At 47.6% G+C, this 115,343-nt stretch carries 65 protein-coding genes and 1 tRNA gene (1 of these 66 running past the window's edge); 16 read left to right on the top strand and 50 right to left on the bottom strand.

Annotated features, from left to right (window positions below):
- Together ileS and IKG78_RS06540 are read right to left on the bottom strand one after the other, a co-directional pair.
- Window positions 1–1,779, bottom strand: the 5' portion of a protein-coding gene (gene ileS / locus IKG78_RS06545; RefSeq protein WP_290941232.1) for an isoleucine--tRNA ligase. The gene continues 1,404 nt to the left of window position 1, outside the view; 1,779 of the gene's 3,183 nt are visible here — the first part of the coding sequence; its start codon is at window positions 1,777–1,779; its stop codon lies beyond the left edge, outside the window.
- A gap of 126 nt (window positions 1,780–1,905) precedes the next feature.
- Entirely contained in the window at window positions 1,906–2,706 is an 801-nt protein-coding gene (locus tag IKG78_RS06540; RefSeq protein WP_290941228.1) for a hypothetical protein, read from the bottom strand.
- Window positions 2,707–2,980: 274 nt separating this feature from the next.
- On the opposite strand from IKG78_RS06540, the gene IKG78_RS06535 reads away from it, so the two are divergent.
- From IKG78_RS06535 to IKG78_RS06525, 3 genes are all read left to right on the top strand, one after another.
- Window positions 2,981–4,375, top strand: coding sequence for a sugar porter family MFS transporter (locus IKG78_RS06535; protein WP_290941225.1), 1,395 nt, complete (start codon window positions 2,981–2,983; stop codon window positions 4,373–4,375).
- 89 nt (window positions 4,376–4,464) lie between these two features.
- Window positions 4,465–4,914 carry a hypothetical protein gene (locus IKG78_RS06530; RefSeq protein WP_290941223.1) on the top strand — a complete coding sequence of 150 codons (450 nt, stop codon included), beginning with the start codon at window positions 4,465–4,467 and terminating at the stop codon, window positions 4,912–4,914.
- 135 nt (window positions 4,915–5,049) lie between these two features.
- Window positions 5,050–6,396: a polysaccharide deacetylase family protein gene (locus IKG78_RS06525; protein ID WP_290941220.1), complete on the top strand. Its 1,347-nt coding sequence runs from the start codon at window positions 5,050–5,052 to the stop codon at window positions 6,394–6,396.
- 43 nt (window positions 6,397–6,439) lie between these two features.
- Here IKG78_RS06525 and IKG78_RS06520 read toward each other — a convergent pair whose 3' ends face one another.
- From IKG78_RS06520 to IKG78_RS06500, 5 genes are all read right to left on the bottom strand, one after another.
- Entirely contained in the window at window positions 6,440–7,132 is a 693-nt protein-coding gene (locus tag IKG78_RS06520) for a hypothetical protein (protein ID WP_290941217.1), read from the bottom strand.
- Between the two features lie 90 nt (window positions 7,133–7,222).
- Complete coding sequence (locus IKG78_RS06515; protein WP_290941214.1) at window positions 7,223–9,142, bottom strand: hypothetical protein; 1,920 nt, start codon at window positions 9,140–9,142, stop codon at window positions 7,223–7,225.
- Between the two features lie 20 nt (window positions 9,143–9,162).
- Complete coding sequence (locus IKG78_RS06510; protein WP_290941210.1) at window positions 9,163–9,924, bottom strand: PASTA domain-containing protein; 762 nt, start codon at window positions 9,922–9,924, stop codon at window positions 9,163–9,165.
- A 17-nt stretch (window positions 9,925–9,941) separates the two neighbouring features.
- Entirely contained in the window at window positions 9,942–10,652 is a 711-nt protein-coding gene (locus tag IKG78_RS06505) for a Crp/Fnr family transcriptional regulator (protein WP_290941207.1), read from the bottom strand.
- 21 nt (window positions 10,653–10,673) lie between these two features.
- The gene (locus IKG78_RS06500) at window positions 10,674–11,957 is read right to left on the bottom strand and encodes an adenylosuccinate synthase (protein WP_290941204.1); all 1,284 of its coding nucleotides are present in this window, start codon (window positions 11,955–11,957) and stop codon (window positions 10,674–10,676) included.
- Window positions 11,958–12,185: 228 nt separating this feature from the next.
- Here IKG78_RS06500 and IKG78_RS06495 point away from each other — a divergent pair, with 228 nt between their 5' ends.
- On the top strand, window positions 12,186–12,653 hold the full coding sequence (locus IKG78_RS06495; RefSeq protein WP_290941200.1) for a hypothetical protein: 468 nt from the start codon (window positions 12,186–12,188) through the stop codon (window positions 12,651–12,653).
- A gap of 164 nt (window positions 12,654–12,817) precedes the next feature.
- Here the strand turns inward: IKG78_RS06495 and IKG78_RS06490 are convergent, their stop codons facing one another.
- From IKG78_RS06490 to aroA, 4 genes are all read right to left on the bottom strand, one after another.
- Window positions 12,818–13,567 (bottom strand): hypothetical protein, encoded by a 750-nt coding sequence (locus IKG78_RS06490; protein ID WP_290941196.1) that lies wholly within the window; start codon window positions 13,565–13,567, stop codon window positions 12,818–12,820.
- A 99-nt stretch (window positions 13,568–13,666) separates the two neighbouring features.
- A complete protein-coding gene (gene dacB / locus IKG78_RS06485) occupies window positions 13,667–15,811 on the bottom strand; it encodes a D-alanyl-D-alanine carboxypeptidase/D-alanyl-D-alanine-endopeptidase (RefSeq protein ID WP_290941192.1) in 2,145 nt (714 codons plus the stop codon).
- 9 nt (window positions 15,812–15,820) lie between these two features.
- Window positions 15,821–17,407, bottom strand: a complete 1,587-nt coding sequence (locus IKG78_RS06480; RefSeq protein WP_290941187.1) for an extracellular solute-binding protein — start codon at window positions 17,405–17,407, stop codon at window positions 15,821–15,823.
- Window positions 17,404–18,711, bottom strand: coding sequence for a 3-phosphoshikimate 1-carboxyvinyltransferase (gene aroA / locus IKG78_RS06475; RefSeq protein WP_290941184.1), 1,308 nt, complete (start codon window positions 18,709–18,711; stop codon window positions 17,404–17,406). The genes IKG78_RS06480 and aroA overlap by 4 nt, the downstream gene beginning before the upstream one ends.
- A gap of 89 nt (window positions 18,712–18,800) precedes the next feature.
- Between aroA and IKG78_RS06470 the strand changes: the two genes are divergently transcribed.
- Window positions 18,801–19,547, top strand: a complete 747-nt coding sequence (locus IKG78_RS06470; RefSeq protein ID WP_290941179.1) for an acyl-ACP thioesterase domain-containing protein — start codon at window positions 18,801–18,803, stop codon at window positions 19,545–19,547.
- Window positions 19,548–19,664: 117 nt separating this feature from the next.
- Here IKG78_RS06470 and IKG78_RS06465 read toward each other — a convergent pair whose 3' ends face one another.
- From IKG78_RS06465 to IKG78_RS06455, 3 genes are all read right to left on the bottom strand, one after another.
- Window positions 19,665–20,474: a hypothetical protein gene (locus IKG78_RS06465; protein WP_290941177.1), complete on the bottom strand. Its 810-nt coding sequence runs from the start codon at window positions 20,472–20,474 to the stop codon at window positions 19,665–19,667.
- Between the two features lie 61 nt (window positions 20,475–20,535).
- A complete protein-coding gene (locus IKG78_RS06460; RefSeq protein ID WP_290941174.1) occupies window positions 20,536–22,359 on the bottom strand; it encodes a hypothetical protein in 1,824 nt (607 codons plus the stop codon).
- Between the two features lie 478 nt (window positions 22,360–22,837).
- Window positions 22,838–23,731: an MBL fold metallo-hydrolase gene (locus IKG78_RS06455; RefSeq protein WP_290941169.1), complete on the bottom strand. Its 894-nt coding sequence runs from the start codon at window positions 23,729–23,731 to the stop codon at window positions 22,838–22,840.
- Between the two features lie 132 nt (window positions 23,732–23,863).
- Between IKG78_RS06455 and IKG78_RS06450 the strand changes: the two genes are divergently transcribed.
- Together IKG78_RS06450 and IKG78_RS06445 are read left to right on the top strand one after the other, a co-directional pair.
- Window positions 23,864–24,220, top strand: a complete 357-nt coding sequence (locus IKG78_RS06450; RefSeq protein WP_290941165.1) for a hypothetical protein — start codon at window positions 23,864–23,866, stop codon at window positions 24,218–24,220.
- Window positions 24,221–24,312: 92 nt separating this feature from the next.
- Window positions 24,313–24,386 (top strand) — tRNA-His (locus IKG78_RS06445).
- 103 nt (window positions 24,387–24,489) lie between these two features.
- On the opposite strand, the gene IKG78_RS06440 is transcribed toward IKG78_RS06445, so the two are convergent.
- The 9 genes from IKG78_RS06440 to IKG78_RS06400 all read right to left on the bottom strand — a co-directional run bounded on the left by IKG78_RS06440 (window position 24,490) and on the right by IKG78_RS06400 (window position 51,827).
- Window positions 24,490–26,394, bottom strand: a complete 1,905-nt coding sequence (locus tag IKG78_RS06440; RefSeq protein WP_290941161.1) for a SpoIIE family protein phosphatase — start codon at window positions 26,392–26,394, stop codon at window positions 24,490–24,492.
- A 209-nt stretch (window positions 26,395–26,603) separates the two neighbouring features.
- Window positions 26,604–32,189 carry a hypothetical protein gene (locus IKG78_RS06435; protein WP_290941156.1) on the bottom strand — a complete coding sequence of 1,862 codons (5,586 nt, stop codon included), beginning with the start codon at window positions 32,187–32,189 and terminating at the stop codon, window positions 26,604–26,606.
- 18 nt (window positions 32,190–32,207) lie between these two features.
- Window positions 32,208–33,638 carry a fibrobacter succinogenes major paralogous domain-containing protein gene (locus tag IKG78_RS06430; RefSeq protein ID WP_290941154.1) on the bottom strand — a complete coding sequence of 477 codons (1,431 nt, stop codon included), beginning with the start codon at window positions 33,636–33,638 and terminating at the stop codon, window positions 32,208–32,210.
- Window positions 33,639–33,672: 34 nt separating this feature from the next.
- Window positions 33,673–34,572, bottom strand: coding sequence for a TIGR02147 family protein (locus tag IKG78_RS06425; RefSeq protein WP_290941150.1), 900 nt, complete (start codon window positions 34,570–34,572; stop codon window positions 33,673–33,675).
- Between the two features lie 275 nt (window positions 34,573–34,847).
- The gene (locus IKG78_RS06420) at window positions 34,848–42,560 is read right to left on the bottom strand and encodes an InlB B-repeat-containing protein (RefSeq protein ID WP_290941147.1); all 7,713 of its coding nucleotides are present in this window, start codon (window positions 42,558–42,560) and stop codon (window positions 34,848–34,850) included.
- Window positions 42,561–42,650: 90 nt separating this feature from the next.
- The gene (locus IKG78_RS06415; RefSeq protein ID WP_290941145.1) at window positions 42,651–44,939 is read right to left on the bottom strand and encodes a fibrobacter succinogenes major paralogous domain-containing protein; all 2,289 of its coding nucleotides are present in this window, start codon (window positions 44,937–44,939) and stop codon (window positions 42,651–42,653) included.
- A 164-nt stretch (window positions 44,940–45,103) separates the two neighbouring features.
- Window positions 45,104–48,253: a fibrobacter succinogenes major paralogous domain-containing protein gene (locus tag IKG78_RS06410; RefSeq protein WP_290941142.1), complete on the bottom strand. Its 3,150-nt coding sequence runs from the start codon at window positions 48,251–48,253 to the stop codon at window positions 45,104–45,106.
- Window positions 48,254–48,418: 165 nt separating this feature from the next.
- The gene (locus tag IKG78_RS06405) at window positions 48,419–50,881 is read right to left on the bottom strand and encodes a fibrobacter succinogenes major paralogous domain-containing protein (protein ID WP_290941138.1); all 2,463 of its coding nucleotides are present in this window, start codon (window positions 50,879–50,881) and stop codon (window positions 48,419–48,421) included.
- Window positions 50,874–51,827, bottom strand: a complete 954-nt coding sequence (locus IKG78_RS06400) for a TIGR02147 family protein (RefSeq protein ID WP_290941135.1) — start codon at window positions 51,825–51,827, stop codon at window positions 50,874–50,876. The genes IKG78_RS06405 and IKG78_RS06400 overlap by 8 nt, the downstream gene beginning before the upstream one ends.
- Window positions 51,828–52,057: 230 nt before the next feature.
- Here IKG78_RS06400 and IKG78_RS06395 point away from each other — a divergent pair, with 230 nt between their 5' ends.
- The gene (locus IKG78_RS06395) at window positions 52,058–53,176 is read left to right on the top strand and encodes an ATP-binding protein (protein WP_290941133.1); all 1,119 of its coding nucleotides are present in this window, start codon (window positions 52,058–52,060) and stop codon (window positions 53,174–53,176) included.
- A gap of 63 nt (window positions 53,177–53,239) precedes the next feature.
- Here the strand turns inward: IKG78_RS06395 and IKG78_RS06390 are convergent, their stop codons facing one another.
- The 5 genes from IKG78_RS06390 to IKG78_RS06370 all read right to left on the bottom strand — a co-directional run bounded on the left by IKG78_RS06390 (window position 53,240) and on the right by IKG78_RS06370 (window position 60,826).
- Window positions 53,240–55,231, bottom strand: coding sequence for a hypothetical protein (locus tag IKG78_RS06390; protein WP_290941129.1), 1,992 nt, complete (start codon window positions 55,229–55,231; stop codon window positions 53,240–53,242).
- The gene (locus IKG78_RS06385; protein WP_290941126.1) at window positions 55,228–56,082 is read right to left on the bottom strand and encodes a TIGR02147 family protein; all 855 of its coding nucleotides are present in this window, start codon (window positions 56,080–56,082) and stop codon (window positions 55,228–55,230) included. The genes IKG78_RS06390 and IKG78_RS06385 overlap by 4 nt, the downstream gene beginning before the upstream one ends.
- A 203-nt stretch (window positions 56,083–56,285) precedes the next feature.
- Entirely contained in the window at window positions 56,286–58,424 is a 2,139-nt protein-coding gene (locus tag IKG78_RS06380; RefSeq protein ID WP_290941123.1) for an FISUMP domain-containing protein, read from the bottom strand.
- Window positions 58,425–58,433: 9 nt separating this feature from the next.
- Entirely contained in the window at window positions 58,434–59,960 is a 1,527-nt protein-coding gene (locus IKG78_RS06375) for an FISUMP domain-containing protein (protein WP_290941120.1), read from the bottom strand.
- A gap of 26 nt (window positions 59,961–59,986) precedes the next feature.
- Window positions 59,987–60,826, bottom strand: a complete 840-nt coding sequence (locus IKG78_RS06370) for a TIGR02147 family protein (RefSeq protein ID WP_290941117.1) — start codon at window positions 60,824–60,826, stop codon at window positions 59,987–59,989.
- A gap of 524 nt (window positions 60,827–61,350) precedes the next feature.
- On the opposite strand from IKG78_RS06370, the gene IKG78_RS06365 reads away from it, so the two are divergent.
- The 3 genes from IKG78_RS06365 to mnmA (IKG78_RS06355) all read left to right on the top strand — a co-directional run bounded on the left by IKG78_RS06365 (window position 61,351) and on the right by mnmA (IKG78_RS06355) (window position 65,127).
- Window positions 61,351–62,637 carry an O-acetylhomoserine aminocarboxypropyltransferase/cysteine synthase family protein gene (locus IKG78_RS06365; protein ID WP_290941114.1) on the top strand — a complete coding sequence of 429 codons (1,287 nt, stop codon included), beginning with the start codon at window positions 61,351–61,353 and terminating at the stop codon, window positions 62,635–62,637.
- 119 nt (window positions 62,638–62,756) lie between these two features.
- Window positions 62,757–63,689, top strand: a complete 933-nt coding sequence (cysK, locus tag IKG78_RS06360; protein WP_290941112.1) for a cysteine synthase A — start codon at window positions 62,757–62,759, stop codon at window positions 63,687–63,689.
- A gap of 337 nt (window positions 63,690–64,026) precedes the next feature.
- Window positions 64,027–65,127, top strand: a complete 1,101-nt coding sequence (gene mnmA, locus IKG78_RS06355; protein ID WP_290941109.1) for a tRNA 2-thiouridine(34) synthase MnmA — start codon at window positions 64,027–64,029, stop codon at window positions 65,125–65,127.
- Between the two features lie 77 nt (window positions 65,128–65,204).
- Here mnmA (IKG78_RS06355) and IKG78_RS06350 read toward each other — a convergent pair whose 3' ends face one another.
- The 12 genes from IKG78_RS06350 to IKG78_RS06295 form a co-directional block, all read right to left on the bottom strand.
- Window positions 65,205–65,960 (bottom strand): geranylgeranylglyceryl/heptaprenylglyceryl phosphate synthase, encoded by a 756-nt coding sequence (locus IKG78_RS06350; protein WP_173475746.1) that lies wholly within the window; start codon window positions 65,958–65,960, stop codon window positions 65,205–65,207.
- A gap of 247 nt (window positions 65,961–66,207) precedes the next feature.
- Window positions 66,208–68,217, bottom strand: coding sequence for an FISUMP domain-containing protein (locus IKG78_RS06345; RefSeq protein WP_290941104.1), 2,010 nt, complete (start codon window positions 68,215–68,217; stop codon window positions 66,208–66,210).
- An 18-nt stretch (window positions 68,218–68,235) separates the two neighbouring features.
- Complete coding sequence (locus IKG78_RS06340) at window positions 68,236–70,026, bottom strand: FISUMP domain-containing protein (protein ID WP_290941101.1); 1,791 nt, start codon at window positions 70,024–70,026, stop codon at window positions 68,236–68,238.
- A gap of 12 nt (window positions 70,027–70,038) precedes the next feature.
- On the bottom strand, window positions 70,039–70,872 hold the full coding sequence (locus IKG78_RS06335) for a TIGR02147 family protein (RefSeq protein WP_290941099.1): 834 nt from the start codon (window positions 70,870–70,872) through the stop codon (window positions 70,039–70,041).
- Window positions 70,873–71,289: 417 nt separating this feature from the next.
- Entirely contained in the window at window positions 71,290–74,292 is a 3,003-nt protein-coding gene (locus IKG78_RS06330) for a glycoside hydrolase N-terminal domain-containing protein (protein WP_290941096.1), read from the bottom strand.
- A 334-nt stretch (window positions 74,293–74,626) separates the two neighbouring features.
- Window positions 74,627–78,118 (bottom strand): glycoside hydrolase family 2 TIM barrel-domain containing protein, encoded by a 3,492-nt coding sequence (locus IKG78_RS06325; RefSeq protein WP_290941093.1) that lies wholly within the window; start codon window positions 78,116–78,118, stop codon window positions 74,627–74,629.
- Window positions 78,119–78,232: 114 nt separating this feature from the next.
- Window positions 78,233–78,730 carry a hypothetical protein gene (locus IKG78_RS06320; RefSeq protein WP_290941089.1) on the bottom strand — a complete coding sequence of 166 codons (498 nt, stop codon included), beginning with the start codon at window positions 78,728–78,730 and terminating at the stop codon, window positions 78,233–78,235.
- Window positions 78,730–79,563, bottom strand: a complete 834-nt coding sequence (locus tag IKG78_RS06315; RefSeq protein ID WP_290941086.1) for a hypothetical protein — start codon at window positions 79,561–79,563, stop codon at window positions 78,730–78,732. The genes IKG78_RS06320 and IKG78_RS06315 overlap by 1 nt, the downstream gene beginning before the upstream one ends.
- 97 nt (window positions 79,564–79,660) lie before the next feature.
- The gene (locus IKG78_RS06310; RefSeq protein ID WP_290941083.1) at window positions 79,661–81,256 is read right to left on the bottom strand and encodes a leucine-rich repeat protein; all 1,596 of its coding nucleotides are present in this window, start codon (window positions 81,254–81,256) and stop codon (window positions 79,661–79,663) included.
- 11 nt (window positions 81,257–81,267) lie between these two features.
- Window positions 81,268–81,714 carry a hypothetical protein gene (locus IKG78_RS06305; protein ID WP_290941080.1) on the bottom strand — a complete coding sequence of 149 codons (447 nt, stop codon included), beginning with the start codon at window positions 81,712–81,714 and terminating at the stop codon, window positions 81,268–81,270.
- 61 nt (window positions 81,715–81,775) lie between these two features.
- Complete coding sequence (locus IKG78_RS06300) at window positions 81,776–82,003, bottom strand: hypothetical protein (RefSeq protein ID WP_290941076.1); 228 nt, start codon at window positions 82,001–82,003, stop codon at window positions 81,776–81,778.
- Between the two features lie 23 nt (window positions 82,004–82,026).
- The gene (locus IKG78_RS06295; RefSeq protein ID WP_290941073.1) at window positions 82,027–82,572 is read right to left on the bottom strand and encodes a hypothetical protein; all 546 of its coding nucleotides are present in this window, start codon (window positions 82,570–82,572) and stop codon (window positions 82,027–82,029) included.
- Between the two features lie 535 nt (window positions 82,573–83,107).
- Here IKG78_RS06295 and IKG78_RS06290 point away from each other — a divergent pair.
- Both IKG78_RS06290 and IKG78_RS06285 read left to right on the top strand, forming a co-directional pair.
- A complete protein-coding gene (locus IKG78_RS06290) occupies window positions 83,108–83,524 on the top strand; it encodes a helix-turn-helix transcriptional regulator (protein WP_290941070.1) in 417 nt (138 codons plus the stop codon).
- Between the two features lie 9 nt (window positions 83,525–83,533).
- Entirely contained in the window at window positions 83,534–84,829 is a 1,296-nt protein-coding gene (locus tag IKG78_RS06285; protein ID WP_290941067.1) for a type II toxin-antitoxin system HipA family toxin, read from the top strand.
- Between the two features lie 115 nt (window positions 84,830–84,944).
- On the opposite strand, the gene IKG78_RS06280 is transcribed toward IKG78_RS06285, so the two are convergent.
- The 4 genes from IKG78_RS06280 to IKG78_RS06265 form a co-directional block, all read right to left on the bottom strand.
- Window positions 84,945–86,945, bottom strand: a complete 2,001-nt coding sequence (locus IKG78_RS06280; RefSeq protein ID WP_290941064.1) for a CotH kinase family protein — start codon at window positions 86,943–86,945, stop codon at window positions 84,945–84,947.
- 129 nt (window positions 86,946–87,074) lie between these two features.
- Window positions 87,075–89,150: a family 43 glycosylhydrolase gene (locus tag IKG78_RS06275; RefSeq protein ID WP_290941062.1), complete on the bottom strand. Its 2,076-nt coding sequence runs from the start codon at window positions 89,148–89,150 to the stop codon at window positions 87,075–87,077.
- Window positions 89,151–89,172: 22 nt separating this feature from the next.
- Window positions 89,173–91,818 (bottom strand): carbohydrate-binding protein, encoded by a 2,646-nt coding sequence (locus IKG78_RS06270; RefSeq protein ID WP_290941059.1) that lies wholly within the window; start codon window positions 91,816–91,818, stop codon window positions 89,173–89,175.
- Window positions 91,819–92,276: 458 nt separating this feature from the next.
- Window positions 92,277–94,169 (bottom strand): carbohydrate-binding protein, encoded by a 1,893-nt coding sequence (locus IKG78_RS06265; RefSeq protein WP_290941056.1) that lies wholly within the window; start codon window positions 94,167–94,169, stop codon window positions 92,277–92,279.
- A gap of 259 nt (window positions 94,170–94,428) precedes the next feature.
- Here IKG78_RS06265 and IKG78_RS06260 point away from each other — a divergent pair, with 259 nt between their 5' ends.
- Entirely contained in the window at window positions 94,429–94,692 is a 264-nt protein-coding gene (locus tag IKG78_RS06260) for a hypothetical protein (protein ID WP_290941052.1), read from the top strand.
- Between the two features lie 52 nt (window positions 94,693–94,744).
- Here IKG78_RS06260 and IKG78_RS06255 read toward each other — a convergent pair whose 3' ends face one another.
- Together IKG78_RS06255 and IKG78_RS06250 are read right to left on the bottom strand one after the other, a co-directional pair.
- On the bottom strand, window positions 94,745–96,244 hold the full coding sequence (locus IKG78_RS06255) for a carbohydrate binding domain-containing protein (protein ID WP_290941049.1): 1,500 nt from the start codon (window positions 96,242–96,244) through the stop codon (window positions 94,745–94,747).
- Between the two features lie 181 nt (window positions 96,245–96,425).
- Complete coding sequence (locus IKG78_RS06250) at window positions 96,426–98,723, bottom strand: family 43 glycosylhydrolase (protein ID WP_290941047.1); 2,298 nt, start codon at window positions 98,721–98,723, stop codon at window positions 96,426–96,428.
- Window positions 98,724–99,025: 302 nt separating this feature from the next.
- Here IKG78_RS06250 and IKG78_RS06245 point away from each other — a divergent pair, with 302 nt between their 5' ends.
- Window positions 99,026–100,540, top strand: coding sequence for a PHB depolymerase family esterase (locus IKG78_RS06245; protein ID WP_290941044.1), 1,515 nt, complete (start codon window positions 99,026–99,028; stop codon window positions 100,538–100,540).
- 416 nt (window positions 100,541–100,956) lie between these two features.
- The gene (locus IKG78_RS06240) at window positions 100,957–102,435 is read left to right on the top strand and encodes a PHB depolymerase family esterase (RefSeq protein ID WP_290941042.1); all 1,479 of its coding nucleotides are present in this window, start codon (window positions 100,957–100,959) and stop codon (window positions 102,433–102,435) included.
- A gap of 370 nt (window positions 102,436–102,805) precedes the next feature.
- Here IKG78_RS06240 and IKG78_RS06235 read toward each other — a convergent pair whose 3' ends face one another.
- The 4 genes from IKG78_RS06235 to IKG78_RS06220 form a co-directional block, all read right to left on the bottom strand.
- Entirely contained in the window at window positions 102,806–104,458 is a 1,653-nt protein-coding gene (locus tag IKG78_RS06235) for a sialate O-acetylesterase (protein ID WP_290941039.1), read from the bottom strand.
- Window positions 104,459–104,649: 191 nt separating this feature from the next.
- On the bottom strand, window positions 104,650–105,717 hold the full coding sequence (gene mnmA / locus IKG78_RS06230; protein ID WP_290941036.1) for a tRNA 2-thiouridine(34) synthase MnmA: 1,068 nt from the start codon (window positions 105,715–105,717) through the stop codon (window positions 104,650–104,652).
- Between the two features lie 242 nt (window positions 105,718–105,959).
- Window positions 105,960–113,309 (bottom strand): cell surface protein SprA, encoded by a 7,350-nt coding sequence (gene sprA, locus IKG78_RS06225; protein ID WP_290941033.1) that lies wholly within the window; start codon window positions 113,307–113,309, stop codon window positions 105,960–105,962.
- A gap of 119 nt (window positions 113,310–113,428) precedes the next feature.
- The coding region (locus tag IKG78_RS06220; RefSeq protein WP_290941029.1) for an AIPR family protein at window positions 113,429–115,343 on the bottom strand (1,915 nt) is incomplete at its 5' end.

Below are 115,343 nucleotides of genomic sequence, written 5' to 3'. Positions count from 1 at the left end.
AACGTTCTTGAAAGCCGGCTTCTGGAACAAAGCGTTCGAAAGCACGGTCAAGGTGTAGAACCAACCACGAGTCTGGTCAAGGCCTTCAGCGATAAAGTCCGCCGGGAAGCTGCGTTCCACCAGTTCCTTGTTTTCGAACGGGTAATGGCGGCTGGCATACGGCATGGAACCGGATTCAAACCAGCAGTCGAACACTTCCGGCGTGCGGCGGTAAACCTTGCCGTTCTTTTCGATGGTAAGCTTGTCCACAAAGTGCTTGTGCAAGTCATCGAGCTTCACGCCGGTGAGCTGCTGGAGTTCTTCGATGGAGCCCACAGCAATCATGTCGCCATCGTCAGAGAGCCACACCGGAATCGGCGTACCCCAGAAACGGTTACGGGAAAGGTTCCAGTCGCGAGCGCCTTCGAGCCACTTGCCGAAACGACCGTTCTTGATGTGGTCCGGAACCCAGTTCACAGTCTGGTTGTTCTCGACCATCCATTCCTTCAGGGTCTTGGTCACGCCGTCCTTGCTGGTGACAGGCGCATCGATCTTCAAGAACCAAGTCTTGAGGGCGCGGTAAATCAGAGGAACGCCGGTACGCCAGCAGTGCGGGTAGCTATGCACGATCGTGTCCTGCTTGAACACGCGGCCCTGTTCCTTGAAGAAGCGGATAATTTCCTTGTCGGCTTCCTTGGCGCCCATGCCCTTCCACATCGGGACCTTGTCCGTGAACTTGCCTTCGGTATCGAGCGGGTCGAAAAGGCCGAGGTCGAGTTCTGCACCCTTCTGGAAGTCTTCTTCACCGAAGGAGGGAGCGGTATGCACGGCACCGGTACCGTCTTCGGTACTCACGTAGTCGGCGGGGTAAATCTTGTAGTGGCGTGACAGCTGGTCCGGCGTCACGTATTCGTCAGAGATACGGGAAAGCGGTTCGTAGTCCTTGCCCACGAGTTCAGAGCCCTTGCAGGTATCGACGATGTTCGGGTTCTTGAAGTAAGCGGCGGTACGGCTTGCGGCAATCCAGTACTTCTTGCCATCCTGTTCCACAAGGTTGTAGTCCATGTCCGGGCCCACAACAATGCAGAAGTTGGAATAAAGTGTCCACGGGGTCGTCGTCCACACGAGGATGCTCGTGTCCTTGAACTTGGCCTCGTCCGTGTTAAGCGGGAAGATGAGGGTCAGAGACGGGTCCTGACGGTCCTTATAACCCTGGTTCGTTTCGAAGTTCGAAAGCGGAGTAGCGAGAGCCGGGCTGTACGGCTGGATGCGGTAGCCCTGGTAGATAAGGCCCTTGTCAAAGCACTGCTTGAACACCCACCACACAGATTCCATGAAGTTCTTGTCCATGGTCTTGTAGCCCTTGTCGAAGTCGACCCAGCGGCCCATGCGGCGAACGGTCTTCTTCCATTCGCTGGTGTACTTGAGCACCTTGCCGCGGCAAGTTTCGTTGAACTTGTCGACGCCGAGCTTCTGGATTTCGGCAACGCCAGCGAGACCGAGTTCATTCTGCACGAGGGATTCAATGGGGAGGCCATGGCAGTCCCAACCGAAACCGCGCGGAACCTTCTTGCCCTTCATGGTCCAGTAACGCGGGACGATGTCCTTGATGGTACCGGCGAGCAAGTGACCGTAGTGCGGGAGGCCCGTTGCAAACGGAGGGCCATCGTAGAAAGTGTACGGTTCGGTTTCCGGACGGCTGTCAAGCGACTTCTTGAAGCTTTCGTCCTTGTCCCACAGGCCGAGCACGCGCTCTTCTATTTGTGGAAAGGTTTCATCTTTTTTGACTTCACGAAACATGGGTTACCTCGATATAGTAGACAGTAGGAAGTAGGAAGTAGACAGGGAGTCCGCTTGAACCTCTACCGACCACAAGGCGTTAAATTTTCGGGTGCAAAGATAGAAAAATCCACTCCCAATATCAAATCAATACAAGAAAACCCAACCTATCTGGAACTTTCCGCATTCATCATTTAAAGGGAGTACTTCAGGGCTGTATTCAAAATACAATCCCCAAGGATGTTTCTTTTTCCAAAAAGTGCTGATACCAAAAGTCAACACATTCGTGCGATGTGCATACCCTGGGTAATTTTCCCGGCCCTTATCACTCGTCCAATCAGAAAACATATCATTTTTAGCAGTTGAGCCGCCACTATTAAACGCCATCCTTTCGTAATTGACATACGCCCCCAAAGAAAACACTTCGCCAAGATCAAACATCGCGCCGCCACCAACATTGTACAAAATAAAACCGTCAAAACGGCCCTTCGGGTTGTCCTCTTTAGGTTCATAATTTTCTTTTTGATCATTGGAATAATAGCCCCCCACAAAAGAGACCCCGGCCCCTAAATATGCAGGCCCAAACCATTGCACCAAACTCGGACGCAACCCAATATCCATCGGTATGGAAATCGGAACAGACAAGAATAAGCCGCCCTTTTGCCCAGCAAGCGAGTAATCCAACGACAACAGCTCAATTTTTGTATTGACGGCAAGCCCCATGATAGACTTTGAATGATGCGGCGACGAAACTTCCCTTTTTTCATCGCCCGCAAAAACGCCCCCAACATCCACATAACGGAATTTTTTCTGATCCGACGAATACTTGAGAACCGCCGCCTCGCCCAACGTGTTCCCCGACGAAGTCACTGCACAACCAGAAAAACACAAGGCAAACAAGCCGAGAAGAACAAATCCGGTACACAATCTTTTAGCAAAAGAAAACATGACACGCTCTAAAAAAGTATTACAACTTGGCCCAATATACCAAAATAAAATTCCAAACTACACAAAATACATAAAAAAATTACCTATTCTAATAAAATTATATATATCTAATTACATACGGGATGGGAACAGAGGGAGCAATCTTTCGGCTTGCCGTAACAAAAGCGTTAGTCCATTTTAGACTATTGAGTTTATTTGTAATCCTTGAAATTACAAAAGGCAGATAGCTAAATTAACGCACGAAATTTATTTATCAAACAACAGAGGTACAATCATGGCAGTAGAAGACAATTACAACGTTGGACACGTCATCATGATAACCCTTTCCGCTGCCATCGGAGGGTTTCTATTCGGTTTTGACTCGTCCGTGATTAACGGTGCCAACGTGGCACTCAAGGGTTATTTCAACTGCAACGACATGCAGCTCGGTCTTGCCGTTTCGCTTGCGCTGATTGGCGCTGCCGTCGGGGCATACTTTGCCGGTCGCCTAGCAGATAAATTTGGACGAGTGCGATGCATGATTGCGGCCTCCATTCTCTTTTTCGTAAGCGCTATCGGGTCTGGCCTCCCCTTCACCATCTATGACTTTATCGCATGGCGTGTCATTGGCGGTGTGGGTATCGGTGTGGCATCCATCATCGCCCCGATTTACATTGCCGAAACATCCCCGGCACATTTGCGCGGGCGACTCGGTTCCATGCAGCAGTTCGCCATCGTTATCGGCATTTTCGTGGCTTTACTTTCGAACTACATCATCGTTCGCATCTCAGGTTCCGCAAGCAATATGATTATGGGCATCCATTCATGGAAAGTGATGTTCTGGGTCGAAGCCATCCCGGCACTCATTTACGGTATCGCCGCTTGGCAGCTCCCAGAATCTCCGCGTTACCTCGTCAGCAAAGGCCGCATGGAAGAAGCCGAGAAGGTTCTCTCGTTGATTGCAAGTGTCGGCATCAAAGAAAAAGCGATTGAAATCCAGGAATCCTTCAAGAGCAACAAGCCGACGAAGCTTTCCGACCTTCTCGAAACAATTGCAGGCAAGAAACGCATCGCTCCAATCGTGTGGGCGGGTCTCGGCCTTGCCATTCTCCAGCAGCTCGTGGGCATCAACGTCATCTTCTATTACGGTTCCATGCTTTGGCAGAGTGTGGGCTTTGGCGAAAGCGACGCCTTCCTCACTAGCGTGATTTCCAGTGCCATCAATTTGACCATGACCATCGCCGCGATTCTCCTGATTGACAAGATTGGGCGCAAGCCGCTTTTGCTCATCGGTTCTGCGGGTATGGCCGTTACGCTAGGAATTCTCGCCTGTTGTTTCCTCTTCGGCTCCGACGCAAGCGGCAACCTTGGGCATTCTAGTGGCATTTTCGCCCTCCTCGCTGCAAACTTCTACGTGGCCTTCTTCGCTGCAACTTGGGGCCCGGTCATGTGGGTGATGCTCGGCGAAATGTTCAACAACCGCATCCGTGCCGTGGCCATCTCCGTTTGCGGACTTGCCCAGTGGGGAGCAAACTTCTTAGTCAGCTGGTCGTTCCCCGTTCTCGTCGGCGAACACGGCATCGGCATCGGCCCGACGTACTTGATTTACACGGCATTCGCCGCGATAAGCTTTGTGTTCGTTGCCAAGCTGATAAAAGAAACCAAGGGCATCAAACTCGAAGCCATGTAATTTCAAGCTCGCTGAGCTCGTTTACAGAATTCCCGAAGGCGAATGCCTCCGGGAATTTTTTCGCTTGTTTAAAATTGTATATTTCTAACATGCGTATCATTTGGCTTTCTCTATTACTGCTTGTCGGAATGACTTTTGCCGAAGATAAAAAGAATATTTCGCTAGCCTCAGGCTTTGGCGGATACCTCTTTGGCGACAAAATGGTAAACGCAGGCTTCGATATTGGCGGATGGCTTTATGATTCCTATATCAAGACTGATACTTATTTGTTCTTTTTACGAGCAAAAACGCATTTCAAAAAAGATTATTTCTCTATTTATGCAAACCCCAGCTTTGTTTATGCATTCGATACAGTGATGTTATTAGCGACCGGGCCTGAAATCGGAATGACAGATTCCAAATTCGATTTTGGATGGTCCGCAAGATTTGATTTTTCAATAATAGAATTCGATGTCGCAAAATACTACAAAGCCGATTGGAAAATCAGCCTTTCCATTTTTATCACTAAATCATGGCTGTACTTTACCGCCAAAGAATAATCTCAATGCACCAAGCTCACTTCGCTCTGAGGCAAATGAAGGATGAAAAATGAAGAATGAATTTACCATTTTTCATTTTTAACTTTTAATTTTTAACTTTTAATTTTTAATTTTTAAGTTGTTTGGACGTGGATTATGAACAGCAAATTATTTTCAAATATAAAAGCCGTAACGGCGTGCACTTTCGCCTTCGGGCTTGCAGGATTCAGCATGGCAGCACCTATCAAAACGATTCCGTGGAACGGCCATGTCGGTGCCGTAAGTTTCACCTTTGACGATGCACTTGAAAACCAGGTGCAAAACTTAAAACCAATCCTCGACGAGATGAAGGATATCCATGTCACGTTCTTCTTGACGAACATGGGGAACGGACTCAAGCAGAACGCCGCCGGATTCGCAGCGCTTGCAAGTGCCGGCAACGAAATCGGCAACCACACGGACACGCATGCACATTTGACCGGAGTCGGCAGCAACGAAGAACTGAAAAAAGAAATCGTCACATTCGCGGACAACATCGAAAAATTGCTTGCAGACAACGGCGCCACAATCAACGTGACATCATTGGCAACTCCGTTCTGCGAAAACAACGATCAAGTCAAAAGCGTTATCGACACGCGGCACTTCATCAACCGCGACTGCGGATGGCATGGCCGTAACGAATGGGACACCGAGCCCGACTGGCTGAGTATCAAGGCTAAAATCTGGACCCGCTCCGGCGCAAGCGTCAACGAGCTACTTTCGTCGCTAGACACTGCGGCATTCATCGGAAATTTCGAAGGCGCGAATCCGTGGGACGTTCAAATCAAAGGCGGCACATGGCTTGTCGTCTTGAATCACGGAGTCACCGACGATCAGGGCGATGACTACGCCATCAATCCCGCAGACATCAAAAAGCTGTTCCAGCACGCTATCGAAAACAAGCTCTGGATTGCCCCCTTCGGCACCATCGGCGCCTACTACCGCGCCCACTTCATCGTAGATAAAGCCGAAGCCACCGATACTGACAACGGCTACACCGTCAGCTGGAAAATCCCGAACGAGCACATGCCCAAAAGCATTCCGCTCCGCGTGAACATCGACACGAAAAAAGTCAGCGACAACGCGGTCGTCGAACAAGACGGTCAAAAGCTCACCCCCGAAAGCGACGGCTCCTACATCATCGAGTTCACGTCAAAAAGTCTCACAGTGCGCAAGCCAAACGCAAACGATACGCCAAGCGATACAACGATGCATCCCAAAGACACAACAGTAACACCCCCAACAGATTCAACAGCGGACACCACAACGGTTCTCCCGAAAATTCAGTGGGGCAACATACAAAACAGCTCCGCCTACACAAAGTTCACGCTATTTGACTTGAACGGCAACCGCCTCGGCTCAGTCCGCGATTTCATCGTGCCAGAAAGCTACCCCAAGGGCACATATGTCATCCGCGCCGAAGCCAAAGGCCTGCCCGCCATCACAAAGAAAGTCACAAGATAAATTTTATACTTGAGCCAATACTCAAGTTCAGAGAATGATGAATTTATCCCTTGATGAGCTGATAGCTCCTCGGGATATTCAGACGCCAAGTTCCCATACCGAAAGGCTTGCCGCGCTGGACCTTTTTCAAACGAATTTTAAGAGAAACCGTTTCGTCACGGATAAATGAAATTTTTGACGGAGTCTTGACGCCGTTAAATTCCTTATATTCCTCAATGACCAGTTTTTCATCCTTGCCATCGCGGCCAAGAGTGGCAATCCAAAGAACTTCTCCGTTTCTTTCGGCATAAGTATAATGGCGGGTCAGAGGGTCGCAAGCCTCATGAATTTTTATAACGGAAGAATCTACCCCAAGTGAATCACGTTGAGAGAGTTCTTCCAAATTTTCAGGCAATACCTTCCCATCAAAGAATCCCGCCACCTGATGGATGTGCACCAGCGGAAGCGAAGGATCGTTTAGCAAGCCGACCATGTAGCCCGCCCCCTTCATGTACATTTTTTCAGTCGGGAAAACCATCTGCCAGCCATCTTCAAGCCACAAGAGCGATGCAACACCGATGCCGAGCGAGCCCGTCAATTCCATGCGGTAGCGTTTGTTCGGAACAGAAAACAGCACGGCATCGAGTTCCTGCGACTTTCCATCTTGTCCGTAAATGGTAAGCGTAAATTTTGCCTTCAGGCTATCAGAAGCAGCCCCGACATTCACGTCAACCGCAGTCGATTGTTTTCCCCCCACGCATCCCGTCAAAAAAAGCGACAGCAGAAGGAGTAAAAAAATTCCACGCAAAAAATTGCCGTATTTTAAAACAGCCGCGGCCATAAAAACCTATTTCTTTTTGCCTAAAAATTCCAATGCCGCCGGATGCTTCGGGTTGAGTTTCAACAAAGCCTTATAAGACTTTCTAGCTTCCTTTTTCATTCCAAGAGCAGCCTGAATAGCGCCCATGTGTTCCCAAAACACATCGTCACGGCTCATTTTTTTGTTATCAATCAAAAGCATCGTCTGGTACGCTTCATCGTAGCGACCCATGCGGTACAAGCCCCACGCCTTGGAATCCAGATAGGCGTCTTTCGAGTCACCGTTATTTTCTAAGACAAGGGCATCGAGCACGAACTTGTAACCCTTTTCGACTTCTTCAGGAGAGCGGTTCAAATCGATCAGCGAGTAGCCGTAATAATTCAACGTCGAGGCCATCTCACGCGGAGAAAACCCGGATTGCTTTATCAGATATTCAAAATGGTTAAACGATTCTTCATAATGTTTAAGACGTTCCAAGTTCATCGCCATCGATAGACGCACGCGGTTGTACGTAGAATCCTTGGCAAAAAACTTTTCGAGCATGGCCTCGGCCCTATTACGATTATCAAGAGCGCGGGCCTTCTTTACGGTATCGGCACGCATATCCTTTTCGATATCCAGAGCTTCACCGATAAGCGCTCTCGAATAAATGTCCAAAACTTGCAGATACTTGATTTGCGCTTCGTTTTTCATCTGCACGAGCTTTGCTGAATCCAAAACGCCAGGAAGTGGCTGCCACGTTTCCCAAAACTTCGAGAGCGAATCCAGCAAGGGGTACGCCTTTTCGTACTTATCCGCAAGCGCATACACAGAAGCCAGCAGCATTCGAGTGTCCCCGTTACTCACTGAATCAGATTTCTCAGCGTACTTGATGGCTTCGGTATAATTTTGTTCCGAGAGAAAGATATTCACAAGCCCAAGATATCCGCGATTTGCATACTTCGGCTGGCCTTGCAATTTGCCAACAGACTCCAGCAAATGAACTTTTGCACTGTCACGCATATCCATGTCATATTCATACTGACCGATAAAGCAAAGCACTGCGGGGGTCCGTACGCCATCTTCATAATACTTTTTACGGGCAAAAGCATAAGCGCTATCCCCCGGTATAGACGGGAGCACCATCATCGTCATTTCTTCGTCTTCGGGTTTTGCGCTCGTGAGCGTATCGACGATGGCAATCGCCTCCTTGGAACGTTTCATCGCCATGAGGCCACGCACCTGCTGCAAGAGCATTTGCTTGTCGCCTGTGGCTTCATGCACTTTCCCAAAAAGATCGACAACAGCGGAATCGCGGCCCAAGTTCAACAGCAGCGAAAGCTGGCGTTGGAACAATGTCGATATGTAATTGACCTTCGGTAAAAGCATGTCGTAGATGCGAACAAGTTCTTTTTCGTCACGAACAGCTTCCAGGAACAAGCTGTAATCGTAAAGCAGGCCCATGTCCTGATAACGCGAAGAATCAAGCGCCAAAACAAAATACTTGCGGCAAGAATCCTGCTCTCCCGTCTTTACATATAAACGTGCAAGCAAAGCGAATTGCGCAGCAGTGCGACGCCCCTTTAGAGCAGAAGCTTTTCGAGCCTCAACTAACGCCAAGGAATCTTCGCCCGCGGCAGCTAAACGTTCGGCAACACCGAAGCCCAAATAACGACTCGTCGGGTCGGCCTTGTAAGCCTGTTTCCAGAAGAAATCCGCTTGACGATGGTCACCATGCAATTCCATGTTCTTCGCAAGGAAAAAGAATTCATGAGCGGCTTCCAAATCGACTTCGACCTTGGGCGGTTTTTCTGCGATTTTCTCAATAACCTTATTTATCGCAACAGTGTCAGGAGGCGTCAAAGCGGGAGGTTCGACATCAGGTATATTTTTCGCAGATGTAGAGCTACAGGCGCACAACGCAGCCATACCCAAAGACAGCACCCACGAAAAAAAGACATGACGCATCAAAATCTCCCTAACAAATTTTAGTCAGCAATAATAAAATCTACACGGGCACCCGGCTTCAAATAGTCGCCGTATTTCGGGAACGTTTCGATAACAGAGCCGGGACGAGCACCGTCTTCACTTTTCCTGCGCTTGATGGAACCGACCTTGAACCCTAACTTATCCATTTCCGGATAAATTTCATCCATAAGGATTCCTTCGAAATTGGGGAGCAAAACTCGACCCGTCGTAACGCCAGCCGAAATGACGACCTTCACCGTATCACCCACGCGGACCGTATCGCCCGCCATCGGAATCGTACGAATCACGACACCGCGAGGAATGCTCTGGTGAGCGCCCTTGATGACTTCGCCCTGGACAAGCCCTGCACGGCTAAGCGAAATGTCCGCCTGCTTCTGGCTCTTGCCGCGCAAATCCGGAATGATGACCTTGCGGAGTCCAAGGCTCTTCGTGAGCTTTACCGTACGCCCAATTTTTGCGGTGCGGCCCGCTTTAGGCATCTGCACGAGCACCATGCCAGCCGGCACTTGGGAGCTGTAGCGGCCTTCTTCAACCCATTCGAACTTGAAGCCAGCTTTTGTCAAAGTCGATTCGGCAACCTGTTGCGAAAGTCCTTCGAGGTTCGGCACTTCGCCCGTCTTAGCGAAAGCCCCTGCAAACGCAGGCATCAAAAGCTTATCGACCATAAAGACAAGCACTATTACTACAACAATCCAAATGACGAAAGCCTTGAAAATGGCGGTATTTCTAAGCTTATTCCAAAGCGATTTTATTTTATTCATAACTTTTCTATTGGGGTTTAACCCTTAGTTGCCTTTTCCTGCAGCACATCTTCATCAAAGATGACGATATCCTTGCCGGTCATAGCAATTGCGTTTGTACGCACCAACAGGGAACAAATACGGCTCACCGTTTCACGCGTCGTACCCGACATGTCGGCAAGCTGCTGCTGTGTCGGACGGTTGTGGATAACAGTTACCATATTTCCGTTGTCCGTATGGATGCGAACGCCGCGTTCCTGCATGAGGTTGAGGAGCGTCCCTGCCACGCGGCCAGAAACAGACATCGTCGAAAGCGAGCCAATCTGGCGGTTCGCCTTGCGGAGTCGCTTGCAAAGTTCGCCCATGAGCGCCATTGCAATTTCTGGAGTCTTGCGAAGCAAGCTGAGGAAAGATTCGCGATGAATGACAAGCAGTTTCGCGTCAGTCACCGTACGGACGGAGGCAGACCGGGGTTCGCCGTCAATGAGCGACATCTCCCCGAAAAAGTCTCCGCGTTCAAGGAAAGACAAAATGGTTTCGCGACCGTCGATGCCCGTCATATAGACTTGCACGGAACCCATGGCGATCAAGTACAGAGCCTGCACAGAATCGTCACCTTCCAAAACGACGGTCTCGTCACGATTGAAGTTTTTAACAATTACCAAATTGGCAATCATCCCTAACTGTTCTTCATTGAGCTCCGAGAAGAGCTCAACCCCCTTCAACAAATCGACGGTAGATGCGTCCATTTTATACTCCCCTTTATAGTTTTAGTCCAGATCCACGACGATACTCTGATCGCGCTTGGCACCGATAGAAACCATGCCAATCTTCACGCCGACGAGTTCTGCCATGCGATACAAATACTTCTTTGCGTTTTCCGGAAGTTCATCGAACTTGCGGCACTTGCTCGTGTCGCACTTCCAGCCCGGCATTTCTTCATAGACCGGCGTGCAACGACCGACCTTGGACAGCTGGTTCGGAATGAGATCGAGCTTTTCGCCATCGCACATGTAGTGCGTGCAAATCTTGATGGAGTCGAACGTGTCGAGCACGTCGAGCTTGGTGATGGCGAGGTGAGTGAGGCCGTTTACGACAGTCGCCTTACGGACCACCGGAGCGTCGAACCAGCCACAGCGGCGGTTGCGGCCCGTCGTAGCGCCGAATTCGTTACCGATGTTGCGGAGCTTGTCGCCCGTTTCGTCCAAAAGTTCCGTCGGGAACGGACCGTTACCCACGCGAGTGGTGTAAGCCTTCACGACACCGACAACCTGGTCGAGAACCGTCGGACCAATGCCAGCGCCGCAGCTTGCGTAACCGGCAACCGTGTTGCTCGAAGTCACGAACGGGTACGTGCCCTGGTCAACGTCGAGAATAGTGCCCTGAGCGCCTTCGAACACGAGGCGCTTGCCTTCCTTCACGGCCTTGTAAAGCATTTCGCTCACGTCGGCGACGAACGGCTTGATTTTCTGGCCGAGTTCGAGATAGTCCTTGATGACCACTTCGGGGTCGATTTCAGGAACATCGTACATCACCTTAAATTCTTCGTTGTGGACCTTAGCCATGGCTTCGACACGCGGACGGAGTTCACGTTCGTCCATGAGGTCGCCCACGCGAACGCCAATGCGGTTCACCTTGTCACTGTAGCACGGACCGATACCGCGGCCCGTAGTGCCGATAGCAGCCTTGCCTGCCTTCTTTTCCTTGGCCTTGTCCAAGGTAGAGTGGTACGGGAGCACAACATGCGCATTGTTTGCGATGAACAGACGGCCTTCCGGGTTGATGCCCTTCGTGTGGAGGTCTGCAATTTCGTTCAATGTCTGGATCGGGTCGAGCACGACGCCGTTACCGATGACGCAAATCTTGTCCGGGTGCATAATACCCGAGGGAATCAAGTGGAAGACGAACTTTTTGTCGCCTACTTCCACGGTATGGCCGGCATTAGCGCCGCCCTGAAAACGCACGATATAGTCTGCATCGAGCGTTAAGAAATCTACAACCTTGGCTTTTCCTTCGTCGCCCCACTGGGAGCCGATTACAACACGATTTGCCATAATTCCTTCGTTTTAATTCTTTGACAACCGAAACGGTTTCCCCGAGGTATTTCCTTGAGGTCCTTTTTCGCCTTAAAGATATAAAAAAAGTGGTTAGTGGTTAGTGGTTAGTGGTTAGGATATAAGCCTTAAAAAAGGTTTTTTTTCACTTTCGACCTGCATGACGTACTTTCCAAGATTCAAAAACGAGCCTCTAGCGATGAGCCGCAAATTTTTTATTTTTGAAGCATGGCTGTGGATATTAAATCGCTCATCAAGAAACTTTCTCCGCTCATTGAAGAAGACTCGGACGTTTTTCGTGAACTCGAAACATTTTTCAGCGGCAATGCCAAAATCAGCATGCACCGCGACGACTTATCGACGTTTCTTCAGGACAACAGAACGTTCCAAGTTGTACGCGTGAGCGGCAAGAGCTACAAGGATTGCGTCTATGAGTTCGTCGATAACTATCCTGAAATGATGGACGCTATCGGCATGTTGCGTTACTACAAGGCACCAACAAGCAATATCAAATGGGAAGAAGTCGAAGCGGCTGAAATCGCCATGGGAGACGAGCTCACCATGAACGCCTACGGCTGGGCTCCAGACGCATGGACCGTCATAGAATCCACCGCCTTGGACGAAGCCACCGCTCCCGAAGACAAAAAAGGCGACTACAGCTTAGTAGCGATTGTCGCTTTGGATTCGTTACTGTAAGAAGTGGTTAGTAAACAGTGGTTAGGAAGAAGCTTGCGGTAAAAAGGAAGCAAAGCGTCATGCTGAATGGCGAACTGCCGCGAAGCATCCAGTAAAGTCTTGTATCGCAAACGCCGCACCGACTTTCAACGATTGGCCAAAAACTATTGACCAATGACTATTGACTAATGACCAAGCAATTTTGTTCCGAAGCCTTGGATTTTGATGACGGTGGGGTACGCGGGGAGTTGCATGTTGTTTTGCAGCGTTCCGCGACGGAGTTCGTGACCGTTGACATCAAACAGCATAAACTCGCGGCCAAGCAATTTTGGGGAAACTGAGAGCTGTTGATTTTGCACGCAGATTGATTCCAGCTTGTATTTGGCCGGAGCGATGCTTGAAACGGCGGCATTGCGAGCGTTGACGATTTTCATTGCGTAATCATAAAACTCAAAGACAGGGCCGCCTCCATCCACAGGACCCAATATAGTCCTAAGGGAATAATCATAAATAATATGTTTAGAGTATTTTCTATCACTTTGTAAATATTCTTCAATTTCAGGAATCAGCACAGACTCGATTTCAGCAATTACAGCATTATATGTAGAATCATCGTCTATTCCCTTAGCACATTTTCTATAACGATTTAACTGATTTTCAAAAACTTCTCTCCATGAATGCGTTGCTCCCGTAAGAACATAAAATTCAACAGTAACTCCTTCGTATGGCCAGCCGTACAAAATATTAGAATCAAGTTCTGTCGGACATACAATTCCATTCTCCCCCCAACAACCAAAGCCACCACATTTTTCATCCCAATTATAAAAATCAAATAATGTTTCTGGCATTTCTTCTACACGAACAGCCATTTCCATTTTAATTTCCGCCCATACAAACGAGGCCAACGCAAGCAATAGAATAAACAACTTTTTCATTTTTGACCTCCTATCCAAGCTAAGCGTTTGACGAATTTCCACATACAACAATTTACTTAAAACAGATTCCGGCACGGAGGCCGGAATGACAATCAGAGCTCAATGCTGTATAAATCTGAACAGCGTGATTCCGGGGATTTTGCGGGTTTCGAGGTATTCGGCAAGGGGGACTTCTACGACTTGTTTCTTTTGCGAAGAAGCGTGACGCAGCAACGGCTTTTTGCCCGGATAAAACACAACAAAACCCGTATGCGTCGCATCAATGCGGTCGGATGTTCCGAGGAATGCCACACCGAGAACTTTCATCGTTCCTTTGTACGTTTTTTTGGCCATGTCGATAGCTTTATCCAAAGGCATGTAGCGAATTTTGAGAGGCTTTTCCTTGCCCGTATATACCAGGTTGTGATCCTTGAAGAAATCCTTCTTGGGCATCGTGCGCATCATCGAAGCTTCGCCCTTCATCGGAACAATCTTGGCGTATTTCCCTTCACCAACCCAATCATCTAACAGATAATGCTTACGCGTCAAGAAACTCACCTTGCCGCCCTTGTAACGGAGGCGCTGGAGCTGTTTAAACAAAGACTTTTCGCTTTTTGCCATCGCAAGAGCCACGACATGTTCCAAATACGTCACGCAATCGACGGAGTCCAGATAAACTAGCGGTTTATCGTCAACAGGATCCATATGGCCTTCGCCCATGGGGCCAAGCTTGTACGGGCGACCTAAAAGCAACTTCGAGAAATAATCCAAGCGTTTGTTCAGCCCGTTCACGCCTTGGGCTTCAAGCCACATCGTTTTCATTTCCATCAGCGATTGGTAACTGTTGTTCGAATAGCTGATAATTCTCATCCAAAGCGTATCGAGAATATCCTTGTTCTTGATGTCAGGGCTCTCGTTTGTTCCGTTCAAGTACATGGAAACGGCGAGCGTATCGTTGTCAATCGTATAGATGTAACCCACCAAGCCATAGACTTCGGCTATGTAGCCGGTCTTGAATTTCGTGAGCCAAGGCGTTTCCAAGGCCTGCATGCGCTTGGCGCCAGACCCGACTCCCGGACTTGCAAAGCTGTTGATGTAATATTCGCTGTTCGGGTGGCGAGCCATTTTCGAAAGTAATTTCGCCACCGTAGAGGGTTTCACTCTGTTATCAGGAGAAAGTCCGCTTCCGTCATACACTTCATAATCTGCTGGATCAAGCCCCATTTCTTTAAGGAACTTGCGTTCTGCCTTGCGGCCCCCTTCGACACTGCCCGAACCGCTCACTTGCGCCCCGAGATTCCTGAGCAACGTTTCGGCATGAAAATTCTGGCTCCGCTGATTGATTTCGTCAAGCATGCTCAAAAGCGGCGCCGACGAAAACGAGAACTTTTTCAATTCCGCATTCGAGCCTTTAGACAAATTTTCCTTGAAAACAACACCGCGATTCTGGAGAGCATGCATGAAAGCCGCCCTGAAATACCCCACCGGGTTGCGAATCGGGAGCACCAAACTTGCAGAATCAATGCCCACGCCTATCGTTCCGCCAAGCGTTATCACTGACTTATCAGGGTCAATACCATAGACCCAATTTTTTCTTTTACCTTTGGTTGTTTTTAAGTTGTTTATAACCTTGACATAGCCAACATCTGGGTAAAGTGCGACATCAGCATCATCGCCAATTTCAATTCCTGGCCAAAAGCGAACCGTCACGCAGTTGTCGTTAAAACCTAACGGAGCAATTTCAGCACCATACCAGGAATCGTAAAAATTACGGCGCCAGTTTTCGGCCTTCCACGGTCCCGTATAATAGCTCGTATCCAAATCTATACGCCCGACAATCGTGTCGATGCCCATCGCACGGATGGAATCCACCATGACGTTCAGCATGTAGAACGGGTCGTCGTAATACCTCGCCGAAATATTCGGGTCGCCTTCGCCGCGGATTTTCACAGTTCCCGTGAGCGTGTTGTAATCGATATCGCCAAGCACCGTGATTTCTGTTTTCGGTTCGTAATTGAGCGGCAAATAATGGATTGCGGCAGCCGTCGTGAGCGTCTTGAGCGTACTTGCCGGCGTGAACATTTCATCACCGCGTACGTTCCCGATTTCCTTGCCTTGCTTTACAGAACGGAGGGCCATACCAAAACGAACCCCCGGAATGAGCGAATCTGCATAATTCTTGAACGAAGCTACATCCACATGCGCAAACAAAGGAACCACAAGAAACGGCAGCAGCCGAGACGTAATTTTAAACAACTTATTCATTGGCGAGATTTACTTTTTCCTTTTTCTTGCAAAGCCGAAAATGACGAAGATACAGATAACCAAAAATCCCGCACCAGCAACAATCAAAAGCTTCGAAGAAAAACCAAATTCATCGACTGAGGCAAGTTCATCACGGCTAACGAATTCTGTAGAATTTCTAGGATAAATTACTTTATACTTATTCATGAAAAATTGTTGAATCCAAGGTAGCAGTTCCGCTTCTTCTAAATTTTCTGAATGGTTCAAGACACCGTTAATTTTTTCATTGGCGTTATAGACTAATTCTGCAAGATACTCACTACGTTGTTTCAAATCTCCCGTCTTCGCAAGCGAAGTCCCTATGCCATTGGACAATTCAATGAGGATATTTTCCACCTCGCCCCACTTGGGAATGTTCGGGAAACTGCGGCAATATTCCAACCCCGCCACAAGCTTGGAATAACGCGAATCGCGGTTCCAGATATGCAGAATGCTCCTATCCGCAGGCAAAAAACCAACTTGACGCGAATAGGCGTCAATGTTATCGGCACGGAGCATATAAACTAGCAATTGTTCCGCCAGTGCATTCTTTGAGCGGTCTTTCTTTTGGCCTAAAGCCAAATGGCTCCCGCCCATAAACGAGAACTTGCCCGACGGTCCAGAAACCATGTTCATCACCTTGATGCCGTCTTTTGCAATAGAGAAATCGGCAAGGCCGCCAGCGCTTTCCGGGTAATCGAGTTGCTTGATCAGTTCCGAAGTACCGTAAAGCAGCACGCGTTCCGAACGGACGAACCCCTTAGCATTTTCAGCGGAGTTTTCAGACAAGCTATAAGGCGCCATTTGCGAATCACCCATGATTTCGGCATAAAGCGCAAGGCCCACAAGCGTATTCGAATCCAAAAGTGCACTGCGGTAGCCCTTGCCCGACGGAACAACGAAATCGCCGCCATGACTCCAGACTAGAGGCGCCATGCACTGCTGGCCAGCCCAGTCGTCTTTTCCGGGGAAGGCAAAAGGAGTAATCTTGGTATCGCCATCATTTTTCAAATCCGCTTTTGCAATCGTCTTCAAGACACCGATAAATTGCGGATAAGTTTCAATGTCCGCTTCATCGAACCCGAGTTCATGCCATAGCCGCTCGTTCACAAAAAATCCGCGAACGTCGATAAACCACGGAACTGAATACGTCTCTGGCCGCCCAGCGATATGCGAACTGCGAAATCCCTCGCCCAAAAAACGGGCCGAATCAATCTTGGTCATCAAAAAATCAATCGGACGGATAACGCCTTCCGCCGCGAAATGCGGAACCCACGTCGATCCGAGCTGAATCACGTCGGGAGCAAGTTCGTTCGAATCCGCAAACGTCCTCGTAATCCTGTTGAACGCCTCGCCCCAGCTAAGAGCTGTCACCTTTACCGGAATTCGCGTTTCGCGATAAAACTTCTTCACGAGGCGGTTCATCGCAATTTTCGAGCCCAACCCATTATCCATCACCCAAATCGAAAGCGTATCGGACGCCACTCCAGAATTAGCTTTTTCCGCCGCAACAGACGTGACAGAAAAGCCTAGAACAAGGCTCATAAGAAATGCGATGTTCTTCAAGGCTTTAATCATTGGGCAAGTCTTCCGAAGTCTTCAAAGAAATGAGGATAAGTCTTATTCACGCACGCAGGGTCGAGAATCTTCATGGGCACGCCGCCGAGCGACACAAGGCTAAAGCACATCGCCATGCGGTGGTCGTTGTACGTCTCGATCGTCGCCGGTTGCAGTTGCTCCGGCGGTTCAATCGTGATTTGATCCATATCGGCCACCACGCGGGCGCCCACCTTTTGCAGTTCCGCAGAAATCGCGGCAATGCGATCAGTTTCCTTCACTCGCCAGCTGCCAATGCCTCGAATCGTGGTCGTTCCTTTCGCAAAGAGAGCAAGCACAGAAACGGTCATCGCCGCATCCGGGATGTCGTTCAAGTTCATGTCAAGCCCGGTGAGTTCGCAATCGCGACCGTCGCATTCAATCCAGTCCGGCCCTATCGTCACCTTCGCACCCATTTTTTCGAGGACCTTTGCAAAGCCGACATCGCCCTGACGGCTGTTGCTGCCGACACCGAGCACGCGCACCTTGCCCTTTGCAATCGCAGCCGCCGCCAGCGGATAGCTCGCGGAACTTGCGTCGCCTTCGACAAAGAACTTTCCGGGAGACTTGTAGCGGTCATGCGGCACGTAAAAATCGACGAGATCGTCATGACGCACATCCACACCAAAACGTTTCATAACGTCGAGCGTAAGCTCGATATACGGAGCCGAAATGAGTTCGCCATCCACATGAATATGTAGCGGAGTCTTGCAATACGGGGCACAAATCAAAAGCGCCGTCAAATACTGGCTCGAAATGTTCCCGCGAACACTCACATAGCCGCCGTTAAGCCCGTCGGCCTTGATGCGGACAGGAGGATAGCCTTCGGATTCTAGATACTTGATGTCCGCACCAAGCGTACGGAGAGCATCGACAAGATCTTGAATCGGACGTTCGCTCATGCGCTCTTCGCCACGCAAAATGAACTTGCCCCAACCAAGCGTCAGAGCCGCCGTCAAGGAACGCATCGCCGTGCCCGCATTGCCCAAGAACAGCTCGATAGACGGACTCGGGCCGTCAAACACGCCCGCATGCCCTTCGACAACGGCATTGGTATAATCGTCCGTAAATTCAATTTTCGACCCCAGGCGCTGCAAAGCCTCACCCATATAGCGAGTGTCATCGCTCTTGAGCAAATTGTTGAGTGTGGTCGTCCCTTCGGCAAGCGCAGAGATCAAGAGCACGCGATTCGTGATGCTCTTGGACCCCGGAAGACAAAGAGAACCTTCAAAAGAATGATAGGCAGGGAGCTGGATAAAACTAGGGCGAAATTGAAACTCGTTCATACAAGAAAATTTATACATTTTTGTTAAAGCAGTTTTATTTAAATGTGACTAAAGCCACTGAAAAACGCAATAAACCACGTGAGGACAACATGGAACCGGAAGTAACCACAAAAAATTTTGAAGTACGTTTCTCGGACTGCGACCACCACAGCCGACTCAAACTTTCAAATCTCTTCCTGTTCATGGAAGAAACCGCCATTGCCGATGCCGAACAAAACGGATTCGGTCTCTGGAAAATGATGAAGGCGGGCTACACCACGGTCATCACACGCTTGAAGATTCGCCTGTTGCACCACCCGGTCTGGGGCGAGAAACTTTCTATCTCGACGTGGGCGAAGGACATCTTTATGGACAAAGTTTGTTTTAAAGACTACTCCATCCTCGATGCCCAGGGGCACTCCATCGCGCAAGCGACGTCTTCGTGGCTTTTAGTAAACTTGAAAACCGGCAAGGCCGAAAATTTGGAAAACTCGCCGTACCCGATTCCCTTGATTCCAGGCAAAAACGCGCTCCCCGAGATGATGGACATTTTGGACCCGCAAATCGAGCCAAGGGTCGTAAGCACGGAAATCGCCAAGTACAGTGACCTCGACATGAACAACCACGTGAACCATTGCCGCTACGTCGATTGGGTGATGGACTCGCTGGACGCAGTCGAGCTCAAGACGAGGCGCATCCGTTCGATACAGATAAACTACATTTCTCAAATTCCGCTGGGCGGCAAGGTGAACATCGTGCGTTTCAAGAACACGAACCACCACGCCTATTTCTTCGGGATGAACGCCGACGACATGACGCAATGCCATTTCCAGGCGAGAATCGGATTCGCGGATTAGGAGTTAGTCGGAAGTAGGCGGTAGGAAGTTGGAAGAAAACGCAATACAAAAGTCATTCTCGACCCTGGAGAGCTTTGCTCGAAAGGGGAGGGAATCTAGGGCATATTTTTTACGGCGTCAATTTCCTTTGAGCCGGAGCTTTGGTTGTTTATTTTGAATGACAATGTTTGAAGATTTGTTTACAGTAGCAGTACCATTTATTCTGAACAAAGTTTCATTCAAAGCATTTTTTTCATTTAGCCCTCGATTTATCGGCAACATAGAAGATCCACCTCCTTGAGGACACCCACTAGAACCCGCCAAACCGGGATTAGGTAGTGAATCAAAAAGAAAAGAGCCATCATTTCGATAAAAACAGGCCGTTTCAAAGTAACAAATGGCATTGCTTAATCCACAGAGAACTACTAACGAATCTTCTTTTTGATACAAAATGTAATCATTTCCAATAAAATACTTTTCTGGAGACCATACAAGTGAATCTTTCTTTACTACTATATCCTTACGATGATCCGGAGTAGAACGCAAAAAGTATTGTTCATAAGTCGAATCAAATTCCAATTTTGTAAACTTTTCTAACGTAAGTGAATTTCCCTTTTTAAGTTCTAATTGCAACGAATCCATATTGGTTTGGTCTGTAAGAACCCATATATTTTCTTTTTTGCCGCTATCCAATTTTTTTCCAATAGCAAGACCCAGATAATCTCTAGAAATACAACAAGGACCATCCCAACCATGCTCCACATGCAAGTACATTCCACCTGTGGTATCCCGCCATCCAATTGCATACCTTCCTTCGCCATCCACTGTTGCTACATCATAAGTTCCTTCCCGCAGCAAAGCGACAGCAAACGATTTATTATCGTCAGCCAATGCTGAACTTACAAAAGCTAAAAACACCATAAACAGAATACCATGGAAACGATTCATCTTTACACTCCCTTCTTGTATGGTGAAAAATATCTTTTTTACAAAATAATAAAAATTTCCGTTATTCGGTCATATTTCGCAAAATTTTTTCTTCAACTTCAAATGCGCTTGGCTTGTCTTCGGGAGTCAATCGCGGGCCGGTACCGTAAAGGTGGCGCATCATTTCGAACAGCGTATATTCGCGGTCAAAATAGCCGATGTCGGGATTCGGGCAAATCGTGACCGGTTCACGGATCCGTGCTGGTTGCGAACCGCGTGCGACGGCAACGCATTCCGGCTGGTAATGGAGCGAGGGATTTTTTTCGCGGATTTCTTCGCGGCCCGCGTTCCCGAGGAAACGGCAGATGCACTCACGAGAAAGAGTTTCACAACGAAGCACATTGTACTTTTCGCGAATCGCAGTAACCGCCTCTTGGATTCTATCGGTCGCTACGCTCCCTCCAGAATGACAGGTTGTTTGTGTCATCCTGGAGCCGAAGGCGATTGGATCCAATGCTGAATGACAAACAGCGCGAAGTTCTTCTTTTTCCAATGCTTCGATTTCGGCCAGGCGGTGCATCACGTATTCGCGGGAAGCCATACACACGGGATGGTCAAATCCGAATATTTGCCTACAAAGGTAATGTTGACGGCACGGAAATCCCGGCTTCAATTCAGGATCATTTGACTTTTCGCTTTGCGGTTTAAAATACTCTTGAACTTTTTTGCGACAAAGTTCTGCCGCGGTGGATGTTCGCAAGTTCACGAACGGGAATCCAAGCGGGGACGCATGGCTTATATAAACGTCATTCGGAGTCGCAGAGGCTAGCAAATGCCGAGTTTCTTTATCGACGCTTGTCGCCTGCGGAACAAGCAAGAAAGGCGTTCCGACGCCGACGCCATCAATCCCAAGCGACATGATTTTTTCGATGTCTTCGGGCGAGCAAAGTCCGCCTTGAGCAGTAATCCGCGCAGGAGACGAGGGTGGAACAATTTCACGAACGCAAACATTCGCCGAAATCGGCGCGCTTGTCATTTTTGACGCACTTGTCGCCATTCCTCGTGCATTAACATCCGCCACAGACTGTGCGAACTTCGCAATCATTCCGCGAGTCGTTTCAAAAAGTTCATTCTTTTTTTCGACAAATTCACGCACGACATCCAGCAGCAACTTTTTCGATTCAAAGAACGCATGACCGCCGCAGTTCACGCCGGATTCAATGCGGTATTCATAGACTTCTAAGCCTTTTTTCGCCAAGTAACGCCCTTGAATGAGCGCCGAACGATAATCCGAAACTTTCAGAATAATCTTCTTTGACGGAGCCTTATCGCGAGTTCTATAAAAATCCTTGCACTTCGCAATTTCTTCAAATACAGCCAAATTTACGCCCGCGCTCAGTACAAGCGAGCCCTTCACTTTTGAAGCCGCAAATCCGCGAACCGCATCAAAAGCGGCTTCTTCATGATTCAAGCCGACCATGATGTTCGCCTGGATTTCGCCCGGTTCCATTTTTTCGGTGAGAGCCGCTTCGGCAGCAATACGCGCAAGTCCCGTCTTTGCAAAAATGCCATCGTATTCCACGCGGAGCCGCGAATCCAACGGCAACATCAAAAAATAGCGGTCCTTGTCGCTCCCACCATCAAAGCGTTCCGCACAAAGTCTCTCGAATTTACGTTCCACCTCGTCTGCGACAAAATCCAAATACGAGCGTATGCGGCCAATCCGGGTCGTCTGCGGAGAACCAAAATCAAGCCCCAAGCGTTCTGCATAAGCCATGCGGTATTCTTCGAGGAGCCCGTCATCGACAAGCGAAATCACGGACGTGATGCCAAAATGAGCCACGCGAATCGGCGTGTCAGCCGTGTAGCAAATTCCCATGACAGGGATGTGAATTTTGTGCACCATGATTCTTGAAGCTCTTCGAACGAATAAAACGATTTTGCGGACAATATATAAAAAAGTGATTAGTGGTTAGTGATTAGTGGTTAGTAAATAGTAAGAAGAACGTTTAGCTATGCAATGGGAATCGTATCTGCGATTAGTTCCGTGTAAGCCGGCCCCGGAATGGTTCGACAGGCTCACCAACCTTAATCCGGGGTGACAGTGTTATGGGAATCGTATCTGTGATTAGTTCCGTGTAAGGGGATCCCCGATCAAGTCGGGGATGACAATACGAAAGTGCTGGGGACGGCAACGCGAAGGCGTCGCAAATGACAATTGCATGGACCCTATCGCGTTGCTCTAGTATGACAGCGTTTGTCAAAATGGCGGATCAGGTCCCCGCCATGACGAGGCATCCCTTCGGCATCATCGGCAGCAAGCCCATACCTCATAACCCCATAGCCCAAAGCGACCGAAGGGAGCGCGCCCATACCTCACAACCTCATTCCCCGACTACGCCCATGCTGGGGTAAAGTTCAAAGCGGATGGAGCCCTGCAAATCCGTGCGGTACAATTTCGTCGAATCGCCAAGTACAAGATTCAGCTTGCGGACAACAGATTTCACCGGATGCCCATAATCATTCCCGACACCGACGCTCACAAACGCATACTTCGGCGACACTTGCGACAAGAACTTGAGCGTACTGCTCCCCGCCGATCCGTGATGGCCCACTTGCAAGAGCTCCGCCGAAAGCGTCGGGTTCATCTCTAGCAACCGTTTTTCACCTAGAGAATCTAAATCCCCTGTCAACATCGCCCTTGCGGCTCCGTAGCGAACGAGCAGCACAACGCTAGCTCCATTCCCCTCGGCATGCACATACTTCGTCGGCCACAGCACGTCAAAGCGTGGGCTGTCCTCGCCTGCAATAACACTCCCCGTGCCCGCAGAAGACATATTAACCCCTACCCCAAACCTTACAGTCTCGCCTCGCAAAAGCGTATCCACCGGAATTTTAAGCCGACGTGCCACCCGAAAAACGCTATCGCAAAAGAAATTGCACGATTCATCCGGCCCCACATACAGCTGCCGCACGAAAACGCCCCGCCCCACAAGCTCCATGAACCCGCCGATATGGTCCCGATGGAAATGGCTCAGCACCACCCAATCGAGCGTATCCACCCCACGCCGCACAAGCGAATCCACCACGCCCACCGAATCCGGCCCGAAATCGTACATGGCATAGCGTCCGTTCCATTCCAAGAGCACCGCAAGCCCCTGCCCCACGTCAATCGCCGAAAGACGCATAGGAGACTCGCCCTCCAACGACGAATTCACGTACATGCAGCCGCCGAGAATCGCCGATACAGCCACAACTAAAGCCCAAAAAAGTTTCATAACAGCTCCTTTTTACCGTTCTTACTTATATAACACGCTTTTTTTGCCCATTTGGACCAAAATCGCCCTCGCAAAAACGGACTCGCCGCCCAAAACCGCTATTTTTTATTATCTTTACATGCCGAGGTCACTATGCAATTACCTAAGTACAAAAAGAAGAAACGCATCAAGCTCAAAGTCTGCCAGGAACCCGGCTGCGGCCGTGAATTCTGGGGTCACCCGATCGCGAAGTACTGCGAACTGCACCGCGACATCAAGCAGCGCCAAAAGCAAAAGAAGGACATCGAGAACATCGAATCCAAGAACATCATCTTCCGCCACAACTACTCGGAAGCCATGGACCTCGAATTCAAGTGCTGCCTCGACGGTTGCGACAAGACCTTCACCATCCGCATTTTCCCGAAGCAGTACGTCTATCCGCGTTTCTGCATGGAACACAGGAACGACTTCAAGCGTGCGAATTTCCTTAGAATTATGCAGAAAAAGTAAGCGGCAGCCCTTAAAAGCAAATTTTTTTGAAAAAATTTATTGCCATCCCTTGAAATTTGGGATGGCTTTTTTATATTTGGTCTCGCTACATGGTGGATGTAGCTCAATTGGTTAGAGTCCCAGATTGTGATTCTGGATGTTGCCGGTTCGAGTCCGGTCATCCACCCGAAAAAGACCTTGCGAAAGCAAGGTCTTTTTTTACATGTCATCCCGGATTAAGGTTGGTGAGCCTGCCGAACCATTCCGGGATCAACATACACATTCTCGAATTAAGTCTTGCCCACAAACTTGAGGGCAAGCATCGTGATGTCGTCGAACTGCGGGGCATCGCCCACGAACTCGTCTATTTTCGATTTCACGAACGGGCAAATTTCGGCAGGTTCCTTACCGTGAGCTTCGCGGAGCGTCTGCAAAAGGCGGTCGTCGCCAAAAAGTTCCTCGTTCGCATTGGTCGCTTCGGTCACGCCGTCCGTATAAAGGAATATCGTGTCGCCAGGTTCAAGCTTGAGCGTCTGACGTTTGTACCGGGTTCCTTCCATGGCGGCCAACACAAGGCCGGGTCTGCTCTTCGCAAATTCTACGGTTCCATCATCATGGCAAATCACTGGCGGATTATGCCCTGCACAAGCGAATTCCACTTCACCCGTCCGCAAGTCGAGAATGCCCATCCAGACGGTGACAAACATGTTCAAGTAGTTGCGGAACGCGAGGCGGTCGTTCACCACGTTGAACGTATCTTCCACGGAACTCCCCGCGAGCACCACGCTCTTGAGCATCGAGCGCGAAGACATCATCAAAAGAGCCGCCGGAATCCCCTTGCCCGAGACATCGGCAATCAGGAACGCGAGACGGTTTTCATCCACCTTCGCAAAGTCGTAAAAGTCACCACCCACTTCTTTCGCAGGCAAGATGAACGGATAAAGTTTATGACGAACATCTTTCACGCCGTCGTCATCATCGTTTTTCGCCAGCAAGCCGAGCTGGATTTTACGCGCCATTTCCAGTTCGTTCTGTACACGCTCCACACCCTTCTGCTTTTCGATATTCTCTTTGAGCGAATCGCGCATGTGCCCAAACGCTTCGGCGAACTCCGCAATTTCGTCCTTGCCCTTGACTTGCGGAATTTCGACTTCAAAATCGCCTTGGCCCAAACGTTTCGCCACGTCCGCCAGTTCCTTGAGCGGACGGGATACGCGGCTCGAAATCACGAGCACAAGCCCGAACATCAAAGCGTACCCCACCAAGCTGAGCATGCCCAAAATCGAAGTCATCTTGCGGCGTTTTTCAAAAAATTCATCAGCGGGCCACACGATGCCGAACACCCAGCCATCCACCTTCATGTGCGAAAAGTAAATGCAAGCGCTCTCGCCTTTAAACGTTTTTCCAAGCAAAATACCGCTATGGAGTTCACGGACCGCCTTTTCGAAATCAGACAAATTCGCATCACGGCCTTTCGCGAGCGAATAGAGAGTTTCCTTGAAAATCCAGTCGTCACGCGGATGCGCCACAATTTTGTTTTCAGCAGACAAAATAAACGCATAACCAGAATTTTCAATCTGGATCAATGCCACCGCCTCTCGCAAAAAAGAAAGCAAAATGTCAAGGCAGACAACGCCCTTGAATTTTTTACTGCCATCGGGGAGAGTTTCGTAGAAAGGCATGGCATAAACCGCAACAGGCTTATCGACGTAATTGCTGATAAACGGTTCGCACCAAATTCCTTTGCCTTTCGTCTTGGCTTCGACATACCAAGACATTGACTGGTACCCCGACCCGTCGAGAACTTTTCCATTCAGCCCGTCGCCTGTAATCCGTATAAACTCCTTTCCATTTTCGGGTTCGTAAGCCACGACCAACGCAGATGTTATCGCCACTTTGTCATGAGCGTTCCGGTACGCGGCAGGCAAGAAATCGCCCATGTCCGCTTGAGAAATTTCGCCCTGTTCAATTTTATCCACGATGCCCTTTACAATGGAGGCACTACCGTCAAAAATATTGTCAATAAGGGAAACATGCTTTTCGCTGATTTCCTGACCGCGGGCCATAATCAGTTCGGACATGCGGGTATTGACGAGCCGCTGGAGCGTAAACAGCAGTGTGCCAAAGACAACAGTGATACCGAGCAATATCAAAAGAGTCTGCTTAAACGCAAGACTGTGAACATTGAACTTCATTTGGAACCCCTCAATTTACACCACCGAAAACCTTTTCGTAAACATATATTATTTTGAGAAAAAGTCAACCGGAAGAGAGGGGTTCGTAGGCGAAAGGAACTGAGCCGAACCATTACCTACTTTTCATTGAGCATTAGAAAACACCTCTATAATCCGCTACGAAACGACTTTTTTCCGTTCGTAGCGGATTATCTCAACATTTTGGAGTTCTACCGTTTCAGCAACATCACTTTTTCGGTTGCCTTGCCACCCACTTGCAGCACGCCAACATAGCGGCCCCGGGCAATTTCTCCAGTAGCAAGCGTTTCGAAGTGCACCCCCGTTGTACGACGGCCCAAATCAAACGTCCGCACCACACGGCCTTGCATGTCGATGAGCGAGAGCTTTACCGCAGCCGCTGCAGGGATTTCAAAACGCACGGCGATGTCACCGCCTTGGAACACAGCACCGAAGGATGTGTTACGAACAACCGCTATTTCACTAGAGCGAACTTCCGTCGGAGATTCAACGCGAAGTTCCATCGTAGAAGCCTTGCCCCAAAGCGTATCGTTCCCGACAAGCACGCCTACACGGTAAAGCACGTTGAACGTTCCAGAAGGTGCATTTGCATTTTCCAAAGAATCCAGCAAAGCCTCGCTTGCAGAATCCAGCTTGAGCACCTTTTCCGCAGACGCATCCATCACGAAAGCATTGTCCAGCAGTTTGCCGCGAACGTTTTTCGCAAGTGACTTATTGTCTTTGTACGAAACATTTTCACTTGCGGCAACAGGCGGATTCGGCAAACCGCGAAGCAGCGGATAGCTCACGCCTTCTTGCATGTTCCACACAGAATCGAAATCGAAACCCTTGAAAGATTTTTTCAACGTCATTTGTACGTTAGTCAAGCCCTTGCCCGACATCGCGGAATCGCTACAAGCATCGGCAAGGTAATAGAATTCATCAAAGTTTCCGTCCGGAAATTCGTTTGACCTCGCCAACGCTGCACAAACAGACTTTTCACCTTCACGAATAATCTTGCCGAACGCATAGCCGCGAACTTGAGCGGAATCCGAAGTAATAAACGCAAAGCCCAACTTGACAAATTCCTTTTGCGGCATTTGTGAATCAAAGTGCACATTGCCAAGGGAGTAGCCGTCTTCCACAATCCAGTAATTGCGGCCAACAAAACTAGATCCGTTATAGACATCGCCTGTAGAATAGGAACGTCGAATAGTTCCGCTATTGCTACCGGCAAAGCCTCCTACGGACCCCACAATCGGTCCATAGAATCCACCTGAATAGCCCTCGGACATTTTCGGCACACTCACATTCCCTGTTGCAACGGAATTAGAGATGACCGACAAGTTAGAATTGATACCGATAAACCCGCCAACAATGCTACTGCCCGTTACATCGACCGAAGAATAGACATGGTCTATGCGCCCTTTGTACGCCTCGCCGACAGCACCACCAATATTATAATTTTGATCAGGGACACCCACAATCTTCCCCGACACAGTCGAGTTTTCAATGATACCCCCACTACTATAGGCGATTCCGCCAGCCTGATAGTTATCCACTATATCCACCTTAGCAGAACACTCAGAGATAACGCCAGCGCTATCATTGCTCAGCACAATTCCGCCCGCACCACTTGACGAATTAATAGACACATTGACACTGGACTTAGAAACAGTTCCTTCGTTATACACAACCATGCCACCAACGCGATTGCCGCTAATAGAAGCCTTCACGCTTGAATTCGTGATGGAGCCGCGATTCGTCACCACCATTCCAGAAGGCGTGTTTTCGAGTTTTCCCTCTATAGAAACATGGTCAATGGTTCCCCAGTTATCCACAGCAAAAGCAGCCGCCATATATTCAGAGTACAAATTCACCAAGGACAAACTATCTACATAACCTTTTTCGGCGATTTTGGCAAAGAATGCACGGTCTTCTATGGTTGCACCACCATTATCCGATTTCATATAAAGGTTTTTAATTGCATGTCCGCCACCGTAAAACTTTCCAGTAAAATCCCTAGACATATCCCTATCGCCAAAAGGCCCGAACAGCTTAGACTTTTTATCGAGATAATCATTTCCGATAGGTTCAAAGCCCTCCACAAAGTAGTGACCTACATTTTCGTTCTTGGAAGCAGAGGCGTCAATGTCATTCACCAAGCGATAAACAGCGGAGAGTTTGTACCGTCCCTTGCCAATGGATTTCAAATCGCCGTAAGTCTTGATAAGGAACGGATCCGCTTCGGTTCCAGAACCAGCCATGTGGAGCATTGACGTATCGCTTTCAGAAGCCGGCTGAACCACATCCTTATGCCAATTCAAGCAAGGGTAAGTGGAATCCGTAGCAGGTTTCCAAGTTTCCGCGAAATCCCAGTTTTTATAAGTCTCTTGCTGGAACATCTGCTGCGTAGAACGGATTTCGCCTGCAGCCGTAGTCTTGACACCCCAAAGAGACCCGTCGTAATAAGAAGAAGTGACCGTAGAGTTATTAACATAACCTACAAGGCCACCCCACTTGGACGTACCATAAACATAGCCCGCCGCAAAGGAGTTTTTCACTTTCGATACGTTCAAGTAACCCACCAGGCCACCGACATAATCGGTTCCCGTTGTTGCAGAAACAGAATAGCAATCCACAATACCGTTTGCATCACCAGCCTTGTTCAAGCTTCCAACAAGCCCACCGACAGCATTTTCCCCGGCAACAGAACCCTTCGAGGCACTACGAGTAATCGAGCCACCGCTCTTTTCGCCGACAAGGCCGCCCACATAAGTTACACCAGAAACATCCGCCCTCACAAAAACACTATCTAGCAAAGCTCCGTTATCGACACCGGCGAGGCCGCCTACGTATTTTTTCCCGCGAACCGTCGGCTTGAACGTTTTTCTCTGGTAATCCCAGTTATCGTTTCCAGTAAAGTTGGAGGAAGTATCGATGACAAGCCCCGTTATTCTAGCCGAGAACTCAAGCGACCGGAAAAGGCCCACGGAATCTTCATCGGGGCGGTTGATATTCAAATTCCCGATAATTTTATTGTTGCCGATAAACGTACCGTCGAAAGCAGGAATCGGTTCAAAGCCCTTACAAACGCTGCGGTCGTCATTGCAGTTGTCATAAATCGAAGCGTACGCATTGATATTTTGAGTCAACATAAAGTAAAGCCCCGATGCAGCATATTCATACCTGCCGACATACTTAAGTTCACTATACTTCGATATTTTATACGGACTATCGGCAGTCCCGCGACCAGCGAGCATATTTACTGTTCCGTCATCCTCAAGCGTACCCGGCAATATTGGGGCCATGCCCTTGAAGTACGGATAAGATTTGCCTTCCTGAATAGACCAAACAGAATCGAAACTGAATCCAGCGTATGTCGATTGTTTTAGCATTTCTTCGGTCGTATTTCCGCCAAGCACGTTTCCTGTAACCGTACTGTCGAAGTAACATGATTCCATGTCTTCGCCCGCGCCGAAGAAATTTCCTCCGATAATTCCTTGCGGCTTGGGAGACTTAAGAAGGCTTGCAGAATAGATGTTCTTTTGTCTGCTCGGTGCCGAGAATTCATTCGTAGCCCCCATGACTCCGCCCACACTTTCATAACCCTTGACGACATTCACCGAGAACGCATTTTCGACTATTGATGCAGACCCTCCGATTAAGCCGCCAACATAATCGTTCCCCTTTACAGAACCCGTAGTGCCCACAACATTTAATTTACTTGAACGAGTAATACCGATCAGTCCACCGATAAACGACGTTCCCGACACATTTCCATTCAAGGAAACCACATTGCTTACAACGGAATTGTCTATTCCACCCGCCAAGACTCCTGCATACCATGAAGCGCTCACCTTTGCGTTTTTGAATGTCAAATTTTGAATAACCGCCCAGTCTGTATATCCGAACATACCCACAAAATCGGAGTTCGAATTTTCGATTGTGAGATTCGAAATCGTGTGATTTTTACCATCAAACACTCCACTAAAGACATGGACGCTATCGCCGATAGGCTTAAAGGCAAATCCCGAGGCATCAATATCCTTTGTCAATTCGTAATTAGCCTTTAGCGGATACGCAATATCGTTTCCGATTTTCTGAAGTTCCGCGATGCTCGAAATTTCAATCTTGTTGGGAACAGCCATATAGCTAGACGTTCCCCAAACCGTATCCTTACCATCAACAATACCAATTCTATAGCCGTAATAAAGCGAATCCCTAAAATTGGCATTTCCATCCACTTTGAATTTTGTCCAGCCAAGCCATTTACCAACAAGTTCACCATCTACTTTAAAAAGCGTTGCAACTTTCGGAGTTTCTTGCCATTTCGGGGCCGATGTCGGAACAGCAATCGGGATAACCGTTTTTTTCACGAACGGATTATCGTTCAAGTAGGGGAACGATTTACCTTCGTCAATGTTCCAATAGCGTATAAACTTACCCGTAAGACTATAACAAACACCAATATCTTGATAATAAGAACATGTATCCGTACCGTCAATGACATACTCATCATAGCCCAAAGTATCCCAGCCCGCAAACGACGCAAACTTCATCATTTTTGCAGTCGAGAGTCCCGTGCCTCCCGCACTTGTATCTAAGCCAGAGATTTCAGTATTCCAATAAGAACCCACGACATCACCACTTGCTTTAGCAACAAGTCCGCCAACAAGGCTATCACCACGGACTATGTTCGCCGCATAGGAATTTGCAACCGATCCGTAACCCACAAGGCCACCCACATACTCTTCACCACGTACCGTACCCATAGCAAAAGAATTTGTCACCCCGCCGCTTCCAGCAATGCCACCCACATACCGTTTGCCTTCGATTGTTCCAAATGCATAAGACATACTTACTGAGCCTCCGTCACCGACAATACCACCTATATCCTCATCAAAATAATAGGGTGCGGAATGCAGCAAATCCATTGTCGAAGCACACATGCTAATCGTATTTTCAGAACTTCCTGCAATACCGCCCACTTCATCCACTTCTTCGGAAGCCGGCGTAATCGTACCGCTGGAACGGCTATTGATAATAATCCCGTCACTTAATCCGACAATACCACCAGCACGTTCATCCAATACAACAATGTTCACGTCAGCAGAAGCGTTATCGACCGTAGCGCCATCCGTTTCACCTACGATTCCACCTATGCGTGCTGTTCCTTTAATATTGCCCTGGAACGAAACATTCTTCATGACCAATTTTTCGTTAGAATACCCAATGGTTCTCAATGCACAGCCAGCAATTCCACCGACACGCTTATTGCCTTGAACAAAACCGTTCGTCACATGAACATTTTCGATAGCCCCCACAAGCCTTGCGACAACACCTCCAACGTGATTCGATTCAGTCACTCTGCCTATTACGTTCAAGTTGTCGAAATTCAAATTCTTGATAGAACCAATAAGAGCATAGACAAATCCTACGCCATCTTCACACGGAAGCCAAATATTCAAATTGCGAATCGTGTGATTCTGGCCGTCAATATTACCCCAGAAGACCGTACTATCGGCGGCATCCTTGTTTTTTCCGATGGGAATGAATCCATTGCAGCCGTCTTCGTTGCACATCTCGTTTTTCGAAGCCGAAGCATCGATATCCTTCGTCAAGACGTAATCCAAAGAATAGAGATAAGCGCCCTTGCCAATTGCCTTGAGGTCTTCGTAATCCTCAATCTGGAACGGTCTGGCTGTAGAGCCATCGCCTTTCATGGTACCGTTCGCTGCAAATGACGGAATCGCCAACAGCGATAACACGATAGTGAATATGTATTGGAATTTCATATGAATCCTCACTCGTCTTTAAAATGTATCCTTGAGGCAACGCACCGAAGCCCCATTGTCTTTAAAATTCTTCTTGAAAGAAACTGTAGCGTTTTCAACAAAATAAGCTGCATAGGCGGAATTTTCAGATTCTTCAGGCAGAGCTGTCGCCGTCCAAATGAATGCTTTCGTTCCTTCGGAATCAAACGAACCGCTGTGATATCTTTCGCCGACGGCAACCGCCGAGAATCCGTAATCATTCGTACCATCCACACTATCCCAGCCTAATATAGAACGGAGAACAGTCCCCGCATTGGCCGTACCGCCCACGGATGCAAACAACGTATTCCATTCCGTCGTATCGGGCAAATGATAGCCTTCGGGGCACAACGAATCTTTCGCCACAGTCCATGTGTAAAGGCGGCCAGCAAGCGCGCAGTTTCGAGGATTGTTGTCATAGCACCAACTACTGTCTTTGAAAATCGCCTTTGCCGTGTCGATATAATTCAAGTTCTGCGCCATCCAAACCTGCTCACCGATTTTTACAGTCTTGTAAACTTGTCCATCGCGGTTATCGACAATGGAATCGTACTGCACTTGCGGATTTAAAAATGATTCCCGTGTCAAGCTTTCGCCAAAGCTTTCCACATACGTTTCGAACGCAGGAATCTCGCTTGCATAATTCAAGCTTTCGAGATTTTGGCGGATTTTTTCAATTTGACCGTTTTCTTTTGCGGCGGCGACCCATTCCGCGACTTCCGACTTCGTTTCGTCATCGTCCCACAAACCGTTTTTCGCAATGGCAGAGCTGACTTCGTTTGTACGTTCTTCAAGCTTTGCGACATCCGCATCGGCTTGCATCAGCACGCTCACCGCAAGGAGTGCCGCGTTTCCGTCGCCTTTTTCGAAAATGTTCAAGTTTTCAAATTCATCAACGTTATTCGCAATATCAAACGATGTGAGCACTTCGCGTTCCGCTTGGGCTTTCGCCGCCGCAAAGTCCATTTTCTCAACCGTCACAAGGTGCTTTAGGCGCTCGTATTCCAAGTGCGTGAGCAAGTTGACGTTCACAGTTTTTCTAACGCTAAGGTCGGTCAGAGCCTTGAGCGAGAGCTTATCCGAAGACTCTTTTCCGGTCACTTCGTTGAGGTAATAACCTGTCACTTCGAACAACGCACACGAAGATTTGAGATTGACGCCATCTATAGCAAAGTCGCCCTTGTCGCTTTTAACGTTGCCTGTAAATTTTTCGCCGGTCAGTTCAAGCGTCTTGCAATCCACACCCTGCACGCTCACAACAGAACCCGTCACAAACGGTCCCTTCTGCGAAACGCCCGCCACATCCAAACCCTTGACGGCGTAAATGCCGGCATCGTCCGAAGAACCGCCAGCAACTTCGGAATCCGCGCACCCCACAAAGACGCACGAAATCAACGCAAGCATAAAAGCAAACAATTTATTCAAATTCATAAAAATTCCTTTAGTCTTTGTCACCCAGACTTTTCTACTCAATTCTTGAGCCCACTGATCCCGGAACAAGTCCGGGATGACATCCAGACTCATCGACTTTCTCGTTTTCTTCACATTTGTCAAGCCGTTCACTTATCGGGAACAGTTGCAAGTTCAATCGGTAAACTCTCTGCGTTTTGTCACTTTCCGTAGCAATCGCGATAATGCGGCGACGGAATTCCAGAAGCTCTTTCTTAATCTGTTCATAGGATTCCTCCGTAAGCCCAAGCACAACTCCCGACATCGCGCGTTCCGCAAGCGGCAAGTCCAAAGCCTTCACGGCAAGCTCGCCCATCTGGCGCTGCAAATCCTTCGCGGCAAGCGGCACTGCATCCACGGAACCCATAGAAATAGACTTGTCCGTCTGCACGTAATTCCCTTCTCTGTCTTTTTTCAAGAGATTCGCATCTTCCAAAAAGTCGAGCGTTTCGGAGACTTCCGCTGCAGAAATTTTCGGCTTGCACGCACGGGCCATTTCGGCAGGCCTTGCTCCCGGCATGTGTGGAGCGAGTTCACGGAGCAACGGATTTTTCCAGGACTTGTAATAATCGAATTCTTCACCCCCAAGCACACGAACCTTATGCGACCTTGCCAATGCACAGCGTTTTTCGAAAGCCTCCATTTTCGCCTCGTCCCCTTTTGCATGAGCATACGTAACCATCAGAACAAAATACGTCTTCTCGAAACCGGCAAGCCCCATGGCATTTGCGACCGATCCTGCGGCACTGATGCTCAGATTCTTTTTCCCCTCACAAACGTACTTCAAAAAAACTGCCGACGAAAACCCGGCATTCCGAGCAAACTCACGCCAAGTAAAAGCGGAGCTGCGTTTACGTTCATCATAGTAATCCTGAATGAACTTGCGATAATCTGTATATTCAATAATCGCCTTCATGAATACAAATATAACTTTTCAACAACACTGGAATACAAAAATTGTCGTTTTTCGCTCATTTTTTACGTTTTCAGCCATTTTAGACGAAATACGCCATTTTTTAGAACACAAGATGTGTCCTAAGAACACAAAAAAGCCCCGCAGAAATGCGAGGTTTTTGCGATTAGCACCACACAAATTCAAAAGAACTTCATTTAGAGGTGAAAGTATTCAAAATTTAAATTGTTTTTAAAGACTTTCACCCTTATACCATCAACCAACCCAAAATTTAGGGTTTATTTCACAGTCACCCTTTGCATTTGCATGCCGACGCGAAGCAAATAGGTACCCGCCCTCGGCACAGTAATTTGCCAAGAACCATTTTCAACAGAACCTGATAAAAGAATCTTCCCTTGCAAATCGAACAACGTATAATTTGCATCAGACTGTACTCCGTCAATCTGGATGTAGCGGCCAATAACATCTATTTTCACGTTAGAGCTAACGATATAATCAATGGCATCTGTTTTGCTAGACGAAGACGATTTCTTGACGCTGCTAGAGCTGGATTTTGCTTTCGACGAGCTAGACTTTGCGACGTTGGATGACGAAGATGCTTTAGTCGAGGACGACGATTTTACAACACTGCTACTGGACAGATTTTCGATCAGTGTCGAGGATGACGACGATGTTTGAATCGAGGACGACGACGATTTTGCAACACTGCTACTGGACAGATTTTCGATCAGTGTCGAGGATGACGACGATGTTTGAATCGAAGACGACGATGATTCCAAGCATTCCGAAGCATTCTCTTTCCACTTGGGCCAGAATTTTCTGTCGCCATAAGCGCCTTTGCTTATGTTTTTAACGGGGGAGCCTTCCAGGTTTTCATTGTCGTACCATCCCTCAAATTCATAGCATTGCTTTGATGGAATCGGCAATGTAACAGCATCTTCCAAGGTGCGTGTATTGGTGGCGTCTGGCAACGATACATCTTCATCTACGTAATACCAGATTTTATAAACGCCCTTGCCAATGTGAACATTGTAGGATTCATTCTTTGTGACTTTGTCTATAGCATATACCCCAAATTCATCGAATGGAGTATAAATGTAACTAGACGAAAGTCCGCATCCTGAATCGGGAACCACTCTCAACGAGGTCTTTGTTCCGTAGTCGTAATAACCGGTTCCTTCTACATATCCACTACATCCTTCCTCTGTATAAATATTTACGGATATAACGAATTTCTTAATTTGGAGCTTTGCATAAAGTTCCAAATCTCCAGTAGTTTTGGAATCAATGAACAGGAGGGAATCTTCTAAGAATTGGGGTTCTGTAAACCAACCATGGAAAATGTGTCCTTCTCGTGCAACAGTGGGCAACGAAGTGACTTGACCTTCTGTGTAATGGTTGATGTAGTTGTTGGAATCGCCTTCAAATGTATGCAAAACCAAGTTTGAAACTTTCTTGTCTGTTTGGTAGCCATCTACTTTGGAGGTGAACACGGGGTAGGGATCTACTCCAACCTTTTGTCCCCAAATAGCGCCTGTCATGCTTCCGTTATCGTAATTGTGCAAGTTATGTGCAACAGAGCCATTCGCAAACATCGCAGAATCTGCTGCGTTTGCAGGGAATTCCGAATATAACGACGACGGGTAGAATACGTTATCAATATGCACTTCGTCGGAATGATTGACGCCAATGACGCCATCTATACTACGGTAGTCGTTTACTGCAGTAACATCGCCCATGTGGTACGAATTTACAAGGTGAATATTTGCATACGATTCGTTGACGCCGACAATACCACCTACGACAACGCCACGAACATTTCCTGCGCCATCAAAGTTAGAAATATTGCTAGAGACTTTACCGATATGGTAGGAATTTTCTATGCGAACATCACCACCGGCACTACCGAGAATGCCTCCCGCATAGCTCTCCGCTTCAATGTCACTTTCCGCATAGAACTGGCTAATGTAAGTATCTGCATCATCGATGCCAACAGCGGCACCGATCCCGCAATTCCAAGCTAACAGTTTACCCTTGACATAGTTATTGACAATGCGCACATGCGAATGGTTCGTGATGGTGCTGATAAGGCCACCGATATTGTATGTACCATACAAACTTTTTTCGATGCTTGGCTCATCGCCAGGATAATATGCCGGTATCATTTTTGCATTGCTAAAAATCTTGCGGGAATTGGTCAAAGAGACCGTCGATGATGAGATAACACCTACGATTCCGCCGACTTTAATGTAGCCAGAAACATAAAGGTCTGCGGTAATGCTATCCAAGATAACATTGGATTCGTTAATGAGACCGGCGATGGATCCTGTGTTCCATCCACCATCGATGTAGCCTTCGTAGAGTGTCAGATTCTTGATGACAACCGGTTTTTCAGCCGTACCGCCAGAAATTGTTCCGAACAGGCCTGCTCCTTCAGTATCTTCCGGATAATAGTTGCTGGGATTATTGATGAAAATGTTCTTGATGGAAAATCCGTTTCCGTCAAAGGATCCCGCAAAATTCCACATCGGAACCCAAACCAAGAGGCTGTCCGTCCAGAGTTCTCCGATCTCTTTAAATTCGATATCCGCAACAAGTTTTCCGCAAGCCGTGGAATCTTTTTTCGCACCGATATTGCCGTTCACAATTGCCGCAAAGCCGAACAAATCATCAACAGAACCGATTTCGTAACACCCTGCTTTCTGTTTCGGGAGCGGCCACCATTTACCGTAGAACTTTACGTCACCGGAATCTATCGTGCTGATTTTCTTGATGGCATGGCCCAAATAGTTGGGGTTATTGAACCAACCGCCAAAAGCGTATCCCTTCTTTGGAGACGGATTCTGTAGCGTCAGGCCAATTCCCTTGGCGTAGATTTTTTTGTACTGAGTCGTGTCTTCGCTATGAGTGACCATTTCTATAGAATAAAGTCCCGTCGTAGAATCGTTTGCTCCGATAATTTCCTTGCTAAAATTCGGGCTTAAATCGACACCAACATTTTGCCCCCAAATGGATCCATCATAGTCATAATCATAACGCAATTTTACAGCGATTGTTCCATTCGCGAATTCTTCTGCAGTGGCCTTGAAACCGCCAAAATCGGATCTAAGGGTATCAAGGTAGTACGAATTGTTAATCGAAATTCTTCTCGTGTATTTTGCAGACTTGACAAATCCGACTTTTTGATTTTGTGCGAGACTATAGGAATTCTCGATTATTACGCTATCGTTTGCTGTCCCTACAAAACCGTTTGAAGTTCCGACATCATAGAAATTCAAGAAAGAAATATTTCCCAAGACATAATCGATGAAATAACCATCGTCTCCCGAAAAACTTCCGGTGTTATAGGAATTGGAAATGGTTAAATGTGCTTTTTCGCCAACAGTTCCTATGAAACTTGCATTTTTAACAAAATTAATGTCGTTATGGTTGGCGCTTATTAAAACATAAGAACTATCCCAGATGTAATGTATCAAGCTTGTTCCAAATGTTCCCTCGACAGATACATTCTTCCATTCCACATTTTTTATGGTTACAGGACTATCTTTTGTGCCGCCAGAAATAGACTTGATAAACGGCTTCTTTTCGTCGTAGTAGTACTTTGTCCACCCAAATGAAATGGAATGGCCCTGGCCGTCGAGCGAACCTGCGAAATTTTCAGGAGCAGTCCACTGCAAGAACTTGCTCGAATCAAGAACGATGTCTGCGGTTAATATTGCGCATGCCGTAGAATCTTTCTTTATGCCGAGGCCTCCGTTCACAATGGCGCTAAATCCAAGCATTTCTTCTGCAGAGCCTATTTTATAGCACTTCCCGTCACGTTTGGGTAAGGGCCACCATTTTGCATAGTAAGTCAGGTCTTCTTCAGCAAAAGAGATGTCTATACGATTGTCGATAGGCACAGAACTCGTAGTATCATCGAACCAACCGGCAAAAGCGTAGCCCGTTCGAGGTGTTGGATCTGGCAATGTTATTCTGGTTTGGGATAAATAGTATCGCGGATAAATCGTTTTATCGCCACTATAAGAAACAACGTCTAACGAAACCACCTTTGAATTTGCGGGTACTTCTCCCGTGACAGTTCCGCTAAAGATCGGGCTTGCATCTACGCCGATGTCTTGCCCCCATTCCATGCCGTCATAATCAAGGCCATTGTAATGGTAATGCAATCTCATGGCTACATAACCGTTAGCAAAATATTCTTTATCCAAGTTTGAGGAACGACGGTCGCAGAAATCTCTTGACGACCTTATGTTAAATGAATTTTCTATGATAATGTTGTTCTTGTTTTCTTCGCAAAAGTCAAGCAGTGTGGAATAGCTGGAATTTTTCGGGTAGTTATAAGTATTGAGGATTATAATGCTATCACGCGCGCTTCCGATGAGGCTTGCTCCGACACCTGTATTGTACACATTCTTCAATGTTACTTTGCCATTTGCAACGTTAACAATGCAACCAAAATAAGAAGATGTGGATGTGTTATTTTTGATATCACCGGTATTGTAAGAATACGAAACATTCAAGTTGGCATTTTCTTCTACAGTGGCGACAAACGCTGCAACACGGCCGCTATCTACTGTAAAGTTCATTCCGTTATGGGCATGGTCTATTTCAACATAGGAGCCGCTTTTCACGGTGTTGATTATCGCAGCTCTGGTCTTGGCCGAAATCGTTGCGTTTTCCCACGTAATGTTCTTGAGGGCCACAGGATTTTTCTTTGTTCCGCCGTTAATGGAACCGATAAACGAAGCATTGTCTCCGTATCGATTGACATCTATCGCCATGTTAGAAATCGTATGGCCCTGACCGTCTAGGGAACCTGCAAAATTTTCGATCGGTTCCCAAGCGCCGTATTTGTCCACGTCAAGAGCGATGTCTGCCGTTAAAATACCGCATGCTGCGGAATACTTTGTTGAACCGTGCGACCCGTTTACAATCGTCGCAAAGCCTTGCAGTTCCTGTGCTGTAGAAATGCGGTAGCATCCGTCAACCATCTTGGGCAATACAAAAGAAAATTCAGCACCAAAGCGACTGCTACGGCTGCTGCTAGATTCTACGCTCGACGAAGAACTTGAAATGGCCATTGACGAACTAGAAGGCATAATGATATCACCTTCGTTTGCCTTTTCTGCAACGCCAACCAATTTTCCTTTGAATACCGGCAAAGAATCTTTGCCGACTTCTTGACCCCAAATTTCACCATTAATGCCACCTTTGACAACATTGCCGTAAACGTCTTTTTGCACGTAATCGTGAAGAAGTTTTGCAACATAGCCGTTCTTGAACACGGCAGGCGATGCCTGTATGCTCAGCTGCGTATGATCCTCAAGTCCCATGAGCGAAAATACATTGTACATATAAACGGCGTATTTGTCATCGTGAACAAGTTTGTCGTATTCGTGGGTCTTGCTGTTCCAGCTATTATAAACTTCTGCCATTCCGACAATACCATAGTTGTGTTCGGAATATGCATCCTTTACCGGGCCTGCATTGTAAGAGTTTATGATAGTCAATGTGTCTGTCCAATGAGCCCCGACAAGGCCGCCGACAACGGCATATCCATAAACCGGTGCTGCATTAAAGCAGTTGATAATAGTCGTTTTGCCTTTGCTGTATCCCACTAAACCGGCTGTAGATTTCTCTTGCAACGATTCTTCGCTGATTGTGCCAACGTTGTAGGAATTGCTAATGGTTGCCGTTCCCAAATTGGTGCCAATGATACCTGCACCACGTTGTACCGCGCCGGAATTATAGACATTGTCAAGGACGGCTTTTTTGTTGTTGGTTCCAATCATGCTGGCACCAACACGAATTAACCCAGTATTGTAGGAGTCCGATATATAAACTTCGCCACTATTTGTTCCGACAAAGCCATTGCTGATTGCTGTACTATAGCTATGGGTTATATTAAGAACACCGTTGTTTTGCTCAACAAAAACAGGTGCATTCTTAAAGGCTGAATTTACGATACCTAAATTCTTGATAGTGAGCGTATCGCCTTTATTGACTTCCGAGAAAAAGACTTTATTGTACAACCCGGATATCTTATGCCCTTGTCCATCAAAGACTCCATTAAAGCCTTTGATTCCATCCCACGATCTTTGGGGATTAGGATCGCCTGTATACAAACCATCAAGAATCATGTTTTCCATATTCTGATTGACAACTATGTCATTCACGAGCTTTACGCATTTTTTATCTGGTGCAATTCCAATCCCGTAAAGATCACTGATGGTTGAAATCAGATAGCAACCATCTTTATCTTTTGGCGGCACCTTTGCATCACCATCCCACCTGTTAAAAAGTTCAATATCGCCATAAGAATCTTTGCTAATCGACGTGATAACGGAATCAGGCTTGTCCGCAAAAGCCCAGCCCAAAAAGACATAGCCATACCTTGTATAAACCGGCAATTGAGCGATACCATTCTTATAAGTGTAAGATTTCATTGTAGAATCTGGGTGGCAACTATCCCCGTTTATATTAAAATCGAAATAATAATCCGTGGTACAAAGATTTAACTTAAACGAAAAAGGTCCAAAAGCCACATTTTGCTTGGGCCAGTAGTTTCTATTGGCTATGTCTTGCCCCCAAACTTCGCCACCCTTGTAATTGTGCAACATAATCGTCAACACGCCATTGGAAACTTCTTGAGAGGATATGGGTTTTGCTCCGTATTTCTTGGCGCAAGAATACGTATTGGAATTATCTTTATAGAATGTGTTCTTGAGCGAAACATGGCCAACGCGGCATTCGCCAACAACCGGGTCCTTTGTTTTAAGATCACTAAGGCAATCGCTGTAGGAGTTGGTTACAGAAAGCGAATCCTGGTTAAGTCCGACAAAGCAACCTGAAGAAATTCCAGCTACGGGCCCCTTGGCGTAGGAGTTCGTTATATCCACCGTTCCTCGATTTATACCCACAAAACCGCCAATATAAGGCCGATTCTCTCCGCCAAGAGTAGAAATTTTCAGCATAGATGACGCTGAAATGGTAATTGTAGCGTTTTTATCGTTTAAACCAACAAAACCTCCCAATACAGAATCGGCATCTACGAAAGCGTCCTCTACAATGTAGGAGTCGTCAATACCTGTTGTGACATTCTTTATGTTTACTTTTGCTGATTTTTCATTGACGCCGAGAATCAGGCCTACGTGACTGACTCCTATTAAATCGGTTCTATAAACTATTGGATAGGCACTTCCTTCAACATTAAACTTATGAATGAAAGATAAACTGTCGATGTCGATTGTCCCGGAATTGGAACCGACCGCGCTACCAATAAACTTTTGACCAGTGACGTTTGTGGCAACCCCTTTTTTGATGGTAAGTTGATTTTCGTTTCGGCCAACAAGGGATGCAACTTGTCTACGACCCTTTACCTGAGACAGATACATCACGTTATCTAACAGGAGGTTGCCGCTATTCTTGGCGACAATACCACCAACGGTATCGTGTCCATAGAACTTGGTATGCCTGATGGTTAAATCCTTGATGACAACAGGGCTAGCTTCTGTCCCGCCAGAGACCAAGGCGATAAAGCCCAGGTTGTTTTGGGTGGAATCTTTAATATTTTCAAGTTTCCAAATCGTATGGCCCTGGCCGTCAAATCGTCCGGAGAAATTCTTGAGCGGAGTCCACTGGGTGTGGGGTACGATTGTCGCGGGGTCGATATCAATTCTTTTGGAATCGTTCTCGTAATCAATCTTATAGCAAGTGTAAACGGAATCTTTGCTATTGGTTTCTTTTTTATAATAGCATCCGATTGTCGTTGTATCGTTTGCCAAAATGTCTTGGGTAAGCATACCGCAGGCAGAACTTTCTGCAGCGCGTCCTGCTTCGAGTGTTCCGTTAACAATGGCGGCGAAACCATACAGTTCATCCGCAGTCGAAATGGAATAGCAACCATCCTTTACGGTGGGCGCAGTCGGGGTCACTTTCGCACCGACAATTGCACAAGCCATAGAAATAAGCAAAACTATTCTTTTCATTTACAAGCTCCTTTTTGCGTAAGACACAATCTTTTAGTTCTTTACGCAACGAATAAAATATTTGACTTTCATATCATACCTCATCCATCTTTAATCCTTGATACAACGAATGGAGTATCCGTTATCCTTATAGCCATCGACAAATGAATTTATCCTATTATTTCCTATGTGAATGCTATAAACTTGAGTCGTATTTTCCGATGTTTTTTCAGTAGCAGCCCAAAAATAAGTGCTACCATCAATCGATTCAAAATCCTTATTATGATGTCTTATACCTCCAGCAAGCGCCGAGAAACCGTAATCATCAGAACCTTTAAAATAAGGCCAGCCTACTTGCGACTTTAGAACCTTACCCGCATTATTCCAGCCTCCAACAGTCGTCACCAAAGTACTCCACTCGGTCGTATCAGGCAAATGGTAACCTTCAGGACAAATTCCCTGTACACGCCCCCAAAGGAAGCATCGTTTCGCATATCCACAATCAAGCGGATCATCTGGATCTTGTGAAAGTTTCACAGAATCTATTGCTGCAGTCCATGAGTAAAGTCGTCCATAAGTCTTGCAATTTTCCGGATTATCGCCATAGCACCAGTTTCGATTTAAAAGGCTCGGCGTTTGAGCACTATCCGCATAATTCAAATTTTCCGCCATCCAAGTTTGGTCTCCAATTTTCACAGTCCTGTAAGTTTTTCCGTCACGAGCATCCGTCAATGAACCGTATTCACAACTATCTTCTGTTGCAGTCTTGCAAGCGGGCAAAGACGATTGAGTTTGAGGAACAATTTCATTCTTGACGCAACGAATATACTTACCGCAATCCTTGAACGAACTTGTAATATCCACCATGTTATACGTATGGGCCAGGGCACCATCATTCCCTTGATATTGTTCAGCAGTCCAAAAATCAGACGTCATTCCGCTATAAGAATAAGTTCCATCTCTGTATCTATCACCAGCATAAATCACAGAAAAGCCATATTCATCAGCATACTCTCCATAATCCCACCCAATCTGCGATCTAAGCAAATCACCATAATGATTTTTCGCACCAATCGAAGTAAGCAAAATACTCCACTCCGTTGTATCCGGCAAATGGAACCCATCAGGACAAATCCCCTGCAATTGATATGGAAGCGTACACTGTTTAAATATGCCACATTCTTGCGGTGCGTCAGCATCAGTATCGTTCGATGCAAGTTTTACAGAATCAATCGCGGCAGTCCACGAATACAAACGCCCCACAACTTTGCACTTTTGGGGATCATCTTCATAGCACCAATTGTTATTCAAAAGACTCGGCGTTTGTGTACTATCCGCATAGTTCAAATTCTCAGCCATCCATGTCTGGTTTCCAATTTTCACAGTTTTGTAAACATTTCCATCGCGAGCATCAACAATAGAATCATACTCTACACTTTGATTCAAATAAGTTTCTTTGGGAATACTCCAGTTAAAGCCGCTGCTACTACTGGATTTAGAATCACTGGACGCATTCGCTTTCACGGAGCTGCTGCTAGACCCTTCGACACCGCCGCTCTCCGTAAATTCTTTCATGAATGTTTCGAATTCGGCAACTTTTTCGCCGTCGTTCATACTTTCGATGTTCTTGCGGATAGCATCGAGTTTGCCATTGGCCTTAGCGGTTGCAGCCCACTCGGCAATTTCATTTTTCATTTTTTCATCGTCCCATTTGCCGTCTTCTGCAAAATCTTCAGCAAAGTTTTCCAAACGTTTTGCAAGCGTATCTACATTTTCATCGCCTTGCATCATTACGCTCACAGCCAAGAGCGCCGCATTGCCATCGCCTTTTTCAAAAATGTTCAAGTTTTCGAATTCCGAGACACCACTTGCAACATCATCAACATTAAATGCCGAAAGGATTTCTTTCTCTGCCTGATTTTTTGCATCATCAAAATCAACCACCTTATTATCCACCAGTTTCTTCACACGTTCGTATTCCAAGTTCGTAAGAATGTTGACGTTCACTTTTTTTCGATTCTTGAGATTGGTTGCCACACGAAGTATCAATTCGCCTTTAGTCTTTTCGCCTGTAACTTCGTTGAAGTAATAGCCCGAAACTTCAAACACGGCACACGTCGAGGACAAATTAACATCCTTGACTTCAAAGTCTCCCTTGTCGCTCTTGACAACGCCTTCAAAGCTTTCGCCGGTCGATTCCATTGTTTTGCAATTCACGCCTTGCACCGTCACGGCAGAACCTTTTGCAAACGGGCCTTTCTGCGCGAGTCCTGCCACATTCAAATTCGCGATAATCCCCGCGTCTTCCGTAGTGCCGCCAGCAACTTCGGAATCCGAACATGCCGCAAAAATGCACAAAAAAAACGCAAACAAAAAAGCAAAAAACTTATTCAAATTCATATTTTTCCTTTCAACAATCTATCGCCTACTAATAACTTCACTGGATCCTTCGTTCCTCAGGATGACAAAACATCTTTCGTCTATCGTCCAGGTTGGTGAGCCTGCCGAACCACGTCTCTCGTCTCATTCCACTGCCAACTAACCACTGTTTACTAACCACTAATTCAATCCTTGAGGCAACGAACAGAAAAACCGTAGTACTTATAGTCGGCAGTCAGGTTCGCATACTCGCTGCCATAACGAATGTACATGCTGTAGGCACGGGTGCTAACGTCCTCAGTGATACTCCAGATAAAAGCGTTTTCGCCATCATAGGAGCAATAGCCATTTTCGTATGCTTGCCCAACAGGCAACACAGAAAAGCCGAAAGTATTCGGACCGTTGCGGTTGTTATTCCAACCACTCTGAGACCTGAGAAACATGCCGGCAGTCGATTGCCCTCCCACTGCCGTGAACAAGGCTTTCCATTCTTCATTACTGGGCAGATGCCAGCCCGACGGGCAAATGCCCTGAACTTTTGCGGGCAGGGAGCAAGTCTTGCCGTGGCCGCAGTCCTGCGGGTTATCCGCATCGTTCGCCAATTTCACCGAGTCAATTGCTGCGGCCCAGGTGTACAGGCGACCGGCTACATCGCATTTTTTCGCATCACCGTTGTAACACCAGCTTTTGCCCCTGAGACTCAGGGTCTTTACGCTGTCGGCATAGTTCAAGTTTTCAGCCATCCAGGTCTGCTCACCAATCTTAACCGTCTTATAAACTTTACCATCACGAGAGTCCGTAATAGAATCATATTCTATTTTTGGATTCAGGCGCAATTCTTTCGGGACATTCCAACTCCAGCCTTCTAAATCCACCGAACTGCTGGAACCAGGCTCAACAGATGTTTCCGCCTTAACGCAACGGACCGAAAATGCATGTATTTTGAGATTAAAATCTATTTCCGCTTTGTCACTAGTATAGCCCAAAACATAGTTTTCATAGCCCAAATACATATAGTATGCACTAGATTCACTGTACGCCGTAAGACTCCAAAAATACGCTGAGATTCCCACACCAGAATACGGCCCACCATCCTCCCAGCGACCTCCCGGAAGCGCCGAGAAGGAATAATCATCTGTGCCATTTCCGTCAAAACCATCATCGTCTTTAGGCCATCCCGTTTTTGATTTGAGGACCTTTCCCGCTGTAGATCCCCCACCCGCCGCAGCAAGCAAAGTTTCTATTTCTTTTTTTGTCGGCAACCGCCAATCCGTCGGGCAGACATTCTTTGCGGTCGCCCAATCGTAAAGCGAGCCATACTTGTCACAATTCGAATCGACATCATCATAACAATGGGAACCTTCAGCTTTGTATTTCAGATTTTCCGCCATCCAAACCTGATTTCCGATTTTCACCGTTTTGTACGTATTGTTGTCACGAAGATCCTTAAGCGTGTTCTTTTCCGCATCGTAAATACTGTTAGAAGAACTAGACGATAAGGAAACCGAGCTAGAAGATGATCCAACAATCTCATCGGCCTCTCCCTTGATGCAACGGATGCCATTACCATCTCCTTTATGAGCCACACTCTCTTTATATGCAAAATCGCTTGAATATTCGAAAGGTGTATAAAACACAGTATATTTGCCATATTCAACAGTGCTCCAAAATCCCGCGCTAAGACCTCCTCTTTTAGAAAGTCCCTCATTCTTTTCGTAGTATCCGGCCGGAATCACCGAGAAACCAACGTTATCCGAGCCATTGCCATTATCATACCAACCTTTGCGCGACTTAAGAACATTCCCTGCATTTTCACCAACCGCATCCATTAAAGCATTCCATTCCGTCGTATCGGGCAAATGCCATCCATCCGGACAAATTCCCTGCACTTTTTTAAGGAAAGGACAAGTCGTGTAATCTCCACATTTCATTCCAGCATTGAGAAATTTCACGGAATCAATCGCAGCGGCCCAAGAGTACAACCGACCCGTAACATTGCACTTCTTGGGGTCTTTATCATAGCACCAGCTATTCCCTTTAAGACTTGGCGTTTTTACGCTATCCGCATAAATCAAGTTTTCAGCCATCCAAACTTGATTGCCTATCTTCACAGTCTTGTAAACATGTCCATCACGACTGTCTATAATAGAATCGTATTTAATATTCGGGTTCAGATAAGATTCTTTCGGGAGACTCCAATCAAAATACTCAGAACTGTCACTGGATCCCGTCGCTTCGCTCCAAGATGACGAAGACGATGCTCCCTTCTTACTGTCACTGGATCCTTCGCGGCTACCGCTGCTCAGAACGTTTTTGGAGGAGGACGACCCTTCGACAGGCTCAGGGACCTTACTGCTACTGGATCCTTCGCGGCTACCGCTGCTCAGGATGACACCAGAAGAACTCGAAGCGGAGTCCGTGATGACGGCCTCAGCAAACTTTTCGACAACCGTTTCGAAGGACGAGACTTCGCCTGAACCGCCCCACTTTTCGATGTTCTTGCCAACATTTGCAAATTCTCCATTCTTGTCGGCTGTAGCGGCCCATTCCGCAATTTCCGTTTTCGTTTTATCGTCATCCCACGAACCGTCTTTCGCAATGTCCGCGGCAACATCATTCACGCGCTCTACGAGTTTTGCAACTTTCAAATCCGATTGCATGAGCACACTTACGGCAAGCAGTGCCGCGTTGTCGTTACCCGACTCAAGAATGTTCAAGTCTTCGGACAACGCAAATTCACCATCTTTCGCTTTCACGCTAAATGCAGCGAGCACTTCTTTTTCGGCTTGTTTCTTGGCATCTGCAAAAGACATTTTCTCTTCGGTCACAAGATTCATGACACGCTTATATTCCAGTTCCGTAAGCATATTGATGTTCACGTTCTTGCGATCCTTGAGGTCGGTCAACGCATGGAGCGTCACTTCGCTAGCCGACTTTTTCCCAGTCAATTCATCGAGGTATTTTCCCGTCACTTCAAACAAAGCGCACGTCGCCGAGAGGTTCACATCTTCAATGCCAAAATTGCCCTTGTCGCTCTTGACGCTACCCGTAAATTTTTCGTCTGTGAACTCCATCGTTTGGCAATCGATGCCCTGCACACTCACAGCGGAACCCTTGACAAACGGGCCTTTCTGCGTAAGTCCAGCCACGTTCAAATCCGCGACGACTCCAGCGTCTTCTGTGGTGCCGCCAGCAGTCTTATCGCTGTCGGAGCAGGCCATAAAAGCCATCGGTACTATGGCAAACGCAATAAAAGCTTTCAGATGGCGGATCGTCCCCGTCAAGCGAGGACAGGCGTCCACCATAACGTTTTTAAATAACTTATTCAAATTCATATATTTCGTTCCTTTCAACAATCAACTTCCTACTAACCACTAATCTCCAATCTAAACGTCACTGGATCCTATCACTCCACTACGTTTCGCTCCAGGATGACTCATCGCGGCATTCTATTCACCTACTTCCTACTGTCTACTTCCTACTATCCACTAACCACTACTCTAATCCTTGAGACAGCGAACGGAGTTACCTTCAATCTTACGCGCGTTAACTATAAACGCTTCGCCACCCGTACTCGAATGCATGTTGTAGGCGTATCGTCCATCGATATCACTAGATGTCCAGAAATAGGTTATATGGCCCTCATCAGAATACATACCAAGTTGATCCTTATAGCCAACAGGCAGCGCATTAAAGCCATAACTATCCTTACCATTAAGCCCGTCGTCCCAACCAGTCGTTGATTTAAGCTCATCTCCCGCATCCCACGATCCCCCAATAGAATCTGTCAACGTTTGAAAGTCATCTACACTCGGCAAACGCCAATCAGACGGACAAGCGCTCATCGCAGCAGACCACGAGTAAAGGCGACCATATTTATTACAATAAATTGCGCTATCTTTATAGCAGAAGCTGCTATCCATTTCATAATTCAAATTTTCTGCCATCCACCACTGCTCGCCAATTTTCACCGTCTTGTAGGTTTGACCATCACGTTCATCCACAATTTTTCCGTACTCGCAAGTGTCCATAGTATCAGTCTTGCAAACAGTCGGTGTGGTTTCCGCAGAACTCGACGACACCGCTGAACTGCTAGAAACAGGCATAAAAAAGCTGCCATCCTTCACGCAACGGACAGAGTAAGCATTATCTTTATTTTGAATATCTATTTCCACATCGTAGTCTTCCGCATTGAAACTGATATAAGCGATAATCGAAGCGTAATTATAAGTCCAACCATAAAAAGTTGAATCACCAGATCGCTCATATACATACAAAAAACCAGCCGTATTCCCTAGCTCCCCGTAGTAGGGAGTACCTCCGTCAAGACCCATTGCATGAGCAAGAGCAGTTGCACGAGCACCAATTCTACAACCGGCGGGCAATACCGAGAATCCAAAATCATCCGTGCCAATATTCTTTCGATCACCCATAACGTTACTAACATGCCCCCAGCCACTTTTTGACATAAGCTTATCGGCAACTTTAAATGTTCGGTGTGCATTCATATCTGGGCGGAGCGGATTCTCATCCTTGACATCCGCCCCCGCCGTAATGAACAACGCCTTCCATTCATCGGCATCAGGCAAATGCCAACCGCTCGGACAAGCGCCTCGCACAGTCCCCTCAAGTGAACACTTTACATCAAGGCCACAGCCCACGCCCGTTGAACTAAAAGTCCCAATACTATCTACTGCAGCGGCTATGGTGTAAAGACGACCATACTTTTCGCAATATTCCGCACTATCGTTATAACAGTAACTATTTGGCGTTTCATAATTCAGATTCTCCGCCATCCACACTTGGCCACCGATTTTAGTCGTTCTGTAGGTCTTGCCGTCGCGCAGGTCCTTGAGCGTATTTGCGGTTGCATCGTATTCACTGCCGTCACCTTCCTTTGCAGCACTGCTACTAGACACTTCGACGTTGCTCAGGGTGACACTGCTAGACGATACGTTTTTCGTCGAGGAGGAGCTCGTCATGGCGGCCTCCGAGCCAAAACCAGTTTTACTGCTACTGGATCCTTCGACTCCGCTCAGGATGACACTACCACCGTCCGGGATGACAGCCGTAATGAACGTTTCAAAGGTGGGCACGGTGTCCCCAACATTCCAGCTTTCGATGTTCTTGCGGATGGTGTCGAGTTTGCCGTTTTCCGTTGCAGCAGCGGCCCAGTTCGCGATTTCCGTTTTTGCACCATCTTCCAACGAACCGTTTTTCGCGATTGCGGCGGAGAAATCGTCCAGACGTTCCGCAAGTTTCGATTCGCTTGCATTCGCCTGCACCATCACGCTCACCGCCAAGAGAGCCGCATTACCTTCGCCCTTTTCAAAGATGTTCAAGTCTTCGGCTTCTGCAAAGTTACCCGCGACATCGCCCTTGATGTTAAACGACGCAAGCACTTCCTTTTCGGCCTGTTCTTTCGCTTCAGCAAAAGGCATTTTCTTCTGAGCGACCAAATTCATCACGCGCTCGTATTCCAATTCCGTAAGCACGTTGATGTTCACATTCTTGCGGTCCTTGAGGTCCGTCAACGCATGAAGCGTGAGCTTCTCGGAAGACTTCTTGCCAGTCAGTTCGTTCAAGTAATTACCCGAAACCTCGAACACGGCACACGTCGAGGACAAGTTAACGTCCTTGACTTCAAAGTCGCCCTTGTCGCTCTTGACTTCGCCTTCAAACTTCTCGTCCGTGAACTCCATCGTCTTGCAGTCGATTCCCTGCACCGTCACAGCGGAACCCTTGACAAACGGGCCTTTCTGCGTGAGTCCAGCCACGTTCAAGTCCGCAATGATTCCCGCGTCTTCTGTGGTGCCGCCCGCCATCTTGTCATCGGAACATGCCATAAAAAGGCTCGAAATCAACGCAAACAAAAGAGCAAAGCCCATCCGGCCCTTGCCCTGAACCGTCTTTTTCGATTTCTTTCCAACACAACTATTTGGAATTTTTACCAAACTATTCATTTTTACCCTCTCCACTCATTTTAATTTCTTTTGCATCTACAACTTTTTCATCTCGATTACCAAGAGCTGATCCCGGAATAAATCCGGGATGACATCTAGACACTTCTGCATTTTCCTCTCCATCACGTTTGTCGAGCCGTTCGCTCAGCGGAAAGAACTGCAAGTTCAAGCGATAGACTTGTTCCGTCTCGTCGTCTTCGCTCGCAATCGCCACAACGCGGCGGCGAAAATCCGCAATCTCCTTGCGAATCCGTTCGTAAGCCTGGCGCGTAATTCCCATGGTCACGCCCGACATGTCACGTTCCGAAAGCGGCAAGTCAAGAGCCTGCACCGCAAACTCCCCCATCTGCCGTTGCATATCGCGAGCCGCCACCGGCACCGCATCCACCGGCCCCATCGAAAGCGACTTGTCCGTCTGGCTGTAGTTTCCGCTCTTGTCCTTCTTCAAGAGGCCTGACTTCACCAAAAAATCAAGCGTCTCGGAAACTTCCGCTGCCGAAATCTTTTGCTTGCAAACATGCGCAATTTCGAGCGGTTTCGCCCCCGGCATGTGCGGAGCAAGTTCACGCAGCACAGGATTTTTCCACGATTTGAAATAATCAAATTCTTCGTTCCCGAGCACACGCACCTTGTGTGCCCTCGCCAAAGCACAGCGATCTTCGAACGCGGCACGCTTCGCCTCGTCCCCCTTCGCATGGGCATACGAAACCATCAACACAAAGTACGTCTGTTCGAATCCGACAAGACCCATCGCCGCGGCGACCGAGCCAGCGGCATTAACGCTCAGATTTTTCTTCCCCTCGCAAACATACTTCAAGTAAACCGCCGACGAAAAACCGGCATCGCGAGCAAAATCGCGCCACGTAAACGCAGAGCTGCGCTTGCGTTCATCGTAGTAATCCTGGATGAACTTGCGATAATCCGTGTATTCGACGATTTCCTTCATGTACTCAAATATAGGTATTTTCGAATTATTTGGAATACAAAAATAGCGTTTTTAGCCAAATTTTACCATTTTTAGCTATTTTTGCAAATTTTAGAAATTCAGAACACAAAACAAGTATTCCAGGAATACAAAACCTAGAACGCGGCAACAGAAAACGGCCTCTATTGACATTTCACTTTACTTTTGGTATATTACTAAAAGTAAAATACCAAAGGTATAGTGAGGCTATAATGATAAACCCGTTTTTGTTGGAACCATACACATCAAAGGAACTGTTCTGCGACCGCGAACAGGAACTGAAAGATATAACATCGTTCCTAAAAAACGGCTCCAACGTGACGCTTATTTCACCAAGGCGTTACGGAAAAACGGGCCTCATTTTCAGGACTTTCGACGACCTTCGCGAGAAAAATTTCATCTGCATATATGCCGATATTTTCTCGGCACAAAATTTGGATGACTTTATCAAAATTTTATCCGAAGCCGTTGTAAGCAACCTCGCAAGTGATTCTTTGATAAAAAAATTCTTCAACGCCCTCAAGAACGCAAGACCCCTGCTCAGCTATGACCCCATTTCCGGGAGTCCGCAGGTCACGCTATCATTCCTGACAGATTCGCAAAAACAGCCGACGTTAAAATCCATTTTCGATTTCCTCGAAAAGCAAGGAAAGCAAATCGTTTTCGCCATTGACGAATTCCAGCAAATTAGAGAATTTAAAGAATCAAATGTCGAGGCTTTACTGCGAACCTACATCCAACAGTTACACCACGTGAAGTTTATTTTCAGCGGAAGCAAAAAGCATTTGATGGCAGACATGTTCACAAACGCGAAACACCCTTTCTACGAAAGTTCCAGAACCGTCTATATCGACCGAATCGATTTAGAAAAATACAAGGAGTTCATTACGGGACTTTTCAAAAAAGCCGGAAAAACCATTGACGAGGACGCCGTTGATTTTATCTTGGACTGGACAAAACGGCACACCTATTACACGCAGTTCGTGTGCAATCAGGTATTTGCAGATTCCGCAGCTAAAGTTTCATTGGAAGACGTAAAAGTCACGGTTTCGAGAATCATGCGATTTGAGATTCCAAACTTCATCGAACGTCGCAATCTGATTACAGAAAAGCAGTGGAAATACCTTGTCGCCGTCGCAAAAGAAGGCGAAGTCAAAAAGCCGACCGCCGCCGATTTTTTGATAAAGTATAAAATCGGAAACGCGGCAACAGCAAAAAAAATCCTGACCGCCCTTGTCGAAAAGGAATTGCTATTAGAACAAAGCGATTTAAGCGGAAAATCCTACAGCGTCTATAACGTGTTCATGTCCCGCTGGATGGAAACGCTTTAAAAGCAAAAAGCCCCGCCGGACCCAGCGAGACTTCTTTTCTCTTCAACATACACTTTAACGCAATTATTTCTTTTTATACTGCGTGTGAATTATTATAGAATAGCCGTATACAAATATGTTCAAAGTATTACCCGCCATCGCCGAAGCGGCACGCATTCCTGCACCCACATGGACATCAACTTCATACTTTGCCATTTCGGTTTCTTTTTCGTACAAATGGCGTAAAATAATTCCGTTTTTCGTCACGATATGATCGGAATATTCCTCAGTATCATACGCATTTTTGGCAACCGTATCCGATTTCACATACGTAAAGCCATTTTCAAGCAGCACTTTTCTAAAAACTTCTAGGCTATCCCCAGCAGCATCCTCTTTTGACTGGTCCATGAGAATCGTGCTAAAGGTTTGCATCTGAACCCATGCCGTATCCGTCTTATGATGAGCCGTCCAAACTGTTGTAAGAGAGTCATCATCCCAAGCCTCTAGACTTTTCGATGATAGATATTCTGCTGCAAAGTCAAATTCTTCTGACAATTTATCGAAACGAAGCGAGCTATAATCAGTCGTCGGCATTTCCTCGAAGCCGTCTTTTAGCACCACGGCCTTCACCTTGAAGAAATAACTGGAGCCAAACATAATGCCCATGCCCAATTCCTTCGTAATGGAAATCTTGTAGACAACGTTTTCTTTTTCCAGCGAATAAACATACGACAGCGTATCGCACCTCACTTTATCCAAGGAATCATTATTTATGGCGCCTTCAAAAGCGAACCCACGCTTCCCCATCAGTTTCACCAACGCACTCGCAACGGAATCCCGTCTTTCACGGTTGCCATCCAGCTGTATCGGGGAGGTGAGGAACCACACTTCCTGCTTACCCTCGCCAAAAGTTCTGTAGCCAGTGAACGAATATGTCGAATCGAAGAAATCGAGATCCGCAGGAAGAGGCGGAATCGTATCTTCGGGTTCACTCGAAGACGAGCGGACAAACGGATCGTAGAGAGAACTCGATGACTCTCCGCCAGAGCTACTGGATCCGACCGTTCCGTTCCAAGACGACGAGCTGGCAGGAGGTTCATCGCCCGGAATATGCCAGCGTCCCTTTTCGCACACAAAGTATTCGTTATATAGTTTGCTCAATTTGTTCACATTACGCTTGGTTTCATTTTTACGCTTATCGTTGCAAACACCGAGACCGTAATTATCCCACCAGAAGTTCGTCACGTACTTTTCGAACGCAGGCACGGAATCCGCGTACTTCCAGTTTTCGATATTCTTGCGCACGTTCGCAAGCGTTCCCTTGAGATCCGTGTCGCATGCCCAGTCCGCGATTGCCGTCTTCGTATCGGCATCATCCCAGCTGCCGCCTTCCGCAAGCGCAATGCTGAACTTGCCCATGCGTTCGGTAAGGCCGGCCACATCGACATCGCTCTGCATCAAAACGCTCACCGCCAAAAGTGCCGCATTGCCATCGCCCGACTCGAAAATGTTCAAGTCTTCGGATTCCGCGAAATCGCCATCAATGCCAAACGACGAAAGGATTTCCTTTTCGGCCTGTTCTTTCGCTTCCGCAATCGATTTTTTCTTTTCGGTCACCAAGTACATCACGCGCTCGTATTCCAGGTGCGTGAGCAAGTTGATATTCACCGTTTTGCGGTTGCTCAAATCCGTCAACGCCCGAAGCGTGACCGTTCCCGAAGACTTCTTGCCCGAAATCTCGTCGCGGTAATAGCCCGAAGCCTCAAGGATGGCGTACTGCGATTGCAGATTGATATCCTTGATGGCGAAGTCGCCCTTGTCGCTCTTGATGGAACCCTTGAAGCTCTTGCCCGTCTGCTTGAGCGTAATGCCGTCCAGTTCCTGCACAGTCACCGCAGAACCCGTGACAAACGGGCCCTTCTGCGAAACGCCTGCAACTTCCCAGTCCTTGACCGCAGTAATCCCGGCATCACCCGAAGAACCTCCAGCAACGTTATCGGAAGTACAAGCCGCCAAAAGCACAGATGCAACGGCAATGAAAGCAAATCTTCTTAATTTATACAAGTTATTTTTCATTTTCTCTCTTCCTTTTTCAAAACTGTCCCACTCTTGTTCAACCATTCACTCATCGGGAACAGTTGTACGTTCAAACGGTAAACACGCTCCGTTTCGTCTTCTTCTGTCGCAATCGCCACGACGCGCCTGCAACAATCCTCCAGTTCCTTTTTAATCCGCTCGTACGCACGGTGCGTAAGCCCGAGCGTAAGCCCCGACATCACGCGTTCCGAAAGGGGCAAGTCCAACGACTGGATCGCGAACTCGCCCATCTGGCGCTGCAAATCGCGAGCCGCTACAGGCACGGCATCCACAGTCCCCATTGTTATGGCCCTATCCGTCTGCAAGAAGTTCCCGTTCCGGTCCTTTTTCAGGAGCTTCGCCTTCACCAGAAAGTCTAGCGTATCCGAGACTTCCGCAGCCGAAATTTTTTGCTTGCAGGCACGAGCCATTTCGAGAGGCTTCGCTCCGGGCATGTGCGGGGCAAGCTCGCGAATCACTGAATTTTTCCACGACTTGTAGTAATCGAATTCTTCTCTCCCGAGCACACGCACTTTATGCGCCTGCGCTAATGCACAGCGTTCTTCGAATGCAGCTCGTTTCGCAGCGTCCCCCTTGGCATGGGCGTACGAGACCATCAGAACAAAATAAGTCTGCTCGAAACCGGCAAGCCCCATGGCGTTCGCTACAGACCCCGCAGAACCAAGGCTCAGGTTCTTTTTGCCCTCGCAAACGTACTTCAGAAACACTGCCGACGAGAAGCCCGCCTTCTGGGCGAATTCCTGCCACGAGAATACGGAACTACGCTTGCGTTCGTCGTAGTAATCCTGAATGTACTTGCGGTAATCCGTATATTCAACGATATCCTTCATAGATACAAATATACCCCATTATCAAACATTTAGAATATAAAAATGCCGTTTTTCTTCAAATTTTACCATTTTCGTAGAATTTTCAAAATTTTAAAGATTTTAGAACATAGCAACATGTTCTGAGAACATAAAAAGAATCATACCAAAACCAACAAAGTCCTTGAGCTTGACAAAGAGCCTTCAACAACGTCAAAACAAGAACCTTAAATATCTTTCATACAACGTACAGGCAAATATTCCGATGGATCAGTCGATTTAAACGTTATGTCATATTGGCCTAAATGCCAATGATAAACCGTGCCGTCCGCTGAATCTGCCGTCCAGAATCGAGTAGCAACATTTTTATAGCCACACCCTAAAACTGCGTGCGTACAAACGCCTTCTACAAATTCTGTCGAGAACGCCGAAAAGCCATAAATATCTTGAGCATCTATTCCATCTTTCGATAGTAGCGGAGCCGCACCAGAGCCTCCACCAATTGCATTAAGCAATTTCTTTACATCGTTCCTGCTAGGAACTCTCCAACCATCAGGACACGCTTTTTGAAGTTCGTCCCAATTATAACGCCAACCAATATCATAACGGCGAGTACCCATTGCAGGCGTCAATCCCAAAAACGTTGCACTACGTTCTTCACCATCTATCAAGGAATCCCCGACCGCATACTCCATATTTTTCGCCATCCAAAGCTGGTTTCCAAATCGCAAAGTCTTATACACTTTTCCATCGCGTTCATCTACAACGGAATCTACAGCGACTTCGCTCGGCGAGAGCATTTTTCTTTCATAAGCCCCGCCCTCCACACAACGTATAAAGCCGCGCGGCGCAGCAATAGTGCCCATAGAAACATATAAAGAATTTTTATCCCACCAAGCATGCATTATGTAATACGAATACCAGGGCGTAGAAAAATCAATTCTATCACTTTCAACTTTTGTTGATGTCAAATAGGCGATTGATTCATCCAAACTAGATTCATCCAAACTATAGAGACGCAAATTCCATTCATTTTCAGACAAAAGTTGCTCATAATCATTCTCAGACGTTATTTCAATCAAACGTGCAAAATCTTCACGCGTCGGAAGCCGCCACCCATCTGGGCAACCCGTACGTAAGGCATACACATACATGCCATTTCCGCTCCTCGTATAAACCGTCCATTCTCCATCATTAGAATCAGGAGCTCCTTTAATGGTAGGATATAATTCACTCGCGTAATAAAGCCCATAAGATTCATCATCATGAAAAATCGTTCCTTCACCATCACCACTGTAAGCCAAATTTTCTGCCATCCAATTCAAGCCAGCAATTTTAATTGTGCGGTACTTATGTCCATCTCTCGGATCTACCATGAATCCGCAAGAATCGCAACCAGCACGGACTACATTTAAATTAGCAGTCCATTGACCAGATTCACTACAAGTAAATTCCATACCATAATAAGCACTTGACGTTGCGGAATTTTTCTTGACCGCACCCAAATTAGACGCATTGCATTTTCCGAGTCCATAAACACGTTCCCAAAAAGATTTCACATAAGGTTCAAATGAAACTATTTTATTTGCGATCTTCCAATTTTCAATATTTTTACGAATTCTAGGGAGTGCGTTATCAAAGTCCATTCCACAGGCTACATCTGCAATTCGTGCCATTAGCAGCGAATCATTCCACACGCCATCTTCAGCAAGGTCTTCACCTAACTTGGCTAAATTTTCCATAAATTCCGCTTCGTTCCCTTCGCCAAGCAGTAAAACATTAATTGCCAAAAGCGCGGCATCACCTTCACTATCGCCAAAAATGTCTAGAACTTCCGTTTTTCCATAGGTTTCTTCGTTCAAGGATTCTCCATAGAACGCCGATAAAATTTCACGGTCAGCCACACGTTTCGCTTCTGCAATAGACATACCTTCCCGTTCCAACAACGTTTGGACTCTTTGATATTCCAAATGCGTCAGCAAATTGACATTCACCTGCTTTTGCTCACCAACATCAGCAATCGCCTTCATGAAAACAGGCCCTTGCGAATTTTTTCCCGTAACTTCATTACGGAAATAACCGTTGACTTCGAGCAACACATACGGCGATTTCAAATTCACATTTTCAACCACAAACTCGCCATTATCGTTCACCACCTTGCCCTTGAAACTTTTCCCCGTCTGCAATAGTGTCACGCTATCCAGCTCCTGAATAACAACCGAAGCACCCGCCAAGACAGGTCCCTTCTGCGACAGGCCGCTAATGTTACCGCTACTTTCTCCGAGAGCTTGATTCTCCACAGATGATACATCCGAAGAGCAGCTAGCCAACAACATCATAAACGTCAATAAAATTAGACACTTCATATCATCCTCCTATTTTTTTACGCAACGAACAGATGCCTTTATCGGATAAATGTCAGCATATTCTGCAGACTCCACCCGGACTCCAGTAGAATCTATTTTCAGCAAAGTTCTATCGGAAATCCAAAACCAAGCTTTTTCATTAATACCATCCACACGATGCGTTGAGGTTATCCATTGTGAAGAACCCGCATACAAAGCTCCAAAGCCGTCCATTGCACGAAGCCCCTGTATGGCTTCCACACCAGAACTTCTATAGGATTGCAACAAATCCTCCACATCTGCGGGGTCCGGCAAACCATACCCTATTGGACAAACATCGGAAGCCTTTTCAAATGGGCACAACACACCATAGACATCGCAATTTAATTTTTTACCATCATAACACTCGCAGCCAAAATAATCACCAACTACCGATGTCTGCCTTGCATTTTCAGCCATCCAGAACTGATTTCCTATTTTGATAACTTTATACATGTCATCTTTAGTTTGCGGCAACGGAATTTCTTCATAGACATTGTTCCGAAGTTCCCTCTTACGGGCCCAGCTCCAATGACCATCGGGATTACATGTAAATTCAATGCCATAATATTTGCTCAAAGCATCTTCATTTCGTTTAACTTCATAAACATTATTATCGCTACACGCACCAAGGCCATATTTATGAAGCCAAAATCTATTTATAAATATTTCAAAATTCGGAACAGAATCCACGACATTCCACGATTCTACATTTTTACGAATACGTTCTAGCAAATTGATTCCCACACCAATTTTTTCAAATTCGTTTTCAACTTGGTACGCCCAATCTGCAATTTCCGTTTTTTCAGGACTTTCCCAAGCACCGCTATCCGCAAACGCGGCCGCAACATGGGAAATCCTTTCCGAAAGATCCGCTTCCGAGCCATTACCTTGCATCAGCACGCTTACAGCAAGTAAAAACGCGCCGCCGTCACCCGTAAACAAATCCAGGTCTTCACTATTTCCCATATCATTCAAAACGCCAAAAGAGTTCAGCACTTCTCTTTCCGCCTGTTTTTTGGCATCAGCGAAAGTTTTCCCTTCATTTTGAACCAATTTCAAAATACGGTACGCCGTCAAATGAGTCATCAAGTTTACGTTCACATGGTTACGGTCCGACAAGTCCGTCAACGCATTCAACGCAATTACGCCTTTTGAGCGCTCTCCAGAAATTTCATTGCGGTAATAGCCATTAACCTCAAGCAATGCATACTGCGAAGCAAGACTTACTCCTTTGACAACAAAGTCACCCTGATTATTCTTGACGCCCGCCCTGAAACTTTTTCCAGTCTGCACCAATGTTTGGCCATCAAGTTCTTGAATGGCAACGGATGAACCGGCCAAGAACGGCCCCTTCTGCGTCACGCCAGCCACATCTAAATCCTTCACGGCAACAACGCCTGCATCGCCCGAAGCACCGCCCGCAACATCATTGCTATCGGAACACGCAGCCGCAAAAAAAGACATAGACACAAATGCACAAGCAGAAACAAGTTCTGCCCAAAAATTCTTATGCATAGATTTACTCATCTCATTCCTCTCCTTTAAATTTTCACTTCTTTTTTAGTCTCAAGCCGCTTGCTCATCGGGAACAGCTGCATGTTCAAACGATACACGCGCTCCGTTTCATCCTCTTCCGTTGCAATCGCCACGACGCGACGGTAAAAATCTGCGATTTCCTTCTGGATGCGTCCGTACGAACGTTCCGTAAGTCCCAAAACAAACCCGGACATGCTACGTTCGGAAAGCGGCAAGTCGATAGCCTTGATTGCAAATTCGCCCATCTGGCGTTGCAAATCACGCGCCGCCACAGGCACAGCATCTACAGGCCCCATCGTAATCGCCTTGTCCGTTTGGCTGTAGTTTCCATTCTTGTCCTTCTTCAAGAGTTGCAGCTTTGTCAATAAATTCAAAGTCTCGGTCACTTCCGCTGCAGATATTGTCGGTTCGCAGGCACGAGCCATTTCAAGCGGCTTCGCCCCCGGCATGTGCGGAGCAAGTTCACGCAGCACCGGATTTTTCCACGACTTGAAATAATCAAATTCGTCGTTTCCAAGCACGCGTATCTTGTGCGCATTCGCAAGTGCACAACGTTCTTCGAACGCAGCCCGTTTTGCCTTGTCATCTTTCGCATGGGCATACGAGACCATCAGAACAAAATAAGTCTGTTCAAAACCGACAAGCCCCATGGCACTTGCGACCGAACCCGCAGAACCAACACTTAGGTTTTTCTTCCCCTCGCAGACGTACTTCAAGTAAACATCCGACGAAAAGCCAGCCTTCTGAGCAAACATATGCCAAGAAAACGCCGAAGTGCGTTTGCGTTCGTCGTAGTAATCCTGAATGTACTTGCGGTAATCCGTATATTCAACGATTTCCTTCATGAGTACAAATATAGTCTCTTTAAATACAATTAGAACATGAAATTTGCGTTTTTAATCAAATTTTACCATTTTTAGTAATTTTAATAAAAAATATCAAAATCAGAACATGATAGATATATTCCTAGAACATGAATATATAGGGAAAGAAGATATTCAATTTTTTTCAACAATCTCCGTTATTACTAAAATCATCGTCTTATTATAACCAAAAACTATAAGAACTGCAATTTTCTAAAAAATTTTTATAATTCACCCTACTTTCCTATTGGACTAGTAGGATTTAGTTTTTAAATTATACCCGTCAAACGAACGAGGCACCTCGAAAAAAGGAAAGCCTGGAGGATTTCGCTATGCGATGTCGAATGTGTAACCAAAGCAAAGGTGGGCGGGCCTAATACCGCCAAAATTTAACGCTCAGAATTGAGCAAACCTATTAACAATCGCGTCGCCCGACGCCAACAGTAACAAAACGATCGGGCGACTGCGATATTTCTTGCCAAGTGCAAAAAAAGGATTTAAATAATATGACAACACAGAACAAACTCCATTTCGAAACTCTTCAGCTCCACGTTGGTCAGGAACAGGCAGACCCGGCAACCGATTCTCGCGCAGTTCCTATATACCAGACCACTTCTTATGTGTTCCACAACGCTCAGCATGCTTCTGACCGTTTCCACTTGAAGGATGCGGGCAACATTTACGGCCGCCTCACCAACACCACGCAGGATGTTTTCGAAAAGCGCATCGCTGCTCTCGAAGGCGGTATCGCAGGTCTCGCAGTCGCTTCTGGTGCAGCAGCTCTTACTTATGCCATCACGGCTCTCGCCCGCAAAGGTGACCACGTGGTTGCTCAGCGCTCCATCTACGGCGGCACTTACAACCTTCTGGAACATACGCTCAGCAAGTTCGGCATTGAAACGACTTTCGTCGACATCCACAACCTCAAGGAAGTCGAAAGCTCTATCAAGTCTAACACCAAGCTCGTTTTCATTGAAACGCTCGGCAACCCGAATTCCGACATCCCGGATATCGAAGCCATCTCTGAACTCGCTCACAAGAACAAGATTCCGGTCGTAATCGACAATACTTTCGGTACGCCGTATCTGATTCGCCCGATTGAACACGGTGCTGACATCGTCGTTCACTCCGCAACGAAGTTCATCGGTGGTCATGGTACGACTCTCGGTGGCGTGATTGTTGACGGCGGCAAGTTCGACTGGGCTGCATCTGGCAAGTTCCCGCAGTTCACCGAAGTGAACCCGAGCTACGGCGTGCCTTTCACGGCAGCAGCTGGCGCAGCGGCTTACATTGTCTATATCCGCGCTATTCTTCTTCGCGACGAAGGTGCAGCAATTTCTCCGTTCAATGCATTCCTCCTCTTGCAGGGCACTGAAACGCTTTCGCTCCGCCTTGATCGTCACGTGGAAAACACCAAGAAGGTTCTCGAATTCCTCTCGAAGCACCCGAAGGTTGCAAAGGTCAATCACCCGAGCTTCAAGGATCATCCGCAGCATGAACTTTACACCAAGTACTTCCCGAACGGTGGCGGTTCCATCTTCACGTTCGATGTGAAGGGTGGCCAGGCAGAAGCCTTCAAGTTCATCGACAGCCTCAAGATTTTCAGCCTGCTCGCAAACGTCGCCGACGTGAAGAGCCTCGTTGTTCATCCTTATACGACGACTCACTCGGAACTCACTCCGGAAGAACTCGCCGCAGCCGGCATCTCTCCGGCAACAATCCGTCTCTCTATCGGTACGGAACATTACGAAGATATCATCAACGACCTCGCACAGGCACTGGATCAGATTTAACAATAACAGTAGACAGTAGGAAGTAGACGGTAGGAAGTTATAGCAAGATAAACTTCACCGCAAGCAAAAATCTTCCTACTTCCTACTTCTAACTTTTAACTAAATAAAAGGATTCTACCATGTCAAAAATTTATGCATCTGCTGACCAGCTTATCGGTCATACCCCGCTCCTCGAACTTTCCCACATCGAAAAGGAAAACAATCTCCAGGCTAAGATTGTGGCAAAGCTCGAATACTTCAACCCTGCCGGTTCTGTGAAGGATCGTATCGCCAAGGCTATGATTGACGAAGCCGAAGCTGCTGGCAAACTCAAACCGGGTTCCGTGATTATCGAACCGACTTCTGGTAACACGGGTATCGGTCTTGCTTCTGTCGCTGCCGCTCGCGGCTACCGCATCATCATCGTGATGCCGGAAACCATGAGTGTCGAACGTCGCCAGCTCATCAAGGCCTACGGTGCAGAAATCGTTCTCACCGAAGGCGCCAAGGGCATGAAGGGCGCTATCGCCCGCGCTAACGAACTCGCTGCTGAAATCAAGGACAGCTTTATTCCGGGACAGTTCGTGAACCCGGCAAACCCGGCTGCTCACAAGGCTACGACGGGTCCGGAAATCTGGGAAGATACGGACGGTAAGGTTGATATTTTCGTCGCAGGTGTTGGCACTGGTGGAACGGTCACGGGTGTTGGTGAATACCTCAAGTCTAAGAATCCTAACGTGAAAGTTGTCGCAGTCGAACCGGAATCTTCTCCGGTGCTCTCCAAGGGCACGGCTGGTCCGCACAAGATCCAGGGCATTGGAGCAGGCTTTGTTCCGGATACTTTGAACACTTCCGTCTATGACGAAGTGCTCCCGGTCAAGAACGAAGACGCGTTTGCCGCAGGGAAGGCAATCGCCAAGGCTGAAGGCGTGCTCGTGGGTATCTCTTCTGGTGCAGCCCTCCACGCCGCAGTCGAACTTGCAAAGCGTCCGGAAAACAAGGGCAAGACGATTGTCGCACTCCTCCCGGATAGCGGCGACCGCTACCTCTCCACTCCGCTTTTCGCTGATTAATAATAAGTAGGCAGTAGGAAGTAGACGGTAGGAAGTGATTAGAGATTGGATAAATTATAGGACAACGCCATCTCTTGCGGTCAAGAATCTCTCGTCTCTAGTCTTTCGTCTCTCGTCTAAAAAATCGGTAAGTGCTTCGCGGTTCCATTCGCCTCGCAGTAGAAACCGAAAAACATTGAGATGACATATCATTGAGTGAAAAACGCTAGAAGGTTCCATTCGCCTCTCTAGCGTTTGCTTGTGTTTTATACGACGCATTGTCATCTGGAGCCATCATTTCGGCATGTCATCCCGGCCCTGTGCCGGGATCGCCAATTATCAAAAGAACGGTTAAAAAATGTGTAAAAAGAAGCGTGTCGCTGTTGGATTGTCGGGCGGTGTGGATTCCGCCCTTTCGGCGTATTTACTGAAGAAGCAAGGTTACGAAGTTGTTGGCATGACGATGGCGACGTGGGACGGCTCCGTGAAAATGCCTGCGGTCGAAGGCCGTGAAGGCTGCTATGGCCCAAGCGAAGACAAGAATATCGAAGAAGCGAAACTCGTTGCCGAGCGTCTCGGGATTCCGCATTATGTTGTTCCGGTCGCAGACGATTACAAGCGAGAAGTTCTCGATTATTTCCGTGCAGAATATCGCGCGGGGCGAACGCCGAACCCGTGTGTCCGTTGCAATCAGAGCATCAAGTTCGGAGCGCTACAGCATGCTGCACGCAAACTTGGAATTGACTTCGATTACTTTGCGACGGGGCATTATGCACGGCTCGATTTCAAGAATCCCGATGTTCCGTTCTTGTACGAAGCGCTGGACGAGCATAAAGACCAAACGTACTTTTTGTCAAGACTCTCGGCAGAGCAACTTTCCACGGTGATTTTCCCGCTTGGCGGAATGCAGAAAGCTGATGTGAAAGCGCTCGCCAAGGAAATCGGCTGGGATGATTTTGCAACAAAGCGCGAAAGTCAGGATTTTATCGAGTGCGGCGATTACTCGGTGCTGTTTGACGAGAGCGATAACGTTCCCGGAGATTTTATCGATGTGAACGGCAAAGTTCTCGGGAAGCACAAGGGAATTGTGCATTACACCATTGGGCAGCGCAAGGGGCTCAACATCGGCGGGCAAGCGGAACCGCTTTACGTTGTCGCCATTGACGCTCATCATAACCAAGTCATTCTCGGACCGCGAAGTGCACTGAGCTGTACCGAAGTTTCTGCCGTTGACTTAAACTTGATGGTTTCGGAAACATCGCCGTTACTAAAAGAACCGCTCACGGCTCACATTCGCCTCGGGCACAAAGGCGCAACAGCAAAAATTACGGAACTCGATGCCTCCGCCGGTACAATCAGCGTGCAATTTGACGAACCACAATTTGCATCGGCACCAGGTCAAGTGCTCGTGCTCTACGCGGACAAGGGCGTCGTCGCCAGCGGGATAATCGGGAAGTAAAAATTCAATTTTTTGCGGATATAAAGAAATAGTTTCAAGGCGCAATGCACGCGTCACCGCTTACAGTTCACAGATTTTTACCCTTTCACGTGAATTGCAGCAGCGAATTCCTTAAGCAAAGCGGGGTCGTTAACCTTTTCCCAAAGCGTCCCGGTCACGATAATTTGCGCACCGGCAGCCACGCGAACCGCTGCAGTCTGCGGATCCTTGATGCCCCCACCAGTGATGATGGTCATTTCAGTCGCCTTGCGGGTGTAAGCGACATGCTCTACCGGCACAGGTTCTTCAGCACCGCTGCCCGCTTCGAGATAAACATAGCGCATGCCCATGAGTTCAGCCGCAATGGAGTTCACCATGCTGAGTTTGGGCTTGTTGGCAGGCACAGGCATCGTACCGCTGATGTATTCGACTGTTGTACGCTTGCCGCTGTTGATGAGCTGGTATGCCGTCGGAATCGCTTCCATGTTGAGGGCGCGCACCAAGGCTCCGCCGCGAACCTGCTCGTCGATGAGGTAGTTCGGGTTGCGACCGCTCACAAGCGTCATGAAAAGCATGGCGTCAAAACCGGGAACAACTTGCGATGCGCCGCCTGGGAAAAGCACCACCGGCAAATCCACAGCAGCTTTGAGTGCCGCCACCTGCTTAGGCAGTGTGAAATTTCCAAGATAAGAGCCGCCCACCAAGAGCAGATCCGCACCGTTTTCCGCAGCCAAAGAACCAGCCTTCACAAACGCCGCTTCGTCCGATGTATCCGGATCCAACAGCACTGCAAACAAAGCCCCACGCTTCTCGATTTCAGCATTCAAACGGAGTTCGGTCTTACCAGGTTTCATAACAAATCCTTCATTACGCACGTAAAGTGCAACATAGTGTAAAGATACAATATTTCTGCAAAGAGATTCCCGACCAAGCCGCGAATGACAATGCAAACGGCGGGATGACAACGTAAAAGCGGGATTGACATGCATACAAGCGGGAACAACGCTAAAGCCTCGGATATGCAAAAAAAGAGAAGGCGGGCCGCAGCCCGTCTCCTATCCCTCTTTCCTCCTTACACTACTCCAAGCGCTATAAGAGGGATTAATTCTTGATGCAGCGGACAAATAGATTCCTAAAATCAGGCTCAGGCATAACATCTTCATTGTTAAATGAATAAGATGCATTCATCGCTTCGTTCAATTTGAAAAAACCCGTACGAGCTCTATCCCGATCGTCACTTTTAGAAATCATGATATAATCGCTCCAAACTTTTTCAACTTTTAGCGACCGATTTCCATCCCATTCCATGTCAACCATATTGTACAAGTTAAATCCAAACGGGTCTCCTATCGAAGGGGCCGCAAGCAGGGATGAAGCTTTGCATGAGTGTAGTTCACGTTGAATAAAATCGAAGAGCAATTTCCAATCGTCAAAATTAGGAATCCTCCAACCCTCCGGGCATACACCCTGAGTTATCGCAAGGCTATCCAAATTTACCTTGTTTAAATCAACATACATCGCCCGACCGTTCAAAGCTTTTTCACAACGTTCTTGAATTTCTAGATTATACGCAATTTGCAAAGAATCATAATCGATAGAAGGAGTGGCACCACCATAATACTTACACTTTTCAATATCCTTTGGATTCGGATTTTCAAGTTTTGCAATGCACTTTGCGACAAACACAGAATCATACGATCTTGGAGCCGTAAAATATTGATGCGACAAGGAATCAACACATTCTTGCATGGACTCGAATTCACAACTCAGAATGGAATCACCCAATCCCATCGCAATCTGCCAGTCATATTGGCGTCCGTAAATATCGCAATTTTGTTCGTCATCGTTGTAACAACTTGTTCTTACGCCATTGTATTTTAAATTTTCCGCCATCCATGTCTGCGTCTGGCCGCCTAAATCAAAAGTCACCGTCTTGTAAACTTTTCCATCACGAGCATCAATCAACGTATCAAATGTATGGGGAATCTGGTCATAGGCCAAATGCCAACGTTCTGAACGACAGACAATATTGAACTTCACGTCTAAAATTCGGCCATATCCATCAGAAACAATCACGGTCGTGCCCTCCAATTCGGGAGTACACCGTCCAGCATCATGAACTACAGACAACATTCCCGCAAGATATTTTTCATAAAGTAGCATTGCCTGATACTCTCTTGCAACACCGGCACCCATTCGGTCGTAAACTTTCTGCGGGATAGCTAGTCTAAAAATCAAATTATCAATCAATCTATCCACTCCATAGAGGATTACTTCTGAATCACTTGAAAACGAACCTGTCCGCCCAAAGGATTTTACAAGGCTATCACTTATCACAACATCGTCAACACTGTTTTCTGAACCTAAAACAGCCACAAGAACCGATTGGATTGCATAATATTCGACACCGCTCTCGTCCAAATTTTCAGCGGAGTCATAGATGCCAAAAGCTTCAAGAATTTCCCGTTTAGCCTGAGCCCTAGCAGCATCATAGTCATTCCCAGCCAACATTAGCACCCTTGCACGGGACGCTATTAAACTAGAGAACACATCAACAGTAACAGGAGTCGTATCCCGGACATTCACAAAAGCATTGACACGGAACAAGCCATCAAAAGAATCGTCCATATACTCCACTTTCATGGACAAGCCTTTTTTTTCAATAGCAGTAATCCACACATACGGAGACTTTAGATTCATATGCTGAATATTGAACAACCCATCGTCATTATCAATCGTATCGGTATAGGACACTCCCGTTCTTTCGAGCGAAACCGAATCCAATTCATAAAGAATCACTATGGAACCTTTCTGCATTCCATTCAAAGACAAATCGATTTCAGGTTTCGAAGTATCCAAAGGCTCAAGCCGCGCACTCACCATGGCGAGTCCTTTTACGGAGACATTCTCAAGCGAGGCGATACTCGGTTCTTCAGAAGAGCCTCCCATGCTAGTTTCTTCAGTGGAACCACCCAACGAGCACGCTACAAACAACACAGCAAAAAGTGTCGCAATAGCAAAATTCAAGACTATCGCCAAGCACGCCGTTACAAGCAACCGTAATGAAGCCAATTTACAGACAAGTTGTCCGCTATGCTTTAAATTAAACATGGTTTTCCCCCAAACATTTTAATTTTTGACGCAACGGACACGAACGACACTTCCAAGATCACAAGTCGCTGTACGGGGCAAAACATCCCAGTAATCATAAACAAATCTCACAAAGGTCATCATAGGGTAAAATTCTTCAAAACCCGTCGCTTTATACGATGAATCAGGTTTCATCGCATAATAAGTCTCTTTTGTTTGTCCAGGGTAAACATCATCAGGAAGAAGAAACGTACCAAATCCTGCCGTTTCCAAATACATCGGTGCAGAATAAAAACTTCCAGAGTTATCATAAGTATCGGTAATATAGCGCATCAGCCTCTCCCACTCATAACCCGAAGGAAGATGCCAGCCATCAGGACACACCCCTTGAAAATACCCTTTTTCTGCAATGACAGAATCAATAGCTGGCCAAAAACGCTCATAGTCTATGCTGCCCTTATTATTTTTATACTCTTCGCAGATTGATTGCACAAGCGAAGAATCTCTTGCGGTCAGTTCTTTCGGACCATCAGCCCCCATAGCAACATAGGCAAGCTCGTATTCAAAGCATTCTTCAAGAGACTGTAACGCAATGGAAGTATCTAAAGCAATCGCATCGATGAACATGTAATTTCCGTCCGAAGAGTCGAACATCAAATCTTCCGCCAACCACGTTTCCGTAATTCCCATTATATCATAAGAAACCGTTTTATATTTTTTCCCGTCGCGCAAGTCCGTCATCATTCCCGCAGAATCAATAGAACCCACATTGTTTTCTACGCCCCAATCACCAGATTTACAGACTAAATCGAACCATTTATGCGTTGTTTCAACCACTGTTCCTTCTTTCGCCGGAGTACATTCACCCAAGCCTTGAAGCACCGCAACAAAGTTACTACTGACAGTCATCATCAAAGAATTTTCAGACGAATTCAGCAAGTCATATTCCAGAGACCGCAATTCCGACCAAAGCCACGCTTGTCGAACAGAATCAGACAAACTATCAAGCGAGCCATACATGCCAATCGAAGGCATCATTAATCTGAGTTTGCCTGAGATGTACATATTTAAAAAAGATAAAGCAACAGAATCGTCAGGGTTTAAGTTTTCATTCTGATCCAAATCAAACGAATTTTTGAAAAAGCCAAATGCATCAAGGATATTGCGATTTGCTTGTCGCTCCGCAACTTCATACAACATTCCCGACTGGACCAAACGTACTATACGGTAGCTTTTCAGGTGTCCTATATCATCGACAACGACGTTCTGTGTTTTTCGTAAATCCACAATCTTACGAAGTGACAAATTCTTTCTATAAGAATATTCCCAGCCATTCGTTGGCCAGCATTCGCTATCATTACTCAAACAAATTTCCACCATCACATACGGGCTATTGAAAGAAACACTGTCGAAACGGATCATTCCTGTCGATTTATCAAAAGAACCATTAAAGATTCTATCGGTCGTATCCAAAGTAATGGAATCCAATTCATATAATTTCGTAAAAGAATTTATGTTATTCCAACCCAAAGACGATAAAATTCGTTTTAAACCAGTAGCATTCCCCGATATCGAGATATTCTCGAACAAAGCGTGAACGCCAGAATTTCGGGTACTAGAATCTTCCGTAATTACACTATCCCCCGCAACAGGATTCCGAGCATCAGATAACGAATCCTGAGTTTGCGTAGCCAGAGGTTGTTCCACAAGGGTCCCGACAACCGGAGAATCATCAAGATTTTCAGAACAAGCCGTAAACATCAAAGCAAGCAGCGTAGCAACAAACAAAGCTGCATACCACAAAATCGCATTTTTATTTGAGCTAGACATCTTCATATCCTCCTAATCTTTTTTTTCCACACTCTTTTGGGTCATCGGGAAGAACTGCATGTTCAGACGATAAACTTCATCCGTTTCGTCATCCCTTGTTGCAATCGCGATAACGCGTTTACGGAATTCGGCAATTTCTTGAACAATTACATCGTAAGCATTCTGCGTAATTCCAAGCGTAAGGCCCGAAAAATGGCGTTTGTTCTGCGGCACGCCTTCAATCGCCTCTAGCGCAAATTCGCCCATCTGGCGATGCATCCCGCGGACAGCAACTGGCGTCACCGCCATGGGGCCCGTCGTCACGGATTTTTCCGTCTGCACATAATTCCCATCTTTGTCCTTTTGGAGCAAATTTGCCTTGAGCAAAAAACTCAGCGATTCGCTGACTTCGGCAGCGGTAATTTCCGGGCGGCATGCACGAGCCATCGCAAGCGGTTTCGCCCCCGGCATCGCAGGCGCGAGTTCACGGAGCACAGGATTTTTCCAGCTATCGAAATAACGGAAAGAATCCCCCTCGAGGATTCTCACTTTATGCACATCGGCAATGGCGAGCATTCTATTGAAAGTGGATTTTTTTTCTTCGTCCGTTTTGGCGTGGTCGAATTTGACCATTTCGCAGAAATATTCCTGCTCGTAGCCCATAAGAGACATCGCAGAAGCAACACGAACCGCCGCATCCTCGCTCAAGTTGGAGCGGCCCTCACTCACATATTTCAGGAACACCGGCGAAGAAAATCCCGCCGCACGTGTAAAAGTCTGCCAAGTAAACACGGATTTCGCCTTTCGTTCAGCGTAATAATCCGCAATATACTGATGATAGTCCGTGTACTTTAGTACATCTTTCATTCATTCCTCCAAACACAAACAGCATCTCGACTGAAAAGTCCGTGCTGCTTTCTTTTCTAAATATAAATACAAAAAATCAAAAAGTCAATAGTTTTTATGATAAAAATTAAGCTTTTTCGTTCAATTTTTAGCTTTTTTATTATTTTCTTAAATTTTTTAGAATATTTCATGATACACATAAAGTAATCAGCAGTCATTAATCAGTAGTCAATGGACTATAGTTATACAGATGGCGGATGGTTCGGCTGGCTCACCAACCTTAGTCCACCATGACGATTTTCCGCAATTTATTCAATCGACGAAGTTATAATGATTAGCAACTATCAACCAATAACCAATGAACATCGACCAAAACAAAAAAAGCCCCGAATCACGAGGATTCAGGGCATTGGTGTGTGAGGAGGATTTTTTATGAATCTAATGAACAGTGAGTTTCATTGTCTTTTGCATAGAGCCGCTCTTGACGATGGCAAAGTACATGCCCGGTGCAAGAGGTGCATTCTTGCCGAACTCGGCGAGACCTTCGCCATGGCCGCGTTGCGAACCAATGAACTTGCCATTCACGCCGACGAGATGTACAACATAATCGCTGGAAACCGGAGCAGTCACCATCAAAGCAATTGATGCTTGAGAGTAAGGGACGCGGCTTACAGAGAGCGAACCTTTGCGAATTTCAGGTATTGCTATCGACGTTTTATCAGATGCGAAATTATACCAATCTACATTGGCAAGGTACGTGTCTTCGCCGGTGTAGGTGAACGTGAGCTTTTGCTTGCCCGCCGGGAGCGTCACCTTTGTCGATGATTCATACCAGTCGTTCCAGCCCTTGGACTTTGTCGGATCGACAGAGAGCGTTCCGAGAATCTTGCCCGTGGAATCCGTAACCGTGATAACACTTTCTTTTTCAGAACCTGTTGCAACGCGACCCGTCAAGACATAGCTACCAGCGGTCGTAACGTTCACGTAGTACTGTGTCCAGTCGCCATCATTGATCCAGCCGATGTTAGGCGTGCCAAGAGAATCTTCTTCAATCTGTACGCCATCCATAGCCACATAATTTTCAGCCTGAATCTTGTCCGTAATTTCAAGCGGTTCGAACGGAGCGTTCGTCACCTTAAGATTGCCATCGAATTCATAAACCTTGCCAGCGACCGTTGCGGTAGAGTACTTGTTTGTACCCGACGTGACATTCAGCGTGCTACCGACGAGAGACTTGATGGCCACATACGTGAGTTTGCCGCCCTTCCATGCCATGGAATCAATTTCGAAACCGCCACGAGCACGGATGCCCTTCACAGAGCCATTTGCCCACTGCGATGGGAGTGCCGGAAGAAGATTGATTCTGTTGTTGTGGCTCTGCATGAGCATTTCGTTCACGCCGGAGACCGCTCCGAAATTACCGTCAATCTGGAACGGCGGATGTGCATCGAACAAGTTGTTGTAAGTTTTGCTCGGCGTGAGGAGCATGCGGATCATTCTGTAAGCGTGGTCGCCATCATGCATGCGCGCCCAGAAGTTGATTTTCCAAGCAAGAGACCAACCGGTAGCATCGTCGCCACGCTGCTGAAGCGTAACGCCAGCACCCTTGATCAAGTCCGGAGTTTCTTCCGGCGTAATCTGAGCGCTCGGGAAAAGGCCGTACAAGTGCGAGATGTGGCGGTTCTTGTTGTTCGGATCGTCCCAGTCCTGGAGCCATTCCGTAATTTGTCCGTACTTACCGGTCTTTGTCGGCGGCAAACGCTTGACCGTCGCTTCCATTTTCGCACGCAGTTCTTCATCGACACCGAGAATCTTGGAGGCTTCAATCGTGTAGTTCAGCACGTCGCGGATAATCTGGTTGTCCATCGTCGGGCCAAAGCACACGTTGTATCCGCCGTGGTCGTTTTCCGGGGAGTCACTCGGTGCGGTCACCAAGTACTTGTTACCCGTTTCAGGTTCTTCGACGAGACTGTTCACAAAGAAGAGCGCTGCACCCTTCATAGTGGAGTAAACATCCTTGAGGTATTCCTTGTCGGTCGGATTGTAGAGGAAGTGTTCCCAAAGGTGGGTCGTGAGCCAGCCAGCGCCTGTCGGCCAAAGCCCCCATGCACCGTCAATCGGAGCAGAGCGGTTCCAAAGGTCGGTATTGTGGTGTTCCACCCAGCCTTCGTCAACGCCCCAGTGCACCTTGGCGGTCTTTTCGCCTTGCGGAACCATGGACTTGATTTTGTCAATGAGCGGCCAGACGCATTCTTCGAGGTTGCCGGATTCTGCCGGCCAGTAGTTCATTTCGAGGTTGATGTTGGTCGTATATTTACTACCCCAAATCGGGTTCGTGTCCTTGTTCCAGATGCCCTGCAAGTTGGCCGGCTGGCCCCCCTTACGGGAGCTTGCGATGAGCAAATAACGGCCATACTGGTAATGGAGTTCCACAAGGGACGGGTCGTTTGTAGAATTGAAATTCTTGACGCGGGTGGAGGTGATGTCGCCAGCGCTCTTGTCGGCTGTACCGAGGTCCAGCTTGACGCGGTTGAAAATCGTCTGGTAATCTTTCAAGTGTGTGGCAAGCAAATCTTCATAGGACTTCTTTGCGACTTTCGCCATAATGCCCTCGGCAATGGCACCTGGGTCGCCGCTCACATCGTTATAGGACTTGAAATTCGTGGCGGTCGTGAGGATAAGCGTTGCACTGTTTGCACCGTTCACCGAGATGTTTCCGTTAGACACAGAAACGGTGCCGCCATCCGTAATCACGTTCAAGCGATTCTGAAACTTGATGGAGTTGACGGTTACATCGTAAATAAGCGTGTTGCCGCTAGAGGTCATGCGGTTATTGCGGTGCGGAGTTGTCATCGTTGCACCAAAGCTCACCGAGCCATCCTTATCCGCAGACAAGTGAACGACAATCACATGATCCGGGTAGCTGGCGAAATATTCACGCGTATGCTTGACACCGCTGTGCGTATAAGTTGTCTTGGCAATAGCTGTCTTTAAATCGAGTTCGCGGCGGTAATTCGTCGCCCCGTTATGGGATGTCGTAATCACGAGATCGCCCACCGGCTGGAAACTTGCAGGGCCAGGGCCAATCATGTAGTTAGACACGATGGATTCTGCCGTGCGGTAGTCGCCGCGCCACAAAGCATCACGGGCATCTTTCAAGTGGCTTGCTGCACCCTGCTTGTTGTTGTCGCCCGGGCCGCCTGACCAAACGGTACTTTCGTTAAGGCCGATGTAATCCTTGGTAACACCACCATAAATGAGGCCACCCATGTAGCCATTGCCAATCGGGAGCGCGTTCGTAAATTCGGAACCGGCATCGCTGTTGTACCACAGCAAAAGCGGATTGTCCGTTGTCGCGGCAGCACTTGAAAAGCATACAGCACAAACTAATGCAGCCGTACCCAAAACGCGACTTGCTAAAGATTTCTTTGTTCTAAACATAGTGTTCTCCTCATAACCAAAAACACACCGTATTCTTTTCCCTTATAAAAAATACCCCTCGGAGAGGGGTTTTCATAGTGGTAAAAAAATCTTCTCATTGATTTTTTATCAATACTTGTTAATAAAAAAGAAGCTAAAAACTGACCCCGGCACTGTGGCCGGGGTGACAGTGTTATAAAGAGTTCTCTGGATCCTTCGCGGCTTCTCGCCACTCAGGATGACGACGCATAAGGTGATGCCGGAACGGAGTCCGGCATGACAAATGCTTACTGCTTATCGTTCAGCACCTCATACCTCAAAGGCACAAGGTGCCGACCTCACAGCTCATGGCTCGCTACTTCTTCACGGTGATGCGGAAGGTTTGGCCACCGTTCTTGGATTTCACGATATACACGCCAGAGTTCTTGACGATTCCTGCTGTGATTGCATGGAGGTCTTCGACACCGCGAGTCGTGAACGTGCCTACGCTCTTACCCTGAGCATCAAAGACGTTGTAGTTCTTTTCTGCGGTCGAGAGCAGCTCGATTTTGCCCGGAAGAGCGGTTCTATTTTCCGTATCGATATGGGCACTGTCCGTGATATCCTTTTCCGGCTGATTTTCGTAAATCTTGTTGATCTCGTCACGGCCGTATTTTGCGGGCGGAATTTCTTTATTCCAACCGAAATTCTTGAAACCGAGAAGCGAGTATTCCGTCGGATCGTTCAACTGCTTGCGAACCGGAGCAATGCGGAACGTGTGAGAGTATTCAGCCCTTGCGTTCAAGCGGTATGCATCGAGCGGTTCGGCACCCCAGGAGTTGATGCCGCCAAGGCCCATCTGGTGTAAATCTACACGGAGCGTAATATCTTTGTCGCGCTTGAGTTCCCACGGGAGCTTCACGTTGGTGAGCTGTTCCGGAGTGTAGTGCTGTGCGCTGAATTCCATACGCGGATTGCCCACAATCATAAGGCCCTTGCCCGTCTTTTCGTTCGTAAGAGTAGCCCACTTCACGTCCGTACGCTGGCCTGTTTCGCCAATTTCCATGTACATGACCGTCATGGAATCAGCGTATGTCGAGTAGAGGCCCATGAAGCTGCCGCGGTTACGACCGATGTAGTTTTCGTCTGGGCCACGACCAAAGTAACGAACCTTTTCGTAGCCGCCCGGCACCGTAAAGAGCGTACCCACATTCGGGAGATAGCTCTTGGAGCCATCCGGGTTGAGCGTGTAATTTACAACGATATCGCCACTGCCATAAACCGTGTAGGTCATCTTCATGCGAGTGCTGCCGACATCCGGGAAGGTGAAGTTGAATGTCACCTGCGTTTCTTGAGCGGAGACTTCCTTGACTTCGGAGGTCACGTTACGCTTTTTGCTTGCGCTGCGCCATTCGCCATGGCCACGTTCCATGTTGAAGCCCTTGTCGTTATCGGTCGGAGCACGCCAGAAGTTCGGAATGCCGCCGTTCTTGATAATCGTATCGCCATCGAGAACGTAGCTTGCAAGCGTTCCAGCCTTTTCATCAAATACAACCTTGAAATCCTTGCCTTCGATGGTGAGACCGTTATTCTTTGTAACCTTGTGTGCATCAAGCGTACTGATGTCGATTTCTGTGGACCAAAGCTGACCCAAGTCAATGCCGAACTGTTCATGGCCAATGCTAAAGCCGGAATTTGCCCAGAGTTCATCCTTCTTCAAACGGAAATCAATATCCAAGTGATATTCGGCACCGACAGTCGTTTCGATTTTCGGCATGTCAATCGTCACGGTCTTCTTTTCGTTCGGACCGATGTTCATCTGAGAACCGTCAATCTTGCCTTTATGAATGACCTTGCCGTTTTCACGAATTTCCCAGAAGGCATCGAGAAAATCGCCGAGATTCTTGTAGAGGTAACGGCTCTGGATTTCAATCTTGCCCTTGGCTGCATCGATGTTCTTTACGCGAACTTGGCTGTACTGGTATTTGACTTCCCACATTTCCGGCTGAATTGCACGGTCAGGGAATACAAGGCCGTTAGCGCAGAAGTTGTCATCGTTCTGCCAGTCGCCCCACATGCCGCCGAATTCGAAGTACGGCGTGCCTTTGTGACGGAGGCCCTGGTCGATGAAGTCCCAAATGAAGCCACCGAAAGCACGCGGGTTACCGTAGAAGGCATCCATGTATTCCTGCAAGTCGCCCACGGAGTTGCCCATGGCGTGTTCGTATTCGCACAACATAATCGGCTTGTTTGCGTCGTTGTAGTTACGTATTGCATCGGGGCCGAAATACATCCAGCTGTTCACATCGGCGTTGTTCCAGTCGCCTTCGTAATGAACGTAGCGGGTGGAGTCAATTTCGTGGGCACGCTGGCGTTCAGAGGCGAACACGTTACCGTTACCGGCTTCGTTACCCAACGACCACAAGATAATGCTCGGGTGGTTCTTGTCACGCTGCACCATGGAATTCATGCGATCGACAGCCGGAGCACGCCAGTCATCGCTATTCTTCGGCAAATCGTTGTTGGCACCGTGGCTTTCAACGTTCGCTTCGTCAATCACGTAAATACCGTACTTGTCGCAAAGATCGTACATCACCGGATTGTTCGGGTAGTGCGACATACGGAGAGCGTTAATGTTGAAACGCTTCATGAGAATCACATCTTTTTCCATGCGGTCATATGTGACTGCACGTCCGTTATCCGGGTCGAGTTCGTGGCGGTCAACACCGTGGAACTTCACCGGCATGCCGTTCACGAGCAAACGCGGAGCACCATTTTCTTTTTTGATTTCAATTTTTCTAAAGCCAATCTTGTTACTTTCAACCTGAATAATCTTGCCGGACTCGTCCTTCAACGTGAGCACTGCGGAATAGAGGTCCGGGGTTTCGGCAGACCAGCGCTTCGGAGAAGAAAGCGGGAGATCGAAATGCACGCTCTTTTCGCCACCCTTCGAGCCAATGCCAGAAACCGTCTTAGCGTTCGGCTTGATAACTTCGGCACCCAATGCATCGTACAAAGATAGTTCTACAGTATATTCGCCCGATTCTTTTTCGGTTGAATTATAGACCCAAACGGTCGTCTTCAAGAGACCGTCCTTGTAATTATTCGTAAGCGTGGCGTCAATCTGGAAATCCTGAATGTGGACTTCGGGAACCGCGTAAATATAGACATCACGCATGATGCCGGAAAGACGGATAAAGTCCTGGTCTTCAAGCCAGGAGCCGTCGCACCAGCGGAACACCTGTACGGAAATGTTGTTTTCACCTTTGCGGAGGTATTTGTTGATATCGAATTCGTGGCCCGTGAAAGTATCTTCACTGTAACCAACGTAATTGCCGTTCACCCAAACATAATAAGCGGATTCAACGCCTTCGAAATGCAAACGGATGCGCTTGCCGTCCCATTTTTCGGGAACCGTGAAATTGCGGCGATAATGACCGACCGGGTTAAAATCCGTCGGAGCATACGGTGCAGAAACGCGGTTGTTCTGCGACCACGGATAAATAACGTTTGTGTAAATCGGATGGTCGTAGCCCAAAAGCTGCCAAGAACTCGGAACCTTGATTTTGTCCCACTTGGACACGTCATAGTCATCCTTGTAGAAATCATTGTTGCGCTGGCTCGGCTTTTCAACATGGAAAAATCTCCATTCACCCGAAAGCGTCTGATACCATTCCGAAGCGTGACGGTCGCCCTTCACGGCCTCTTCAACCGTTGAATACGGCATAGAAGTCACGTGCGGATTCAACCTGTTCACGCCAAAAATTCTCGGCTTGCCATTCCATTCATCGTTGGGCTGGGCAAACAAAGATACTGCGGACAACAGCCCGGCAGACAAAACCAAAGACAAACTAGAACCAAAGTTCATAAGTCCTCCCTTATCATATTCCTGCATAAAAAATACCCCCAAGATCGGGGTTTTTTACATGACGATTTCAAAGTTTCATGGACACTTTATCCAAGTGTCCAACGTGGAATACTCTTATTTAGAGGGTTGATCCCAAGGAAACGGCACGGCAGAACTATCGCTGACCCCTATGGGAATCGTCAAATTCGACGGCAGTTGCGTAATATTATCGAGAATTAACTTAGAAATAGGCTTTGCAATCAGATAGCCGATAGTAGCAGCGCCAACAACGACCCCAGAAAGCATCACTTCGCCCTGAGAATGAGACTGACGGATCCAATGGTCAGCAACTTCATTGCCAATAAAACGCTCCGTGCTGAAATCGACATCGTCTCGCTTGCGGTCTTTGCTGGACACCAGCAGATGGGCGTACGTCACATCATCCTTACGGATTTCCAAAAGCATTTTCCGGCCAAAAGAGGTTCCCATCCGACAACTGTTGGTCGATTCGCAAACCAACTCGCCATTCCGGTAAAAGTCGTAATTTTCACTACCCGGAACTGTAACCCAGAAATGATTGGCACAGCCCGCCAGCAAAATCGTCAATAGCAACGCAAACGCAGACTTCATCATCACCACCACACCTGAGCACTGACATTCCACACATGGGGAAACATCCAGCTTTCATCAGAAAGTTTCTGGACTTCATAGAAGTTGAACAAATAGCGAACTTCTATAGCGAAAATAGTTTTATAATCTACTGGCTTGAAAAAAACGCCTGCTTTCAAGAACAAAGTCAATCCTTCACCGCTCTCGAGATCCGCAAACGAATATTTATCCGAATCGTATTCCATATAAGAAAAACCTGCACCCGGTCCCGCATAAGGGAAAAAGTTACGGCCATCAAGCACATAAGCAAAAGAAAAGAATGCACCGGCATAAGTAAAATCGTCGTCACCCAGCCCTTCGTCAATCCCCAAATTTCCATCAAGAGAAAAAAGAAAGTTGTTGTAAAGATAATGAGCCGAAAGATCGATGGACGGTGCAGCGGCAAATTCTGGAGACGCCACCCCTACAGCACCAAGTCCAACACCCAATCTAAATCCATTCCAACGGCCAAACTTCATCGCAGCCACATCCGCAACGGGCTTTAAGTCATCGGGCGTATAAGCCATGTGCTTGTAACTCCAGACTTCATCTTTGTCATCGGAATTTTTGAGCGAGAACGTCACCAAAATGTTATCGCCCTTGCGCAACATCTTGATTTGCAAAACGAAGTCGCACTCGCTTTCGCGTTCAACCACCCACATGTATTTTTTAGCTTCTATGTTCCCCTTAGTCCAACGAACTAGCTCGTCTGCATAGTCTTGATGCACGCCGTCCAATTCCACCGCAGGAACGAACACGCTCGGTTTCGCCCAAAGAATCGTGCACAGAAACGCTATCAAAAACGCAGTGAATTTCACAAAAGCTCTCATTCAAAATTTGGCGGAAAGATAGAAATTTAGGATGCATAAATGTACAAGAAACTAGACCCAGTCTTTCCTATCTCCACACCAAACATTACGGGGCTTGCGTGAGGCCTGTGCACCCCTCGAACATTTCCTTGTAGCAATCCATTGCTAATGTGGTAGCGGGAAGTGTGGGAATTTGTACGAGACCGGTACACTCGCGGAACATTCCCCAGTAGCACTCGACAGCCAAAGTCGTAGCAGGCAGTTCTGGGGCTTGCGTAAGGCTTACGCACTCCTGGAACATCCAAGCATAGCACCGTGTGTATAATTTCTTAGCAGGGAGCACCGGGGCATGCGTCAAGCTGGAGCACCTTCGGAACATCCAAGCGTAGCACTTGTCGGCTAATTTTGCGGCTGGCAATTGAGGAGCTTGCTTGAGGCTAGAGCACCCATAAAACATTTCCAAGTAACATTCTTTAGCCATCTTCGTAGCGGGCAGTTCCGGAGCATGCGTGAGGCTTTTGCACCCCTCGAACATACATTCGTAACAAGCTCTTTCCAACTTGGTTGCAGGTAGTTCTGGAGCATGCGTAAGACTCGTACACTCTCTGAACATACGAAAGTAGCAGCCTTGTGCCAAAGTCGTGGCAGGCAATTCCGGAGCTTGCGTGAGATTGGAGCAACCATCGAACATTTCTTCGCAACAAAAACAATCCAACGTCATTGCGTTCAATTGAGGGGCTTGCGTGAGGTTGGTACAGCTTTGAAACATACCAGAGTAGCATCTGTTGGCTAAAATAGTAGCGGGCAAATCCGGAGCTCGCGTGAGATTGATGCAACCACCGAACATACCCCTGTAGCAGCATGCTTCCAACTTGGTTGCAGGAAGTTCTGGAGCTTGAGTAAGGCTTTTGCACTTCCAGAACATTTGATAGTAGCAATCTTCAGCCAAAATGGTGGCGGGTAGCTCCGGAGCTTGAGTCAAGCTAGTGCATTCCCAAAACATCTCGCAATAACACGCTTTTGCCAATGTCGGCGCAGGCAGTTGTGGAGCTTGCTTGAGGCAAGAGCACTTAGAAAACATTCCATAGTAACAATCTTCAGCCAACGTGGTGGCGGGTAGCTCTGGAGCTTGCGTTAAGCTAGTGCATTCTACAAACATCCCACAATAACACTCTTTTGCCAATATAGTCGCAGGCAGTTGAGGAGCTTGCTTGAGGCTAGAGCACTCATAAAACATTCCTTCATAGCACCCCATTGAGAGCGTTGTCGCCGGCAATTCTGGAGCTTGCGTCAAGCCCGCACAATGAAGAAACAATCTTGCGAAACAGAAGTCGTTCGGGATGACTTTAGCCTCCCCCTTTCCGTCAATCAAACTCATCACGCTGCCGCTTGCGGCGATCCGTCCAGTTAGAACAAATGAAGTGCTCTTTTTTTTCAGGTCCTTCGAGAAACCTTCTGGATTGTCGCCCTTCAGCCATGCACAGTCCCCTTTATTTTTCAGTACAACCGGGGTGTTCTTTTTCATGGCATTCCATGTCACACCTTTATCCAGCGAGTATTGCAAATCCGGGAATTTTTTTGTTTGATTTACAGCCGAAAACGACGCATTGTCCTCCTCGGCTGTGAAGGTGAGGTAATTGCAGGACGGCACGGCTTCGGCATGCCCCTCCGTGAAAAGAACATCTGTTTTTAAGTTATTCATTAGCAAAATATTTAGTTGTTATGGTGAAGTTTAGAATACTCTTCCGCAAAAGCACTCTGACGCGGATCCCATTCCTCGCCCGTCCATTCTCTTACGTAATTAGCCGTTTCTTCGAAATCGATGCAATGATAAAACACACCATCGCGGACTTCGCCGTGACCAATCCCCCACTCGATCATATCTTCGGATTGCCAATCAATTTTAAACACAAGCCCGTCTTTTGCCATTTTCTCGTAAACCGGAATCGGCGGCAAATCGTCCGTATCAAAAGTCACCTTTCCGCTTAAGATTGACCGCAATTCAAGCCCCTCGCCATTTTCGTTTTCACGAGCATCTTTTTCGGCATATTCAGGGAGCACCCTCGCAAGCGAAAATTTTCCATCGCCTTCGCCATAAAGCTTGATGAACTTTTCAATTTGTTCATCATCCATCGTGATAAAATTATAGACAGAAAACATAAAGGGACTCCTGTTAAATTCGTACAATCATAATATAGATACACACCACCTGGGCAAACGTCTATTTTTTTTCAGCACTAGCAGCAAGTTCTTTCAACGCAAGTTCCTTCAACAGTTCTTCAACATCTTCAAGTTCGGCCTCATCAGTTGGCAAATGAATAGTAGCTTTAACATAATCTAGCCCTGTTAGACCTTCAGCTTCATCTTTTGTTTCTTGAATGGTTTTCTTTAGGGTTTCCCTAAGTTTAAGCAAATCTTCTTTGGGCATCGTTGGAACATAATTTGCCATAGCTACCACCTCGATTTTTGAAGTTACTCCGGAAAATGAGCAAGATAAGCGTCTTTCAGCACATCATCGTGAGAATCGATGATTCGTTTCAGTTCAGGGATTAAGGATTCCACATCACTCCCGTTCTTCAACGATTCCTCGATAGGAAGCAACGATTCGTCACGAGTCTTTTTGTAGAGAAGGTCGATTAGTTCCTGAGCACTAGAGCTATCAAGCGTAAGGTCTTCGGGATGGTCCAGAGCATAGCACTCATACACAGATTCCAACCCCTCGACGGAACACCCTGCAGAGTCATCGTCCAGCCAAAGGATGAAATACCGACAAACTTCATCGCCGTCCTTATTTTTGCAGTAAAATTCACGCCGCCAGTACGTGACATCGACTTCCATTTCGTTTCCGCAATGGAGGCAAGTGTCACTGGACGGAATCGTAGAGCGAACCTTGACAAAATTCAGACGCAAATCCCCTGCGACCTCATCAAAATCCGGACTCATCGTCGTCTCTTTTCCGCATTCAGAACACGAGACTTCGACATCTTCGGAAAAGAACCAAATTCTTTCGTGAGGCATGGTGATACTCCTTTGCTGTGATTGAACAGTTATAATATAGATTTAGTATGCGACAAATGGAGACGCTTTACAAAGCATTCATTCTTCAGATTTCAATCTTTCACACACTTCTCGCATGAATTGGGAAGCATCATCACAGTTAATTTCATCCTCATTCAACTTACGATCAACATCATTCCGTTTTATTTCACCATTCTCGCACCACACAAACTGCAGAAGCCTCAAAAAACATTCCTAAAAACTTACTTTTTACAGAAGCATCATTTTTGCACGAAAAACGGCAACCAATCGGCGAAAAGCAAAGGATTTATATACTTTATAACTATTACAAATACAACGCCAAGGAGAACAGATGGCGGATCGAGTCCACCATGACACCGCCATCAAAAATGGCTTACATCTCATAAAATTTAATTCTTTTAATTTAAAGAATTAAATAGTAAATCTACATATTATTCATTAAATTTAAATAGATAATAATTGACTTTTTCAACAACTTTTAGTATATTATTTAAGCAAATAAAAAGGAGGGAACATGAACGCATACTCAGCACAAACCGATGAATCCGCACTCACGCTACTCGGGAAACGTTTGGCAGCTTTCCGCATTCGGAACAACTGGACGCAAGCACAACTCGCCAAACAGTCGGGAGTAAGCAAAGGAACCGTCGAACGCATTGAACGCGGCGATTCCGTACAAGTCGTGAATTTCATCAAAGTACTGCGTGCATGCGGTATGCTCGAAAGCTTTTTAAGCATCTTCCCAGACGATTCGCCCTCGCCCATGCAGCTTTTGTACATGGGAAAAACCAAGAACCGCAAACGAGCAAGTTCGCCACACAAGAATGCAATCAACACAAACATTCTTGCAGATAACACTACCGATTATAACGCAGACAACCAAGCCAACGACGCACCCAAAACTCCCTGGGTTTGGGACGAAGACAAGTAACGGTACAATATGATTGCGGTAGAAGTAAAACTTTGGGGATCGACAATTGGAGCGCTTTCGATGATGGAAGGCGAAAGCGTCGCTCGTTTCGAATATGCACCGAACTTTATCGGAGCAGGCATCGAGCCCTCACCTATTGCCATGCCCGTATCTAGGCAGATTTATTCGTTCCCGATGTTATCGAAAACTTTCCACGGATTGCCGGGACTTTTCGCAGACAGCCTCCCAGATAAATTTGGCAACAGCATTATCGACTCGTGGCTTTTGCGACAAGGGCGTGCGCCCGAAAGCTTTACCGCTCTCGAACGTTTGTGCTATACGGGGAACCGAGGCATGGGAGCACTGGAATTTTTGCCGTTGCAAGGGCCAGATGCAACAACAGACGATTCTTTGAACATCGAGAATTTGCGAATTTTCGCAGCCGAGGTTTTGAACCAACGCAAACGTTTTTCGACAAAAGTACTCAGCAAAAAAGGTAACAAGTCTTTCGAAGATATTCTTAGGGTCGGCACATCTGCTGGCGGCGCACGTGCAAAGATTCTTGTAGCCTACGACGAAACTAGCGGAGAAATGCGTTCGGGGCAAGTGGCGACCGATCCACGATTTGGCTATTGGCTTTTGAAACTCGATGATGTCGCGAACAACCGCGATAAAGAAAGTGCAGATTTATTCGGCTACGGGGCCATCGAATACACTTATTCGCAAATGGCAAAGCTTGCGGACATCAACATGACGGAGTGCAGATTGTACGAATGTGCGGGCCACAGGCATTTTATGACGAGGCGATTCGATAGGCTTGCTAGCGGCAAGAAATTGCATTACCAATCGCTTTGCGGCATTGCACACTACGATTTCAACATGCCGGGAGCATATAGTTACGAACAAGCGTTCAACGTCATCAAAAGGCTTGGCCTTGGCTATGACGCGCTCGAAGAAATGTACCGCCGAGCAGCATTCAACATTTGCGCTCGCAACCAAGACGACCATGCGAAAAACATCGGATTCTTGATGGATAAACGCGGAGTGTGGACACTCGCACCGGCATTCGACATGACGTACGCCTACAATCCACAAGGAGCATGGACTGGAACGCACCAAATGACATTCAACGGGAAACGCAGCGGATTTTCGCTAGACGATTTCAAGGCTGTCGCCAAGTTCGCGGGATTGAAGCAGGGTCGTTACAAGAAAATTCTTGCCGAAGTTGAAGATGCCGTAAAGCAGTGGCCACGACTCGCCAAGCAGAACGAAGTACCCGCAAAGATTGCGCACGCAATCGCAAGAGTACACGAATTTATTTTGTAGTAAATAAAAATGCCCAGCACAAATGCAAATATAAGAAATAATGGATTCCCTCCCTTCGGTCGAGAATGACAGCTCCGAGGGTGACAAATCCGAGGTGACAGTATAAAAAAACGTCTTATCTCAACTGCACTCGATGATTCATGTGCAAGGCTTGGCTGCGAAGGATATATACACCATTTGCATATCCTGCATTCCTAAGCGTTTTCATAATAAAATGCAATTCTGCGTTATACAACGAGATGTATCCCAAAAACGAACCAATCACACTGAATACTTCAACAGAAAATCGTTCCTTGCCTACGAATTCATCCATATTCAATGACATGTCCTCATCAATTTTTTTGATAGGATAAACGTCCAGTATCCAATTAGCAGTCAATTTAACACTGTCGGCCACATTATAGCCATATAAAACAAAATCTTTTTGAGGAATCATTTCAAGTTCACGCGTCCACCCCGCAAAAATATATCCTCGCCGTTGCGGTTGAGGAATTTCAATACGGTCTAAAAAATTGATAGAATCAGGAATAGCATCATGAGTATCAAATGCACCTCCATTTAGTTCATACAAAACAGCATGTTTATTTTCAATCGCATTTTTTAGCCATATATTCCGCGACTCAAACCATTTTTTAGCACACCAAATATCGTATTCCACAGAACTAACCCCATCAACATTCCAACGAAAAAATTCACAATAACGCGATAAATTTATTTGCACACCTAAGGCTTCTTGCAATTTTTTCAATTTTTTTTCAAGAGTGCTCCATAAGACTGGCGCAATACTATCGTATAAGTCCCTGTACATATTAGCAAAAGTTCTATTAAAGCTTTTAAACATCGAAGCGGCGTAAATACGTTCGTCATTATGCTGAACTGACCATTTTCCTTCTTGCATAAAATTCGAGTCGAAATCCCAATTGGTCAGCATACGGAGTTTTGTCTTTTCCGTTGCGTCATACTTCGACATGAATATATTCGATCCAGCAGCATCCCACGATCCTAAAAAATCATGTACCAACAGCCATCGAGCAAAACTTTTTACATCAATATAATCGTCATACGAGCCATCACCCATATGCTGTTCTAGCATATTCATATATTCTTCTATGTACGACAACTGTTCTTCCGAAACATCGTCATCATCGGGATACTTAAAAGTAAATTTTTGATTATAGAGCGGTGTTACAAACTTGACATTTTCATTCCACCAATACGCATCCCGTTCAATGATATACCCACTTTCGGACACATCAGCCCTCGATTCACTGCGATTTACCGATTCCATAAGCAAATACAGACCACGGTAATCGTTATTGATGACAACATTTACAAAAGCATACTTAGGGGTCCACGGTACACCAGCAATATCGCAAACAGTGAAACCGATGACATGTCCAAGCGTTGTCGCAGTCTTGTGCAATATCCACTCTTTATCTTGAAAAGATTTTCCGCTGCGCGAAATCAAAGGAGCTAGTAAATCGGCCTTCTTTTGCAATTTTAACTTATAAGAAGATTTTCCACCCACGACAGCACTTGTATTACCACGAAGTTTTATCGTAAGACCGCTAGCCTTATACTTATATTCTCCACTTTCATAGACAAGATTACCACTACTGTCAACAATTTGCATCGATGCAGGAGACTTCGTCACATTGGTTATGCTACGACCATAAGAATTTTCTGCAGCATAAGCATATTCGGCACTCGGTTCTTCCCCATTAAGGGTATTGATTCTAACCGTTGGCAAACCCGTATAGGCAACAACAAAGACTTTCGAAGATTTACTTACACCCTCAGAAGATGTTGCAACACAATAATAAAAACGAAATTCCTTATTGAGAAAAGGTTCCGTAATATAGTGGGAGGAATTCGCTCCATCAAGAGCCATGCCCGATACATTAGAATTAGATTCGCTTCTATACCATTGATACGAAACGCTACCGTCTAATTCAATATTGCAAGAGAGTTCTACCGATTCGCCGGCCTGCGAAAAGTTTATGATAGAATGAGGCGGCAAAACACGGACAGAGGACGCTACCGAATCCGTTCGCGCGAAAATAATTCCAATAGTAACAAGCCATAAAAAAAATACACGTAGAAATTTAATTTCCACATATTCCTCCTACACTATAACCATACAACCCTAATTTATTTTATTACTTACAATATAAAAAAATAACATGGTCCCAACAATGAGGCCATGTTAGATTTAACAACTTTGTACTATATTCGTCACATTTTATTACTTCACCAGCACGCGGAAAGTCTTGGATTGCCCTGCGCTGCGGACCATATAGACTCCTGGGGTAAAGCCTGCGGAGCGGATGGACTTCGCAATGCTCTGGCCGTTGACTTCGACATTGCCGAGGAACTTGCCCGTCATGCCGAATACAGCGTAGATTTTTTCAGGAATTTGAAGATTCACGCGAGCCGTGCGGATGCCGACGTTATCCTTGCAATCAGCTTCCTTGCAGAACTTGATCCAATCAACATTCACGAAGTTGCCGACGATTTTCATCTTGAGCACATGTTCGCCCTTCGCAATTTCCTTTGTCTTCGCAGTAACCGTCGAATAAGTGGACCAGTCTTCGCCCTTTTCGGCCTTGATGACATCGGTAATTTCCTTGTCGTCAATGAACAACTGAACGCCCACATCTTCTGAGGCAGTCGCCATGTTCAACTGAACCGTGTATTCGGCAGCGGCTTCGTTGTTGACGGTGTATTCAACCCATTCGCCATCTTCAGTGTAACCGAGAGCGTAGCCTTTAGACTTGTCCGTAGAATCGATTTGCACGATATCGACTTCGTCTTCGCGATAGGCGCCGCCCTGATTTGCACGGTCGTTATCGTAGAAGGCTTTGTTGTGGCCACCTTCGTCATAGTTTTCGGCTTCGATTTTACCCGGAATTGCAGCAACCTTGCCATTGTAAGCCGTTTGCGGAACAGCGGACTTTTCACTTTCCATGTACCAGTAGTCGAAATCGAAACCGCCCTGCTTGACGACGAAGAACAAGTCTTCAACGCCAGCGGCATCCTTCAAGTCAAATGAATTTTCTTGCCAGCTGTCGCTTGCAGGCACATCGATAGTCGCAAGAGTCGCACCATTTTCAGACTTGGCGTGGAGTTCAATCTTGCCAGCCTTGCCTCTCGTGCAAACGATAATCTTGTCTGCGCCATCGCCCATATCCACGGAGCGAACCTTTGTATAGAAGTTCGAGCCCATGTTGGTCAGATAGACGTTGTCGCCCTGCTTTGCCACATGCTTGATGATGGTATAGTTGCCGCCTTCGGGGTCGCGCGGTTTATCAACTGCAATGCCACCCACCCAAGACTTGGTTTCGGCTTCGACGCGTTCGAACGGGTCGAGATTCTTGATAGGCTTCTTGACACCGTCATTCGTGGATTTAATCGTCGGAATCGTGCCGTCTGCATTCCAGGTGAATTCTTCAACTGCGGTAGAACGGCTATAGCCGCCGCCGTTCACGTTCTTCTGGTTGTGATAGAAGAAGAAGCTGCGCCCCTTGAAATCAATGAGGCCGGAGTGGTTCGTGAATGCAGTGTTATTCCCCTGATCCATGATGATGCCGCCCCATTTCCACGGACCCGTCGGAGAATCACTGGTAGAGTAAGAAATCTTTTCGGGCACGCCATGAGAAGCGTAAATCATGTAATACTTCTTGTCGCGCTTGTGGATCCACGGACCTTCGGTATAGACAGAACCGGACGGGCCAAAACCACGGCTCATATCCGTCACCTTGATTTCGCTTGCGCATTCAATCATGTTCTCCTTGAGGGGGCAGTAATAAAGCTTCGGGTTGCCCCAGTAGAGCCACGCTTGTCCGTCATCATCAATCCATACAGTCGGGTCGATGTAGTCCCAGTTCGGGCCTGCCAAATGCTGACCGTTACGTGCATCCTTGAACGGACCTTCGGGCTTGTCGGCCACGGCAACGTTAATGGCACGACCACCGCGAGTCGATTCGACGGTCACGTAATAATAATACTTGCCATTGCGGCGGACGACTTGAGCAGCCCAGTCACCGTTCTTCTTGGCGTTGCCACCGAAACTTTCGTTCGAAAGGATGAGTTCGCCCATATCGGTCCAGTTCACCATATCAGTGGTGCAAGAAACACGCCAACCATGCATGGTAAAGAAATGACCGCCTTCATCGTTACCGGTATAGACGCAGACGGTGTCGCCAAACACGACCGGAGCCGGATCAGGCGAATAGTACGTCTGGATAATCGGGTTTTCAGCAAATGCGCTCACGGCAAAGCCAAGCCCAAACGCAATCGGCAAAATTTTATTCAGTTTCATATTACACTCCTTATCCCAGTTTTTACTTTACTTGAACCATCTTGCCAAAGCTCTTGTTTGTGCTTTGGACAAAATAAACACCAGATTTAAAGTTCTTCGCATGCATCTGCTGGAGCACAGAGCTTGTCGTCGGCACGCCCATCAAATGAATTGTTCCAACACGATGACCACGGATATCAAAGACGTTAAACGTAGAGCTTCGTGAGATATCCATATTGAAACCGTAACGGACATTCGGCTTGATGGACATGAGGTCATCTTTGCTCTTGCCGAACTTAATCCAGTCGATGTTCAGATAAGTTCCCGTAATCGCCACGCGGAGCACATGTTCGCCCGCCTCAAGCGCAGTCGTCTTGCCATCGACAAAACCGTATGTATTCCAGTCAGCACCTTGCGGAACCGCAACAGTGTCGCTAATCGCCTTGCCATCCATGAAGAGGCGGAAGCTAGAGCCTTCGAGGCCCGATGCCACATTCGCAAGGAATGCGTATTCACCAGCTTCAGTTACTTTCACAGTGTATTCCATCCATTCGCCAGCCTGCGTAAAGCCAATGGCATAGCCCTTGCAGTCCTTCGTGTTGAGCGTATCGGAGCAGCCAAGTCCAACAACATCCACGCCGTCTTCGCGATAGACATTGCCTTCATTCACAAAATCCTTGTCGTTGAAGGAAACGCTCTGGCCGCCTTCATCGTAATTTTCCATTTCAATCATGCCCGGAATCGTCATGTTTTCGACAAAGGCCGTCTGCGGAACAGTATTGGAGAAATCTGCAAGCGGAATGTTGTTGATTTTTTCACCGATTTTCTTGAATTCACCTTGGAGACCCGCAGCAGCAGCAACTGACTCGATATAGCCACCGTTGTTGCGTTCCGTAAACTGGCCCGGCTGATTACGGCCAACACCACTCGGAGCGTTTTTGTAGGAATTGTTTTCGACCGTAAAGCCACTAGAACCTTCGTCGAGGTAAATCGGGAGAACCCAGTAATCAGACCACTTGGAGGCACTGTAATCGTGGAGATAGTTTTCCTTGATTTCACTGCCCGTACCCTGATTACTCAAAGTGTAAATCGGACCGGAATCGCAGAGCAAACGAGAAATATGATGAATGTTGTTCTTATTGACATGGTTGTTCGTCATAGCGGTTTGGTCTTTGGTCCAGCCAAACCCAAGGGAAATTCCAGAGTAGTAAGTGTAGGAAATTTCGTTGTTTTCAATCACCACATAGCGCGGATAGCCAGCACCGATACCCACAGCGCCCTGGTGTTCGTTCGTCACGTTGGTCACGAGGTTGTTGCGAATGGTATCACGTGTACTGATTTCATCCTTGTCCTTCGGATTGTAAGCGATATGAATTTCGGTCGTGGAGTCCTGATAGAACTTGCCAAGCATAATACCAGCAGCGCCAATTTCATAGAACACGTTGCCTTCGATCACGTCATCGTTCGTTCCCGACACAAAGTCAAGGCCAGTTGCGGCCATTTGCGTAAAGGTGCAGTTCTTGACCAAGAAATGGTGAGCGTTTTCAACACGGAAGCCGGCATCGGGACGCCACAGCAAATACTTGTTGCTATTCAACCTTTCCCAATTTCCGCGACCAGGATCCGGAAGGACATCCACGTTGAAGTTTGCTGCCTGCAAATCCAAAAAACCTTCTTCACTGGGGCGAGTATAGTTGGAATGAGCAAAGTTCAAGCCTTCAAAAGACATATAACCAACTTTGTTCTTGGTGTCCTTACCTAAAACGTTGAACATGGTATTGAGGCGGGGAGCAACCACATTGGCCGTAGCCATGTTTTCGCCAGTACGGGGTTTATAATAAAGTACACTATTCTTTTCATCCAGATACCATTCACCCGGAGCGTCAAGCAAATCGTAGGAATTTTCTAGATAGAAAACCTGCTGCTTGGGAGGATTACTCATGAAGGCAGTTCCGAGCATGGGGTAAGCACGGTGGAACAACTTGGTACGTTCAGGATCCTTGGGAATGAGTTTTGCAGTCCCACCGTTCACTTGAACCTTTTCCAATCGCAAGATGCTTTCGGCCCAGGCAATCATCAAATGGATTTCAACATCCTCAATGTTCTTGATATTCTTGACGTAGTCCGCAGAAACATCAAAGGCGCGGCCCGTAGAGTCCACCTTCGTAAGACGCACGAAATCGTGATCAAAGCCGCCGTTGCCCTTTTCCTTTGCATCAATCGCATTGGGGAAGCAAGCACGAACAGCCTTCTTGCCGTTTACATACAACTGACGGAATCGACCATCGACGCCTTCGGCCTTCCAAATGTTGTTCTTTTCGTCATGAATGGTCCAGCCCGTAACCGGCATACCACCCGTAATGAGCGGATTTTCGCCATCAGCGGCTTTATAACGCACGTAATGACCGTCTTTACCGCCATCGGCTTCGGTAAAGTTAACTGTTGCAGGGAGCGCGTAAGTTCCTTCGCGTAAAATCACTTCGATATCGCCCGTCATGGTGCCGTTGATTTCACGCACAGCCTTCTGGGCCTGAGTAATAGTCTTGAAGGGAGCTTCTTTTGTTCCCTTGTTCGTATCGCTACCATCAGGAGCTACATAGAACGTAGCCTGAACAGCGGCGTTTGCAACGGCTGCACCTAAGAAGAATGCTGACATAGCAGCACGCGGACCAAACATTTTAAAACCCATACCTAGCCTCACTTAATAACTATTGATAGTTCACCCTAACAACACTCTAAAATTATTCTTAAAATGGGGTATTTTAACGTGTTAGAATTAAAACATTGTGGACTGTTTATCCATGGGGATAGTGGTTAGTGGTTGGTGGTTAGTAAACAGTAGGCAGTAGGACAAATACGTAAGGCGAGAGAAGCGGCGGAGCTCGCACCGACATTTCCGAGCCTAGTATTTGGTAAATGAGCGTAGCGAATTTACAAGTAGGCGGTTAGAAGATGGAAGCGTCATCCTGACGACCGAAGGGAGGAAGGATCCAGTTATGTCTTGTAGTCACCGGTTTTGCCGGAATGCAAAAAAATACCTCGCCGGGGGGCGAGGCATTTTGAATGTGAGAGGAGAATTCAGAATATCGATTCACAACAAGCCAAAGCGCGGAAGGACGACTTCAGCCAAATCGACAGAACTACACGTTATCGCACGTTCACGCGATGGATTTGTTTTCCCTCGACAGAACGTACCATATAAATTCCACGAGCGTAGCCTGCATTTTCAAGAGCCTGAACCATGCTTGCGCCATTCAAATTCACACGTCCGAGATGCTTACCGGTTGCACTGAACACGTTGTACGTATTTACGGATTCAGGCATCGTCAAGCGAGTTTTGGCAAGTCCCGTCTTTTCATCAGAGAATTCAATCCAGTCGATGTCCATCCAGTCGCCGGTTACAGTAAAGCGGAGGATGTGTTCACCTTTAGTCAATTCCACTTTGGCCTCGACCTCGTTGTATTCGTCAAAGTTGTTTTCGCCCTCGGCTGCAGCAGGAACTGCAATTTCTTCGGTAATGTCCTTACCGTCCATAGAGAGCTTAAAGCTTCCTGTCGTACCGCCCGATGCCACAGCGGCCTTCATAGTATATTTTCCAGTCTCGGCAACATTCACAGTGTATTCGAGCCATTCACCAGCCTGGTTGTAACCGACAATCACACCAGTAGCCTTCTTGTACAAGTCAACGCCAGTACCCTTGCGGTAGTCAGAATCACCATGGTTTTCAGTATCCAGCTCGTTGTAGGTGGTGTTGCCCTCACCCACGCCATTAATGTCAAAGTCTTCCACTTCGATTTTTCCCGGAATGGCGAGTGCCTTACCCTTGAACGGTTCGCGAGGAACAGGCTTGAGAATCAAACGGAGCAGTGCAGAGCCGTGAGCCGGGAGTTCGATAGACACGCGGGAAACCGGTCCCAAGTCCTTCTTTTTCCATGCATCGCGAACTTCGACTTCGCCTTCTACGCCAATATCTTTAAAATCGCATTCAACAGTCTGGGTAGAGCCGTTATTATTGAGGAGCGCCACGGCAATATCGCCATTCTTCAAGGGTTTAGTCCAAACCTGCTTGCCTTGCTTGTCAGAAATGCGGTGGCCCTGAACGCCAAGAGAGTCCTGGTTGATGGCAATCATATCCTTGTTCAGATAAAGTTCCTTGGTCTCGTTGCTCATGTTGCGTACGTCGGAACTGATCATGATGGGGGCCGCCATGATGGACCACATCGTCATCTGCGAACGTTGTTCTTCATAAGAGAGTCCACGGTTGCCCACTTCGAGCATGTCCGGATCGTTCCAATGGCCAGGCTTTGCAATTTGCCAATACTTGTTGTTGGCATCGATAATTTCATAGACGCCGCGGTACCAGGAGGTAGAAATCCATTCGGGTCCGATATCGAAAGTGGTACGCCAGAGGTTCGCAATTTTTGGCATCCACTCCTTGTATTCCCACATGCAAATGCTGAACACGATATCGCGTCCAGAATTGCGGAGGGCCTTGGACATAGCAGTGTAATCTTTTTCCTGAGTATTCGGATCAGAATCGCAGTTATCGTACTTCCAGTAGTCAACACCCCATTCGGCGAGCTTCTTGGCATCCTGTTCTTCGTGACCATTGGAACCGCTCTGGCTATCCCACTTGCTGTTGTAATGGTGGCAGGTACGCTTACCGCGGTCGCCGTAAAGGCCGAACTTCAAACCTTTCTTATGCACATAGTCGGCAATGGCCTTCATGCCGCTGGGGAATGTTTTAGGGTTGTTCTGGAGGTTGCCCTGGGCATCGCGCTTGGTATCCATCCAGTTATCATCGAGGTTCAGGAACACGTAGCCCGCATCTCTCAAACCCGAAGATACCATGGCATCGGCAATTTCCTGAATCTGCTTTTCGTTGATATTTTCGTGGAATACGTTCCAGCTGTTCCATCCCAGCGGGGGCGTAAGCACCAAAGTATCGGCGCTCGCAAAAGCCGAGCCCGCCAAACCTGCCAAAGCCAAAGTTGCCAACACACCAAGTTTGCAACCGTCTTTTTTCTTCAAACCAAACATAAGCACTCCTGTTCCTGGGTATTACTATCCCCCAACCTAAAAATACTCCCCCAAAAGCATAACAAACACACCAAGAATTACGTTTCCCTTGACATATTATCCATGATGGATAAAAAACTACTGAGCAAATCCGAAAAGAAACCGAGCATATTGGCTTTTCTACATAATTTTTGTATATTATTTTTTGATGACAGGGTGGCAGGCCAATCCACCTAAGATAAAAAAGAAAGGTCTAAGATGAGCCGTATTTCGTATTTATATGAAATACGGCTTTGATTTTACCAAAGCGGTAGTCGTTCAGCAATCTGATATCGAATGTCAATGCACCATCGATAAAAAGGAATGGGTCGAACTCAACAAAAATTTGATGACAATTGCCACCAATTTCACCGATTACCTCAAAAAATTTGCAGCATCGTTAGAAAACAGTGACTTTAGCAAATTGCCCGTATTCAAATATTCTTCATTGCAGTATTTTATAGGAGATGTCAAATCCGTTGTTTCTTCAATATCTTCTATGTAAAAAAGCGTCCCCTTTTCAAGAGACGCTCTTTGATTAGAGAGAGACGTAAACTTTATCTCGCAACAGGAACCATTAATGAGCGATTTTGGCACCGCAGAATATAAACGCCCTTGCCAAACCCTGCATTTTGCAACGTTCTTTGCAGATTCGGCACGTCATTTTCAATAATTTCAACAAATCCGATTCGCTTGCCCGCGAGGTTATAGACACCGTACTTGCCGCTTGCCGATTTAAGATGCAACGGGGCGGCAACAAGCCCAGTCTTGTCTGCATCGGCAGGTTCCGCAATCTTTTTCAATTTTACGTTATCCAAATACAACGTCCCCGTCGAAGAACCTGCATTGAAACTCAGGCGGGAATCCTTATCGGTCGCGGCAGTCATTTGGAAATTAAACTTGAAGTTCTTAGACTCCTTGCCAATTTCGAAATTCAATTTTTCCTTGAGGTAGCTTGCCCACGGATCGGTGTGCTGCTCCACGTTCACTTCGAGCGTGCGCGTGCCATTCGCACTCGCGTCAAAACTCACTTCGTACCATTGATTTTTCTCTAAATGCAAGTCATGCTGGATCACCTGCACTTGGTAATTCTCCGTACCGACGGCAGAAATGTCGAGTTCATACTTGCCATTTTTCACATCTCCTGTAGCAGCGGCGCTACCGTGAGTCTGCAAAGTCCACGCCACGTCGGTAGAATCGAAGCCGCCATTGAAAATGCTATCGCGGTCGGTCGGCACCACAATCGGCGGCGGAAGCGAGGAACCGTCCAGCGAATAGTTCTTGACAAAGTTCCAAATTTCAACACTCGTGTTGACACTGACCGCCTCGTCCATGGAATACCAGTGGCCCTTGCCTGCAATCGTGAGCAAACGGACTTCGACGTTATCCTTGCAGCCGCTCCAGACTTCGAGAGAGGCCGCAGAGCCTGGCTTGCTTGATGGATACGGCTTTGTGACTTTGGAACTTGAAGAACATTTTTGCGCAGAAACCCAGCCCTTGAGGGTATTCACGGTACTGTTGTAATTCACCACGTCGTCGGTCGTGCCGTGCGTATGCATAATCGGCATCGCACGCTTAGGCGAGTTCACCCCACCGCCACCAGAAACAGGGGCAATAGCCGCAATCTGGTCGCCCATCTTGTTTGCAACATGGTAGCTCATCATGCCACCCATCGAGAATCCCGAAACATAAACACGATTCTTGTCGATGCCGTACTTGTTGTACATCTCGTTGATGATGGCCTTGATGAAATTGATGTCCTTGTCGCCACCGATGTCCCAAGCCTTATTTTGACCGTTCGGAAACACGACCACAAAGCGGGCCGTATCGGCAATCGGCTCCCACTTGGCGGCGTTCTGCTGATACGGGGCATCCTGATTCATGCCGTGCATCTGGATAATCAACGGACGGCCCTTTTCGATATTCTTCGGGGCATACACGTTCATGGTACGGTTCGTGCCGTTTACATTAATGTTATCTGCAAAAGAAGATGTCGCGAAACTCGCTAAAACAGCAAGCGAAAGAACGCAACGCGCCTTGAATATTTTTCCAAACATACCCTTATACTCCTTGAGGGAAATTTCCCACATTCACCCAATTAGAAAATACCTTTCGGCAGGAGCGTTATTACATACCGTCAAATATTTTTCATTGCATTTTTGACAATGGAAGAAGTTGTCCAAAACAAAAGAAGCCCCCATAACGGGGGCCGAGATGAGGAGGAATGATATGAATAAATTACTTTGTCACGGAGACGCGGTGGGTGTGTCCGTTGGTAAGCGATTTCACGAAATAGACACCGCTCTGCTTCACAAGCGAATTCACCTTTGCACGCACATCAAAGTTGTTCGATGCATCGACGCGACCGATGAACACACCGTTCAAGCTATAGACTCCGTACGTTTTTGAAGCGTCCATGCCGTAACGCAAGTCTTTCAACGAAGTCGTTTCGCATTTATCCTTGCAGAACTCCAGCCAATCGACGTTCACGTTGTTGCCCACGATTTCCACTTTAAGGGCATGTTCGCCTTTTTCGATTTCCTTAGTCTTCGCCGAAACTACTGAATAAGTGGACCAGTCATTTTCACCGTTCTGCTCAGCAATGATATCATCCGTAACCGCCTTGCCGTCAATGTAGAGTTTCACGCCCGCTTTTTCAGAAGGAGTCGCCATGTTCACTTTCACTTCGTAAGAGCCCGTTTCGGCGACATTCACCGTATAACGTAACCATTCGCCTTCAGCCGTGTAGCCAATTGCATAGCCCTTGGACTTATCGGCAGAATCGAGCTGTACGATATCGACTGGATCCTCGCGGTAGGCCTTGCCCTGGTTGTCGCCATCGGAATCGTAGTAGGCACGGTTCGACTTGCCCACATCGTAATTTTCCGCTTCGACCTTGCCAGGAATCTTGGCGGCAACGTCTTTGTACGGAGTCGGAGGAGTCGTGTCCTGCGTACCGCCCAGATAAATTTCATCCTTGTAGTCGGTACCGACCTTGAACCAGTCAAAGTCTGCATAACCGCCCGCAGTCTTTGTCGCAAAGTTGAAGAGGCCCCAGCGTACACCCACGAACATGTGGAGGTCGTAATTAAGCTTTACGTCATTACCAATCTTATTCCAAGTGTTGCCATCGGTGCTGTAGTAGAAATATGCAGTACCGCGGTCAATGGGCAGGTCAAAATCGATTCGCAGATAAACTTTGGAGTCCGAAAGATTTTCGCTTTTGACAAGACTCTCGCGATCCTTGTTTCCGCTGTACATCACCACCTTGTAGCTGCCACCGTCTTTTGCGAGAGCGACAAAGCCCTTGTCATCTTGCAATGCAACGAGGCCCGCCATGTCGCCATCCTTCATGCCCTTGCCATCGACAAGCGTTCTGCCGGAGCTCTTGGGGCCAAAGGAACGCTGCGTGAGCGTGTTCTTCGCGTTGACAATGCGGCTATCGGTACGGCCCGTGGTAATGCGCAAGAATCCCGGATTTGCCGTCAAGGACCAGTTCTTATTATCCGGGTTGTGGTTCCATTGCCATTCGAGCGGAAGCACGTCGGAATCAAAATCGTCAGAAGTCACCATGCCGTAGCCCGGGAGCGGAGATTCCGGCAAGTCAATCGTCGCAGGAGCCTTGGAACCACTCGTCGGAACCGGCCAACCGTCCTTCCATTCCATCGGGACCAAGTGCGACATACGTCCAACCGGGCCGGAATCGCGGAACAAGAGGGCATACCACTTGCCATCCGGCGTATCGAAAATGCCACCCTGCGCAACACCGTTATCGGACAAGAAATATCTTCCGCTAAATCCCGAGAGCAGGTTCTTGGAACGATACACAATTTCGCTACGGCTCTTGCCCGCTGGCCAAGAAATCGTGAACAAGTAGTATTCGCCATTGACTTTTTCCATGTGCGAACCTTCCTGCTGCACATAGTAATTGCTGGTGCCAGTCACCTGGTTCACGCTCACGCCGCCGAGTTTACCGCTCTTGCCGCCTGCCTTCACGCCGCTAGCGTCATCGTTGAGCTGTACGTAGCTAATCTGGTCGCCGCTGCCGTAGAACACCCATACGGTGCCATCATCGTCAAAGAACAGCGACGGGTCGTGATAGAACGGGAGCTGCACTTCGGACCACGGGCCATTTTCGACATCGGCGGTTTTGTACAAATGCGTTCTATTCGTCGTGTAAGACGGAGTCAATACATAGAAGAATCCCTTGTGATAGCGGATGCTCGATGCCCACGAGCCCTTGCCGTAAGCGTCCTGGCCGCCATTCAAGCTGATGTTATTACCGTTCGAAAGAGTCTGGTAAGCATACCCTACCGTACGCCACTGCGCCAAATCCGTGCTCTTGAAAACAGGCACGCCCGGTGCAAAATGCATCGTAGTCGTCACCATGTAATAAGCATCATCGACACGGACAATTGACGGGTCCGGACTATCGACATACATAATCGGGTTATTGACCGTCACGGCAACGCTATTTACAGCGGCAAACGCAGCAACAACAACGGCGGATTTTGCCACTTTACTAAACAATCCCATAGACACTCCTTTTTCCAACCTAAAATGGATAAGTTCTACAATTATAATTTACCCCGTTTACAGCAACTATTTACAAAGCATCGACCCCTTTTTATGGATTTTTTGTCAACAGGTTTAATTTATTTTACATGCAAGGCAGGTTTTTCTCAATTTTCTCAACGCTTTATTTTTTTTCACAACACCATTTCGCAACACCAACGATTCATCCATCTATATTTTGGTTAGGTCTGGCGCAAAAATGGGGCTTGGTTGGACCGGGTGAACAAAATGTTTGGAACGTTTAACAAAAAAAAGGAGTCGCTATGACCATGTTCAAATCCATGGCATTTGCAGGATCAATCGCAGCGCTTAGCTCTATGGCATTCGCCTGGAGCGTAAGCGGCACAATCACCTCAGAAGGTTCGGGCCGAGCACTTTCCGGTGTCAAGATTACATCTTTCAACTATGCGGGTGTAGAATCCACATCAGGTGCAGACGGTACATTTACAATCTCTAACGAGAGCGCCGGTTTGCACTCCGCAATGGCAGCCAAGGCTACCATCGGTTTCAGCAACAACATCATTACCATTTCCGGCATCAAGGCCCAGACCGTCACCGTGTCCGTGATGGATGCACTCGGCAAAGTTTGCGCATCCCAGACGCAGCACTACGTCAACGGGTTCATGACTTTTGACCTGAACAAGAGCACCGCCAAGGGCGCCAAGTTCCTCCGCATCAATGTTGACGGCAAAGGTGCCACCTACCAGCTTGGCAAGACGGTTTCGCTCATGAAGGAAGGCGACCCGCTGCCGTTCTTGCAGTTCTCATTGGACGGTTACAAGAACGCCACTTACCAGGCCAAGGCCGAAGTCGAAACCGACGTCCAAGTCAAGATGACAAGAGGCTCGAACGAACCGACCAGTTCGGATTCTAAACCTGAAAGTTCTTCTGCCAAGGTCGAAGAAAAATCCAGTTCTTCGGAACAAACAGCAGAATCTTCTTCTGCCGAAATACAACAAGTCATCGTTGACTGCGCTGGCAAGACTGCACAGTCCGGCAAAGACGAGACGGTAACCTTGACCGTCAAAGGCAGTTCAGGTCCCCGCAAGTTCATCATGCATGTGCCGAGCGCCTATAAGGGCGACAAGCCCGTCCCGCTGCTTATTGACTACCACCCGATCGGTGGTAACAGCGAAGGGCAGATGAGAGATACGAAGTACAAAGCACTCACCGATAAAGAAGGCGTCATCTCGCTCTACCCACAAGGCACCACCAAAACGATGGGCCCGGGCTGGAACGTCGGTCCATGCTGTTCCAACGACGATGACCTTGAGTTCACTCGCGAAATGATCAAGTATGTCAGAGAAAAAGCCTGCATCGACCCGCAGCGTATCTACGCAGCTGGCTTCTCGATGGGTGGCGGTATGAGTAACCACGTGGCTTGCATGATGTCCGATGTCTTCGCCGCAGTTGCTCCGGCAGCTATGGACCTGAACAAGACCAACAGCGCCAAGTGCACGAAAGCGCGTCCGATTTCTGTCATCAACTTCCGCGGTACTGGAGACAACGTCTGCCGTTACGGTGGTGGCGATAGTGGCTTCAACGACGGTTTGAACTTCCTCGGCGCCGAAGGCACCTTCAAGTTCTGGGCAGACGCAGACGGTTGCACCGGCTCTCCGTCCAAGAACAAAGATGGTTGCGACGAATACTCCAACTGCAAGGACGGCGTAAAGGTCGTGCTCTGCACCAAGCAGGGTGGTGGCCACGAACAGGGCGACGGCAACATCGGCTGGCCGTTCCTCAAACAGTTCACGCTCCCGGCTAGCTTCGTGAAGTAATTTCATTCATAATTCTATACACTACACCAAAAATCGCTCTAGGCATCCTGGGGCGATTTATTTTTTGGTCAATGGTGGTTAGTAGGAAGTAGACAGTAGGACAAATGCGTAGGTTGAGCGTCGCGGCCAAGAGTGTGCAAATTTACTCAAGCATAAGCCATTTATGGACTTATATTTGATAAATGCAGCCACGGACGCGAAGCGTCAACCTTGCTTGGACATGACCGAAACCAGCATTTGGTACTTGAGCGAAGCGAAAGGACAAGTTGGAAGTTGGCTGATTCTATGTTAAAAATCAATTTACGAAACTTTTTAACCTTTTATATTTCTGTAAAAATTGTATTTTATATCAGAAACGCGTTATCCATCTTTATTTTTTAGGTGGAATTAAGATGGAATAAAAAAAAGGAGTCGCTATGACCATGTCCAAATTCATGGTTTTTGCAGGAGCAATTGCAGCACTTAGCTCTCTGTCATTTGCATGGACCATCGATGGTATCGTTGTCTCAGACGTGGGACAGCCAATTGCTGGCGTAAAAATTACATCCCCGAACTATCCGAGTGTCAATGTAGCCACTAACGATGGTGGTTCATTCAGCATCACCGATGAAACCGACGCCATACACAATAAGCGCACGACAAGAGCGAATATCCAATTCTACAACAATGTCATCAGCATTTCTGGAATGAATGCAAACACGATTACCGTGTCTGTCATGGATGCTCTCGGCAAGGTCGCCTACTCCAAGACCATGCACAACATGCGCCGTTCCGCAAGTTTCGATCTGAACAAGAGTTCCATCAAGGGAGCCAAATATCTCCGCATCAATGCCGACGGACACCACGACACCTATAAGCTCGGAGACACGGTAACGCTCCTTAAGGAAGGCGACCCGCTGCCGATCTTCAACTTCTCGAAAGATGGCTTCAGGGACACCACTTACACCATGAAGGCCGAAAAGGAAGTTATCCTTATCAAAATGACCCCTGGTGTAAACGATCCTGTTTCATCTAGCACCACAGCATTGTCCAGCGCCATTGAAGCCCCCTCCAGTTCATCTGCAGCTCCTGAACCGGAATCCAGCAGCGAAACAGTTTCTTCGAGCAGCGTCATCGACTGCGCCGCCAAGGCCATCAAGGGCGATACGGAAATCATGGTCGATGGCCGCAAAGTCATCGTAAAGTTCCCATCGAACTTTGCTGGCGACAAGCCCGTTCCAATGCTCATCAACTACCACCAAATCTTTGGCAGCGCCTCTGACTGGGCAAATGAATCCAAGATTGCAAAGGTCGCCCTTGCCGATGGAGCCATCAATATTTTCCCGGACGGCATCGAAAGCCCGGGCATGGGACAGGCATGGAACGTAGGTCCGTGCTGCACCACCGCTGACGACGTTCAGTTCACCCGCAATTTCATCAAGGAACTCACCGAAAAGGCTTGCGTCGATCCGAAGCGCATCTACGCTGCAGGCTGGTCGATGGGCGGCGGCATGTCCAACTATGCCGGTTGCGTCCTCGCCGATGTCATCGCGGCAGCCGCTCCTTCTGCATTCGACCTCACCAAGGAAATTGTCGATGCAGGCAAATGCAATCCGGCACGTCCGTTCCCGATTCTCAACTTCCGCAGCACAAACGACGGTGTCGTTTCTTACGGCGGCGGTCTCTCCCAGATTATCGAAACAATGCCTATAACGTTCTTGGGAGCAGAACCCACCTTCGCAAAATGGGCAGAACTTGACCATTGCTCTGGAAACTACGTTGAAAAAGACGGTTGCAGATATTACGAAAACTGCGAAGGCGGTGCAATAGTCGGTCTTTGCATTCTGAACACCGACCATAACGAAGGTGACCCGCAAAAGGCATGGAACTTCGTGAAGCAGTTCAGCCTCCCGTAATTGCAGAAAACAATTAAAGTCATTTGCGACATTTCCCCGATCAACAAGGTCGGGGGATTTTTGTTTGTAAAAGTGATTAGTGATTAGAGGTTAGTGATTAGTGGTTAGAAAACGCAAGGGTGTTCCGTATCTGCGAGGAGTATCGTGTAAGGAGGTCCCCGGCCCTTCGACAGGCTCAGGGACCTTAGGCCGGGGAGGACAATGCGAAGAGAACCACTTTACTTTAGTCTCGCACGCAAAAGGCCCCGGCTTTCGCCGAGGCCTTTTATAGGAGTCATACGAATTTTGATAAACTCAGCCGTAAACAAATCCAAGTACTACAGCTACAATAGCAAAGAATGCTATCTGCTTTACGATTGCAAGTTCCTTACTATTCATAAACAACCACCTTCTTAGTCATGAGGTTTTGGCCATTCTTGCGGACAAAGAACACGCCTTGAGCTTGGTTGCGGAGCTTTGCATCGGCCTTCACGCAATTCATCGCGTCGGCCATTCCCTTGGCGGTAAACGAGCCCAGCTTTTTGCCGTGCATGTCATACACGCTAAAGCTACTTTCGGCTTCAGTCATGTTATAGCGGACATTCGCAATAGCATCGGATTCCTTGACAGCCTTGAATTCAACATAGTCGATATCAATCCAGTCGTTTGTGATTTCAAGTTTCAATTCGTGTTCGCCTTTTTTCAAGGTCACCTTGCCACCGCTCACTTCAGAGAACGTTTCAAAACCCTTGCCGTCATTCACGATTTCTGTACCAATTTTTACACTATCTATATAAAGTACAAAGCTGCCGGTTCCATTTTCACCTGCAACAAGGGCAGAAATTTCGTAATCGCCGTCGGCTTCGACCTTCACGGAATACTTGAGCCATTCACCCTTTTGGTTGTGCCCCACAGTAATCCCCATGTTCGGCTGGTAAATATCCACGTCGTCCTTGCGGAGCTTGCCACCTTCGTTGCCCTTGCTTTCGTCATGATAGGCGACTTCAGCACCGCCCTTGTTGTAGTTTTCAGCCTGAACCTTGCCAGGAATTGCAATCACTTCGGTATAAGGGCCGTATTCCTCAGGCGGTTCATCAGGAACGGTCGATTTGCTCGGATCCACCAGATTCACCGCCGGTGCGTTCGGGTCGATCGTCTTGTCGATGAGCTTGAGCATTTCGGAGCAGTAGCGGCGGCCCAATTCAATCACGCCTGCACGGCCAAAGTGGTAAGGGTCCTTGCCATTGCCCTGCAAGCCCTTGGAAGAGGCCAAGCCAAACTTTTTGAAGTTATTCTTGAGCTGCGCGATGCCGCCATTTTTGCTTCCGCAGCAGTTGTTGCCTTCCTGGAGCAATTCGCCCGCCACGAACGGAACTTCGTTTTCGTCCAAGCCAAGAGCGTCAATCACGTCCTTGTAAGTCTTATAGACCGTTTTACGCCAGTTGTCGTCGGTACCGTCACTTTCACCCTGATGGAAGATGAAACCCTTGATAACGCCCACTTCCTTTGCCTTCTTGGCGAGTTCCAGAATACGTCCCGGAGGGTTGTTGTCGTAGTCCTTTGGCCAACCCCAGGACATGATGTCCTTGCCATCACCCCTGAAGTACGCCTCGTACTGGTCCTTGTCAAAAGCCCTGATGCTCACCGCACCGATAGCAACCGGAATAATGCCCACGGTCACGCCCGGCAGGGAATCCACCATCGCACGGCCAAAATAGTCCGCCGGAGAAAGATTCTCGAACGCATGGAACATCGGCGGAATTGCAGCCGCCCATTCACCAGCCTTGATGGACTGCGTCGTCTTGCCACTACGCTGGCTTGCATTTGCCGTGTGCGACGCAAGCATAATGAAGTTCTTGGGTTCAGTCGCCTGGTCTTCGGCAGGAACGATATCGCCGTTACCCGCCATGTTGGACTGTCCGTAAGCAATATAAATATGGAAGTTCGGGTTCGGAGCCGCAACAGCACCCGAAACCGCAAACAGAGAAAGGCCAGCCGCAGCGCCTGCGACCGCCACAAATTTTTTAAGAATTTCCACGCTCATAGTGTTATCCCTTCATCCAAAATTTCACCTATTTAAAATTATCCTCAAACAAAGCCAACTGAACCGCAATCGGGTCCATATATTATGGATGTTTTGTCAATGAGAATTAGGAGTTAGGTGGTAGGAACGTGAGGGGGTTCCGTATCTGCGAGGAGGGCTGCAACGCACCGTCCTATACCCCCATACTTCAATTACACAATCTGTCCGCCACCAAGAACTATGTCTCCATCGTAAAAGACGGCACACTGTCCGGGAGTCACGGCAAAGAGCGGTTCATCAAAAATGGCGACAGCTTTATTTTCATCGACAATCGTCACATTGCAAGCGACCGGACGCTGGCGGTAACGCACCATCCCCTCGGCGAGGAACGTATCACCAATTGCATGCGGCCTACCGTGCCATTCGCAATTCACCATTTCAACACGGTCAAAGCAAACCGACGACTTGTCGCCAGTCACGAGAATATCGCCCGTTTCCGGATCGACGTGCTTCACGAATGCAGGCACGCCAATCGCAACACCGAGGCCTTTGCGCTGCCCGACCGTATATTTATGGAAGCCGTCGTGCGTATTCCACACCTTGCCGTTTTCATCGACAAAGCGGCCCGCACGAGTCATCTCGCCAAAGCGGTCCTTCAAAAATTCAGTGTATTGCGAACCGTAAATGTCAAAGCAAATGTCCTGACTGTCGCCTGCTTTGGCATTCACAAAGCCGTTCTGTTCCGCAATTTCGCGGACTTCGCTTTTCACGTACGTTCCGAGCGGCGTAAGCACGTGATTGCGGCGTTCATCGGGAACCCAAAATAAAAAATAGCTCTGATCCTTGCCGGGGTCTCGACCACGCAAAAGCCTACGCGTTCCATCAACATCTTCAATACGCACATAATGCCCCGTCGCTAAAAAGTCAGCCCCAAGCGACTTCGCATAATCCATCATCCAGCCGAACTTGATAAAGCGATTGCAGTAACAGCAAGGGTTCGGCGTCCGAGCATGAGCAAAATCCGCATGGCAACGTTTAAGGACCTCGCCCGTAAAAGCGTCCGCACAATTCGCCACATGATGCTCGATGCCAAGCTTTTCGGCAATTGCCCGCGCCCGTACGACGCTCGTGTCGTTTTCAGGGTCAAAAGTTCCGCCGACATCGGGTAAAACGCGAAGCGTCACGCCCACGACTTCGTAGCCCTGCTGTTGCAAAAGCAATGCGGCCACGGACGAATCCACGCCACCGCTCATGCCGACTACGACTTTCAGCTTACCCATTAATCAACCTCAGCAAATTTTTAAAGCAGATCCCGGAACGGAGTCCATGGCAATTAGTAATTTAGAATCAGGTTATACGTTTTAAAAATTTGAAATTAATAGACTCATGGATCCTATCGCAGAAATAATGGTTTCTATCGGCACTCCGTGCCTCCAGAATGACAGGCTTCCAGGATGACACTCGAAATTAAACGTTCTTTATTACAAACCTGTTTACTAACCACTGTTTACCAACCACTTCGTTAATCAAATCTCAGCATCAAAGCGAGTTCGAACTGCAAGATTTGACGCACGTGAGCCGTTTCGTCATCCAGCTTTTCGTGAATGCGCCTGTACTCGATGTAAGAACTCAGCGAAGCCATCTTGTTGAACTGGTAAGATGCGCTCGGACGGATAAACCATTCATGCGTTCTCGACGGAACCGAGCGGTACGTCATTGACAGCTTCGGCTTGTAAATCGTCCTTTCATTTTCAGGAATTCCAGAATCGTAAGACCACTGCTTATAGATGCCATCCGTACCAGATTCCGGATTTCTCATATCATAGTCATCACCATGAGTGTATTCCTTGCGAATCGTCTTCTTGTAATCGTAACCAGCGGTAAGCTTCAAGTCAATATCGTTCTTGAGCTTAAAGTACCATTTCCAAAGCTGGAAGCCCTTATTAAGCTTGAGCGGATACGTAATCGTAAAGTCATCACCCACATTAATGGCGAAATCGTTGTAAAGCGCAGTCGGAATCCACGGTGTTTCAAGGAAGTAGCTCGTCGTATCGGTGCAATTGCCTTCCGTCTTATTCGGCCAGCAAGGATCCGAAATCACTTCATCCTTCGGGGTACGGTCCGTCGATTCAATCTTCATGCGGACGCTGTTTTCGATGCGCAAGTTATTCTGCGTAAGGACAGAAACGCGAATCAAGGGATTGAAGTTCCAGACATTCGCCCAAGAATCTTCGGCACTCTGGAACGGACGCCTCGTCACCGTGCGGCTATAGTCGAAGCGATGGCTCAGGCTTACGCTGCGGAAACTATTGAGGAACGGCACTTTCTGCGAGATGTTCGGGATAGAAATTCCAATGCCAAGTTTCGGAAGGAGAGTCGTCGTGTCGATGAACAGCGGATACTCACGAGACTGCGAGAAATCCTCTTTCCACTGGAAATCCGCCGAAACAGAGATATCCCAAATAGGCAAGGTAAATCCCGTAGAAACCTGCAACGAACGCGACACAGCATTGCGGAAGGAACCTTGATACACAAGCGTATCCACATGCTTGTTCCTGTACTGGGCAAAGCCGGTAAAATCATCGCGATCAGTAAGTCCCATATTGCCCGTCATGATGTTCCAAAGTCCACGGAAACCGCGACCATCTCCAAGACCCAATCCGTAGAGGTAGTACTGGAACGGAGTCACTTTCTGTTCTTCGTAAAGCTGGGCCAAAGTAAAGTTTTCACCGACGGTGTTCGTACTGGCGTTCCAGTTGAACTTGATTTCACGCCATTTCAATTTTTCCAAGAAACCAGCAACCGGATTGTCCTTACCAAACAAACTTGCCAGTTCGACAATCTTGAAAGTCGGCGTAAATTCGAAACGGTTCGTCTGCGATATCGTCCAGTAATTCTTTGCAATATTGGACTGGTCATAGAAACTGAAATCATCCGGAATGCTCTTCTGCTGGTTAAAGTCAGACGAGAACTGCATATTGAACGGGATGAACGGAATCAACTTGGGATTGAAATTAATCCTGAACTGCTGATTTCTGGAGCGTTCGTTACGGAGAATACCATAAGCACGGCCATATTGACGATGCCCGACGCTATCCACCTTATAGAACGCAGTCGTATCATAACGGATTTCATAAGAATCCGGATTCTGCATATCAATTGGCAACTGCTTTCCGTTAGCATCGGTCTTCGCAAGCGTATCAATCGGGATAATCACGAGACTGTCACGCGACACATAGACCTTCCTATCGTAATGGTCGTGGTCAAAGATGTAACCGCTAGCAAAGAGACCTCCCTTATCAAACGTAAAGAAGTTTTCCTTGGTAAAGCCTTCGCGGTCGCCACCGCCGAACATGTCACGCTTGATATTCACGGAATAATTCAAAGTCAGGAACGACAAAAGGTTCCAGCGCATGTTCAACTTGTGATTGAGTTCTGCGGTATAAGTCACCACCTTATCGACTTGCGGTTCCACGAAATCAGGATCGCGTGCCTGGTTCACATAACGCACGTAATTAAAGTCAAACAGAGTCAAATCGAACGTCTGCGGCCACGGTTCAAATTCTGTCTTCGAAAGATCTTTGAGCCAAGAATACTTGCTAAGACCTTCGAACGGTTTGAACTTGAACATGCTGAACGTCCCCAACTTATATTCAAGCATGGTATGGTAGGAATACGTAGAATCCGCCGATGTAGTAGAACGACCTTCGGACTGGTGGTAAGAATAGCTCAAAGCCGGGCGTTCCAAGAACGCTTGCGAAAGGAATTCGCCCCACTTTGTCTCGCTCGCCTTATAATCCTTGTGGTAGCTGATGCTAAAGCTCAAGTCCTGCTCATAAGATTCATAACCCTTCGATTCGGCATTATCCCTCAACTTGTTTTCTTCACCATCAGACTCTACGGCAAGATTACCTTGGAACATGTCTCCCGTCAAATCAGCAAAACTGCTCTTTCTGAGAATCATGTCGTCCGTGGGCTTCATGTAGGGGCGTTTCGTAGAACTGTGATAACCGAACGACATCGGAATGTGATAGCCAAGCGAATCGTTCAAGAACTTGTTGAGCGCAATGGAAATGTCAGCAGAGATATCAAGCTGCGAGGCGGCCTGCGCCGGATCCGGCTTCGGGGAACGTCCCGAATTGGATAGCGTCGCAAAATCACCGTCCTGATAACGAACTGCGCCCGAAAGCGATATGAAGTCCGCAAAATTCACTTGACCATTCACACGGGCGGCATAACCCCATTCCGTATCCATTTCGGAAAGACGCAAGTCATTGATCCAGAACGTACCTTTAAGATCATCTGGCGATGCAGAAGAATCCGCGATAATAACAAAGCGAATCCAATCGACTTTCGTAATGGACGGATTACCCACCAAGCGTAACTGCTCTTCGCGATTTCCATCCAATTTTTTCACGACAGGTTCCAAATAAGGCGGATGACGGCCACGCTTCAAGTCCGAGAAATCGACAATGTCCATCGCAAAGGCGTTATCGAGCCAGTTCTGTTCGTGGCAATCGCGCCTGCGGTCCGGACTGCAAGACGACATGTCCAAATTCACCGGACGGAAGCTCCATTCATAGTAATCGTTGGAACCGTCAATGGAACCTTCACCGAACTGCAATGCAAAACGCACGGGCACATTCGTTTTCTCTTTCGCTGTCCTCGCCTTGTTTTCGTAATGGATTTCCATTTTCAAGGACTTGTAAGACGAGAAGTTCTTCGTATCCGTTTCAAACAAGCGTGTCACACCCACTTCTTGACCAGGGCTCATGTTGTGGTAGTCCAGAACAAGAGCCGTTTCCTTGAGCGGGGCGTTCGAATCCGCATCGCGTTCCGTAATTGTATTCGGAGACTTGAAATACGAATTTGCATTTTCGCGATTGTTGATTGTAGAAACCTTGATGTATGTCGTATCGCGGGAATCAACGGATTCCGTAATGCGATTTTCAACACCGTTCACTTCGACGATCTGGGAATTTTCATTAGAGGTCGTGCGATAAAGGTCGGCGACCGTCGTTTCTTCCCAAGCGTTGCCCAACACTGCAAGACTTACAATCTGCACCTTCGCTTCGGAAACGCCCGGTCCTAAACGGCCAAGCCAAACACGGGTAAACTGGGATTCCGTCAAAATATCCCTATAGCTGCTTCCCGTCGGAGAAACAATCGTATCGTACTGGTTCAGCGGAATTCGCCACCTGCGCCAACCGTTCTTGAGCTTTTCGAAGTTCGCCTCGTCAGTGTCCGAAAGATTGATTCGGTAACGTACAAAGCTAATGTCCGTATCGAGAGAACCGTTCCTATTGATATCTTCAGTATCGTAGGCGCGTTCACCCAAGTTGCCCTCAGTTCCGTTAATGTTTACAGGCGGGTCCGTTTCTTCGTCCAAGTCCTTAAAGTTGTCTCGGGCGATATCATTCGTCGCTGCATCGACAGACGTTGCGTTAATAACCTTCGACTGGCATCCCGGAACGCGGCAATCCCATTCAATCCTGTATTCTTCAGTTCCCTCTCTATTGTCGAGACCACGGTCATGCCTTGCCGTCGTCATGCCGATGTCATTTTCACCATTGTATTCGCCATTAGGAGCTTCACCGCTAATCGAGAGGTCTTCACTGATAAGGCCCAAGTCTATGAAGATGGAACCGGAATTACCACGAGCGACCACTTCGACATACTTCATCTCGCTCATATCCTGATAATACGAGCTGTTCGGACGCATAATACCACCCCAAGAATTACCCATCAAATTATCGTTGGGACGAAGCGTCATCTTGAGCACAGTCAAGTGCTGGTTATCGACATCGGAATTGCCTACGTTATCATAAATGTACTTGTACAGTTCCGTATTGTTGCTATGCCAAATAAATTCACCTTGATGCTTGTAATCTTGATTTTCGATATAAGTCAAAAGCTCGTCCGCGTTATTACCGGAATTTACACCGCCCGGCGGAGAAGCCTGATACCAGGACTGTCTAGACAAAGGATACACAAGGCCTGTCGCCGTCGATTCGAAATCTTCGACAAGGGCGGTCTTGTTCTTGCTTGTGTTCGCATTGTGGCGGCTACCGGCAAATTCAGCTTCGACTCGCCAACTCGACGAAGCCGTTGTGTTGATGCCAGGAATCGCATTCACCAAGTCCGTAAGGGCTTTTACGGTATCTTGCAAGCGGACGTTAAAGCCCCAGAGGAAGCTGGAATACGGTTCGTTGCCAAGCGTCGGAACTTCTGCGGTCGTACTCTGGCTCCTATAGAGAGCGGTAATGCCGAACACAGAGCCGGCACCAAAGCCGTACAAATCAAGAGGCAATTCAGCACGTGCGCCCAAAAGCAGTTTGTTATCCACTTCGAACATCGGTTCGCATTCGAACTTGACCTTGATTTCTTTGTTCGGGTCCAAGGCACGTTCGCTCAAGAGTTCAATTTGTCCGAGTTCGTAGTTGACTTCGTAGTCCGTACCACGGATAAGCGTCGTAGAACCGGCGGTCACCTTTTCGGAACCCGGAGAAATATCCATACAGCTACCGCTATTGACGGAATAACTCGAATTCGGATCGCGTACGCTAATCATAGAATTACGACGCTTGCCCACGGATTCAAAGTAGTACAAACTCGTAAAACGGTTCAAATTATAGACAGGCAACGTATAAAGTTGCGCCATCGCTGCACTGGAATCCAAATTGCGCAACGGCTCCAAGCAGTTGGCACGAGCACGTTCAGTTGCATTCGATCCGGAATACTGTGAAAGTGGCTTACAAGGCAACCACATTTCACCGGTGTAGTTACCCGAAGCATCCTTCGTAAAGATGGTTGCATCACTTACTAACGGAGTTCCGGTCGTCGTATCCGCAAGGCCAAGCGTTTTCAGATAACTGCCCGAAATGCCGGACTTGTTCTTCATGCGGAGCACAAAGTTGTTTGCACTCGCATCCGAAATGCCAATGGAATACACATTACGGAGCATTAGCTTATCAATGTCCGTCAGTTCCGAAAGCGTCGCGTCCCATTGGATAAGGACGGCTTCGTCCCCATCGCGCAAAGTCGTTTTTTGGCGGTTGGTACCATCACCACTCCAACTAGCGGCAATAAGCGAACTGCGAGTAATACCGTTTATTTTAATGATACCCGTTCTTTCATCATACTTGTAGTCATCCGATGGTATTTCCACCATGCGATCGACAGTCTTACGGATTTCCTTGCCCTGCGGAGTCTTATAAACGACCGTGACTTTATCAATGACATCGGCGGAAGTGTTCATCGAACTTCTTCTGTACAACTTCAGAAGCGGAGCTTTGTAATTCGATGTCGAACGGCCTGCAATACCGGCATTGATGTAGGCGTTCCTCGCCTCGTGGTTCAAGAAGTAATAGCGGTACGCCAAGAACTGCTTGTCCGTCACTTGGAATTCCGTCGTAGATTCGTTCGCCTTGATGGAATACTCTTCCTGTTCGCCACCATCCTGCGATGCAATCGTCGTAAGTTTCCAGTCGCCCAGTTTCCAGTCTGCCTTGATACCAAAAAGTCCTTGGTGGTTTTCGGAATAACCAGTGAACTCCGTACCGGCAAGCGACAAATTCGTCGTACCCGCTTCGACTCTCTGCAAAATGTAATCTTCGAATTCGCCCTTGAACGATTCCTCATAAACAACGCGGATTTCGTTCTGCGAACCGAGGCCTTCATCGACGTTCTTGATTTCGACCGTGATGTACGGACCGATCTTACCTTCGACCATGAAGCTCGGGTTGTAGTCCAATGACGGAGAAGGCCAGAGACTCGTCTTGGTGCTGCCCTCGGCATCGTCCTTTTCACCGTAGCCCTTGAAGCGGACATCCATCGTACCCTTCAGCATGAGCTTCGGCTTGTTGAAACCAAAGTCCTTCATCCACGCAGGCATATTCACGGGAATCGTAATATCGAATACCGAACCCGTTTCAGGAGCTTCGTAGCCGCCATCATTCTGCCCTATAAGGCCATTGAGCCAAAGACGCTTGCGGCCCACATCGTACATGTCCGAAACGTAATCCGCAAGTTCCGGATAATGCGATGTCCAAAGGACGGTCGTATCGGTACGGGTCGTCGAATTCACGCGTTTTTCGGACACGTCAATTTCACGGGTTGCCACATCAATATCATGAGTAAAGAGCTGCCCCTTGGACGTATTCATGAGTCCCGGACGCATGCCAATGCCACCCAGCGGCAAAAGCCCGTCTAGCGGGGACGTTGATTTCGGCACAGGGAAGTACTTGATAGACGGAGTCCATTCGTCCGAACGGACTTCGGAAACATCGTGAGGCGCATCTGTCGCAGCAACAACCGTCACAGAAGAACGTTCCGACGACATTACCGTCTCCGATGACGACGAACGAGCCGACGACAAAGCAACGACATTCGCTGAAGACGCAGGCAAGGATGCAGACGAAACCGCCACAGACGGTTCAGACGACGAAAGCGGAACAGCCACCGGAGCGGAAGCAGACGATACCGCGACTTTTGCCGAAGACTGCACAACTGCAGACGAACTCGCAGGCGCAGTTTTCGCAGAAGACGAAGACAGCACGGTCACAGACGATGTAACCGGAGCCGCCGATGAGCGCGGAACATCAACAGCCGACGACAACTTCACAGGAGCAGAAGCCGACGATTTTGCCGCCGAAGAAGGCGGTGCTGCAGAAGACACAGGCGGAGCCGTAGCCGCAGACGAAACAGCCGTCGAAGCGGAACTTACCGGCGGAACATCCTGAAACAGTTCATCGTCAAAAAGAGATTCATACGAGCTAAGCGTCCCGTCTTGAGACCAGACGGAACCCACAGCGACAAAGCTGCAAGCAGCAAAACCCCAAAGGGCGGATTTAAAAAACTTTCTAAAACGCAACGGTCACAAAATACAAAAACATGACATTGAAAATTAGCACTGATAACATAGAAAAAAAGAAACACACCCGTTTTCACGAGTGCGCTTCTAAATCAGTTTCTAGACCTTTAAAGGATAAATTAGAGGAATACTTCGATACCGCCGCGGCACTTTTCCCAAGCCGGATTCTTCTTGCACAGAAGGTCCATCATCTTGTCATAAGTAGCGGTGTTGCTGAAGCCCTTCCACAAGCGGCGTTCCACAGATTCACCAGAATCCTTGTCGATCGTCGTGATGGTGTCGTAGTAGTTGGAGTTATCCTTGAATTCAGAAATCAAGATGTTCTTCAAGTCGTCCGTGTAAATGCGGGAGGCGTACTTGAGGATGGAATCGTTGAAGTTGAGTTCGTTTTCGACGAGCCATTCAAAGTCCTGGATCGGGTTGCCGTAGATGAGCCAGTGGCGGAGCGCGAGAGCAACCACCAAGTCCTTCACGGCACTGCGGAAGATGAATTTATCTTCAAGGCGACCGTTCCACGTGATGCGGGTCAACGGGTTATCGTCGTTCGCTTCGATGGACACGCCCTTGCCCGGAGTGACCTTGCGGATCTTAATCGGCAAACGGCTGAGGAGCTGCCATGCCTTCGTGAAAGCGATAGTCTTGCGGACGAATTCTTTTTCCTTTTCGGGAGCAACGCGGACAAACGCACCGAAGCAACGCTGGTAGAGCGTTTCCTTGTCGAAGATGCAGTCACTGGAGCGGCATTCGCTGAGCTTGCCGTCCATCATGAACAAGGTCTTTGCAAGTTCCGGACGCATACGCACTTCGAGCTTGCGCGTACGGGCCTTGAGGCGCACACCGTCCTTATAGACGTAGGTAAAGCCTTCTTCCTGGTAGCGCTGCCAAATGAAGAACTGCAGGTCGTCCGCCGCACGCAGATGGTAGCTGAACACCGGGTTCTGGCGGTTGTTCGCCATCGTCACCTGGTTGAGGAAGTTGTCAGCACCCTGGTACGGCACCACGACCTTCACCAGCACCTGCGGATTCACAGGCTTCTTGCTCTTCTTGGCGTACTGTTCATACGTGAAGAGAGACTGGGCACCGTTGATGATCTTCGGGCGTTCGATGAAGAGCACCTTCTTGCCATCGCGGTCCTTGAGTCGAAGATCGTCGCCCGTGAGCGTCATACCGTTGTGGAGGAACGGGAAGTCATCGACGTTCACGTTCTTGTCGTCGTTGCGTTCCATCGTCTGGAAAGCATCGATAAGAGCGGCATTCGTATGAGTGAGATTGCCCAAGTAAGTACGAATGTTAGAGCTTACAATCGCCATGTTGTGCTTGGTCTTGAGGCGCTTACCGAGAGCAACATGGTAGTCAAAAATCGTGCGGATCGGGCAGAAGCCGAGGAAAAGCTCGCCGTGATCGCTAGTGAGGTGGAGCGGTTCGGAGTCCATCTCGATTTCAAGCTTGTCGTCTGCACTGCGGAAGTCGCGAGTGAGGTCGTCGTGTTCAGCAATGATTTCGAGCTTCGCCTTGACGTCGGTCTTCCAGAGCAAGAGCTTTCTGCGCATGTCCTTGAGGGTGCGTTCAAGTTCGGAGTCCGTAATGTCGCGGCTTGCGCGGGTACGAAGCACCGTGATTTCCAAAGTTTCCATGTACGGACGACTTGCAGGAGTATTCTCGTCCTCTTCGGTTTCTTCGTCAGTAATCTTATTGACCGCCCACGGATCAGCTTCTTCACGCAGCGAGAGGAAGAACGGGTTCGTCGGATCGCTGGTGCGGAACACGGCTATCTGGAGCTGCTTCAAGTCGGCGTTCAAGTGCGCGACAACCTTTTCGAGCGGAGTATCTTCATCCAAGAAGATGAAGAATTCCATAAAGCCCTGTGAATACTGGAAGCCGTGGAAGCATCCATTTTCATCTAGGTTCAGATGCCGGAGTGCCTTGATTCTATCGTTCGGGTCGTTAGGGTTCAAGCTCAAGAGGCTAGCGACAAATGCTAAGCGGCGTTCCTGCGATTTTGTTAGTTCCATTTTTTCCTCAATAATTACACTG

Origin of the sequence: Fibrobacter sp. (genome assembly GCF_017545445.1) — a bacterium.
In the GTDB taxonomy this organism is placed as follows: domain Bacteria; phylum Fibrobacterota; class Fibrobacteria; order Fibrobacterales; family Fibrobacteraceae; genus Fibrobacter.
Note: the sequence above shows the minus strand (reverse complement) of the source record. Positions and strands in the feature narration are given on the sequence as shown.

What these genes read in the sequence shown, in the direction of transcription:
- IKG78_RS06540 (WP_290941228.1), bottom strand. Translation starts at nt 2,706, where the DNA reads ATGTTTTCTTTTGCTAAAAGATTGTGTACCGGATTTGTTCTTCTCGGC.
- IKG78_RS06535 (WP_290941225.1), top strand. Translation starts at nt 2,981, where the DNA reads ATGGCAGTAGAAGACAATTACAACGTTGGACACGTCATCATGATAACC.
- IKG78_RS06530 (WP_290941223.1), top strand. Translation starts at nt 4,465, where the DNA reads ATGCGTATCATTTGGCTTTCTCTATTACTGCTTGTCGGAATGACTTTT.
- IKG78_RS06525 (WP_290941220.1), top strand. Translation starts at nt 5,050, where the DNA reads ATGAACAGCAAATTATTTTCAAATATAAAAGCCGTAACGGCGTGCACT.
- IKG78_RS06515 (WP_290941214.1), bottom strand. Translation starts at nt 9,142, where the DNA reads ATGCGTCATGTCTTTTTTTCGTGGGTGCTGTCTTTGGGTATGGCTGCG.
- IKG78_RS06510 (WP_290941210.1), bottom strand. Translation starts at nt 9,924, where the DNA reads ATGAATAAAATAAAATCGCTTTGGAATAAGCTTAGAAATACCGCCATT.
- IKG78_RS06505 (WP_290941207.1), bottom strand. Translation starts at nt 10,652, where the DNA reads ATGGACGCATCTACCGTCGATTTGTTGAAGGGGGTTGAGCTCTTCTCG.
- IKG78_RS06500 (WP_290941204.1), bottom strand. Translation starts at nt 11,957, where the DNA reads ATGGCAAATCGTGTTGTAATCGGCTCCCAGTGGGGCGACGAAGGAAAA.
- IKG78_RS06495 (WP_290941200.1), top strand. Translation starts at nt 12,186, where the DNA reads ATGGCTGTGGATATTAAATCGCTCATCAAGAAACTTTCTCCGCTCATT.
- IKG78_RS06490 (WP_290941196.1), bottom strand. Translation starts at nt 13,567, where the DNA reads ATGAAAAAGTTGTTTATTCTATTGCTTGCGTTGGCCTCGTTTGTATGG.
- dacB (WP_290941192.1), bottom strand. Translation starts at nt 15,811, where the DNA reads ATGAATAAGTTGTTTAAAATTACGTCTCGGCTGCTGCCGTTTCTTGTG.
- IKG78_RS06480 (WP_290941187.1), bottom strand. Translation starts at nt 17,407, where the DNA reads ATGATTAAAGCCTTGAAGAACATCGCATTTCTTATGAGCCTTGTTCTA.
- aroA (WP_290941184.1), bottom strand. Translation starts at nt 18,711, where the DNA reads ATGAACGAGTTTCAATTTCGCCCTAGTTTTATCCAGCTCCCTGCCTAT.
- IKG78_RS06470 (WP_290941179.1), top strand. Translation starts at nt 18,801, where the DNA reads ATGGAACCGGAAGTAACCACAAAAAATTTTGAAGTACGTTTCTCGGAC.
- IKG78_RS06465 (WP_290941177.1), bottom strand. Translation starts at nt 20,474, where the DNA reads ATGAATCGTTTCCATGGTATTCTGTTTATGGTGTTTTTAGCTTTTGTA.
- IKG78_RS06460 (WP_290941174.1), bottom strand. Translation starts at nt 22,359, where the DNA reads ATGGTGCACAAAATTCACATCCCTGTCATGGGAATTTGCTACACGGCT.
- IKG78_RS06455 (WP_290941169.1), bottom strand. Translation starts at nt 23,731, where the DNA reads ATGAAACTTTTTTGGGCTTTAGTTGTGGCTGTATCGGCGATTCTCGGC.
- IKG78_RS06450 (WP_290941165.1), top strand. Translation starts at nt 23,864, where the DNA reads ATGCAATTACCTAAGTACAAAAAGAAGAAACGCATCAAGCTCAAAGTC.
- IKG78_RS06440 (WP_290941161.1), bottom strand. Translation starts at nt 26,394, where the DNA reads ATGAAGTTCAATGTTCACAGTCTTGCGTTTAAGCAGACTCTTTTGATA.
- IKG78_RS06435 (WP_290941156.1), bottom strand. Translation starts at nt 32,189, where the DNA reads ATGAAATTCCAATACATATTCACTATCGTGTTATCGCTGTTGGCGATT.
- IKG78_RS06430 (WP_290941154.1), bottom strand. Translation starts at nt 33,638, where the DNA reads ATGAATTTGAATAAATTGTTTGCTTTTATGCTTGCGTTGATTTCGTGC.
- IKG78_RS06425 (WP_290941150.1), bottom strand. Translation starts at nt 34,572, where the DNA reads ATGAAGGCGATTATTGAATATACAGATTATCGCAAGTTCATTCAGGAT.
- IKG78_RS06420 (WP_290941147.1), bottom strand. Translation starts at nt 42,560, where the DNA reads ATGAAAAGAATAGTTTTGCTTATTTCTATGGCTTGTGCAATTGTCGGT.
- IKG78_RS06415 (WP_290941145.1), bottom strand. Translation starts at nt 44,939, where the DNA reads ATGAATTTGAATAAGTTTTTTGCTTTTTTGTTTGCGTTTTTTTTGTGC.
- IKG78_RS06410 (WP_290941142.1), bottom strand. Translation starts at nt 48,253, where the DNA reads ATGAATTTGAATAAGTTATTTAAAAACGTTATGGTGGACGCCTGTCCT.
- IKG78_RS06405 (WP_290941138.1), bottom strand. Translation starts at nt 50,881, where the DNA reads ATGAATAGTTTGGTAAAAATTCCAAATAGTTGTGTTGGAAAGAAATCG.
- IKG78_RS06400 (WP_290941135.1), bottom strand. Translation starts at nt 51,827, where the DNA reads ATGAAGGAAATCGTCGAATACACGGATTATCGCAAGTTCATCCAGGAT.
- IKG78_RS06395 (WP_290941133.1), top strand. Translation starts at nt 52,058, where the DNA reads ATGATAAACCCGTTTTTGTTGGAACCATACACATCAAAGGAACTGTTC.
- IKG78_RS06390 (WP_290941129.1), bottom strand. Translation starts at nt 55,231, where the DNA reads ATGAAAAATAACTTGTATAAATTAAGAAGATTTGCTTTCATTGCCGTT.
- IKG78_RS06385 (WP_290941126.1), bottom strand. Translation starts at nt 56,082, where the DNA reads ATGAAGGATATCGTTGAATATACGGATTACCGCAAGTACATTCAGGAT.
- IKG78_RS06380 (WP_290941123.1), bottom strand. Translation starts at nt 58,424, where the DNA reads ATGAAGTGTCTAATTTTATTGACGTTTATGATGTTGTTGGCTAGCTGC.
- IKG78_RS06375 (WP_290941120.1), bottom strand. Translation starts at nt 59,960, where the DNA reads ATGCATAAGAATTTTTGGGCAGAACTTGTTTCTGCTTGTGCATTTGTG.
- IKG78_RS06370 (WP_290941117.1), bottom strand. Translation starts at nt 60,826, where the DNA reads ATGAAGGAAATCGTTGAATATACGGATTACCGCAAGTACATTCAGGAT.
- IKG78_RS06365 (WP_290941114.1), top strand. Translation starts at nt 61,351, where the DNA reads ATGACAACACAGAACAAACTCCATTTCGAAACTCTTCAGCTCCACGTT.
- cysK (WP_290941112.1), top strand. Translation starts at nt 62,757, where the DNA reads ATGTCAAAAATTTATGCATCTGCTGACCAGCTTATCGGTCATACCCCG.
- mnmA (WP_290941109.1), top strand. Translation starts at nt 64,027, where the DNA reads ATGTGTAAAAAGAAGCGTGTCGCTGTTGGATTGTCGGGCGGTGTGGAT.
- IKG78_RS06350 (WP_173475746.1), bottom strand. Translation starts at nt 65,960, where the DNA reads ATGAAACCTGGTAAGACCGAACTCCGTTTGAATGCTGAAATCGAGAAG.
- IKG78_RS06345 (WP_290941104.1), bottom strand. Translation starts at nt 68,217, where the DNA reads ATGTTTAATTTAAAGCATAGCGGACAACTTGTCTGTAAATTGGCTTCA.
- IKG78_RS06340 (WP_290941101.1), bottom strand. Translation starts at nt 70,026, where the DNA reads ATGTCTAGCTCAAATAAAAATGCGATTTTGTGGTATGCAGCTTTGTTT.
- IKG78_RS06335 (WP_290941099.1), bottom strand. Translation starts at nt 70,872, where the DNA reads ATGAAAGATGTACTAAAGTACACGGACTATCATCAGTATATTGCGGAT.
- IKG78_RS06330 (WP_290941096.1), bottom strand. Translation starts at nt 74,292, where the DNA reads ATGTTTAGAACAAAGAAATCTTTAGCAAGTCGCGTTTTGGGTACGGCT.
- IKG78_RS06325 (WP_290941093.1), bottom strand. Translation starts at nt 78,118, where the DNA reads ATGAACTTTGGTTCTAGTTTGTCTTTGGTTTTGTCTGCCGGGCTGTTG.
- IKG78_RS06320 (WP_290941089.1), bottom strand. Translation starts at nt 78,730, where the DNA reads ATGATGAAGTCTGCGTTTGCGTTGCTATTGACGATTTTGCTGGCGGGC.
- IKG78_RS06310 (WP_290941083.1), bottom strand. Translation starts at nt 81,256, where the DNA reads ATGAATAACTTAAAAACAGATGTTCTTTTCACGGAGGGGCATGCCGAA.
- IKG78_RS06305 (WP_290941080.1), bottom strand. Translation starts at nt 81,714, where the DNA reads ATGTTTTCTGTCTATAATTTTATCACGATGGATGATGAACAAATTGAA.
- IKG78_RS06300 (WP_290941076.1), bottom strand. Translation starts at nt 82,003, where the DNA reads ATGGCAAATTATGTTCCAACGATGCCCAAAGAAGATTTGCTTAAACTT.
- IKG78_RS06295 (WP_290941073.1), bottom strand. Translation starts at nt 82,572, where the DNA reads ATGCCTCACGAAAGAATTTGGTTCTTTTCCGAAGATGTCGAAGTCTCG.
- IKG78_RS06290 (WP_290941070.1), top strand. Translation starts at nt 83,108, where the DNA reads ATGAACGCATACTCAGCACAAACCGATGAATCCGCACTCACGCTACTC.
- IKG78_RS06285 (WP_290941067.1), top strand. Translation starts at nt 83,534, where the DNA reads ATGATTGCGGTAGAAGTAAAACTTTGGGGATCGACAATTGGAGCGCTT.
- IKG78_RS06275 (WP_290941062.1), bottom strand. Translation starts at nt 89,150, where the DNA reads ATGAAACTGAATAAAATTTTGCCGATTGCGTTTGGGCTTGGCTTTGCC.
- IKG78_RS06270 (WP_290941059.1), bottom strand. Translation starts at nt 91,818, where the DNA reads ATGGGTTTTAAAATGTTTGGTCCGCGTGCTGCTATGTCAGCATTCTTC.
- IKG78_RS06265 (WP_290941056.1), bottom strand. Translation starts at nt 94,169, where the DNA reads ATGTTTGGTTTGAAGAAAAAAGACGGTTGCAAACTTGGTGTGTTGGCA.
- IKG78_RS06260 (WP_290941052.1), top strand. Translation starts at nt 94,429, where the DNA reads ATGAAATACGGCTTTGATTTTACCAAAGCGGTAGTCGTTCAGCAATCT.
- IKG78_RS06255 (WP_290941049.1), bottom strand. Translation starts at nt 96,244, where the DNA reads ATGTTTGGAAAAATATTCAAGGCGCGTTGCGTTCTTTCGCTTGCTGTT.
- IKG78_RS06250 (WP_290941047.1), bottom strand. Translation starts at nt 98,723, where the DNA reads ATGGGATTGTTTAGTAAAGTGGCAAAATCCGCCGTTGTTGTTGCTGCG.
- IKG78_RS06245 (WP_290941044.1), top strand. Translation starts at nt 99,026, where the DNA reads ATGACCATGTTCAAATCCATGGCATTTGCAGGATCAATCGCAGCGCTT.
- IKG78_RS06240 (WP_290941042.1), top strand. Translation starts at nt 100,957, where the DNA reads ATGACCATGTCCAAATTCATGGTTTTTGCAGGAGCAATTGCAGCACTT.
- IKG78_RS06235 (WP_290941039.1), bottom strand. Translation starts at nt 104,458, where the DNA reads ATGAGCGTGGAAATTCTTAAAAAATTTGTGGCGGTCGCAGGCGCTGCG.
- mnmA (WP_290941036.1), bottom strand. Translation starts at nt 105,717, where the DNA reads ATGGGTAAGCTGAAAGTCGTAGTCGGCATGAGCGGTGGCGTGGATTCG.